Consider the following 110345-nt stretch of genomic DNA (forward strand, 5'->3'; position numbering starts at 1 on the left):
GTGGAACTGGGCGGCAAATCGCCGAACATCTTCTTCGAAGACATCATGCAGGCCGAACCGAGCTTCATCGAAAAAGCCGCTGAAGGTCTGGTGCTGGCGTTCTTCAACCAAGGCGAAGTGTGCACCTGCCCGTCGCGCGCACTCGTGCAAGAGTCGATCTACGACGAATTCATGCAAGCGGTGATGAAGAAAGTCAGCCAGATCAAACGTGGCGATCCGCTGGACACCGACACCATGGTCGGCGCGCAGGCGTCCGAGCAGCAATTCGACAAGATCCTCTCGTACCTGGAAATCGCCAAGGGCGAAGGTGCCGAGTTGCTGACCGGCGGCAAGGTGGAAAAACTCGAGGGCAGTCTCGCGACCGGCTATTACATCCAACCGACCCTGCTCAAGGGCACCAACAAAATGCGCGTGTTCCAGGAAGAAATCTTCGGCCCGGTGGTGAGCATCACCACCTTCAAGGACGAAGCCGAAGCCCTGGCCATCGCCAATGACACCGAGTTCGGCCTCGGCGCCGGGCTGTGGACCCGCGACATCAACCGCGCCTACCGTATGGGCCGCGCGATCAAGGCCGGTCGCGTATGGACCAACTGCTACCACCTGTACCCGGCGCATGCCGCGTTCGGCGGGTACAAGAAGTCCGGCGTCGGCCGTGAAACCCACAAGATGATGCTCGATCACTATCAGCAGACCAAAAACCTGCTGGTGAGCTACGACATCAATCCGTTGGGCTTCTTCTAAACCTGCAGCACTGATCGTTCCCACGCTCTGCGTGGGAATGCCGCCCGGGACGCTCCGCGTCCCACCAAAGCCGAACGCAGAGCGTCCGTTGAGGCATCCCCACGCAGAGCGTGGGGACGATCATGCTACCCACCGGCAAAAAAAGCCGGGCCAATAAAACAATAAGAACGGTGAAACCTATGCCTAGCGAATCCCCGGCTGGCGCTCCGGCGACCGGCACCTCTGTCGACTATGAAAAAGTCGGATCGGATTACTTTCAACAACGCGAACTGAAAAAAGGTGCCGCCGGCTGGGTACTGCTAGTGGGTCTGGGCGTTGCCTACGTGATTTCCGGTGACTATGCCGGCTGGAACTTCGGCCTCGCTCAGGGTGGCTGGGGCGGCATGTTCCTGGCGACGCTGCTGATGGCCACCATGTACCTGTGCATGTGCTTTTCTCTGGCCGAGTTGTCTTCGATGATCCCCACCGCCGGCGGTGGCTACGGTTTTGCCCGCAGTGCATTCGGGCCGTGGGGCGGGTTTCTCACCGGCACCGCAATTCTCATCGAATACGCCATTGCCCCTGCGGCTATCGCGGTGTTCATCGGAGCCTACTGCGAATCGCTGTTCGGCATCGGCGGCTGGATGATCTATCTGGCCTTCTACATCATTTTCATTGCCATCCACATATTCGGGGTCGGCGAAGCGCTCAAGCTGATGTTTGTCATCACCGCCGTCGCCGCGTTGGCACTGGGGGTGTTTCTGGTGGCCATGGTGCCGCACTTCGACGTCGCCAACCTGCTCGACATTCCTGTGACTGCCGCCGCGGGTGCCAGTCCGTTTCTGCCATTCGGCTATGTCGGCGTCTGGGCGGCGATTCCCTATGCGATCTGGTTCTTCCTTGCCGTTGAAGGCGTGCCGCTGGCTGCCGAGGAAACCAAGAACCCCAAACGTGATCTGCCGCGCGGCTTGATCGGCGCCATGTTGGTGCTGCTCATGTTTGCCCTGTTGATTCTGATCGTTGGCCCCGGCGGTGCGGGCGCCAACTCGCTGCTGACCTCCGGTAACCCGTTGGTCGAAGCGTTGAGCAAAGCCTATGGCGGCTCGACCTGGATGGGCAGTTTCGTCAACCTCGTGGGGCTGGCCGGACTGATCGCGAGTTTCTTCTCGATCATCTACGCGTACTCGCGGCAAATTTTCGCGCTGTCCCGGGCCGGCTACCTGCCACGCAAACTGTCCGAAACCAATAAAAGCAAGGCACCGGTCCTGGCGCTGGTGATTCCCGGCATCATCGGTTTCGGCCTGTCGCTGACCGGCCAGGGCGATCTGCTGATTCTGGTGGCGGTGTTCGGCGCAACCATTTCCTATGTGCTGATGATGGCCGCGCACATCACCTTGCGGATTCGCCGCCCCAAAATGGATCGGCCGTACCGCACACCGGGCGGCATCTTCACCTCCGGCGTGGCCTTGGTGCTGGCGTGCATCGCCGTGGTCGCGGGTTTCCTGGTCGATCCACGGGTGGTAATCGGTGCCGCCGTCATCTATGGAGTGTTAATTGCTTACTTTGCGTTCTACAGTCGACATCACTTGGTAGCAGGCACGCCGGAAGAAGAATTCGCGGCGATCCAGAAGGCTGAGCAAGCCTTGCACTGAGTGCCGACAATCCCGGCGCAGGCTCGGTCTGCGCCGTCACGGAGAATTGTGTATGGCCAGTTTCGCTCACACGGTCGGCGCCCAGACCTACCGCTTCGACAGCCTCAAGGACGTCATGGCCAAGGCCAGCCCGGCGCGTTCCGGGGACTTTCTTGCCGGCGTCGCCGCGCTCAACGACGGCGAGCGCGTGGCCGCGCAAATGGCCCTGGCCGACATCCCGCTCACGCACTTCCTGCAAGAGGCGCTGATTCCATACGAGTCCGATGAGGTCACCCGCCTGATCATCGACACCCACGACAAGCAGGCCTTCGCGGTGGTCAGCCACCTTACCGTCGGTGGTTTCCGCGACTGGCTGCTCAGCGACGCCGCCGACGAAACCAGTCTGCGCAACCTCGCCCCCGGCCTGACCCCGGAAATGGTCGCCGCCGTGTCGAAGATCATGCGCGTGCAGGATCTGGTGCTGGTGGCGCAAAAGATTCGCGTGGTGACGAAGTTTCGCGGCACCCTCGGCCTGCGCGGACGTTTGTCGACGCGCCTGCAACCCAATCATCCGACCGACGAACCGTCCGGCATCGCCGCGAGCATTCTCGACGGTCTGCTCTACGGCAACGGCGACGCGATGATCGGCATCAACCCGGCCACCGACAGCATCGCCTCGATCTGCGCCATGCTGGAAATGCTCGACGCGATCATCCAGCGCTACGACATCCCGACCCAGGCCTGCGTGCTGACCCACGTCACCACCTCGATCGAAGCGATCAATCGCGGCGTGCCGCTGGATCTGGTATTCCAGTCAATCGCCGGCACCGAAGCGGCCAACGCCAGTTTCGGCATCAACCTGAACGTGTTGCAGGAAGGCTACGACGCCGGCCTGAGCCTGAATCGCGGCACTCTCGGGCAGAACCTGATGTATTTCGAGACGGGTCAGGGCAGCGCGCTGTCGGCCAACGCTCACCACGGCGTCGACCAACAGACCTGCGAGACCCGAGCCTACGCGGTGGCGCGACATTTCAAGCCGTTCCTGGTAAACACGGTCGTAGGATTTATCGGCCCGGAGTACTTGTACAACGGCAAACAGATCATCCGCGCCGGCCTCGAAGATCACTTCTGCGGCAAGCTGCTCGGCGTGCCGATGGGTTGCGATATCTGCTACACCAACCACGCTGAAGCCGATCAGGACGACATGGACACCTTGCTGACTTTGCTCGGTGTCGCCGGGATCAACTTCATCATGGGCATCCCCGGCTCCGACGACATCATGCTCAACTACCAGACCACTTCGTTCCATGACGCGCTCTACGCCCGGCAGACTCTGGGCCTGAAACCGGCGCCCGAGTTCGAACAGTGGCTGGCGAACATGGGCATCTTCACTCAAGCGGACGGCAAGGTTCGCTTCGGTAACAACTTGCCGCCGGCCTTCCGCCAGGCGCTCGCGCAACTGGGATGAGTCGTATGGAAAAACCGCCCGTGGACCCGCAAAACCCTTGGCTGGAACTGCGCCGCCTGACCCCGGCACGGATCGCCCTTGGCCGCACTGGCACCAGTCTGCCGACCAACGCGCAACTGGATTTTCAGTTTGCCCATGCCCAGGCACGTGATGCCGTGCATCTGCCATTTGATCATGCCGGACTCAGTGCGCAATTGACTGAACGCGGACGCGAAAGCCTGCTGCTGCACAGCGCCGCTACGGATCGAAACAGTTATCTGCAACGCCCGGATCTGGGGCGCAAGCTCAGCGATGAATCGGCGCAGGCCTTGCGTGAATACGCTGCGGCGCATCCGGGTGGTGTCGATCTGGCGATTGTCGTGGCCGACGGCCTGTCGGCACTGGCGGTTCATCGGCATACCTTGCCGTTTCTGACCCGACTGGAGGAGCAAATGAGCGCTGACGGCTGGTCGATGGCGCCCGTTATCCTGATGGAACAGGGTCGCGTTGCCGTCGGTGATGAAATCGGCCAATTGCTCGGTGCAAAAATGCTGGTGATGCTGATTGGCGAACGCCCGGGCCTCAGCTCACCGGACAGTCTCGGTTTATATTTCACCTACAATCCAAAAATCGGCCTGACCGACGCCTACCGCAACTGCATCTCCAATGTGCGGCTCGAAGGTTTGAGCTACGGCATGGCGGCGCACCGCTTGCTCTATCTGATGCGCGAAGCCTGTCGGCGGCAGTTGTCGGGGGTCAACCTGAAGGACGAAGCACAGGTTCAGACGCTGGAATCGGATGCCGGTGTAGACATGAAAGGTAATTTCCTACTGGATCCGCCCACAACCTGAACCGTTTCCGCATTGCGTTTCTGCGCCGGTTTAAGGCAGGATCGATGCACGGCCGCACGGGTTTCCCATCGCCGTCAGAGCAGTTGAAGACAGCCACTTGAAGACGAGACCTATCATGCGGATTATTCAAGCGACCCTCGAACATCTGGATTTGTTGACCCCATTGTTCGTCAAATATCGCGAGTTCTACGGTTCCCTGCCTTACCCGGATTCCTCCCGTGCGTTCCTTGAAAAGCGTCTGCGCCGCAAGGAATCGGTGATCTACCTGGCACTGGCCGACGATGACGACAAGAAACTGATGGGTTTCTGTCAGCTCTATCCAAGCTTCTCCTCGCTGTCGCTCAAACGCGTGTGGATCCTCAACGACATATATGTCGCTGAAGACGCGCGCCGGCAACTGGTCGCTGACAACCTGATCCGCACTGCGAAGAAAATGGCCAAGGAAACCCAGGCCGTGCGCATGCGCGTTTCCACCAGCAGCAACAATGACGTCGCGCAGAAAACCTACGAATCCATCGGGTTCAAGGAAGACACCGAGTTCAAAAACTATGTGTTGCCGATCAGCGAAGAACTCTGATCGCGCATGCAACGTGTGATGAGGGAGCCTGCTCCCTCAGCCACGCCGAATGCAGCCTGACAATTGTTCACACCCCGACATCCCCCGCTACAAAACCAACGCGCTTTTCATCCTTCAGACCGTATAATCCCGATCTTTCCGGCTTGTAAGAAAAACTACACCCCGCTGTAGGCTTACACGAAGTCATCCGCACAGGCCTGCCGAGTCGGGCCGCCATACAGGTGCCCCCATGGATTTCAACCCGCTCGACCTTATCCTGCATCTCGACGTCTATCTCGATTTGCTGGTGAACAACTATGGGCCATGGATCTACGCCATCCTGTTTCTGGTGATTTTCTGTGAAACCGGCCTAGTGGTGATGCCTTTCCTGCCGGGTGACTCGTTGCTGTTCATTGCCGGCGCCGTTGCCGCTGGCGGTGGTATGGATCCGGTGCTGCTGGGCGGTCTGCTGATGCTCGCGGCCATACTCGGTGACAGCACCAATTATGTGATCGGACGAACGGCCGGCGAGAAGCTGTTCAGCAACCCGAACTCGAAAATCTTCCGTCGCGATTACCTGCAGAAAACCCACGACTTCTACGACAAGCACGGTGGCAAGACCGTAACCCTGGCGCGCTTCCTGCCGATCATCCGTACCTTTGCCCCGTTCGTCGCCGGTGTGGCGAAGATGCCGTACGCACGTTTCTTCGGTTTCAGCGTACTGGGCACCATCCTCTGGGTCGGCGGTCTGGTCACGCTGGGCTATTTCTTCGGCAACGTACCGTTCATCAAGAAAAACCTGTCGTTGCTGGTGGTGGCGATCATTCTGCTGTCGCTGGTGCCGATGATTCTCGGCGTGGTTCGCAGCCGTTTCGGCGGCACCAAAGCCCAATCGCACTAAGCCGATGTGGTCGCTGAGCGCCTGGCGTCGCCGGCGCACTCTGGCAAAGCACCCGATTGCCGACGACATGTGGCAACGGGTGCGCCATCACCTGAGCTTCCTTGACGGCATCAGCGCAGCCGAAGACCAGTGGCTGCGCGAAGCCTGCGTGCTATTCCTCGAAGACAAACACCTGAGCGCCCTGCCCGGCGTCGAACTGCATCAGGAACAACGCCTGTTGCTCGCCGCCCAGGCGCAGCTGCCGCTGCTCAATCTCGGCGATCTGAACTGGTATCAGGGTTTTCATGAAATCGTCCTCTACCCGGACGATTTCCTCAGCCCGCAACGTCATCGTGACGCCAGCGGTGTCGAGCATGAGTGGGACGGCGAGCACAGCGGCGAAGCCTGGCAGCAAGGGCCGATCATCCTTGCCTGGCCGGGTGTGATGGCCAGTGGTGGCTGGGAAGGCTACAACCTGGTGATCCACGAACTGGCGCACAAACTCGACATGCTCAACGGCGACGCCAATGGTCTGCCGCCGCTGCATGCCGACATGCGTGTCAGCGACTGGGCCGACGTCATGCAAAAGGCTTACGACGACCTCAACCGTCAGCTCGACCATGACCCGGACGCCGAAACCGCCATTGATCCCTACGCCGCCGAAAACCCCGCCGAGTTCTTTGCGGTCACCAGCGAGTACTTCTTCAGCGCCCCGGATCTGCTGCACGAGGCTTATCCACAGGTCTATGCGCAGTTGCAGCTTTTCTACCGGCAGGACCCGTTGAGCCGGTTGCGGCAACTTCAGGCCACAGACCCGGTCTATCAGGCGCACGACTAAGCTCTGCACGACTTTCGGTACATGGCGTCGACGGCAGAATATGCCTATAATCGCCGCCACTTTTTGGTCAATCCGGCCAAGTGTTTTTGGTCAACTACGGGGGCAACGCCCAATGAGCTACAGCAAGATTCCGGCTGGCAAAGACCTGCCGAACGACATCTACGTCGCGATCGAGATCCCGGCCAACCACGCGCCGATCAAATACGAAATCGACAAAGACAGCGATTGCCTGTTCGTTGACCGTTTCATGGCCACCCCAATGTTCTATCCGGCCAACTACGGTTACATCCCGAACACCTTGGCTGACGACGGTGATCCCCTCGACGTGCTGGTTGTGACCCCTTACCCGGTTGCGCCAGGCTCGGTAATCCGCGCCCGTCCAGTCGGCATCCTGAACATGACCGACGACGGCGGCGGCGATGCCAAAGTCATCGCAGTGCCACACGACAAGCTGTCCCAGCTGTACGTCGATGTGAAGGAATACACCGACCTGCCGCCACTGCTGATCCAGCAGATCGAGCACTTCTTCGCGAACTACAAAGATCTCGAGAAAGGCAAATGGGTCAAGATCGAAGGCTGGGCCGGTGCAGACGCCGCCCGCGACGCGATCACCAAGTCGGTTGCCGCCTACAAGGGCTAAGCACCTGCGCTACGCGTGAGGCTTGAAGAAAACCCCGGTTGATCCGGGGTTTTTTGTGCCTGGTAATAGCTGCCTTAAACAGAGCGTTTATAACGGACTACAGAAAAGTTTTAGCCTGTGTAATTTCCCACAAGATCGTCTTACATTCCGTCGCAAAATTCAGCCCGTTTTTGAACGTCTGGTTTATTCAAACCGCTCTGGCACGGCCGTAGACTCCGTGTTTATGAGAAAGAACACTAGCGGTCCAAGATTCAAGGCACTCCTGGAAGCTGCGAACATCTCGACGACGGGTTTCGCAAAGTTCTGGGGCACGGAAGCCCAAAATGTCCACAACTGGTACACCCGGGGCGTCCCGGCGTATCGCATGGAAGAAGTCTCACGCCTGCTGTCCGTCAACAGCGAATGGCTGAAAACCGGCCAAGGCACAAAAGAGCTGCCAAGCCTGACTCCGCCGGCCAGCAACGGCGACAGCTTTGACGCCCACGATCCACAGGGCGCCTACCGATTCATCCATCCCAACGACATCGAACTGGCCTTCTTCAAAGAAACACCCCTGACCAACGGCTCAGACAAAACCCACGTCATCCAGGACCCGGACCTGTCCATTCGCCTGCTGCGCGCCCCACTGGATCAACTGGAAATCCGCCATGCCGACGCCATCTGCGCGCACATGATCGGCAACAGCATGGCCGAACGCATCGAAGACGGCTCCATCGTCGCCATCGACCGCAGCCTGACCCAGGTCGTCGACGGTGAGATCTACGCCATCGAACACGACGGCATGCTGCGCATCAAATACCTGCACCGCATGCCCGGCAACGGCCTGCGCCTGCGCAGCCACAACAACGCCGAATACCCGGACGAAGTCTTCCGCCCGGCACAGATCGAGGAGCAAAGGATTCATATATTGGGCTGGGTGTTCTGGTGGTCGACCGTGAGCAAGCGGCGGCCGGTGGTGCCGTTTCTCTAGAAAACGGTGAGGTCTGTCGGCAAACATCGATCCCTGTGGGAGCGAGCCTGCTCGCGAAGAGGCCCGGACAATCGGTACAAATCTCGGATTTCTGGCGTAGAAGTCGCTCTAAACCGCACTTCAGGCTGGGAATCCACAGCAAAACTCAGTATCCTGCGCCCCACATTTGCGCATCGACCCGCCCCGCGGCTCAGACAGCGCACGACGCGGCAGACCAACGTCTGACCAAGTCCCACAGCCGGACGCAGATCCGGATGTACGTTTTGAAGGCTGGCAAGGCTTACCAAAAATAGGCCAAGCCAGTCCCCGAGAAGCCGGCCACAAGCCGGCTTTTTAATGCCTGAAATAAACCCGGCCTACCGTCTGAAACATAAATTCGCGCTTGTCGAACAGAAGAGCCTCTTGGTACCGTAACGACAAACGTCATTACAGGTATTTCATCATGGCCTCCATCAACATTCGCATCGACGATGATCTGAAGCAGCGCTCCTTCGCCGAACTGGAAAAGCTGGGAGTAACCCCCTCAGAGCTTTTGCGTCAGACACTCCAATACGTCGCCGAGCGAGGCAAGCTACCCTTCAAAGCAGCATTGCTCAGCGAGGAAGATGAAGTACTCATAGCCGTAGTCACCGAACGCCTCGCGGCACCTCAACGAGTCAAGGTAAGTCTGGATGACCTATAACCTTGAATTTGATCGTCGTGCTTTAAAGGAGTGGAACAAACTCGGCGATACGGTTCGCCACCAGTTCAAGAAGAAGCTCACAGAGGTATTGGAGAATCCTCGAATAGAAGCCAATCGACTTCGCGAGCTCCCGGATTGCTACAAAGTGAAGCTGAAAAGCGCTGGCTATCGCCTGATCTATCAGGTCCTTGATCAAGAGATTGTGGTGTTTGTAATCGCAATCGGGAAGCAAGAGAGAGAGAAGCTGCTTACGAGGTTGCGCAGGACCGTCTTTCGCTCCTGCCCTGAGTCGGTCCAATGTCTGCGACCTGAAATTGGGCAGCAACCCGCAGCCCAATTCCCTCACGGATAACTAAACGCCTTAACCAACGTCAGTTCCCCCACCGCCCGCATCGGGATCAAAAACGTCTCCATCTTCTCGCTAGGCGTCCCTTCTTCAGTAATCACCGTCACCTGCGCCGTGCTCAGTGCCTGTACCGCCTCATCTCCACCCTCATCATCCCCGCGATACCCACCGCCGTAATAATTCACATACACCAGATACTGCCCCTTGATCGGCGCCGGCATGGCGAAGATTTCCGGGCCGTAACCGGTGGTCACGTCGACGTCCAGACCGGCGCCGTTGGCGGCGACGCGGTTGCCGTACCAGATGTGCGCGCCGTCAGGGGTGATCAGGTGCAGGTCGAGGTCGGTGCCGTCGCTGTCCCACGCTAGCAACACGCGTAGTTTCGCCGGGGTGGCGCCGCCGCTGGTGTTGAGGAACTGCGTGCGATGACGTTGCTGACCATCGGGGCTGCGTACTTCGACGCTGTTGCTACCGTTGGGGAAGGAGAACGGGCGGTCGAAGCGGCCGCTGTCGTCGATTTTCAGCGGCATGCTCACGCCATTGACGATCAGGCGGCCGGGTTCGTTGTCCTTCCGCGCAGCTTTGATCTCGCCGCTGATGCGGGCAGTGTTGGCCTGACCGACCGGGGTGTTGACCGATGAGGCCGGGTAATTGACGGTCTGGCGGAAGCTTTCGCCCTCGCCTTCGGGTGCGCCGCTGCGCCAGCCGCCGATCGGGGTGTCGAGTTTGACGCCGTCGGCAGCGATGGCTGGCGAGAGCGCAGTCAAGGTGCAGAGCAGCAGCAAGACCTGTGGATAACGGAGTGTCATGGTCTATTCCAGCAAAAGGTGACGGGCGAGCCCTTCGATGTAGGTTTCATCCTGGCCGTTGGGATGTGCTTCAAAGGCCAGGTGCAGATATTCGTGAGTCAAGTCGAGGCGATCCTGCAGGGTCAGTACGCCGCGCACGTAGATACGTTGGCGTTCGCGGTCGACGAAGGGCCTGCCGAACGCCAGTTTGCACACGGCGAAAGTGCTGACTTCGTTGTAGCCGGTTTCGCTTTCCAGTTTCGGGCGCCAGCCGCGTCGTTGTTTCTGCAGCCAGTCTTGCGCGGCGGGCAGTGCCTCGCAGGAGGCGACCGGATTGTCCCAGCGACTGAGGCTGGCGCGCGGGTAGGCGTGCAGCAGAATCGCGTCGTAACGCTGACCGGCATTAGCTTGCTCGACGGCTTGTTGCCAGGCGAGTTTGTCCGGGCCGGGTTGATCGGAGTGATAGGTGACGGTGCTGCCGGCCAGCACGAGGTCTGCCGTCCATGCGGCGATGTTGCGGGATTCGGCCGAGGCTGGACGCGGGGCGACGCGTTGGCGATTGCTGCTGTCGTCGATGCTCAGGCAATCGCCGTTGCGCGTGGCGTTTTGCAGCAGATAAGTGCGGATTGCCACGGCCAGCGCTTTGGCCGCTTCGGTGGGTTCGGGTTTGGCTTCACGCTCAAGGACGCGGGCGACGTATTCTTCGCGATCAAGCCTTGCGATGAGTTTGTCGTTGAGCAGAAACAGTTCGCCATCGCTGTGGATATCCAGTGCGTTGCCATTGGCGAATTCGACGCGGTAATCGCCTTGTAACGGGCCGGACGTCACCACCCGCTCGCCAGTCAGAACCCGCGTAACCGGATAACGCGAGAACAACCCGACTTCAACACAACGCCCCGCTTCCGCCGGCCATGCCGCTGGCAACACAGTCGCCAGTGCCTGCCCGTAATGGCGCAAAACCATCTGGCTGGTGCCACGCCCACCCGCCCAGAGCGGAGATCCGTCCGCGGTCCAACCGGCGAAACCACCCTGGCGCGACTGCGGATCCTGATCGCCGAGCCAGCTCCAGGTTTTCACCCGCAAGCGCCCGCCCAGTTCACCGACGACATTGCCGTCCGCCGCATTCAGCACCACATCGAGCAGCACTCGGCGCGCCTGATCCTGCGCCGGCAACGAGACGAGGACCTTCAGCAACTCAACCACGGAAACCCGTTGAGCCGGCTGCACCGACGGCAAATCCAGCAACCACGAAGGTGCCTGTCGCGCCAGCCAATACGTCCGCCACTCCGCCGCCGCAATCCCCAACCGTGCAGGTTCAAAATACAACCCGCAGGATTTCACCAGTGCCTGATCACGCTCGATCCTGCCGCCCGCCGAGCAGCAATAAACCTCTTCCTTCGACTGTCCGCGACATTCATAGGCCGGCTCACGCGCACCGGTATCGACCAGCCACGCGTATACGAACAATTTCCACAGACTGCCCAACGGGGTATCGAGCGTCTGCGGCAACGGTTCACGAGCGATCAGTTGCGTCTGATTCAGCGATAACAACTCACCCTTATAGGCCACGCGCAACGGCTCATCCTGCGCCGTCGCCAGCGCAGGTATCACACACATCAGCAGCCACAGCAGCGGCCGGTTCATGTCAGTTGACCGTGACCTGACCGAGAGCGGCTTTTGCTTCCTGGGCCTGATGCTGCGGCGCGTAGACTTGTTTGAAACGCACCGGCGGCAGGTTGAACTGGCCCTTCTGCGAGAAACGCACCAGATGACGCAGGCGCAATTCGCCGCTCAGCGCATCCACCGGCACCGCGTAGGCCAGTTGCCCCGGTTCGAAGCGCGCCTTCTCCAGCGCCGTTGGTTCGGTGCCGTCCTTGCCCTGCAACTTGATGCCCCACGTCGTGCGCTCAACATCGGCGCCCGGTGGCAGCGGCACTTCGAGCATGCCGTAACGCAGCGGTTTCGGCGCTTTGCTGGTGAGGATCACTTCGTCCAGATACAGACTGTCACTGGACAACGGCTTGGTGCCGATTGGCTCCAGTTTGAAGGTGAACGCTTCGTCGCCCGGCACCAGTCGCGACAGGCGACGGGTGATGGTCACGGCCATCGGATCGACTGCCGGTTGCTGGGTCTGGAAACTCAACGCCGCGCGCAGCGGACGCTCCTGCGTACCGGACACCGACAACACGCTCGGCACTGGCGTCGCGCCCAGCCACGTCCAGTACATCTCGCCGCTGGCTCCGTAGTTCTTCTTCCAGCCTTCACCCGGCGTTAGTGCAATGGTCGGCGACGCCTGGGCGATGCTGCGTTGCAGCCAGGTCAGCGCCAGCGCACGTTCGAGGGTCGATTGCTGCGGCAGCAAACGTTGCAACAACGCCGTAGCACGCGCCTGATCGAACGCTTGCAGCGACAGGTTCAGCGCCTCGGCGAACGGCTGCGAACTGACCGCCAGACGCTGTTGCGCAGCCCCTACCTGACGATTGAACGCTTCCGGCAAGGTAACCTTCGACTGCGTGGCCAACGATGCGGTCAATACCCGCGCCACCGCCAGACCGAGCGCCGAATCCGGGTCGCTCATCACCAGACTGTCTTCGCCGTCGTCCATCAGGGTTTCGGCGCTGCCTTCACCGGCCTTGGCCAGATCCTCCATCAAGCCGCTGAGCAAGGTGTTCACCGGCAAATGCATCTGCTTGGCAAACGACAGAATCAGCGCCCGTTGCAGCAATGGCGTGTTCGGCGCTTGCTTGGCGTAGACCTCCAGCACTCGCTGCCAATGCTCCGGCGGCAAGGTCAATTCCAGCACCTGGCTAGCGTTCCAGTCGGCGTAGTAAGCGTAAGCCGTGAGGAACGCATCCGGTTCACCGTCGTAGCCCCACCAGGTGAAGCTCGCCGACGGCCCGGCCATTTGCACCAGACGCAGACGGCTGTTCTGCATGATCAGGCGCAAGCGATCACGAATCTGTGGATTCGATGCCAGCGATGGATAGGCAATGCTCAACGGCAGCAACCGGCTGGCAGTCTGCTCGACGCCGCCATACGGATAGCTGAGCAGATCATCGAGTGCCGAGCGGAACAACGCTTGAGGGCTGTCATCCAGACGCAGGCGAATATCGGTGGCGTCGGCCGGCAGACTCAACGGTGTGTCACCGCTGGCGACATCAAGGCTTTGCGTCTGCGTCACTTGCCAGCCGTCACCGGTCGCACTCAGGCGCACGGCGAGGGAGTCGGCGGTCTTGCCGTCCTGCACCAACTCCGCCGTCCATTCGCCGGAAGCCAATGTGAACGCCGGCAGCGGCAGATAATTGATGCCGTTGTTCAGGGTCACCGGCAGACGCTGTTCGGCGCCCGCATAGTGAGTGACCAGTTCAGCCTTGACCGGTTTCTCGGCTTGGCTGAAGGCGAACACGCCGAGTTGCGGCTGATCGCCCTTACGGAATTTGCTCGGCCCGCTCCACTTCAGGTACAGCGGTTTTTCCGAGCGGACGAACTGCTTCTTCTGCCCGACCTGACCGTCATCGGCAATGGCGCGGGCAGTGATGCGCCAGCGGGTCAGCGAGTCCGGCATCTTGAAGGTGAAACGGGTTTTGCCGTCGGCACCGGTCAACAACTCCGGCTGCCACGCAGCGGTATCGACGTCCTCACGACGCGGCCGCTCCAGCACTTTTACACCACGCTCGCTGCGGTTGGCTTTGCCCGGTGCACCGGGGCTGCCCGGCAACGCGACGTCGTAACTGATGAACGACAGGCTGGCGCTGGTGCGCACGTTGTTACGGCGCGGGTGATAGAAGAACTGGTCAATGGTCGGCGCGACTTCCGGTTGCAGCGCATAGACCATTTCGTCGACGACGCTAACGGTCAGATGCGCCGGTACTGCTTTGCCGGCGAACTGGGTGGCCAGGTCAACCGTGACCGTGTCGCCCGGCAGGTACACCGCTTTGTCGGTGCTGATCGCCACGTCGATTTGCGGCGCGACCACTTTGATCCCGGCGTTCTGGAAGCTGTACTGACCACCCTTGGTGTAGAGCACGGAGAAGGTCAGGTTCGGTGCAAAATTGTCCTTCACCGGGATGCGCGCGCGGTATTGGGTGTCGCTGAGTTTTTCCAGTTTCAACCAGTCACCGCCCTTGGCGAGCAGCGCGGTGGCTTCGACTTTGTCGCGTTCCAGCGAGAGCAATGCATCGCTGACCGGTTCCGGGAAAGTGATCAGCGCCAGCGCTTCATCGCCGGCCTTGTACTCAGGCTTGTCGAGGACGATTTCCACAGTGCCCGGCACGGCTTTGACGCCATCGCCAGTGACCGAATGACCGGTGGCGCCGAGGACGCGACCGTGTTGATCTTTCAAGGTCAGGTTGTAAGTACCCGGACGATCAAACGCCAGACTGAAGCCCTTGTCCGTCGCCGCGAGTTTGCCTTCACCGGTGCTCTGGTCTTCCAGCCGCACCCAGCCATACGTGCTCGGCGTCACCGCTTTGCTTTGTTCGCTGCCGCCCTCGTTGGCGTAGCTGAACGCAACCTTGTCACCGACCGCACTGAAGCGTTGCGGCGCGCTCAGGCGGAAGCTCGCAGCGCCACGGTCGATTAGAATTTCCTTGGTGGTCTTGACCCGATACGCCGCGCCATCGCTGGCGAACACGGTGAGCATGTAGCGGCTCGGCTTGTCGGCGGCCGGCAGGTCGAGGGTCGCGCTGCCCTTGCTGTCGGTGGTCAGTTCGGTGCTGGTCAGCTCCACCGGGAATTGCCCGAGGTATTGCAGCTCGTTGTCGACCATCGACAGTTGCTGGGCACGCAAGCTCAGGGTCAGTTTGGCGTTAGCCACCGGTTTGCCGTCCGGATACAGCAGCACCAGACTGCCTTTGACCGACTCGCCGGTGCGGTAATCCTGCTTGGCCAGGTTCAACGAAATTTCGAAGTGTGGCTTGATGTACTCGGCGACACGGAAGGCGCTGCTGTAAGCCTGATCCTTATAGTTGAAACGGATCTCGTAACCCCCGGCCACGGCGTTGTCCGGCAACTGGAAGCGGCCCTGAGTGCCGGCCTTCGAATCGAGTTTCAGGTCGAGGTGTTGCAACTCAGTGCCTGTGGCGTCAAGCACGCTGACCGTGACATCTGCAGCACCCGGCAACACCGAATCCCGCGCATTCTTGAACTCCCGACCAACGATTTTCAGCGACACCCAATCACCTGGGCGATACAGCGGCCGGTCGGTGAACGCGTAGAGTTTGGTGTCGTAGATTTCGCTGTCGTAATAGAAGTTTTCGGAGACGAACACCCCGCCCTCTTCGTCCTCGCCGATGACGAACGAACGCTCCGGGCTGACATGTTTCAGGCGCAGCAAACCGTCAGTATCGGTGGCACCGCTGCTCATCACGCCGAGGCCGTCGGTCCACAGCACATTGACCTTCGGTACCGAACTGCCTTCGTGTTTGCGCGCGGCCCAGACCAGCAATTCATCGCCGGCAATCTTGCTCACCGCGACGGTGTTGGAGACGAACACCATGGTGGTTGCGCGGTACTTGCCGATCAACGCTTCGACCAGATACAGACCCGGCTTCAGATTGCCCAACGGGATATAAACGTTACCCGGCGCGACGCTGACGAAATCGCTCGAAGACCCGGCCAGATTGACCCCGGCCGGCGGCTGAATCGGCTTGGCCTGCCACAACGGATAACGGAACTGGCTGACCACCGGTAGACCCGGAATCAACGCGAATTGCGGCTGCGCGTCATACGGAGTAGGCGCGACCATGGCGTTGCCCATCTTCAGTTCCGGCACTTCCTCGGTGACTTGTTTGCGCGACTCATAGGAGAACGCGCGCTGCATCACCCGACGGGATTTGCGGTACCAGTTGTCCCACAGGTACGCGAGGGTGTTGGACAGGCCTTCACCCTTGAACTGGCCGTCGCTGACCACGCGATGCAGGTTCTTCTGGCGCTTGAGGAAATCCAGCGGTTTGTCGATCCGGTACACACGAATATCCGCGCCGCCGTAAGGTTCCATGCGGAAACGACGATAGTCGCGGCCCGGCGCTTCGAGACGGACCATTGCCTGTTCATCAGCAGCAAAGCTGCTATCAGCCAGCAGGAAAAAGCTTTCGCCCGAGACCGGCGTGTAGCCGCTCGGCTCGACCGAATCTTCGGCGCTGACGGTAGCCACTGGCAGCAACAGCGCCAGCAGCAAAGGAATTCGGGAGCAGAGTCGCAACATGCGGGCACCGGTCATTGGGAGAGAAAGTTCAGTCGATAGACGCCGATGAAGTTGGGGTTGGCTGCGTCGGGTATCCATCGGGTGTCCTTCCATGTCATGAGTTGCTGCAGGCTTGCCGAACGCATGCCGTTGTCAGTCGGGGTGGTGGTGCCGGTGTGATAGGCGATGTAGCGGCCCATCCAGATCATCAGGTGCTGGTCGTCGCCCTGATCGAAAAACATCAGGTCACCGGGCCGCGCCTGCGACACGTCACGGCTGACCAAATGGCTGTTGAACTGAATCAGTTTGATCGCGTTGACGTACGGCCCGACCTTGCCGCCGCCCTGCTGCCATTGCTGGGCGAGCTTGCGCTGATCGTCGCTCAGCGAGAGCTCCGGCGGCAGGTAGCGATTGGACAGGCCATTGCTGCGCAGCCATTTTTCGTCATGGACTTTCAGCGCTTCGTTGGCAGCGAAACGTACCAGCCCGGCACAGTCCTGCTGATACCAGCGCGGACTTGGGCCTTGGCTCAGTTGCTCTTGGGCGATGCGCACGAACCAGGCGCGAAACACCTGGGATTGCGCCGGATCGAGTGCGGGTGCTTCGACGGCTCGGGCGCCCGCACTGAGCAACAGCGCGAGCAGGCCGAGGCTGCGGATCAGTGTCGTCACAGCGCTTTCCATTCCAGCGGCAACCATTGCCAGTGGCCGTCAGGCTCGCTGCCTTCCGGCAGCGTCAGCGCGTATTTGCCGTAGCCGCCGAGGGTGCGCAGTTTCGGAATCAGATAGGTTTGCGCGGCGTTGTAGAACACCGGTTCCATGTCTTGCGGCAGGCTGTCGAGGGTTTCCTGCTGCATCAGTTGCGCCATCGAGTCCGGGCCGAAGTAGATCGGCATCAGCACGTCTTTGGGCAGCACGTCAGCCATCGGCGGGAAGCGTTTGTCGAGGGTGCCGAGGGCCTTGTCGACCAGTTTGTCGTCGAGGGAAAACAGCAGTGTCGAGCCGTGACGGGCGAGGCTGACTTTCATGAAGGCCTTGCCGGAAATCGCGTCCGGGTTCTGCGCCGTCTTCGCCGCATAAGGGCCAAAGTTGGAGCTGACCTGACGCTGCCAGACGTGGTTTTGGCCTTCTTGCTTCTCGACTACCGGGAACACGTTTTCTTCGACGTTGGCTTCGAATGCACCGACCATCGAACCGAACAGTTTGCCAAGATCACCGTCGAGTTTGCTGCTGTCCTCGTCTTTCAGACTGGCCACCAGCAATGGCGTGTACAACCGCGAGTCGGCGTACCAGCACAGGCCTGCCGCGCCGGCCACATGTTCGGTGAGGGTCTGCGCTACCGCTTCTTCGGCGCCGAGTTTTACCAGCAATGGTTTTTGCGGTTCGGCCGCGACCGGCAAGGTTACGCAGGCACTGGCGCCCAGCGGCATTGCTTGCCAGACCGGTTTGAAATCGAAGTCGGGCTGATTGTCCAGCTCGTCCATGGCGAGGTAGCTGTGCCAGCCCTTGTCGTCCATGTCGAAGCGCAGCCCGGCGAAGTTCGGGATGAAACGTTGATAGCCCATGGCCAGAACGCTGGAGTTGACCGACAAGCGTTGTTTGGTTTCCGGGGCTTTCGCCGGCAGACCGAACGCTTCGGGGAACAGTTTTTCGCCATTGAGCAGCGCCGCCAGCGCTTGTGGCGAGACATGGCCCGATTCTTCGGAGACGCCGCTTTCCGGGTCGTAATACTTGGCCGGGTTCGACAGCACTACCAGTTTGTCGCCGTGGGAAGCGAACAGCAGCGCTTTGCTGGCGTTATAGGTCAGTTGGTACAGCGGCACGCTATCGCCGCCGACTTTGAGTTCGCCCATCTGACTGAACTGCGTGTCATCCAGCGCTACTTTCGCCAGCGGCTCGAGCAGTTTTGCCAGCCCACCACGGTCCATCACCAGCAGGAAATCTTTCAAGCGCCCATCCGCGCCACGCCACAACGCAACGTCGGCCGGTTGATCGAAAAGCTGCTCGATCAGGCTGTCCTGCAACTTCAGGTCATGCTCGTAGATGATCCGGCGCAGACTGCCGATCAAGCCGAGGCGATCAGCATGGGTCTCGTAGTAGAAGACGAAATCTTCGGTCAGCGTGGCCTTGAGGAACGGCACCGTCAGCAGGTCCTTGGGCAACTGGCTAAGCGAGCGGGTTTCCAGCAGTGCATCGGGGCGGCTCAGGCCGAGCTTGTCACTGGCCAATTCCGCCGGCGGCGCCTTGGGCTTGAGCAACAGCCAGCCAAAACCACCCGCTACACCGGCCACCAGGCACAACCCGGCCAGCAGCAAGGGCCAGCGCCGCGAAGGTTTGGCCGCTGGCGTGTCGGCAGCCGAAGTAACAGTGTTATCGCTCATCTTTTCGCTCATTTCCCAAAGCTCAGGATTTCATCCGTGGCGGAATGCTTAATAGTTGAAAGTCTTGACCAGCAGCAGATCACCGATCGCCCGCAGGGGCACGATGAACGTTTCGCGTTTTTCGTCGACGGTGTTTTCGTTGAGCACCAGCGTGATTTGCGAGGTGATCACCTCGTTCTGGTTGCTGGTCTCCTCGAAGTTATAGCCGCCGTTGCCGAAGTTGCCCCAATAGTTGACGTAAACCAGATAAGTGCCATGCAGCGGCGCAGTCATGGTGAACATTTCCGGACCGGGTCCATCGACGCCATCCGGGTCAAGACCGCCGCCATTACTCAGCGCCGGCTGCGCCCAGAACGCATGCTGACCGTCAGGCGTGACAATGTGCAGATCGAGCTCGGCTTTCGGATCGTCCCAGCCCAAGACAAGACGAATTCGCGCCGGCGTGCGCAAATTGTTTGCTTCATAAAATTGCACGCGCTTGAGCGACTGGCCCTCGGCGCTGATCACTTCGACGCTGTTGGAGCCGGCGCCGAACGCGTAGGGCCGGGCGAAACGGCCCTGGTCGTCGGTGTACAGATTCAGTGGATTGCCATTTACGGCGAGGCTGTGCGGCGGGCGCATGTGGCCGATGGCTTTGAGCTGGCCCTGGATCATCGTGCGATTGCGCTGAATGCCGCGATCAATCGGCGGCGTCGGGTAGGCGACTTGCGGGTTTTCCGTGCGATCGAGCAAGCCGTGATAGCGCCAGCCGCCCACCGGTTCCGACAGTTCAGCGCTCGGCGCGGCCGACAGCGCGGGCGCGCAGGCCAGGCCGATCAGCAGCCAAAGAAATGAACGCATGTAATGCCTCCTGCCATGCCTGAACGAAACCTTGCACCCGATCCTCGGTACTTCACAGCGGTGAAAACTGCGTTTCGTCTGAAAGACCCGTGACTATGGGGTCGTAGAAGGCGCGAAGATTAGCGATTCGGCGGTTTTTTAACAATCAGATACATGTGCTGTTGCTGTAGGAATCAAGCCAATCCGGTGGACGGTGAGCCGAATAGGCCTCATATTCGGCTCACAAAATGAGCCGAATAGCATTTCTATTCGGCTCACGGACTCAAGGCAGGCAACGAATGGCAACTTACTGGATCTGGCAGCAGCCCGATTGGCCCGACTTCAACTGGCAGGCGGAACGCCTGGCACCGTTGTTGCGCGAGTGTGTACAGGCCCAAGGTCAGTTGATGGGTATGGCCGGTTCGGTAGGTGACTCTTTGGGGGCTCAGACCGCACTGGACGCCCTTTTGCAGAATATCGTGACGTCTTCGGCCATCGAAGGTGAGCAACTGAATGTCGGCTCCGTGCGGTCATCCTTGGCGCGACGTTTGGGCCTGGAGTTGATCGACGGCGATAAAGTCAGCCAACGCAGTGAAGGTCTGGCGCAACTCATGCTTGATGCCACCCGTCGATTTGCCGAACCGTTGATACTGGAGCGCTTGCTGGAATGGCACCAATGGCTGTTTCCCGATCAAGAGGCTGACCTTACTGCGCGCTCAATGCATGTGGGTGCGCTACGCGGTGACGAGCCAATGCAGGTGGTTTCGGGTCGCATTGATCGTCCAACAGTTCATTTCGAGGCGCCACCTCGCCAAGGTCTTGAGCAGCAGCTCGACCAATTTCTCCAATGGTTCGAGGCCAGCCAGCATCAGACAGCACTGGACCCGATGCTTCGTGCGGGCATCGCCCATTTCTGGTTCGTCACCTTGCATCCGTTCAACGATGGCAACGGCCGTCTGACCCGCACCATCACTGATCTGGCGCTGGCACAGGGCGAAGCGCAAGCCATCCGTTTCTACGCCATGTCGGCGAGCATTCTGGATGATCGGTCCGGCTACTATCGGATTCTGGAATCGAGTCAAAAAGCCACACTGGACATCACTGAATGGCTCACATGGTTCCTGCAAACCTTGCTACGCAGTCTGCAACAAGCCATCACCCGCATTGAAAGCGTGCTGGGCAAGACGCGTTTCTGGCAGGCACACCGCGAGTCCGAACTTTCGGCGGAGCAGGTCAAAGTGCTCAATCGTCTGCTCGACGGCGGCGAGCGGAGCTTTGAGCACGGCATCAGTGCCGGGCAATATCAAGCGGTGGCGAAAGTGTCGAAGGCCACAGCAACCCGACACCTTGCGGAGTTGCTGGAGAAAGGTTGCCTTCAACGCTTGCCGGGAGGGGGTCGTAGCACCCGCTATCAGATCAACTATCCCGACAGAGCTACACATTAATCTCACCCAGCACAGAGCCATTTCTGTCCTTGAGAGCCGGCCCGCTCATTTGCCCATAACCCCCCTATCTGCTAGTGTCGCGCCGGTTTAACGTCAACCGGAAATCGCCGCCATGGCCCGCAAAAAAGCTGCACTGGATTTCGAACAGTCCCTCGCCGACCTGCAAACATTGGTCGAGCGTCTGGAGAACGGTGAATTGTCGCTGGAAGACTCGCTGACCGCTTTCGAGCAGGGCATCGGTCTGACCCGTGACTGCCAGGCAGCGCTGGCGCAAGCCGAGCAGAAGGTGCAAGTGCTGCTGGAGCGCGATGGCGAACTCGCCGAGGAACCCTTCGACGCGGAACAGCCAGAATGATTGCGGCGTACACGGCGACCAGCCAGACCCGGGTTAACGCGGCTCTGGAAACCCTGTTCAACGCGCCGTTGCCGGAATTGGCGCGGCTTTATGACGCCATGCGCTACAGCGTGATGAACGGCGGCAAACGCGTGCGTCCGCTGCTGGCCTACGCCGCGTGCGAAGCGCTCGGTGGCAACGCTGAACAGGCCAACGGTGCAGCCTGCGCGGTTGAGCTGATCCACGCTTATTCGCTGGTTCACGATGATTTGCCGGCGATGGACGACGACGATCTGCGTCGCGGCCAGCCCACCACCCACAAAAAATTCGATGAAGCCTGCGCGATTCTTGCCGGTGATGGTTTGCAGAGCCTGGCTTTCAGTGCCCTGCTCGACCCGCGCCTGAGCGATTGCAGCAGTGACATCCGCCTGCAAATGGTCACCGCGCTGGCTAATGCCGCAGGCCCGGCAGGCATGGTCGGCGGTCAAGCCATCGACCTCGGTTCGGTCGGTCTCAAACTCGATCAGAAAGCCCTCGAACAGATGCACCGGCACAAGACCGGCGCACTGATCGAAGTCAGCGTCAAACTCGGTGCTCTGGCCAGCGGCCGTGCCGAGCAGGATGAACTCCGTGCCCTGCAGACTTATGCACAGGCCATCGGCCTGGCCTTTCAGGTGCAGGACGACATCCTCGATGTCGAAAGCGATACCGAAACCCTCGGTAAACGCCAGGGCGCCGACATCGCCCGCGACAAACCGACCTATCCGGCCCTACTTGGTCTCGACGCTGCCAAGGCTTACGCGCTGGAACTGCGCGATCAGGCCCTGCACGCCCTGCGACCGTTTGACGCGGCGGCCGAGCCCTTGCGCGAGCTGGCCCGGTATATCGTCGAGCGGCGCAACTGACGGCGTATCCGCCAAAAAAGACCAACGCGTGGGCAGGGGGCGATGCATCAGGTAAACTGCGGCATCTTTTATACCTATAACGATTCGCCTGATGCCCACGACGTTTCATGAGATTCCCCGCAAGCGCCCGACCACGCCCCTGCTCGACCGCGCGAACACGCCGGACGGCCTGCGCCGGTTAGGCGAAGCCGAGCTGGAAACCCTGGCTGATGAGTTGCGCCTGGAATTGCTCTACACGGTCGGCCAGACCGGTGGGCATTTCGGTGCCGGCCTGGGCGTCATCGAGCTGACCATCGCGTTGCATTACGTCTTCGACACCCCGGACGACCGGCTGGTGTGGGACGTGGGTCATCAGGCGTATCCGCACAAGATCCTCACCGGTCGCCGCACGCGCATGGAATCGCTGCGCCAGAAGGACGGCATCGCCGCGTTCCCGCGTCGCGCCGAGAGCGAGTACGACACCTTTGGCGTCGGCCACTCCAGCACTTCGATCAGCGCAGCATTGGGCATGGCCATCGCCGCCCGCCTGCAAAACAGTGATCGCAAGGCGATTGCGGTGATCGGCGACGGCGCGTTGACCGCTGGCATGGCCTTCGAGGCGCTGAACCATGCGCCGGAAGTGAACGCCAACATGCTGGTGATCCTCAACGACAACGACATGTCGATCTCGCGCAATGTCGGCGGTCTGTCGAACTATCTGGCGAAGATCCTTTCCAGCCGCACCTACGCAAGCATGCGCGAGGGCAGCAAGAAAGTCCTGTCGCGCCTACCCGGCGCCTGGGAAATCGCCCGCCGCACCGAAGAATACGCCAAAGGCATGTTGGTTCCCGGCACGCTGTTTGAAGAGCTGGGCTGGAACTACATCGGCCCGATCGACGGCCACGATTTGCCAACCCTGATCGCCACCCTGCGCAACATGCGCGATCTGAAGGGCCCGCAGTTCCTGCACATCGTCACCAAGAAAGGCAAAGGCTTCGCCCCGGCGGAAGTCGACCCGATCGGTTACCACGCGATCACCAAACTCGAACCACTGGACGCCCCGGCCGCAGCGCCGACAAAGACTGGCGGACCGAAGTATTCGGCCGTGTTCGGCGAGTGGCTGTGCGACATGGCGGCGGCGGATCCACGTCTGGTCGGGATTACCCCGGCGATGAAGGAAGGCTCGGATCTGGTGGCGTTCAGCGAACGCTTCCCGCTGCGCTACTTCGACGTGGCGATTGCCGAGCAGCACGCGGTGACGTTCGCTGCCGGCATGGCCTGCGAAGGCGCGAAACCGGTGGTGGCGATCTACTCGACATTCCTCCAGCGCGGTTACGACCAACTGGTGCATGACGTAGCGGTGCAGAACCTCGACGTGCTGTTCGCCATCGACCGTGCTGGCCTGGTGGGCGAAGACGGCCCGACCCACGCTGGCAGCTTCGATCTGTCCTACCTGCGTTGCATCCCGGGCATGGTCATCATGACCCCGAGTGATGAAAACGAACTGCGCAAAATGCTCACCACCGGCCACCTGTACAACGGCCCGGCGGCTGTGCGCTATCCACGCGGTACCGGCCCGAACGCGACGATCGACAAAGACCTCGAGCCGATTGAAATCGGCAAAGGCATCGTCCGTCGTCAGGGCAGCAAAGTCGCTTTGCTGGTGTTCGGTGTGCAACTGGCCGAGGCGCTGAAGGTGGCTGAAAAACTCGATGCCACCGTGGTCGACATGCGTTTCGTCAAACCGCTGGATGAAGAGTTGGTGCGCGAGATTGCCGGCAGTCATGAGTTGCTGGTGACCATCGAGGAGAACGCGATCATGGGCGGCGCCGGTGGCGCGGTCAGTGAATTCCTCGCGCGGGAGAACATCCTCAAGTCGATGCTGCATCTGGGTTTGCCTGACGTTTACGTCGAGCACGCAAAACCGGCGCAGATGCTGGCTGAGTGCGGGCTGGATGAGGCGGGGATCGAAGCGTCGATTCGTGAGCGTCTGGCCTTACTCGACAAATAAACGCATTACCCTTGTGGGAGCGAGCCTGCTCGCGAAAGCGGACTGTCAGTCAATACATTGCTGACTGATTCACCGCATTCGCGAGCAGGCTCGCTCCCACATTTGATTTGTGTACACCTGAAACACCAGTGGACTGTCCATGAACCTCTCGCGCCTCGCCCTGCCCTTCCTCCTGCTGCCAGCCGCCAACGCCCTCGCCGACACCTTCGAGCGTGATCAGGCACTGAAACTGCCGGACATGCTTATCTCAGCCAACCGCCAGGTCGAAGCCCGCAACGACAGCAGCGCCGCCAACACGGTGTTCACCCGTGAAGACATCGACCGCCTGCAGCCGAGTGACGTGCCGGACCTGCTAAGGCGCGTCCCTGGTGTGCAAGTGGCGCAGGCCGGCGGGCGCGGCAGCCTGCCGGGGATCTACATTCGCGGCACGCAGTCGGCGCAGAGTCTGGTGTTGGTCGACGGCCAGCGTATCGGCAGCTCCACTTCCGGCGACAGCAACCTGCAGCATCTGAACATCGAGCAAATCGAACGGGTGGAAGTGCTGCGCGGTTCGCGTTCGGTGATTTACGGCAGCGATGCGATTGGCGGGGTGATTCAGATCTTCACCCGGCGCGGCACTGAGCAAGGTTTGCAGCCACGGATGCACGTCGGTTTCGGCAGCAACCAAACGTGGGAACGCAGCCTCGGCTTGTCCGGTGGCGACGCGAAAACCCGCTTCAATCTCGGCGCCAGTCTCGATGAGACTGCCGGGATTGATCGTACCCATGAGTCGTATCCAAGCGATGGCGATCACGACGCCTACCGCAATAAATCCGTCAGCCTGAGCCTGAGTCATGCGCTGACTGATGACATCGAAGTCGGCGCCAATCTGCTGGATAGCCGTGGCAAGAGCGAGTTCGACAACCCGTTCGGCCGCTTCGACATGAACACCTTCGAATCGGTCCAACAGCAGCCGTACAGCGATTTCAACGTCAGTAGCGTCAGCAGTTACGTCGATGCCCGGGTCAACGAGATCTGGAAAACCCGCGTCGAGGTCGGCCACACCGAGAATCGCGAGAAGACCCTCGACAAGCTCAGCGACGAACGCACCGTGTTCAACACCTACCGCGACTCGGTGAACTGGCAGAACGACCTGACACTGGACGCACGCAACAGCCTGATCCTCGGCGGCGACTGGTACGAAGACCGGGTCAACAGCAGCACCGCATTCGACGAAGACAGCCGCTGGAACCGCGCCGCATTCATCCAGCATCGCTATCAGGCCGACAGCTTCTCCACGGAACTGGGTCTGCGTCACGACGACAACCAGCAATTCGGCAGCCAGAACACCTGGAGTGGCACGTTCACTCTGCCGCTGAATCCGGACAATGATCTGTTGCTGAGCTATAGCGAAGGCTTTCGTGCGCCGACTTTCAACGATCTGTACTACCCCGACTTCAGCAACCCGGATTTGAAACCGGAAACCTCGAAAAGCTATGAGTTGCAGTGGCGCAGTCAGTTGACTGACAGCAGCCGTCTGGAGGCGTCGATCTATCGTACGGATCTGGAAGACGCGATCATTTTCGGCAGTAACTCACGCCCGGAAAACGTCGCTTCGGCGCGGATCAACGGTTTTGAAGCAGCGCTGAAGCACGAACTGTTCGACTGGCAGAGCAATCTTGGCCTTTCGATCATCGATCCGCGTGATCGCAATACTGGGCACACCCTGGCCCGGCGCGCGCGACGCACGTTGAGTTGGGATCTGGATCGGCAATTTGATCAAGTCAGCTTCGGCGCCAGTTGGCAGGCGGTCAGCAGCAGTTATGACGACCTGACAAATGAAAACCCACTGGGTGGTTATGCGTTGTTCGGCTTGCGCAGCAGTTGGGCGTTGAACCGCGAGATCAAGCTGGATCTGAAGGTCGATAATGTTTTCGACAAAGGTTACAGCCGGGCGAACTACAGCTATGACGGCAGCCAGTATGGTTATCGCGAGGAAGGTCGGATGTGGATGTTTGGGGTGACTTGGACTCCCCAGCTTTGATTTGAATCTTCGGTGATTTGACTGACCCCTTCGCGAGCAGGCTCGCTCCCACATTTGGAATGCAATCCTCCTGTGGGAGCGAGCCTGCTCGCGAAGAAGTCACCGCGATTTCAGCGGTCAGGCGCGATCAATTGGCAGAGTTTGGCGGTGGCGCTGATCATTTGGCCGCTTGGGCGTTCGAGGCCTTTGTCGGTGACCAACAGTAATTTTTCCTGCTTCACCGCCGCCACCTGCGGCCAGGTTCTCCACGCATTCAACTGCGCCTGATCACTCGCCAGAATCACCTCAGGATCACGCTGCAACACTGCCTCAATACTCACCTGCGGCGCCGGCAAACTCAGATCGCTGAACACATTCCGCGCCCCGCACACCTCCAGCGCATCACTGATGATTTGCCCGCCACCGACGGTGTACAGCGGCTTGTCCCAGACCTGATAAAACACCCGCAACGGCACTTCCCGGCGATAGCGCTGGCGCAGCTCCGCGAGTTGTTGGCGCAGCGCCGCCGCCCGTTTGACCCCATGCTCCGGTCGCCCCAATTGCGCGGCAATGGCTTCAATCTGGGTGGTGAGTTGTTCTAAAGAATGCGGTTCGGCGACGAAGGTCGGGATGCCCAGGCGCTTCAGTTGATCACGCTGCGCCGGGCCGACACTGCCGGGCCACAGCAACAACAAGTCAGGTTTGAGGCTCAGCAACTGCTCCATATCGAGCTGACCATAGCGGCCGACAGAAGGAATCCTGGCAATCGCCGCTGGCCGCTCACCGGCATCAAGCACACCGACCAACAGATCTGCCGAATCCAGCTCAACGACAATTTCAGAAAGGGACGGCGCGAGGCTGACCACACGCAGTTGCGCCAGCGCAGAACCACTGACGGCCAGCAGCAGAACCGCCAGCCAGAGGCGGCGCATCAACCGAGTTGACGCGGGATACGGTAGAGATAAAACAGCACTGCCGTGGACAACGCCAGCAGCATCAACGGTACGGCTTCAAGACCGACAAACACCGCCAGTGCGCCAATCCACGCCGGCAAGGCTGCCACAAGAAAAGCCGCACGACGACGGGCTGCGAGAGCAATCCACGCGGCCGGTTCATCGGGGGTATCGAGAGCTTTTTGCGTGGCGATCAGCGCATGTTTATAACGGCCAAAAAACTTCAGGCTGACAAACATCGATGCCACGCCGGCAATAAAGAACGGCATCGCCAGCACCGGCAGAATGCCTTTGCCCTGACCGAACAACGCGTTGAGTACGAACAGCGGCACCAGCGCCAGCGCGAGGTATTTCCACCAATCGACCGATAACCGGCGCCGCACCTGACCCCGCGTCACGCGCGATCGACCTCGCCCTGATGCTCGTTGCCCATCATGTGGTCGAGCTTGCTGGCCTTGGTCGCCAGATAGAGTTTGTTGTGCGGATTGTGACCGGTGTGCAGCGGCACGCGCTCGGCGACAGTAATGCCCATATCGGTCAAGGCTTTGACCTTGCGCGGGTTGTTAGTCATCAGGCGCAGGGATTTCACGCCCAGATGCTCGAGCATCGGCAGGCACATGGCGTAGTCACGCTGGTCAGCGGCAAAGCCCAGACGCTCGTTGGCTTCAACGGTGTCGGCGCCGCCATCCTGCAGTTCGTAGGCACGGATCTTGTTCAACAAACCGATGCCACGACCTTCCTGACGCAGGTACAGCAATACACCACGACCTTCACGGGCGATGGCTTTAAGCGCGCCTTCCAGTTGCGAACCGCAGTCGCAACGCTGGCTGAACAAGGCATCGCCGGTCAGGCATTCGGAGTGCAACCGGCCGAGTACCGGGGCACCGTCGGCAATTTCACCCAGGCTCAGCACGACGTGCTCGCGGCCGGTGGCTTCATCGAGAAAACCGTGCATGGTGAATTGCGCAAAAGGCGTTGGCAGCTTGGAAGCGGCGACAAAGACGACAGGCACCGGTGTGCTCCTGATCTAAAGAGTCTGAAAATTCGCAGGCCGGCATTGTAACAGCAGGTTCCTACCGGCGCTTAGGCTGAATTATCGGGCATAACGATCAAAAAGTTTGATAACAACCCGGTCGACATGGATCCATGTAGGAGCTGTCGAGTGAAACGAGGCTGCGATCTTTTGATCCGGCTTTTAGGATCAAGATCAAAAGATCGCAGCGTGCCGCAGCTCCTACAGGGGATTCGTCGCGCCGGTAGTGAACGGATACGGCTGCTGCCACTTCTCGAAGATCGGCTTCAACTCGCCGCTCTTCACCAACTGCTCCATACGCTGGTCATACAGCGCCATCAGCGCTCGCGCCTGTGGCGTGTCGGCAAACCCGAGAAACAGCGGCAGCTCGGCCAAGTGTGAATAGCGATACTGCGCCGGATCGGCTGCGGTTTTCACCACCGCCTCAATCTCGGTCAACGCATCGATGTAGTAATCCGCCCGCCCCTGCTTGAGCATCGACAGGATCCCGGTACGCCGCTCAATCTGGTTGTAGCGCTTGATATTCGGCAAGAAGTTTTCGTAGCGATAACCGCGCACCCAGGCCAGGCGATACCTGCCCAGCGTCGCTTGGGTAGGTGCAGGATTACTCGCCAGGCCCAATGCGTAAATGTGGTCGGAATCGAAATTCCAGTGTGGGTACAACACCTGCTCGGCTTCGTCGCGGTAGGAGCCGACCAGCGCATCGACTTCCTTCAACTGCACCAGCCCGACCGAGCGGGTGTAAGGCACGCTGCGAATGTCCAGCTTGACCCCGGCCGGTTCGAACACTTTGCGCAGCACGTCCCAGCCCAGGCCATGGCCATCAGCGGCGGTGTAGTCTTCCCAGTCTTCGCTGGCCAGATGGATGACCGTCGGCGTCGGCGCTGCTTCCTGCGCACCGGCCACGGTGCTCAGCAAAGCCAAAACCACTAGCGCCAACCAACGTCGAGCCATCCCTAGTCCCCTCACTTGACCCTGATACCCCTTGGACTCAGGCGAAAATCCACACCAGTCCCTGCATGGCCAGCCAGGCGAACACGCCGGCCAACACGTCGTCGAGCATGATGCCGACGCCGCCATGCACGTGCCGGTCGATCCAGCGGATCGGCCATGGCTTGAGAATGTCGAAGAAACGGAATACGAGGAAACCCGCGAGCAACCAGTACCAGCCTTCCGGCACCAGCCACAAGGTGATCCACATCCCGACCATTTCGTCCCAGACGATGCCTTCGTGGTCGTGTACCCGCAGATCGTCAGCGACTTTGCCGCACAGCCAGAAGCCGAACAGCATGGTGATCCCGAGCATCAGCCAGTAACCCCAGTCGGGCAACATCTGCCATAACGGGATAAAGGGTAGCGCAACCAGCGAGCCCCACGTTCCCGGCGCCTTGGGCAAGGTGCCGGAACCGAAGCCGAACGCGAGGAAATGCCAGGGATTGCGCCAGACCGACGGCGGAACGAATTCGGCCGGAACCTGTTTCGGGTGATCTGTCACGGTGTCTCCTGAAAATGTTGATAACCCCGGATTTGCGGGGTGATGTCGTGACCTTCGCGATCCAGCAGGACCACGCCCTGACCTTCGGACACTCGACCGATCACATGGATCGGCCAGCCATTGGCCAGCAGCGCCGGCAACTCGACAGACGGCAAGGTGAACGCCAGCACGTAATCATCGCCACCGCTCAGCGCAGCACGCTCGGCGCCGCGCTGACCGAGAAACGCCACTAATGCATCCGACATCGGTACGCGCTCGCGTTCAATCTCAAGTCGGACCTTTGAGGCCAGCGCGATATGGCCGCAGTCGGCGAGTAATCCATCGGAGATGTCCAGCGCCGAGGTGGCTTTGCCACGCAGGGCCTGGCCGAGGGCGAGTTGCGGTTGTGGTGACCAGTAATGATCGAGCAGCGGTTGGGCGACGTTCGCTTCGGCGTCACGCTGACCGAGCACCAGCGGCAAGGCGCCGGCCGCATTGCCAAGTTCGCCACCGACACAGAGCAAGTCGCCCGGTTGCGCGCCACTGCGGGTCAACGCCTGACCGGCAGGCACGCGACCGAACACCGTCACCGTCAGGCTCAACGGCCCGCGCGTGGTATCGCCGCCCACCAGCGCGACGCCGCAACTCTGCGCCATGCGGTTCAATCCGCCGGCATAGGCTTGCAGCCAATCAGCAGTCACCGTCGGCACAGTCAGGGCAAGGGTAAAGGCAACGGGTGTGGCGCCCATGGCGGCCAGATCGCTGACCGCAACGGCCAGCGAGCGCTGACCGAGCAGAAACGGATCGCAGGGGTCGGCGAAATGCACACCGGCCACCAGCGTATCGGTAGAGATCGCCAACTGTTCCCCAGGGGGAGCAGCGAGCAAGGCGCAGTCATCGCCGATCCCCAGCGCAACGCCTTCGCCGCCCTGCGCACAAGGCGCGGCGGCGAAGAAGTTACGGATCAGCTCAAACTCGCCCATTGAAGTATCAAGCGCGTTTCAGCGCTTGAACGCCTTCACTTCAGCTTCACGCAGGCGCGGAGCCAGCTTGTCGAGCACACCGTTGACGAACTTGTGACCGTCGGTCGAACCGTAGACTTTCGCCAGTTCGATCCCTTCGTTGATCACAACGCGGTACGGCACGTCGACGCGCTTGAGCAGTTCCCAGGTCGACAGGCGCAGTACACACAGTTCAACCGGGTCGAGCTCTTCGATGGTCAGGTCCAGGCACGGCGCCAGCGCAGTGTCGATCTCGGTCAGACTGGCCGGAACACCGTGCAGGATGTCGTGAAAGTAGCTGGCATCGGCGAAGGTGAAATCGTTATCGACGCGGAACTGCGCTTCGATTTCGTTCAGCGAAGTACTGGCCATGTGGCGCTGGTACAACGCTTGAGTCGCCAACTGACGGGCAGCGCGGCGCTTTTCACTTTTCGAAGGCTTGCCGGCGTCGGTTGGACGCGGCTCGCGCGGGTTGAAACGATCGCTTTCGTCGCTAATCACTTGGCCTCCAACTGTGCCAGCAGGCTGACCATTTCCAGAGCGGACAGGGCAGCTTCGGCACCTTTGTTACCGGCCTTGGTGCCGGAACGTTCGATGGCTTGCTCGATGGAATCAACGGTCAGGACGCCGAAGGCAACCGGAACGCCGAACTCCATGGACACCTGGGCCAGACCCTTGGTGCACTCGCCTGCCACGTATTCGAAGTGCGGAGTACCGCCACGAATGACCGCGCCGAGGGCGATGATGGCTGCGAATTCACCTTTCTGGGCGACTTTCTGCGCAACCAGCGGGATTTCGAAGGCGCCAGGTGCGCGGATGATGGTGATGTCGCTTTCGCTCACGCCGTGGCGAACCAGGGCATCAACTGCACCGCTGACCAGGCTTTCAACGACGAAGCTGTTGAAGCGGCCCACTACCAAAGCGTAGCGGCCTTTAGGGGCGATGAAGGTACCTTCGATGGTCTTCAGGGTCATTCGTCAGTTCTCTTAAAGAGCCGGGACGCGTCTGCTACGCGTCCCTCAGTGATTTATTTGCCGCGAATCGGAGATCGGAAACAACCGGTCATTATTCGGAGGGCACGTATTCTACAACTTCCAGATCGAAACCGGATATCGCATTAAATTTCATTGGCGCAGACATCAAACGCATTTTGCGCACACCGAGGTCACGCAGGATCTGCGAACCGGCACCGACGATGCTGTAAGTGGTCGGTTTTTTCGGCGCTGCCTGCTCACCCGTTTCACGGATATGTGCCAGCAGCACATCGCCATCGAGCGGGTGACCAAGCAACAACACGACACCGCTGCCAGCCTCGGCGACCGCAGCCATGGCGGCGCGCAGGCTCCAGCGGCCCGGTTGTTTGACCATCAGCAGGTCGCGCAGCGGATCCATGTTGTGCACCCGAACCAGGGTCGGCTCTTCGGCGCAAACAGTGCCCAGCGTAAGGGCCATGTGCACATCGCCTTCCACCGAATCACGATAGGTCACCAGGTTGAATTGGCCCAGTTCGCTGTCCAGTGGCTGCTCGGCAATCCGCTGAACGGTACGTTCATGGATCATCCGGTAGTGAATCAGGTCGGCGATGGTGCCGATCTTGATGTTGTGCTCAGCAGCGAACGCTTCCAGTTCAGCGCGACGGGACATGGTGCCGTCGTCGTTCATCACTTCGCAGATCACGCCACTTGGCTCGAAACCGGCCATGCGCGCGAGGTCGCAAGCCGCTTCGGTGTGGCCGGCGCGAGCGAGGGTGCCGCCAGCCTGGGCCATCAGCGGGAAAATATGACCCGGGCTGACGATGTCTTCAGCCTTGGCGTCTTTGGCGGCAGCCGCTTGCACGGTGCGCGCACGGTCGGCGGCGGAAATGCCAGTGGTTACGCCTTCGGCGGCTTCGATCGACACGGTGAACTTGGTGCCGAAACCGGAACCGTTGCGCGGCGCCATCAGCGGCAGCTTCAACAGTTCGCAGCGCTCGCGGCTCATCGGCATGCAGATCAGACCACGGGCGTGCTTGGCCATGAAGTTGATGTGCTCGGCCTGGCAGCATTCGGCAGCCATGATCAGGTCGCCTTCGTTCTCGCGGTCTTCGTCATCCATGAGGATGACCATCTTGCCTTGGCGGATGTCTTCAACCAGTTCTTCGATGCTATTGAGCGCCACAAGGCACCCCCTTCAGTCAGGATTTGAGGTAGCCGTTGGCGGCCAGAAAGCTTTCGGTGATGCCACCAGCGCTCGGCTCTGCGGCCTTGTCGCCGAGGAGCAGACGCTCCAGATACCGCGCCAGCAAGTCAACTTCCAGATTCACCCGGCGACCTGGCTTGTACGACGCCATGATGGTTTCGCTCAGGGTGTGCGGAATGATCGTCAGCATGAATTCGGCGCCATCGACGGCGTTCACGGTCAGGCTGGTACCGTCGACAGTGATCGAGCCTTTATGGGCGATGTACTTGGCCAGTTCCTTCGGCGCGCGAATGCGAAATTCCACGGCGCGGGCATTGTCGCTGCGCGAGACGATTTCGCCGACACCGTCGACGTGGCCGCTGACCAGGTGCCCGCCGAGACGGGTGGTCGGGGTCAGGGCTTTTTCCAGATTGACCGGGCTGCCGCTTTTCAGGTCGTTCATGGCGGTGCAGTCCAGCGTTTCACGGCTGACGTCGGCGGCGAAGCCGTCGCCCGGCAGCTCAACGGCGGTCAGGCAGACGCCGTTGACCGCGATGCTGTCGCCGAGTTTGACGTCGCTCAGGTCGAGCTTGCCGGTGGCGACGTGGACCCGCACATCACCGCCCTTTGGGGTCAGTGCGCGGATACTGCCGATGGATTCGATGATGCCGGTAAACATGGGGTTCTCCTTGAGAACTGGGCCAGCGCTAACGCGATGGCCGGGAATTATACGCTCGCCGAAAGGACAGGGATGGCAGTGACTCGCCAGTCATCGCCCACCGCGCGAATTTCAGTGATTTTCAGCTCCGGCGCATCCTTCATATAAGCCAGCGGCCAGTCCAGCAGCGGACGCGCCGTGGAGCCGAGGAACTTGCCGGCGATGAAGATCACGAATTCGTCGACCAGACCGAGTTGAGCAAAAGCTCCTGCCAGACGCGGGCCGGCTTCGACCAGCACCTCGTTGACGTCACGCTTGGCCAGTTCAATCAGCAATTGATGCAGATCGACCTGACCGTCATCACCCGGCACGATCAGACACTCGGGGCCATGCGCGTATTGCTCTTCGATCGCGACACAGGTGGCGACCAATGCCGGGCCAGCCTTGAAGAACGGTGCATCCAGCGGCACCCGCAGGCGCCCGTCGATCAGCACGCGCAGCGGCGGTCGGCTCATGGCCAGCGCGGTTTGCTCGGCATCCAGACCCAACTCGTCGGCGCGCACGGTCAAACGCGCGCCATCGGCCAGCACGGTGTCGGCGCCGGTCAGCACCACGGCGGCCTGAGCGCGCAAACGCTGAACGGCCGAACGTGCGGCCGGGCCGGTGATCCATTGGCTCTCGCCGCTTTCCATGGCTGTCCGACCATCGAGACTCATAGCCAACTTGACCCGCACGAACGGCAAGCCGTGCTCCATGCGTTTCAGAAAACCTTGATTGAGCTGGCGCGCCTCGGCTTCGAGCACGCCGCTTTCGGTAGCAATGCCGGCATCGGCCAAGCGCTGCAGACCACGTCCGGCAACTTGCGGGTTCGGATCGCGCATCGCTGCCACCACCCGGGCAACCCCGGCATTCACCAGTGCTTCGGCACACGGCGGCGTGCGGCCATGGTGGCTGCACGGTTCGAGAGTTACATAAGCAGTCGCGCCCCGGGCCAGCTCACCGGCGGCGCGCAGGGCATGGACTTCGGCGTGAGGTTCGCCGGCGCGCTCATGCCAGCCTTCGCCGACGATCTGCCCATCACGCACCACCACGCAGCCGACCCGAGGATTGGGATGGGTGGTGTAATGACCTTTGCGCGCCAGTTCCAGCGCGCGAGCCATGAAGTGAGCGTCGAGGATGGCCTGCTCGCCGGCGCTGGTCATTCTTTCACCGGTTCGCGGGCGAGGCGGTCGATTTCTTCGCGGAATTCATTGAGGTCCTGGAAGCGTTTGTACACCGACGCGAAACGGATGTAGGCGACTTCATCAAGCTTTTGCAACTCAGCCATCACCAGTTCGCCGACCACGAGGGATTTGACCTCGCGCTCGCCGGTGGCGCGCAGCTTGTGCTTGATGTGAACCAGGGAGGATTCGAGGCGCTCAACGCTCACCGGACGTTTCTCCAGGGCGCGTTGCATCCCGGCGCGGAGTTTTTCTTCGTCGAACGGTTGGCGGCTGCCGTCGGTTTTGATCAGGCGCGGCAACACCAGTTCGGCCGTCTCGAACGTCGTGAAACGCTCGCCGCAGGCCAGGCATTCACGCCGGCGGCGCACCTGTTCGCCCTCGGCGACCAGACGCGAGTCGATGACCTTGGTGTCGTTGGCACCGCAGAAGGGACAGTGCATGGTGGCTGGCAACAAAAAAAGGGAGGGCCATGGTAGCGCATCCCGGTGGCAAGACAAGCCATAGGCTTTGCGGTATACAGAACGACATGATCGTTTGATCCATGGATTTCATTTTGCTGGAGCATCCAATGCCGTTACGTCCGCTCGTTTTGCTCAGTCTTTTCAGCCTGCTGGTGGCCTGTGGCAGCGATGCACCCAAGCCCCAGCCGCCAACACCGGGACCTGCCCCGCAGCAAGCGCAGAAAAAAGCCAAAGAGGCTGCCGAACTTGGCCCGCTGCCGGCTTATCAACGGGAATTGAGCGGCACCCTGCAAGGCGTGCCGGCCGGCGCCGAAGTCGAACTGGCGCTGCTGGTGATCGACGAAAAGGATCGCCCGCAACAATTGCTCGCCAGTTCCAGCCTGATCGGCAACAACCAGATCCTGCCGTTCCGCCTGCGCTTCAACCCGGACGCGTTCCCGGCCGGTGCGCGGGTTGAGTTGCGTGGCCGCGCCAGCCAGTCCGGTCAGTTGATTCTGCATCTGCCGTCGCAAACCATCAGCCAGCCGACCTCCCAGGCGCTGGGCCAACTGCAATTTGTCAAAGCACCATGAATGCACCGCTCGACCTGCAACAGGCGTTAGGTGAATTGCTCGGCGACGCCAGACTCAAGGTCTGTGCGTTGCCGGACACTGATTTACAGCTATGGCTGATCGATGGCGACAACATGGATCGCCAATTCAGCCAGGAAGAAATTCAGCGAATTTTGCATGAGCCACCGTATTGGGGTTTCTGCTGGGCCAGCGGTCTGGCGGTGGCGCGTTATCTGGCGGAATTTCCCGAGTGGGTGCGCGGCAAGCGTGTGCTGGATTTCGGCGCAGGTTCCGGGATTGCCGGGATCGCGGCGGTGAAGGCCGGGGCGCTGGAGGTGGTGGCGTGCGATCTGGATCCTCTGGCGATTTCCGCGTGTCGGGCGAATGCCACGCTGAATGGCGTAGGGATGAATTACTCGACGGATTTCTTTGCCGAGGCGGATCGGTTTGATCTGATTCTGGTGGCGGATGTGTTGTATGACCGGGCCAATCTGCCGTTGCTCGATGCGTTTTTGAGCCGTGGCCGCGAGGCGCTGGTGGCGGATTCGCGGGTTCGGGATTTTCGCCATCCGTTGTATCAGCGGATTGAAATGCTTGAGGCGATGACGTTGCCGGATCTGGCGGAGCCTGAGGAATTTCGGCATGTCAGCCTGTACCACGCGCGGCGTGATTGGAATCGTTAAAAGATCGCAGCCTTCGGCAGCTCCTACAGTGATCGGCTTTGTCGTCTATATTGCGGGCGGACGCTGAACCTGTAGGAGCTGCCGAAGGCTGCGATCTTTTGCGCCACCGCTTATAGTGCGTTCATTAACGCTTTAACGAGATCCCCCATGAGTCAGCAAACGCCATACATCTTCGACGCCACGACGGCCGATTTCGACCAGTCGGTGATCGAGGCTTCCTTCAACAAACCTGTGCTGGTGGATTTCTGGGCCGAATGGTGTGCGCCATGCAAGGCGCTGATGCCGATGCTGCAAGGCATTGCCGAGAGCTATCAGGGCGAATTGCTGCTGGCCAAGGTCAACTGCGACATCGAGCAGGACATCGTCGCCCGCTTCGGTATTCGCAGCCTGCCGACCGTGGTGCTGTTCAAGGACGGCCAACCGGTCGACGGTTTTGCCGGTGCACAACCGGAATCCGCCGTGCGCGCCCTGCTTGAGCCGCATGTGCAGATGCCGCCACCGGCCGAAGCCGATCCGTTCGAGCAGGCTCAAGCGTTGTTCGATGACGGCCGTTACGCCGATGCCGAAGCGGCACTGGCGGTGATGCTCACTGAGGACAACACAAACGCCAAGGCACTGATCCTCTACGCGCGTTGCCTGACTGAGCGCGGCGAACTGGATGAAGCGCAAACCGTGCTGGATGCGGTCAAGAGTGATGAGCACAAGGCTGCACTGGCCGGAGCCAAGGCGCAGATCAAATTCCTTGGCCTGGCGCGTGATCTGCCGGATGCCGCCGATCTGAAAGCGCGCCTGGCGAAAGATCCGCAGGACGATGAGGCGGCGTATCAACTGGCGATCCAGCAACTCGCTCGCCAGCAGTATGAAGCGGCGCTGGATGCACTACTGAAGCTGTTCATCCGCAACCGCAGCTACAGCGAAGGCCTGCCGCACAAGACCTTGCTGCAGGTGTTTGAGCTGCTGGGCAATGATCATCCGCTGGTGACGGTGTACCGCCGCAAGATGTTTGCGGCGCTTTATTAAGATCAAAAGATCGCAGCCTTCGGCAACTCCTACAGGGGTGTACTCCATTCCAATGTAGGAGCTGCCGCAGGCTGCGATCTTTTGCGGTTCATTCGATCCAGCTGTAGAGCGGCGTATCCCCGCCGCTCACCACTTTCACGTCCGAGCTATGGCGCAAGCGCACCAGCAAGCGCTTGCCCGCCACCGCGCTGCCGGTCAGCCCTTCAAGCTGATCAAGCAGATCCGGACCGCTGAGCTGCCCGGCCTTGCGTAACAGATCCTTGGCCACCTGCCACAACGCATCGTCCTGATTCAGCGGTTTCGCTGCCGGGGCTGATGCGATCGCCTCAGATTGAGCGTCCGGCGCCTGCCCATTCAGCGCTGAACCGAGCTTCGCCCAATCGCCGTCATCCAGTTCCACCGTCAAGTCCACCGGCACATCGCCGACGGTTCCGCGTATCCGCAACATTGAGTTCGCTCCTGCACTTTTCTGACCTGCATGCTCCCACGGGACTTGTGCAACGCCAAGCGCACGGGCAAACTCTGCGCACTTTCGTTATAAGATTACATAACAAACTCTTCACTTTACTTCCCGGAGACCGCCATGCGTCGTCTGCTGCTCGCTTTGCCGTTTGCCCTGTTGCCGCTGGCCATCGCCCACGCGGCTGATGAGCATGACCACGATCACGACCATGAACACGGCAGCCTCGGCGCGCATGAACATGGCGTCGGCCGTCTGAATGCCGCGCTTGATGGCCAGACCCTGGAGCTTGAGCTGGAAAGCCCGGCGATGAACCTCGTCGGTTTCGAACACGTTGCCACCAGCGATTCCGACAAGGCCAAAGTCGCCGCCGCCCGTGCGCAGCTGGAAAAGCCGCTGACCCTGTTCAGCCTGCCCGCCGCTGCTGGGTGCAAAGTGGTCAGCCAAGAACTGGAGAGCCCGCTGTTCGGCGACAAGCCGGATGCCGACGATCACGACGACGATGAAGCGGACAAGGACGGCCACGAGCATCACCACGACCATAGCGAAATTCATGCGCACTACCAGTTCAACTGCGCCACACCGGGCGCGTTGAAGACTCTGGATCTAGCCAACGTTTTCAAGACCTTCCCGGCGACGCAGAAAATTCAGGTACAACTGATCAGCGCCAGCGGCCAGCAAGGTACCGAAGTGACGGCCAAGGCTGCCGCGCTGAAATTCTGATCACACCGAAAATCCCCTGTGATCCACCGCGATCCGATGTAGGAGCTGCCGAAGGCTGCGATCTTTTGATCTTGCTTTAAGAAGATCAGGATCAAAAGATCGCAGCCTTCGGCAGCTCCTTCAGGGGCTATGAAAACTCATGAAACTGGTGCCATGACCCAAGCACTCATCGAACTGTCCGACCTGGGCTTCAACTGGCCCGGTCACCCGCCGTTGCTGGACATCCCGGCGTTTCGTCTGGAAGCCGGCGAAACCCTGTTCCTCAAAGGCCCCAGCGGCAGCGGCAAGACCACCCTGCTCGGCCTGCTCGGCGGTGTGCAGAAACCCGGTCGCGGCAGCATTCGCCTGCTCGGCCAGGAACTCACCGAGCTCTCCGCGGGCGCTCGCGATACGTTCCGTGTCGATCACACCGGCTACATCTTCCAGCAGTTCAACTTGCTGCCGTTTCTCTCGGTACGCGAGAACGTTGAGCTGCCGTGCCACTTCTCGAAACTGCGTGCGCAACGGGCGAAACAGCGCCACGGCAGCGTCGATCAAGCCGCCGCCACCCTGCTCGCGCACTTGGGTTTGAAGGACGAAAGTCTCCTCAGCCGTCGCGCTGACTCACTGTCAATCGGTCAGCAACAACGGGTCGCTGCCGCGCGTGCCTTGATCGGTCAGCCTGAGTTGGTCATCGCCGACGAACCGACCTCGGCGCTGGATTACGACGCCCGGGAGAACTTCATTCGCCTGCTGTTCGCCGAATGCCGCGAGGCCGGTTCCAGCTTGCTGTTCGTCAGCCACGACCAGAGCCTGGCGCCGCTGTTCGACCGTCACCTGTCCCTGGCCGAACTCAATCGCGCCGCCACGTCTGCCGAGGTCTGAGATGTATCTGTTTCGTCTGGCCATGGCCAGCCTGGCCAACCGCCGCTTCACCGCTTTGCTCACGGCTTTTGCCATCGCCCTCTCGGTGTGTCTGTTGCTCGCCGTTGAGCGGGTGCGCACCGAGGCCAAAGCCAGTTTCGCCAGTACTATCAGCGGCACCGACCTCATCGTTGGTGCCCGTTCCGGCTCGGTGAACCTGTTGCTGTACTCGGTGTTCCGCATCGGCAACGCCACCAACAACATCCGCTGGGACAGCTTCGAACACTTCGCCAGCAACCCGAAAGTGAAGTGGGCAATCCCGATGTCCCTCGGCGACTCCCATCGTGGCTACCGAGTGATGGGCACTACCGAAGCCTACTTCGAGCATTACCAGTACGGTCGCCAGCAGCATCTGCAACTGGCGGACGGTCGTGCGTTTGCCAGCGATCCTTTTGAAGTGGTGCTCGGTGCGGAAGTGGCCGATGCGCTGCATTACAAGCTCGGTGACAAACTGGTGCTGGCCCACGGCGTGGCCGCGATCAGTCTGGTCAAGCACGACGACAAACCGTTCACTGTGGTCGGCATTCTCAAGCGCACCGGCACCCCGGTCGATCGCACGCTGCACATCAGCCTCGGCGGCATGGAGGCGATTCATATCGACTGGCACAACGGCGTGCCGGCGCGAGGTAATGGCCGAATAACCGCCGATCAGGCACGCAACATGGACCTGACGCCGCAAGCGATCACCGCATTCATGCTCGGCCTCAACAGCAAGATTTCCACCTTCGCCCTGCAACGCGAGATCAACGAATTCCGTGGCGAACCGATGCTGGCGATTCTGCCGGGTGTAGCCTTGCAGGAGTTGTGGAGCCTGATGAGCACCGCTGAAAAAGCGCTGTTCGTGGTCTCGTTGTTTGTGGTGTTGACCGGGTTGATCGGCATGCTCACGGCGATTCTCACCAGCCTCAACGAACGGCGTCGCGAGATGGCGATCCTTCGTTCGGTCGGTGCGCGCCCTTGGCATATCGCGAGTCTGCTGGTGCTCGAGGCGTTTGCACTGGCGCTGACCGGGGTGATTGCCGGGGTGGCGTTGTTGTACATCGGCATCGCCGCCGCCCAGGGTTACGTGCAGGCCAATTACGGTCTGTACCTGCCGCTGGCGTGGCCGAGCGAGTATGAATGGACGCTGCTCGGTGGCATTCTGGCGGCCGCGCTGCTGATGGGCAGCGTGCCGGCCTGGCGCGCTTATCGCCAATCCTTGGCCGATGGCCTGTCGATCCGTTTATGAGGATGTTCACCATGCCCCGCGCTGTACTCGCGCTGCTGTTGCTGATCGCCCTGCCCGTGTGGGCAGCGGCGCCGAAAGACCTGACGTGGTCGGAAATGATTCCGCCGGACGCCGCGCCGGAAGTGCCGAACATGACCCCGCTGCACGACATGTCGAAGATGAGTGATGCGCTGTCCGCCGAGTCCGCGCCAGCGGCCAAGCAGGACCTGCCGAACGCGCCGGTGGTGAAGTCCCTCGACGGTCAGAACATTCGTTTGCCGGGTTATATCGTGCCGCTGGAAGTCAATGAAGAAGGACGCACCACGGACTTTTTGCTGGTGCCGTATTTCGGCGCCTGCATCCACGTGCCGCCCCCGCCGTCGAACCAGATTGTGCATGTGAAAAGCGAGTTGGGCGTGAAGCTTGATGAGCTGTATCAGCCGTATTGGGTGGAGGGACCGTTGCAGGTCAAGGCGTCGAGCAGCGAACTGGCGGATGCCGGGTATCAGATGGATGCGGACAAGATTTATGTGTATGAACTGCCGGAGTGAATCCCGGTAGTTTTGTGCTGTTTGCAAGGGCCCCATCGCTGGCAAGCCAGCTCCCACAGTGATTGAGTCGCTCACAAATTTTGTGATCAACAACAAAACCTGTGGGAGCTGGCTTGCCAGCGATGGGGCCCTCAAAGGTTCCACAGAAACCCGCCCCTTCACTGTTTCATTGAGCTGAGTCAAAAGACCGTATCAGTTGGCTTCGTACCATAGGACATCGAACATTTTTAACGTCCTTTCGGAGCCCCCATGAACAAGTCCTTGCTCAGCGCTTCGCTGTTTGCCCTCGCGCTCGCAGCCCCGCTCGCCCACGCCCACGAAGCCGGTGACATCCTCATCCGCGCCGGTGCGATCACCGTCAACCCGAAAGCCGACAGCTCCAGCGTCAAGGTCGATCAGGGTCCGTTGAGCGGCACCAATCTGGGCGGCAAAGCGACCATGAGCAGCGACACTCAATTGGGTCTGAACTTCGCTTACATGCTTACCGATCACGTCGGCCTCGAGTTGCTCGCGGCCACGCCGTTCGAGCATGACGTCAAACTCAAGGGTACTGCCCTGCCAGCGGCCAACGGCAAGCTCGGCACCCTGAAACACCTGCCGCCGACCCTCAGCGTCGTCTACTACCCGCTGGATTCGAAGTCGCCGTTCCAGCCGTATGTCGGTGGCGGTATCAACTACACCTGGATCTATGACGAACACGTCGGCAGCGAAGCCAGTGCTAACGGTTTCAGCAACTTCAAGGCGAAAAACTCCTGGGGTCTGGCCTGGCAGGTCGGTGCCGACTACATGCTGACCGACAACATCATGCTCAACGCCCAAGTGCGTTACATCGACATCGACACCCGCGCCACCGTCGAAAACAACGCCGTTGCGCCGGGCACTCGCGCACGGGTGAATGTGGATGTGGATCCGTTCATCTACATGGTCGGTTTGGGCTATAAGTTCTAAGTCGATTGACCGAACGTTCACGTGGTGGTGAATGAGGCTTGGTGGTGAGCAGGCATAGAACTGACGGCGACCGTACGCAGTTGATCGGGGGATAACATCCCCTTGCCACAGGAGTAGCGACATATTCCGGCCGTGAAAAAGGCGCCTGTCAAAGGGCGCCTTTTTCATGTCTGCCTGGCATGCGTGGTGAGTTTGAGTCTCCCCCCTCACCCCAGCCCTCTCCCTCAGGGAGAGGGGGAAAGGGAGCCGATTTGGGTGCTTTTCAAATCCAAGTTCGACTCGGTATTTCACGTCGACGCATTTCTCACAAACGCTACGGTCAGTCCCCTCTCCCTCTGGGAGAGGGTTAGGCGGGCGGCGTTCCGATGAGGGGCTCTTTTCAGGCTCGCCCCAACAACCGCGCCAACCCCACGCTCATCGGCGTCTGCTGCGGCAGCTTGAAGCGTTCCAGCAGACGAGCGTTATTCGCCCGGGAATGACGGATATCACCGGAACGCGCCGGGCCATAGCTGATCGGCGGCAGCTCACCGACCACCGCTTGCAGGGCTTCAAGCATTTGCTTGAGGCTCATCGCCTGATTCCATCCAACATTCACCGCACCGACTTCCACCTCAGGTTTTTCGATGCCCTGTACCAGCAAATCGACCAGGTCTTCGACATAGAGGAAATCGCGCGTTTGCTCACCGTCACCGAACACGGTAATTGGCAAGCCTTTCTGTGCCCGTTCGCTGAAGATGCTGATCACTCCGGAGTACGGCGAGGACGGATCCTGACGTGGGCCGAAGATATTGAAGAAGCGGAAAATCACCGGCTCCAGGCCATGCTGGCGGCGATAGAAATCGAAATAATGTTCGCCCGCCAGCTTGTCCGAAGCGTAAGGCGTCAATGGGGCTTTGGGCGTTTCTTCATCAATCGACTCGCCCTCGCCATTGTTGCCGTACACCGCCGCGCTGGAGGCGTACAACACCCGTTTGACCCCGGCCAGACGCATGGCTTCGCAGACATTCAGCGTGCCAATGAAGTTGCTCTGGTGAGTTTTCACCGGATCGTCCACCGAGGCCTGCACCGACGCCACGGCCGCCAGGTGAGCGACTGCGCTGCAGCCTTGCATGGCTCTGGCCACCAGCGCCGCATCGGCGACATCGCCGACAATCAGCTCAACCTTGGAGTTATCCAGCGGCAGGTTGCTGCGCTTGCCGGTCGACAGATCGTCGAGAATGCGCACCGAATGCCCCTTGGCAAGCAAGGCGTCGGTCAGGTGCGAGCCAATGAAGCCGGCTCCGCCGGTGATTAAAACAGTCCCTTCAGCCATGACGGTAGAACCTATCCAGTAAGCCCGGGAGTGCGGCGCGCCAGGCACGCGGTTTAATCCCGAAAGTGTGCAGAATTTTCTTGCAGGCCAGCACCGCGTGTTGCGGCTCTTCGGCAGCGTCCGGTCGCGCGGCGTGAGCCTGGGCGGTTGGTGCTTCGATCGCTAGGGCGTGCAGGCTGCGCGCTTCGGTCAGAATCGCCTGACCCAGCGCCAGCGGTGTGGTCGCTTCGTGGCCGGCGTAGTGGTAAGTGCCCCACAGTGGCGCGGCGCAATCGAGTTGCTTGAGCACGGAAATAATCACCCGTGCGGCGTCATCGACCGGCGTCGGGTTACCCCGGCGATCATCGGCCAGGAGCAATTCTTCTGGCTGCTCGGCACGAGCGAGGAAGCGCCCGAGGGTGCCCTCCGGGCTGTCGTCGAGCAACCAGCCAAATCGTAGCAAAACGTGTTGCGGGCAAGTGGCGCGCACACTTTGTTCAATTCGCCACAACGCCTGACCGCGCAGGCCCAATGGTACCGGTTCGTCTTTTTCGCTGTACGCCGTGGCCCGCGAACCATCGAACACCCGATAACTGGAGGGCTGCACGAGGACGATGTTGTGGTGCTGGCACAGTTCGGCCAGACGCTCGATCGCACGTTCCTGCCCGGCCATGCGGCTTTCGCTGACGGTTTCGGCCTGGAACCAGTCGAAATAGTAGGCGAGGTTGATCAATGCATCGGGACGGGTGTCGTCGAGCAATTGGGTCAGGCTCGCGGCATCCCAGCCGTTTTCGGGCGGGCGGGGGGCGAGGAAACCGATGTCTTCCTCTGCACCGAGGCGAATCAGCGCCTGCCCAAGGGCATTTCCGCCGCCCAGTAACATAAGGCGCATTCGCATAGAGTCAGCAGGCCCAGTCTGATTGGAACGATGGCTTTAGCGACGGTTCTTGTGAAACCGTCGTCGATAATTGCCGGAATCGTTGCATTTTGCGGGTTTAGTGCGCAACCGTCATCCGTAAAGTGTACATCCCGGATATTTGTAGCGCTTCGACTGGCGCCATCGCGAGCAGGCTCACTCCTACAATTGAAATGCATTCCCCTGTAGGAGTGAGCCTGCTCGCGATGAGGCCCGAACGGTACTTGCATCTTCACACCCGCGCCCGCATAACTTAAGCCATGAATCTGCCCATCCCCACGGACGCGGCCCTGGCAGGCTTTCACCCCGCCGTCAGTGCCTGGTTCAGCAACACATTCGCGACGGTCACCGCCGCCCAGGCCCGCGCATGGCCGTTGATCCGCCAGCGCCGTTCGACGCTGATCGCCGCGCCCACCGGCTCCGGCAAAACCCTCACTGCGTTTCTGGCCGTGCTCGACGACCTCGTCCACCGAGGCCTGGAAGATCCCGACGGCCTGCCCGACGAAACCCTGGTGGTCTACGTCTCGCCACTGAAGGCGCTTTCCAACGACATTCGCATCAACCTGCAAAACCCATTGGCGGGGATCACCGAACACCTGCGGCAGATGAATCTGCCTGGGCTGGCAATCACCACCGCCGTGCGCACTGGCGACACCCCGCAAAAAGAACGCGCGGCCATGCGCAAGACCGCGCCGCACATTCTGGTGACCACCCCGGAATCGCTCTACGTGCTGCTCGGTTCGGAGTCGGGACGAAAAATGCTCGGCACCACGCGCACGGTGATCATCGATGAAATCCACGCGATGGCCGCCGGCAAACGCGGCAGTCATCTGGCCCTGAGCCTTGAGCGACTGCAGGCGTTATGCAGCGAACCGCTGACCCGCGTAGGCCTGTCCGCCACGCAGAAACCGGTGGAAGCCGTGGCGCAATTTCTCGTCGGCCACGACCGTCCCTGCGAAATTATTGACATTGGCCACGCCCGGCCACGGGATCTGGGTATTGAGGTGCCGCCAGTGCCCTTGTCGGCCGTCATGGCCAATGATGTCTGGGAACGGGTCTACGACCGGCTCGCAGAACTTGCGCGCGCGCACCGCACCACGCTGATTTTCGTCAACACCCGGCGCCTGGCCGAACGCCTGAGCCGGCACCTCAGCGAACGCCTGGGCAAACACGCCGTAGCCGCGCATCACGGCAGTCTGGCCAAGGAGTTTCGCCTGGACGCCGAACAACGACTCAAGCGCGGCGAACTGCAGGTATTGATCGCTACCGCCTCGCTGGAACTGGGCATCGATATCGGCGAAGTCGATCTGGTCTGCCAGATTGCCTCACCGCGCTCTATCGCCGGTTTTCTGCAACGTGTTGGCCGCTCCGGGCACCAGGTGGGCGGCACACCCAAGGGTCGATTGTTCGCCACCACCCGCGACGACTTGATCGAATGCACCGCCCTGCTCGACTGCGTGCGCCGAGGCGAACTCGACAACCTGCACATCCCGGTCGCGCCGCTGGATGTTTTAGCGCAGCAGATCATCGCCGAAGTCAGTTGTCAGGAATGGCCGGAGGACGCCTTGCTGGCGATGTTCCGCCGCGCCTCGCCCTACCGCGATCTCGACGAAAGACACTATCAGGCCCTGCTGAGCATGCTCGCCGAAGGCTACAACGGTCGCCAGGGCATCCGCAGCGCCTACCTGCACCGCGACGCCGTCAGCCGCACCTTGCGTGGCCGTCGCGGTTCACAACTGACCGCCGTGACCAGCGGCGGCACCATTCCCGATAACGCCGACTACAGCGTCATGCTCGAGCCGCAAGGCCTGAACATCGGCAGCGTCAACGAAGACTTCGCAGTGGAAAGTATTGCCGGCGACGTGTTTCAGCTCGGCAACACCTCCTATCGCATCCTGCGCGTGGAAACCGGCAAGGTCCGCGTTGAGGATGCCCACGGCCAGCCGCCGACCATTCCGTTCTGGCTCGGCGAAGCGCCGGGGCGCAGCGATGAATTGTCATCGGCTGTCGCACGTCTGCAAGCACAGCTCGATGAACTGCTCAGCGACAGCCCCGGCAATCTGCAACCGGCACTCGACTGGCTGACTCAGACCCTCGGCCTCAACCTCGCCAGCGCCGAGCAACTGGTCGAATACCTGGCCCGCGCCCGCCAAACCCTCGGCGCCCTGCCCTCGCAAGACACGCTGCTGATGGAGCGTTTTTTCGACGAGTCCGGCGGCACGCAATTGATCATCCACTCACCGTTCGGCAGTCGCATCAACCGCGCCTGGGGCCTGGCCCTGCGCAAGCGCTTCTGCCGCACCTTCAACTTCGAATTGCAGGCCGCAGCCAGCGAAGACGCGATCGTCCTGTCGCTGTCCACCAGCCACAGCTTTGAACTCGATGACGTCTGGCGTTACCTGCACAGCAACAGCGCCGAGCACATCCTTATTCAAGCCGTACTCGATGCGCCGCTGTTCGGCGTGCGCTGGCGCTGGAATGCCGGGGTGGCACTGGCATTGCCGCGTTTTACCGGCGGGCGCAAAGTCGCGCCACAGTTGCAGCGGATGAAAAGCGAAGACCTGATCGCCAGCATATTTCCCGACCAAATCGCCTGTCTGGAAAACCTCGCCGGCGAACGGGAAATTCCCGAGCATCCACTGATCGAGCAAACCCTCGACGATTGCCTGCATGAAGCGATGGACAGCGAAGGCTGGTTGAATCTGCTGCGGCGCATGGAGCGTGGCGACGTGCGCTTGATCAGCCGCGACTTGCCGGCGCCCTCGCCGCTCGCCGCAGAAATTCTCAGTGCGCGGCCGTACACCTTTCTCGACGATGCACCGCTGGAAGAACGTCGCACTCAAGCGGTGATCAACCGGCGCTGGAGCGATCCGCAATCGACCGATGATCTCGGCGCGCTGGATGCGGACGCCATAAACGCTGTGCGCGCAGAAGCCTGGCCGACGCCGAACGCTGTGGATGAAATGCATGAGGCGCTGATGAGCCTGGCGTGCATCAGCGATGAGGAAGTGCAAACGAACGAAGGCTGGCGTGCATGGCTGGAAAATCTGGCCAGCAGTGGTCGCGCCTGCCGTCTACAGATCGATGCCGAGCATGGCTTGTGGCTGGCCCGCGAACGCCTAACGTGTCTGCAAGCGCTTTATCCACAGGCCAAATTGCAAGCCGAACTGGAGGCGTTGCCGGGATTCGATGAGGCGTGGACGTTCGATGAAGCGCTGGTCGAAGTGATCCGCGCGCGCCTCGGTGCCTTCGGACCGCTGCCATTATCCGCGATTGCCGAACCGCTCGCGTTGCAGGCCACTGAAGTCCATCAAGCCCTCGCCCAACTGGAGCGCGAAGGTTACGTGCTGCGCGGCCAATTCACGCCGGGATTGGAAGTAGAAGAATGGTGCGAACGGCATCTGCTCGCGCGCATTCATCGCTACACGGTCAAGCGCCTGCGCCGGGAAATCGAACCGGTAGCTCTGCAGGATTTCATGCGGTTTCTGTTCGACTGGCAGCATCTCTCGCCTTCTACTCGCGGTCAGGGTAGAGCCGTGTTGCCGGCGATTATCGGCCAGTTCGAAGGCTACGCGGCGGCGGCTTCGGCGTGGGACAGCGATATCCTCCCGGCGCGATTAAAAGACTATTCGCCAAGTTGGCTGGATGAGCTGTGCCGCAACGGCAAACTGGTGTGGACGCGCCTCAGTGCCCGGCAAAAAATCAGCGGTACGGCGTTGCGCAGCACGCCTATCGTGCTGCTGCCGCGCAGTCAGGTCGGCCTGTGGAGTGCGCTGGCCGAACAGACGCCGGTGAGCGAACTTTCGCCGAAAACCCAGAAGGTCTTTGAAGCCTTGAGTCAACACGGTGCGCTGTTTTTTGACGAGCTGAGTCATGAAGCGCACCTGTTGCGCACCGAGCTGGAAATCGCCTTGCAGGAACTGGTCGGCGCCGGCCTGGTGAACGCCGACAGCTTCGCCGGCCTACGCGCGCTGATCACCCCGGCGAGCAAGCGCCAGCAGCGCAGCAGTCGGCGTGGGCGCGGGGCGTTTATCGGTGGGATGGATGATGCCGGGCGTTGGGCCTTGCTGCGGCGCGGGGCGGCTGTGGATAACAGCGAGACGCTGGAACATGTCGCGATGACGTTGTTGCGCCGCTATGGCGTGGTGTTCTGGCGCTTGCTGGAGCGCGAGGCGGACTGGTTGCCGAGTTGGCGAGAATTGCTGCGCACGTTTCATCGACTGGAAGCGCGCGGCGAGATTCGCGGTGGACGGTTTGTCAGTGGTCTGGCGGGGGAGCAGTTTGCCTTGCCTGAGGCGATTCCGCTGTTGCGCGAAGTACGGCGGCGGCCGCATGACGGTAGTCTGGTCGCGGTGTGCGGGGTGGACCCGCTGAATCTGGCCGGGACGTTGTTGCCGGGGGTGAAAGTGCCAGCACTGGTGAGTAATCGGTTGGTCTATCGCGATGGTTTGCCGGCGGCGGCGGAGATTGCCGGCAAGCAGCAGTTCTGGCTGGAGCTGGATCAGATCGGCATGGAGCAGGTGCGCGGCAAGCTGATCCGGCATTGAGGTTGGCGGGTCTGGCGCCATCGCGAGCAGGCTCACACCTACATTTGGAATGCGTTCCCCTGTAGGAGTGAGCCTGCTCGCGATAGCGCTGGCATTCCCACCAAAAATTTACCCGTTAAGTCCGCGATTCCTGTGGCACCTCGCTCGCCACGACCTCACCCTCCTGCTGCCGATTCGGCAACAAAACCTGCTGTGGATAAGTCTGCGCGAAATGCACCAGCGGGCTGTTATCCACAAGCTTCTTCAAACGCTGGTTGAACGCCCGGCTCACCGCATACTGCCCACCGGATACCGTGCGGAACTGCGCCGTCAGCACCACGCCGTTCAAATCCATCTTGTCGACACCAAACACATCCAGCGGCCCTTGCAGGTTGTACTTTAGGAACGGGTCTTCGCGGATCGAGTCACCGGTCTCGCGAATCAGCTCGATGGCTTTATCCACATCCGTGTCGTAAGTGAACTGCACCGAGAAAAACGCAAAGGCAAACTGCCGCGATTGATTGGTCACCGCTTTGATCTGGCCGAACGGCACCGAGTGCACAAAGCCCTTGCCGTCGCGCAGACGCAGAGTGCGGATGGTCAGCCCTTCGACGGTGCCGGCATGCCCGGAATCAAGCACCACCCAATCGCCAATCGACAGTGTGTCTTCGATGATGATGAACAATCCGGTAATCACGTCCTGCACCAGTTGCTGCGAACCGAACCCGATGGCCAGCCCGACCACCCCGGCACCGGCCAGCAGTGGCGCAACGTTGATCCCCAGATTGGCCATAGTGGTGATTGCGCAGATCACCACGAGGATGATTTTGATCGCGTTGCGCAGCAGCGGCAGGATGGTTTTCACCCGTGTGCTCGGCTGGCGCGCCGCGCGTTTGCTGAGCGGCGGCTTCAACGCTTCCTGAATCGCTGTGTCGAGCACCACCCACAGCAACCACGTCACCAGGAAGATCAGGCCAATGCTGCTCAGCGCGTTACTGATGGCTCGTCCAACCGTGCTGCTCTGGGCAAAATCGAGCAGCGACACCCCCCAGATTCGCCCGAGGATATCGATGAATGCGATGGCGATGACAATCCGCAGCAAAGCGTGCAACAGGCTGAGAAAACGCTCCTTGTAGGCACTGCTGCGCTGGATTGCCTCAGCCTTTCGTGACTTGAACAGATGCTGCAGGATCGTACTGAGGAACACCGTGCCGATCAGCAACACCGTGGTGAACAACGCGCAACGCAGGGCCTTCTGATTGTCCTCGCCGATGCCAATCAGATTCACTGCCGAGACCAGCACCATCAGCACGATTGGCCAATACCACAGCCCCGAGAAAATCCGCAGCGACTCCTGCAACGAGGGTTGTTTCAGCCGCTGACTCAGTGAACGATTGCGGATCAGATGCGCCACCGGACGACGCAGGCGAATCACCAGCAAACCAAAAATTATCGAGGCGATCAGCCCGGTGAACACCGCGATACTGCTGGTGATGTTACCGCCCAGTTGTCGGGCGATCTGCGGGCTGGTCAGCGCATCGCTGAGGGCCGCGAGGAAGCCGATCAGGAACAGCGGACGCGGGCAATAATCACGAATGATCCGCGCCGCCGGACGTTTATGGCCGACGTTGAACATCACCACCACGCACAACAACATCGAGGTGGAAAAGATGCCGCTGCTGGTGGCGTAGGCCAGACACAGCGCCAGCGCGCGGCCGACCGAAGCTTGCAGAAAATGGCTGACGTACAGCGTCATCGGCAGGCAGATCAGCGCCGGCACGGTGTACGGCAGCAAGTAACCAATCAGATCCTGACTGCGCTGGCGGGTGCGCAACCAGCGGCCCTCACGCAGACGCTTGGCCATCAAACTGCCGAGCACGGTCAACAACGCGAAACTGCCTAGCCAGACGCCCGACAGCGTGAGGAAGTCCCCGGCGACGCTCCAGCCCGAGCGGTTCGAGGATTGGTTGACCAGTTTATCGACTTCATCAGCGGCGCGATCGGCGCGCAGGCGCCAGGCGTCGACCAGGTGTTCGTTGAGATCGAGCTTGTCCTGGACGTCGTCGATGCTCGAACTGATTGCACCGAGCAGACCGCCCTGCACAATCGGTTCAGGTTTTTCCGCCTCTTCGGCGGCGGCCGGGATGCCCGGCAACGCGGCGGCGTCGATTTCACTGGCGCCGAGAAACAGCAGTGCTCCCAGCAGAATGGCGATCCTGAACTTGCCCAAAACTCCGATCTCCCGTGGCTGAACCTGTAAGGAACTGATCGGTAATTGCACAGCAAGTTCAAGAGCACCCTCACCCCAGCCCTCTCCCAGAGGGAGAGGGAGCCGACCGAGTTGCCTGCGAAAAGTACATCGACCTGAAAGTCCTGAGTCGAACTCAAATCCTGAAAACCCTGAAGATCAGCTCCCCTCCCCCTCGCCCTCTCCCAGCGTGAGAGGGAGCTGACCGAGTTGCCTGCGAGAAGTACACCGACTTGCAAGTCCGGAGTCGAACTCAAACCCTGAAAACCCTGAAGATCTGCTCCCTTCCCCTCGCCCCCTCTGGGGGAGAGGGTTGGGGTGAGGGGGAGCGCTTTTGATCTTCGCTTTAGACGTGACCGTCCGTAACACCATCGAAACTTTCCCCAGCCGCCCGCAGTCATCAAAAGATACCGGCAACACGAGGACTTTCGACGGAGGGCGGCATGGCAACGATCCACATCGGTATTTCCGGCTGGCGCTACGCACCGTGGCGCGGGGACTTCTACCCCAAGGGACTGGCGCAGAAACGCGAATTGCAGTTCGCTTCGCGGGCGGTCAACAGCATCGAAATCAATGGATCGTTCTACGCCCTGCAACGGCCCGAACGCTATGCACAGTGGTACGACGAAACGCCGGACGACTTCGTTTTCAGCGTTAAGGCGCCGCGCTTCATCACCCACATCCGCCGCTTGCGCGAGATCGAAAAGCCTCTGGCCAATTTCTTCGCCTCGGGGGTGCTGGAGCTCAAGGAAAAGCTCGGGCCGATCCTTTGGCAGTTTCCGCCGAACTTCACATTCGAGCCTGAGCGTTTTGAACATTTCCTCGCGCTACTGCCCCACGATACCGAAGCCGCCGCCACCCTCGCCCGGCAACACGACGCTCATCTGCACGGTCACGCGAGCATGAAAGCCTGGCGTAGAAAACCGCTGCGCCACGCTGTGGAAATCCGCAACGACAGCTTCTTTGATCCCGATTTTGTGCGCCTATTGAAGCGCTACAACACCGCACTGGTGATCGCCGACACTGCCGATAAATGGCCATACCGCGAAGACCTCACCAGCGACTTTGTCTACCTGCGTCTGCACGGTGCCGAAGAGCTGTACGCCAGTGGCTACACAGCACCGGCACTCAAACGCTGGGCCGAGCGCATTGACGCTTGGCATCACGGCGAGCAACCAAAGGATGCTCATCTGATCGCACCACGCTTGAAGCCACGCGCACGCAAGTCTCGCGAAGTGTTCTGCTATTTCGACAACGACATCAAAGTCCGCGCGCCTTACGACGCCCGTGATCTGCTGCACCGTTTCGAACTGGATAAAGACCTCGTCACCACCCCCGGCGAACCCGCTGGCGAAGGAGTGTTGGCATGAGTATTCCAGAACCGGTCGGTTTTACAGACGAAGGTTCGGTAGTCGCGCCATCGGTACGCACGTTCACCGTGCTGACGGTCAATACCCACAAGGGTTTCACCGCCCTCAACCGGCGTTTCATCCTGCCGGAGTTGCGCGAAGCGGTGCGCAGCGTCGCCGCCGACGTGGTGTTTCTGCAGGAAGTCCATGGCACCCACGAACAGCACCCCAAGCGCTACAACAATTGGCCGACGATGCCGCAATACGAATTCCTCGCCGACAGCCTCTGGCCGCAGTTCGCCTATGGGCGCAACGCGGTGTACCCGGAGGGCGATCACGGCAACGCGCTGCTGTCGAAATTCCAAATCATTCGCCACGACAACCTCGACGTATCGATCAGCGGCAATGAGAACCGTGGCCTGCTCCATTGCGTCCTGCGCCTGCCCGGTGACGGCACCGAAGTGCATGCGATCTGCGTGCATCTGGGCCTGCGCGAAAGTCATCGCAACGCCCAACTGGATTTACTCATGCAACGCCTGGCGGAGTTGCCCGACGACGCACCGGTGATCGTCGCGGGCGATTTCAACGATTGGCGCCAGCGCGCCGATGCGCAGCTCAAACCCTGCGGCCTGCGCGAAGTATTCGCCGAGCACCAGGGCAAACCGGCGCGCAGCTTTCCCGCGCGCCTGCCAGCACTTCGGCTCGACCGCATCTACGTGCGCAACCTTAAAGCGAGCCGACCGAAAGTTTTGTCGAATCGTCCTTGGTCGCACCTTTCCGACCACGTCCCGTTATCGGTGGAGATCGAATTATGAACAGCGCGCCGCTGGAGAAATCCGCCGTGGAACCGGTCGCCATCACCCCGCCGACCCGCGAGCCCGGCCAGGTCGATGTCGAGTACCACTGGCAGGGCAACAACCGTGTCGAGTTGCTGGAAAACGGCGAAGAATATTTCCCGCGGGTGTTCGCCGCGATGCGCGCGGCAAAGAGTGAAATCCTCCTCGAGACTTTTATCGTTTTCGAAGACAAGGTCGGCGCCGAACTGCAGGAGATTCTGATCGACGCAGCACAGCGTGGCGTTCGCACCACGGTCAGCTTTGACGGTTTCGGCTGTGGCGAATTGACCACCGGTTATCTGACGGCGTTGAGCGAGGCCGGGGTGCACCTGCAGATTTTCGATCCAGCACCGAAGCACCTGGGTATTCGCACCAACTGGTTCCGCCGTTTGCATCGCAAGATCGTCGTGGTCGACGGACTGGTTGCGTTCGTTGGCGGAATCAATTTTTCCGGTGATCACCTGGCCGACTTCGGCCCCGAAGCCAAGCAGGATTATGCGGTGGAAGTTCAGGGCCCGGCGGTTACCGACATCCATCATTTCGCCTTGCTGCAAAGCGGTCGTCCCGGACGTGCACGGTTCTGGTGGCAACGCCGGCGCCAGCGGCGTGCGGAAATGGCCTTCAACGATCTCGATGGCCAAGTGCGTCTGGTGTTCCGTGACAACGATCAACACAACACCGATATCGAGGATGTGTACTTACAGGTACTGCGCCGCGCCAAACGCCGCGTGGTGATTGCCAACGCCTACTTCTTTCCCGGCTATCGTTTGCTGCGCGAGATCCGTAACGCGGCGCGGCGCGGCGTCGAGGTGCGCCTGATTCTGCAGGGGCAACCGGACATGCTGGTGGCCAAACTGGCGGCGCGCATGACCTACGACTACTTGCTCAAGGCCGGCGTGCAGATCCACGAATATTGCCAGCGCCCGCTGCACGGCAAAGTGGCGCTGGTCGACGAGGAATGGAGCACCGTCGGCTCAAGCAATCTCGACCCGCTGAGCCTCTCCCTGAACCTGGAAGCCAACGTGCTGATCCGCGACCGCGCGTTCAATCAGCATCTGTTCGAGCGCCTCGAAGACCTCAGCCGGAACCACTGCAAAGCCATGGACCCGAGCAAGTCCCCGCGTGGTCGAATCTGGCACATGACCGTGGGTTTTCTGGTGTTCCACTTTTTGCGGCATTTTCCGGCGATGGCCGGTTGGCTGCCGGCGCACAAACCACGGCTCAAGCCATTTCGAGGAAACACGCCATGAGCCATTCCGAAGCGCATTCGAGCAGCCATTCGGCACCAGCGACTCACTCGAAATGGAGTCGCTGGAAACGCCCGTTGAGCCTGCTGTTTTTCCTCGCACTGATCGTCTTGCTGACGCTGTTCGCCACGCGCATCGAGTGGGCCGAAGTGCTGCAAACCCTTGCCGACTTCAAGCTGCGCACACTGATCATCGCCGCCAGCCTGACACTGCTGAGTTTTCTCGTGTACGCCAGTTTTGATCTGATCGGCCGTACTTACATTCGTCAGGACCTGACCTGGAAACAGATCCTGCCGGTGGGGATCATCAGCTATGCGTTCAACCTGAACCTGAGCGCCTGGGTCGGCGGCATCGCCATGCGTTATCGGCTGTATTCGCGTCTTGGGGTGAGCAAAAGCAACATCGCCAAGATCCTCGGTTTGAGCCTGGCGACCAATTGGTTCGGCTACATGACCATTGCCGGCGTGGTGTTCAGCAGTGGGCTGGTGACAATGCCGCCGGGCTGGAAAATCAGCAGCAGTGCGCTGCAAGGCATCGGCGTGCTGTTGCTACTGATCAGTGCCGGTTATCTCGCCGCGTGCCAGTTTTCCAAGCGCCGTGAGTGGTCGATTCGCGGCGTGGAAATCAATCTGCCGTCGTTGCGCATGGCGGTCCTGCAACTGCTGCTGGGCGCGTTGAACTGGTCGCTGATGGCAGCGGTGATTTTCACTTTGCTGCCGAGCAAGCTCGATTATCCGTTGGTGCTGGGCGTGCTGTTGATCAGTGCGATTGCCGGGGTCATCACGCATATTCCGGCGGGGCTTGGGGTGTTGGAGGCAGTGTTTGTGGCGCTGCTGCAACACGAGGCTTCACGCGGCAGTCTGGTGGCGGGATTGCTGGCGTATCGGGCGATTTATTTTCTGTTGCCGTTGTTGATTACGGTGGTGATGTATCTGGTGGTTGAGGCCAAGGCCAAGGCGCTTCGGATCGAGAAAAACCCCTCTTGAGTTAGTTTTTGAATTCGAAATCGCTATCGCGAGCAGGCTCACTCCTACAAGTGAACGCATTCCAAAATGTAGGAGTGAGCCTGCTCGCGATAGCGTTAGAAAGAACACTAAAAAATCATGCTGATTGAATAATGCTCAACCGCTCGCCCACAACCATCTCGGTAATCCAGTCCACCAGAATCGAGGTGTAGGCCTGCTGCGACACCGGTTCGCTCAGCGCATGATCGGCGCCGTCGATAATCCGGTGGGTCAGTGAATGCGTCTGCTGGCACGCCGCGCGGTAACTCATGATCGCCGCATGGGGCACGTAATCATCGGTTTCCGACTCCACCAGCAAAACATCCCCGGTGAATTGTGAACAGGCATGCAGCGCCCGATTGGTGTCAGCCCGCACCAGCGTGCTGCGGTAATCACGCAGATCAGCCTTGTCCAGATCGCGCTTGGGTGTGTGCCATTGCTCATCGCGATACAGCGCCGGTACGCGCAGTGCCAGCCAGCGTACAGGGCGCAATGAGGTAAGGATGGCCGCCAGATACCCCCCATAACTGGTGCCGACCACGGCGATGGCCGAAGTGTCGAGCGCCGGATGCGCGAGCAAGCGGTCATACGCCGCGAGCAGATCACGCAGATTGTCTTCGCGGGTAACGCGGGTCAGCGGAATCCCGGTACCGCCGGTATGCCCGCGCAAGTCGAAGGTCAGACACACACACCCGAGACCGGCGATGCCTTTGGCCCGCTCCAGATCACGCTCCTGACTACCGCCCCAACCGTGGACAAACAACACGCCAGGCACTTTCGATTTGGGACTGAGAAAGGTCCCGCTCATCTGTTCATCATCAATGTCGATTTGAATGCTTTCGCTTCTAGCCGTCATAGGATTTGACCGTAACGTATTTGAGGAGAAATTCGCTGTTCTCAGCCGGGCCGCGATAGACCTCGATAGCATCCGCCGGCAACGGCTGATCGATGTAGGTTTCTACCGAAGACACACGGATCGCGCGCATCCCCGGATCGTTGACGAAGCTTTGCAACGCGGCGACTTCAGCACTGCTGGCACCGCCCATGCGCCACGATTGTTCGAGCACACCGCTGCGGTTTTTGCCGTTGCTGTCCAGACCTTGGGCGATGTCGTAGTTGCGCCGCGAAGCATAGAAGCGCGGATAGGCTTCATTGGCGGCAGCGTCGAAAACCTGCGCCTGCTCAATGGCCAGACGCACATCGTCGGGCAGGTCGAGCTTCAGCAGTTCGTCATACCCACCCTGCACGACCAACAGGTTCGAGCCGCCGTACACGTCTTCACCGTGGGCATCGTTGGTCAAGTATTGATCACCGCAGTAGCTCAACACTTTGTTGCCGATGAATGACTGGCCGACGCTGTGGGTGACGACATCGCTCAGGTCCTGCTCAAGCACCACGCCTTCGCTGAACTGCTTTTCAATGTCAGGCCGGGCAAGAATTTCGTCGAAGGCGTCGAGGTTTTTGATCACTTCCTGCCCCCGACCGGCGCAGGCGTGAACCGGCTTCAAACGAATCGGGCCGCTGTACAGCAGATGTTCGGCGGCGGGTCGCGCATCCTCCAGCGAGAACACGCTGAGCCCGTCGAGCACCACATTGCGCGTTCGCTCGGAAAATAATGGCGACCAGCCTTGCGGCGCGTGGGCCAGATGACTGCGCAGGCCGTGGCTGATGGCTTTGGTGCAGATGAAATCGTGCTCGACAAAGCCACCCCACAAATCGTCCGGACCTTTGATGCCGAGTTGCTGAGCGCTGGCATTACCGACGATGGTTTGCGTCGGTAGCAGATACAGGTCACGACCGCGATGTTTGTCCGGATCGTAACTGCCGCCAAATTTGCATCCGAGAATCTGCGCCAGCCAACGCGCCAGAGCTTTATTGGTTTGCACTTCGTGCTGCGGCGCGTCAGGGCGCACCGAATGGGCAACCACGATTTTCCTGCTGGGTGTCGGGGTCATGCGTCCCCCTTCCATCGGTTCGATGACTGTGGCGGTGAGAGGTGCAGAGATCAGGCCAACGGCTGCTCCACAAAAATCCTAGCCTAATCAGAAACTTGCCGAAATCGTACTGGCACCGCGCCCGTTTCAATCTGCACGACCGTGCGCAAAACCCCGGCAAATTGCACGATCCTGAACCTTACACGGTCGCCTGTAGGAGTGAGCCTGCTCACGATAGCAGTGGGTCAGTCGACCTGTTCTTAATTGACGAATCGCAATCGCGAGCAGGCTCGCTCCCACATTAGATATTCGTCGGCTTCGGGTTTGGGGACACACCAAACCGCGCCCGATAATCACTCGGCGCCAGCCCGGTAATCTTCTTGAAGATCGCACGAAACGCACCCGGATCCTGATAACCCACCGTCCACGCAATGTGATCAATCGTGCCATTACTGAATTCGAGCATTTCCCGTGCCTTGCCCACCCGCAGATGCTGGCAGTACTCGGTCGGTTTCAAACCGGTTGCCGCGCGGAACCGGCGCAGAAAGGTACGTTCTTCCAACCCCGCCCGCTCCGCCATCGCCGCCAAGGAAACATCCGTCGCGCCGGTGCTTTGCAGCCAATGCTGAACCTTGAGAATCGCCGCATCGCCATGCCCGAGTATCGGCGCGAAATTACTGCCGCACTCACTGGCGCTGTCACTGTGCTCTATCACCAGAAATCGCGCGGTGCCGGTGGCAATGCTCGGCCCAAGCAACCTGTCGACCAAGCGTAATCCGAGTTCCGACCAAGCCATCAATCCGGCCGTGGTGATCAAGTCGCCGTCGTCGACAATCGGGGTATCAGCCTTGAGCTTGATCTTTGGGTAACGCTCGGCGAAGGCCTTGGCCGAGGTCCAATGGGTGGTGGCGCTGCGGCCGTCGAGCAGACCGCTTTCAGCCAACATCAGCGAGCCTACGCAAACCCCGCCCAGCGTCGCACCGTGGGCATGTTGATCCCGTAACCATTGCATCAGGCTGGCCGGCGCTTGCGCCGCCGAGAACCCGCCGATCGATGGCGGAATCAGCACCGCCAGCAAAGCCCTGTCGTCACCCGCATGACTGGCGTAAGTGCGCGTTGGCGGCTGCTCACCTTCGACCTGCCAGTGACTGACCCGCAGCACTGGCAACTGCGCGGCCTGATGTTCGGCGGCAATCCGGTTGGCCACCGCAAACAGATCGGTCAGACCATGCACCGCCGCCATTTGCGCGCCTGGATAGATCAGCACACCCAATTCAGCGATGGCGGCACTTTCTGCGCCCATTGTCAGTTTTCCCCTGTCTATTGTCGGTGTGGCCAATCCTCGAATCGCTGGCCAGCGCCAATACTGCAGCCACTTCCAGCCAATCCATCGAGGACACACCCATGGCCAAGCAAGCGCTCATCGTAGTCGATATCCAGAACGACTACTTCCCCCAAGGCAAGTGGCCGCTGGCCGGTGCTGATGCCGCCGCCGACAACGCCGCTCGGCTGATCGCCGCCTTCCGCGAGGCCGGTAATCCGGTCACCCACATCCGCCACGAGTTCACCTCAGCGGACGCGCCGTTTTTCACCCCGGGATCGGACGGCGCCAAGCTACACCCGAAGGTGCTCAACCGCGCCGATGAACCGGTGGTACTCAAGCACTTCGTCAACTCGTTCCGCGAAACCGAACTGCAAGCGATCCTCGACGAACAAGGTATCAAGGAACTGGTGGTGGTCGGCAGCATGAGCCACATGTGTATTGACGGCATTACCCGTGCGGCGGCAGATCTGGGTTATGGCGTGACCGTGATTCACGATGCCTGCGCCAGCCGCGATCTTGAGTTCAATGGTCTGACAGTGCCCGCGGCCCACGTCCACGCCGCTTTCATGTCGGCACTGGGTTTCGCCTACGCCAGTGTGGTGTCCACTGACCAATTCCTCACCGCCCAGTCCTAAGCAATATTCTGCAAAAACACCAGGCCCGCCTTGCAGCGGGCCTTTTCACACCCGTCATAAAAATCTCACGCGTGAGCCATTGATGGCACTTTGAATTGGTTGTAGTGTGGCTCACGCGTGAGATTTTCATAACCGAGCCATTGCCATGAAAAGCCGTACCCCTTTAGCGAAGTCAGAGAGCCCCAAGGGGGAGCGCGCGAAACCGTCGGCGAAAAAACCGTCGAGCTTCTACATGAAGCAGATGCGCGCGGGCCTGGCCGCTGCCGGTTATGTGAAACACGAAACTTGGGTGCTTCCCGAAAACCGAAGCTTGCTCAAGCAAATGGAGCAACAGCTACGCCAACCGATTCTGGCTGGCTCTTTCATGTCGGAGAATTACATGAGCGCAGGCAACAACTGGACCATCGATAGCCTCTTCAACGCCCTCAAGGCCCTGGACGAGGTGGCTTCGCAAGAGATCACGCTGTCGCTGATCCAGAGCTCCGAACCCAGCATCAAGCTGGAAATGAACGAATTCGGCGGTCTGCCGATTCACATCGCCCTGGCCGGCCAGCAGATCATCGTCGACACCGTGCTGGTGGACATCGATTCGATCTCGAACGTAGCGGCCTTCAACGACGCCGTATTGCGCAGCCGGGAAATGTTCCCGCTGTCGTCGATCGGGATCGAGTCGATGCCGAACGGGCAGACCGTTTACAACATGTTTGGCGCCCTCAGCGCCGACTCGAGCCTGACCAACGTCGTCACTGAGGTGAAAACCCTGGTCGACAACGTGCAGCGCGCGAGCGAAGCCTTCGAACACTTCTTCAAGTAATCAACAGGGAATATCCAATGACTCAGTCCATCTGGAGCAAGTTGTTCACCGCACTGCGCGGCGGCGCCAATGAAGTCGGCGAAGCGATCGCGGACCAACAGGCTCTGCGCATCCTCGACCAGGAAATCCGCGATGCCGACAGCGCGCTGTCGAACGCCCGTCGCGAACTGGTCACCATCATGGCCAAACACAAACTGGCCGCCGACCGCGTAAGCGAGTACGACGCCAAGATCAAGGATCTGGAAGCCAAAGCCGTCTCGGCGCTGAACGCCGGCCGTGAAGACCTGGCACTGGAAGTGGCCGAAGCGATTTCGACCCTGACCAACGAGCTGGATGTTGAGAAAAAGCAGAGCGACGAATTCGGCACCTACGCCGAAAACATGCGCAAAGACATCAGCAAAGCCGAGTCGCGGATCAAGAGCCTGCGCCAGCAAGTGGACATGGCCAAGGCCCGTGAAAGCGTGCAGAAAGCTCAGGTCAGCGCCTCCATCGCCAGCGGCGGTGCCAATGGCAAACTGGAAACCGCCGTCGGTACGTTGAACCGTCTGCAGGCCAAGCAGCAGCAACGCGCGGCTGAACTCAGCGCTGCGGACGAACTGGCCGACGCTTCAACCGGCAACGATCTGGAACGCAAACTGCGCGACGCCGGCATCACGCCGAACGAAGGCAGCGCCAATGCGATTCTTGAGCGTCTGAAGCAAAAGTCCTCGCAGTAACGCAGGGCAAAAAACCTGTGGGAGCGAGCCTGCTCGCGAAAGCGTCGTATCAGTCGACATCAATATTGACTGGTATGCCCTCTTCGCGAGCAAGCTCGCTCCCACATGGTTTGCGGCGTAAAAATCCTTCTGCTCGTTCACCGGTTCGCCCGGTACACTAGCCACGTTTTTTCGCCGACGAACACCTCCACCCGCTTCAAGGAACGTACCCATGGGATGGTTTAAAGACTTGCTGGGCACCAGCAACTGGCAGACCGCTGCGCCAACACCGACCGTTGCCAGTGGCCCACTCGGCATGGCGCAAGGCAAGGCCGTCAGGTTCGATACAACCCTGGCGCTGTTGCTCGATGGCTCGACCACGGTGCGCGTGCCCTTCGATCAGGCGATCTGGAGCCATGGCTGGGTCGACCTCGGCCAGTCCAACAAACTGCACCGCTATTACATGAACGACGAGGATTTCTGGCTACAGATCCACGTCACCGGTGACGATCAGATCGAATCGGTCACCCTGTTCAATTACCTCAGTTACGTGACGGTCAACAGTGACGCCGAACTGCAGCGTCTGGCCGGCCCCAACAGCCAGATCGGCCTGCCCGCCTACAGCCACGACGGCGTCGAATACACCCGCGAGTGGGGCACCGAACAAGGCCAGACCGAACTCGTACCGATGACCGAACAAGTGGTCAATCCGGATGAGAGCTACACCATCGAACACCACTCCATGCTTTATGCGCGCGAGACCGGCCTGACCGATCGCCGCGAATTGCTGCTGTTCTCCGTCGAACAGGACGAAGAAGGCACCGTCAGCCTGAGCACCTCGCTCGGCATCTCGCTGTATACGACAGATCTGAGCACCATTTAAAAAAGGAAGTTTTTCATGCTGGAAGTGCTGGCCGTTTCCCTGAACAAAACCGCACTGGTCGGTTTCGTCGTCTACCTCATCGGCGCCGTGCTGCTGTTCATGCTGTTTCAATTTGTCTACACGCGCATCACGCCGCACAAGGAGTTCGAGCTGATCCGCTCCGGCAACGTTGCCGCCGCGATCGCCCTGTCCGGCGCGATCATCGGTTTCGCGATTCCGGCCAGTAACGTGATTGCGTTTTCGGTCAACGTCCTCGACTTCGTGCTCTGGGCAGTGATTGCCGCAGTGGTGCAACTGCTGTCATTCCTCGCCACGGGCCTGGTGCTCAAAGGCACATCGCAACGCATCGCCAACGGCGAAGTGGCTTCGGGCATCTATGTTGCTGCGGTCGCGATCAGCGTCGGCATGCTCAATGCCGCGTGCATGACACCGTCCAACTGATCGGCAGGAAGCCTTAGATGAAACGCAGCAAATACGTTCAGTTGTCCCTTGCCGCCTCGGTGGCGATGGCCATTTCCGGCCAGGCGACAGCCGCAGATCAACCACGCAATTTCCAGAATGTGGAACAGTGTGTCGACGCCGAAGTGGCCGCCGATGTCTGCTCCAACGCTTACGTCGCCGCCCTGACCGAACACCGGCGCATTGCACCGGCGTACGACAACAAGGCCAAGTGCGACGCGGACTTTGCCGCTGACTGGTGCCAGAAGAATTCTGACGGCCGCTTCGTGCCGAGACTCGGCGGCTTCAAAGTGCCGCAGGAAGGCGAGCCGGCGCAGAACCTCGACGCCATCGCCAATGCCCAAATGCCCGCCGGTAATGCAACGGCGCAGAATGTGCAAAGCACTTCGCACGTCTCCAGCGGTGGCGGTGGCGGCAACGGCTGGCTGACCGGTTGGCTGATCGGCAACGCGATGAGCAACAACGCCGAGCGCACGGTTTACCGCGATCGCGAAACGCGCCAGCCGTACAACACCTCGACGCAGTACCGCAGAGCCGAAACCACGACGCGCAGCCAAACGGATTACGAAAGCAGCAAAAGCAAACCGGTCAACGTCGCCTCGTCGACGTCACGCGGCGGCTTCGGCAGCCAGTCCAGTGCCCGTAGCGGTTGGGGTGGCTGGAGCAGCAGTTCTGGTCGTTCGAGCAGCTGACGATGAAGAAGATCCTATGCGCCGAGCGGCCTGACTGGAAACAGACTGCCGAAAGCCTCGGCTTCATGTTCCACACCATCGACGACGAGCCGTACTGGGACGAAAGCGCCTACTACCAGTTCACGCTCGCGCAGATCGAAAACGATCTTGAGGACCCGACCACCGAAGTGCACGAGATGTGCATGGACCTGGTCGACCGTGTGGTGCATAGCGAGGAACTGCTGGATCGCCTGAGCATCCCCGCGCCGTACTACGAAATGATCCGCACGTCCTGGCTGGAAGGTCATCCGCATCTGTACGGGCGCATGGACTTTTCCTACAGCGGCAACGGCCCGGCGAAACTGCTGGAACTCAACTACGACACGCCGACCAGTCTTTACGAAGCGGCGGCGTTCCAGTGGGGCTGGCTGGAACAATGCATCGAGCGCGGTACGCTGCCGCGTCATGCTGACCAGTTCAACAGCATCGACACACAGCTGCATAAGGCCTTCGCCGAATTACAGCTGAAGCGGCCGTTCTACTTCGCTTCGATGAAAGACTCGGTCGAAGACAAGGGCACCACGGATTACCTGCGCTTGATCGCCGAGAAGGTCGGCATCGAATCGCGGCACATCGACATCGAAGACATCGGTTTGACGGCTGAAGGGCGTTTCGTCGACCTGGAAGATCGCTGGATCCCGCACCTGTTCAAGCTGCATGCCTGGGAGTTCATCTTCCACGAGCCGTTCGGTGCGGCGATTGCCGAGAGCGATACGCAGTTTTTCGAACCGGCGTGGAAGGCGATCCTGTCGAACAAGGGTGCACTGCCGCTGCTGTGGGAGATGCACAAGGGTCATCCAAATCTGCTGGCGGCGCATCTCGACCCGAATCCGGCCAGCACCGTGCCCAAGGGGTGGGTACGCAAGCCGTACTTCTCCCGCGAAGGCGCCAACATTGAGCTGCAAACGACGGATGGTCTGATCGTCAAAGAGGACGGGCCCTACACCGATGCGCCATTTATCCTGCAGGAGTTTGCGCCGCTGCCGAAGTTTGGCGACAGCTACACGCTGATCGGTTCCTGGGTGATTGGCGATCAGGCTGCGGGGATTGGTGTGCGGGAAGACAACAGTTTGATCACCAAGGATTCGAGCCGGTTCTTGCCGCATCTGATTCTCGACTAAACCACAAATCCCCATGTGGGAGCTGGCCTGCCAGCGATGACGGATTGTGAGTCGACTCATTTGTTGACTGATCCACCGCGATCGCTGGCAAGCCAGCTCCCACAGGGATTTGGGATAACCGCAGACGAAACAAATCCCACAAAAAAGGCCCGTCGTTTAAGCGACGGGCCTTTTTATTTGCAGCGGTTACAGCAGCGAATCAGAACGGAATATCGTCATCAAAGCTGTCGAAATCCGGAGCCGGTTGCGGTGCGGCCTGCTGTGGAGCCGGGGCCGAACGCTGCTGTGGAGCCGACTGCTGCGGGCGCGGAGCCTGCTGGCGAGGAGCCGGAGCCGACTGCTGGTAGTTGTTGCCACCGCCTTGTTGGTCGCCCTGTTGTGGACGGCCGCCGAGCAGTTGCATGGTGCCTTGCATGTCGACCACGATTTCAGTGGTGTAACGCTTGATACCGTCTTTTTCCCACTCACGGGTCTGCAGCTTGCCTTCGATGTAAACCTGCGAACCCTTGCGCAGGTATTCGCCGGCGATTTCCGCAACCTTGCCGAACATCGAAACACGGTGCCACTCGGTCTTCTCGACCTTCTGACCGGTTTGCTTGTCGGTCCATTGTTCGCTGGTGGCCAGACTCAGGTTGGTCACGGCGTTACCGTTAGGCAGGTAGCGAACTTCGGGATCCTGGCCGCAAGTGCCGACCAATATGACTTTGTTAACCCCACGGGCCATAACGTTCTCCTAGGCTTCGCAAGCAGCCCCGGCCGGGTTGTTCACCAGGCGTTCGAGGGTGTCGCGATCCACTAATTCTTTGTCCAGTTTGATGTAAACAGCAGCTTCATCAGCAACTATCACTGCATCGGTTACCCCTACGAGGGCCTTGAGGCGCTCGACCAGACCCGCTTCGCGGATCGCCTCGGGCGACAACGGCAAGCGCAGGCTCGTCACGTAGGGAGGTTCACGCATGGTAACAGCAAAGGCCAACCAAAGTGCAGCCAGCCCCGCGCATCCAAGGAACACAACCGACAGACCGCCATGCTGAAACAGCCAGCCGCCGAGTATCCCGCCGAGTGCTGAACCGAGGAACTGGCTGGTGGAATACACGCCCATGGCCGTGCCCTTCCCGCCCGCCGGTGAAACCTTGCTGATCAGCGACGGCAATGAAGCCTCCAGCAGATTGAACGCGGTGAAGAACACCACCGTACCTATCACCAGAGCCCGCAGGCTGTCGCCGAACTGCCAGAAGAATAGCTCAGTCAGCATCAGCGTCAGGACGGCGCCGAGCAAAACTCGTTTCATTTTGCGTTTCTTCTCGCCGTAGATGATGAACGGGATCATGGCGAAGAACGAAATCAGCAGCGCGGTGAGGTAGACCCACCAGTGCTGTTCCTTGGGCAAACCGGCTTTTTCCACCAGCGCCAACGGCAACGCAACGAAGCTCGACATCAACATGGCATGTAACACAAAGATGCCCAGATCGAGGCGCAGCAGATCCGGATGCTTGAGCGTCGGCATCAAGGCCTGACGCGCCACCCCGGACTCCCGATGCTGCAATGGCCCGGTGGAGCGCGGCACCATGAACATGATGATGGCGATACCGACCAGTGCCATTGCACCGGTGGCGAGGAACAGTCCGGACAGACCGAAAGCGCGGGTCAGCAAAGGCCCGACGACCATGGCCACGGCAAATGACAAACCGATGGTCATGCCGATCATCGCCATTGCCTTGGTGCGGTGCTGTTCGCGGGTCAGGTCGGAGAGTAGCGCCATCACTGCCGCTGAAATCGCCCCGGCGCCCTGCAGGATCCGCCCGGCTATCACGCCCCAGATGGAGTCGGCCTGAGACGCCAGCACGCTGCCGAGGGCAAAAACGATCAGCCCGAGGTAAATCACCGGACGGCGGCCAATGCGGTCGGAAATGATCCCGAACGGAATCTGGAAAATCGCCTGGGTCAGACCGTAAGCGCCAATAGCCAGCCCGATCAGGGCCGGGGTCGCTCCTGCCAGGTCCATGCCGTAGGTCGCCAGTACCGGCAACACCATGAACATGCCAAGCATACGGAAGGCGAACACCAGGGCCAGACCGCTCGCTGCGCGAGTCTCGCTGCCACTCATGCGTTCGCTGTGGGGATCGTGCATGGAAAAACCTCGTGTGAACCGGCGGCGATTCTACCAGTCCCATCGAAAGACGGGGTATATCGCGACGCTATGACGCGTATAGATGAAACTCTCTTCATGTAAGGTAAAAACCCTTCGCTTGATAGTGTGCATCCATCCAGTATTTGCCCGTATACTCCTACGTTTTCGACGCCCGCCGAGCGAGGCCACTTTGGACAAGATCCTGATACGTGGGGCCCGTACCCACAACCTGAAGAACATCGACCTGACCCTGCCACGGGACAAGCTGATCGTCATCACCGGCCTGTCCGGATCCGGCAAGTCGTCCCTGGCCTTCGATACGCTTTACGCCGAAGGCCAGCGCCGCTATGTCGAATCGCTGTCGGCCTACGCCCGACAGTTTCTGTCGATGATGGAAAAACCCGACGTCGACACCATCGAAGGCCTGTCGCCGGCAATCTCCATCGAACAAAAGTCGACCTCGCACAACCCGCGCTCTACGGTCGGCACCATCACCGAAATCTACGACTACCTGCGTCTGCTTTATGCACGCGTCGGGACACCACGCTGCCCGGATCACGATATTCCACTGGAGGCGCAGACCGTCAGCCAGATGGTCGATCTGGTGTTGGCGCAACCGGAAGGCAGCAAACTGATGCTGCTGGCGCCGGTGATTCGCGAGCGTAAAGGTGAACACCTTTCGGTTTTCGAAGAACTGCGCGCTCAAGGTTTTGTTCGCGCCCGGGTCAACGGCCGCATCTGCGAACTCGATGAACTGCCAAAACTGGATAAACAGAAAAAGCACTCGATCGATGTGATCGTCGACCGCTTCAAGGTTCGCGCCGATCTGCAGCAACGTCTGGCCGAATCTTTCGAGACCGCGTTGAAACTGGCGGATGGCATTGCCCTGGTCGCACCGATGGACGACGAGCCGGGCGAAGAGATGATTTTCTCCGCGCGCTTCGCCTGCCCGATCTGCGGCCACGCGATCAGCGAACTGGAACCGAAGCTGTTCTCCTTCAACAACCCGGCCGGCGCTTGCCCGACCTGTGATGGCCTGGGGGTGAAGCAGTTCTTCGATATCAAGCGGCTGGTCAATGGCGATCTGACCTTGGCCGAAGGTGCGATTCGCGGCTGGGACCGGCGTAACGTCTATTACTTCCAGATGCTCGGTTCACTCGCTTCACACTATGGTTTCAGCCTCGAAGTACCGTTCAACGAACTGCCGGCCGATCAGCAGAAATTCATCCTGCATGGCAGCGGCTCGCAGAACGTCGACTTCAAATACCTGAACGACCGTGGCGACATCGTCAAACGCTCGCACCCGTTCGAAGGCATCGTGCCGAACCTGGAGCGTCGCTACCGCGAGACCGAGTCGGCAAGCGTGCGCGAAGAGCTGGCCAAGTTTCTCAGCACCCAATCGTGCCCGGATTGCCGTGGTACCCGTCTGCGTCGCGAAGCGCGGCATGTGTGGGTTGGCGAGAAAACGCTGCCAGCGGTGACCAACCTGCCGATCGGCGAAGCTTGCGAGTACTTCGGCGAGCTGAAGATGACTGGCCGTCGCGGCGAAATCGCCGACAAGATCCTCAAGGAGATTCGCGAGCGTCTGCAGTTCCTCGTCAACGTCGGTCTCGACTACCTGTCGCTGGACCGCAGTGCCGACACGCTGTCCGGTGGCGAAGCACAACGTATTCGTCTGGCCAGCCAGATCGGCGCCGGTCTCGTCGGTGTTCTGTACATCCTTGACGAACCGTCCATTGGTTTGCACCAGCGTGATAACGACCGCTTGCTCGGCACGCTCAAGCACCTGCGTGATATTGGCAACACTGTGATCGTGGTCGAACACGACGAAGACGCGATTCGTCTGGCCGATTACGTTGTGGATATCGGCCCGGGGGCTGGTGTGCATGGTGGGCAGATCGTGGCTGAGGGCACGCCGGCGGAAGTCATGGCGCACCCGGATTCCCTGACCGGTAAATACCTCTCGGGCCGAGTGAAGATTGAAGTGCCGGCCAAACGCACGCCACGCAATAAAAAGCTCAATCTGTCTCTCAAAGGGGCGCGCGGCAACAACCTGCGCAATGTCGATCTGGACATCCCGATTGGTCTGCTGACGTGCGTGACCGGCGTGTCCGGCTCGGGCAAATCGACGCTGATCAACAATACGCTGTTCCCGCTGAGCGCCACGGCCCTCAACGGTGCAACCACCCTGGAAGCGGCAGCGCACGACAGTATCAAAGGCCTGGAGCATCTCGACAAAGTCGTCGATATCGACCAGAGCCCGATTGGCCGTACTCCGCGCTCCAACCCGGCGACGTATACCGGCTTGTTCACACCGATCCGCGAGCTGTTCGCCGGCGTACCCGAGTCACGCTCCCGTGGTTACGGCCCGGGGCGTTTCTCGTTCAACGTCAAGGGTGGCCGCTGCGAAGCGTGCCAGGGCGACGGCCTGATCAAAGTGGAAATGCACTTCCTGCCAGACATCTACGTGCCATGCGATGTGTGCAAGAGCAAGCGCTACAACCGCGAAACCCTTGAGATCAAATACAAGGGCAAGAGCATCCACGAAACCCTCGAGATGACCATCGAAGAGGCCCGGGAGTTCTTTGACGCGGTGCCGGCACTGGCGCGCAAGCTACAGACATTGATGGATGTCGGCCTGTCGTACATCAAGCTCGGGCAGTCGGCGACCACGTTGTCGGGTGGTGAGGCGCAGCGAGTGAAACTGTCTCGCGAGCTGTCCAAGCGTGACACCGGCAAAACACTGTACATCCTCGATGAGCCGACCACCGGTTTGCACTTCGCGGATATCCAGCAATTGCTCGACGTGCTGCATCGCCTGCGCGACCACGGCAACACGGTGGTAGTAATCGAACACAACCTCGACGTGATCAAGACGGCCGACTGGCTGGTCGATCTCGGGCCGGAGGGCGGCTCCAAAGGTGGGCAGATCATTGCCACCGGCACGCCTGAGGATGTGGCCGAAATGAAGCAATCTCACACCGGCCATTACCTCAAGCCATTGCTGATCCGTGATCGGGCTTAAACGCAGGGCATGAAAAAGCCCCTGTCACTTCATCAGTGACAGGGGCTTTTTTGTATCGTTTTGCAATCAGGAAGTGTGAGATTGCAGGTAATTCTCGAGACCGATCAGCTTGATCAGGCCCAACTGCTTTTCCAGCCAGTAGGTGTGATCTTCTTCGGTGTCGTTCAACTGCACGCGCAGGATCTCGCGGCTGACATAGTCTTTGTGCTGCTCGCACAGCTCAATGCCTTTGCACAGCGCAGCGCGGACTTTGTACTCAAGACGCAGATCGGCTTCGAGCATCTCCGGCACAGTGGTGCCGACATCCAGATCATCCGGACGCATACGCGGCGTGCCTTCGAGCATCAGAATCCGGCGCATCAACGCATCAGCGTGACCGGCTTCTTCTTCCATCTCATGGTTGATTCGCTCGTAGAGCTTGGTGAACCCCCAGTCCTCATACATCCGCGAATGAACGAAATATTGATCACGCGCGGCCAGTTCGCCGGTCAGCAACGTGTTGAGGTAATCGATTACGTCTGGGTGGCCTTGCATCGCCCTACATCTCCCTACTTGAAAGTCTGTAGTTTGAACCAAGCTGACCGGAAGGTCACCCGATTCGCGCAATAAAAGCGAAGATATTCTTAGAAAAGCAGCCTAAATAACGCAAAAACCGCCCAGATGAGGGCGGTTCTGCTTCTCGTTTAGACTTCGTTAAGCTGTACGTTGAGCAGCTTTGCGATTGCTTCTCCATACGCCGGATCGGCCTTGTAGAAGTGCTGCAACTGGCGGTCGACGATATCAGTGGAAACGCCCGCCATGGCACCGGCGATATTGCTGACCAGCAATGCTCTCTGATCGTCGCTCATCAGGCGGAACAGCGCACCTGCGTGGCTGTAGTAATCGGTATCTTCGCGGTGATCGTAGCGATCGGCAGAACCACTCAAGGCCAGCGCTGGTTCAGCGTAATGCGGAGCTTGTTTCGGCGCTTCGGTGTAGCTGTTCGGTTCGTAGTTAGGTGCTGCACCACCGTTGCTGCCGAACGCCATCGAGCCATCGCGCTGGTAAGTGTTCACCGGGCCGCGTGGCGCGTTTACCGGCAGTTGCTGGTGATTGGTACCCACGCGGTAGCGGTGAGCATCAGCGTACGCAAATACGCGCCCCTGCAGCATCCGATCTGGCGACAGACCAACTCCCGGCACCATGTTGCTTGGGCCGAAAGCAGCTTGCTCGACTTCAGCGAAGTAGTTCAGCGGGTTGCGGTTCAGTTCCAGTTCACCGACTTCGATCAGCGGGAATTCTTTTTGCGACCAGGTCTTGGTGACGTCGAACGGGTTTTCGTAATGCGCTGCGGCCTGGGCCTCAGTCATGATCTGGATGCATACGCGCCATTTTGGGAAGTCGCCGCGCTCAATGGCTTCGAACAGGTCGCGCTGGGCGTAATCCGGATCAGTTCCGGCCAGACGTGCTGCATCTGCGGGGGCGAGATTCTTGATGCCCTGTTTGGTTTTGTAGTGCCATTTCACCCAGTGACGCTCGCCTTGGGCGCTAATCAGACTGTAAGTGTGGCTGCCGAAGCCGTGCATGTGACGGTAGCCGTCAGGAATACCGCGATCAGAGAACAGAATGGTGACCTGGTGCAGCGCTTCAGGCGAATGCGACCAGAAGTCCCACATCATCTGCGCGCTTTTCAGGTTGCTTTGCGGCAGGCGTTTCTGGGTGTGGATAAAGTCTGGAAATTTCAGCGGATCACGAATGAAGAACACTGGCGTGTTGTTACCCACGATGTCCCAGTTACCTTCTTCGGTGTAGAACTTCAACGCGAAACCCCGTGGATCGCGCTCGGTGTCGGCAGAACCGCGCTCACCGCCTACCGTCGAGAAACGCAGGAACGTCGGGGTTTGCTTGCCAACAGATTCAAACAGCTTGGCGCTGGTGTATTCCGTGATATCGCGGGTAACGGTGAATGTGCCGTAAGCTCCCGAGCCTTTAGCATGAACGCGACGCTCAGGAATGTTTTCACGGTTGAAGTGGGCGAGCTTCTCGATCAGGTGAAAGTCGTCGAGCAGCAACGGGCCACGTGGGCCGGCGGAGCGAGAATTCTGGTTGTCAGCGACAGGTGCGCCACTGGCGGTCGTAAGCGTTTTGATCTGGCTCATACGGTCTTCTTCCTCTGTCAGTCTTCAAACTGCCGGCTAATCGGCTTGCTGGGAAGTATCGATTATCCATGTGACACCTACAAATTCATTAACTTGCAAGCATCGATAGATAATTACTAATTATGTTTCCCGGCACATAGTGACAACAGAGACATGTCAGAAGCTTGTATGAACAGCGCATTTTCTTGCGGACACAAAAAACCGGGCACTAGGCCCGGTTCTTTGTTTCAGACTGACGTCTTACTCGGCGGATACAGCTTCGCCAGCAGTAGCACGATCAACCAACTCGACGTACGCCATAGGCGCGTTGTCGCCAGCGCGGAAACCGCACTTGAGGATGCGCAGGTAGCCACCCTCACGGGTAGCGTAACGCTTGCCCAGGTCGTTGAAGAGCTTACCAACGATAGCTTTCGAACGAGTACGGTCGAAAGCCAGACGACGGTTAGCCAGGCTGTCTGTCTTGGCCAGAGTGATCAGCGGCTCAGCAACGCGACGCAGTTCTTTGGCTTTTGGCAGAGTAGTTTTGATCAGCTCGTGCTCGAACAGCGACACCGCCATGTTTTGGAACATGGCCTTGCGGTGCGAGCTGGTGCGGCTCAGGTGACGACCACTTTTACGATGACGCATGGTTCATTCCTTACCAAACACTACGTTCGGTGATTACGACGATCAGGCAGTCGCCTTGTCGTCCTTCTTAAGACTTGCAGGCGGCCAGTTGTCGAGGCGCATGCCGAGGGACAGACCGCGGGAGGCCAGAACGTCCTTGATTTCAGTCAAGGATTTCTTGCCCAGGTTCGGAGTCTTCAACAGCTCTACTTCGGTACGCTGAATCAGGTCACCGATGTAGTAGATGTTTTCCGCCTTAAGGCAGTTAGCCGAACGTACAGTCAGTTCCAGATCGTCAACCGGGCGAAGCAGGATCGGATCGATCTCGTCTTCCTGCTCGACAACCACTGGCTCACTGTCACCTTTGAGGTCGACGAACGCAGCCAACTGCTGTTGCAGGATGGTTGCAGCGCGGCGAATAGCCTCTTCAGGATCCAGAGTACCGTTGGTTTCCAGATCAATAACCAGCTTGTCCAGGTTGGTACGCTGCTCGACACGGGCGTTTTCCACCACGTATGCGATACGGCGAACCGGGCTGAACGAAGAGTCAAGCTGCAAGCGACCGATGCTGCGGCTTTCATCTTCATCGCTCTGACGCGAGTCGGCTGGTTCATAACCACGACCACGAGCTACGGTGAGCTTCATGTTCAGGGCGCCGTTAGACGCCAGGTTAGCGATTACGTGATCGGGATTAACGATCTCGACATCATGATCCAGCTGAATATCGGCAGCGGTAACCACCCCCGAACCCTTCTTCGACAAGGTCAGCGTAACTTCGTCACGACCGTGCAGCTTGATGGCCAGACCTTTAAGGTTCAACAGGATTTCAATTACGTCTTCCTGTACACCTTCGATGGCGCTGTACTCGTGGAGCACACCGTCAATCTCGGCCTCGACTACTGCGCAGCCGGGCATTGAGGACAACAGGATGCGTCGCAGCGCGTTGCCCAGGGTGTGGCCAAAACCACGCTCGAGAGGCTCGAGAGTGATCTTGGCGCGGGTTGGACTGACAACCTGCACATCAATGTGGCGGGGTGTCAGGAACTCATTTACCGAAATCTGCATGGATGCACCTATTTTCTAGCCCTTACTTGGAGTAGAGCTCGACAATCAGGCTTTCGTTGATGTCGGCGGACAGATCACTGCGAGCAGGAACGTTCTTGAAAACGCCCGACTTCTTCTCAGTGTCTACTTCTACCCATTCTACGCGGCCACGTTGGGCACACAGATCGAGAGCTTGGACAATGCGAAGTTGGTTTTTTGCTTTCTCGCGAACTGCAACAACGTCACCAGCACGAACCTGATACGACGGAACGTTTACGGTCTGACCGTTAACGCTGATCGACTTGTGCGATACCAGCTGACGGGATTCGGCACGAGTCGAACCAAAGCCCATACGGTATACAACGTTGTCCAGACGGCATTCGAGCAGTTGCAGCAGGTTTTCACCGGTTGCACCTTTCTTGCCAGCAGCTTCTTTGTAGTAGCCGCTGAACTGACGCTCGAGAACGCCGTAGATACGACGGACCTTCTGCTTTTCACGCAGTTGGGTGCCGTAATCGGACTGGCGACCGCGGCGTTGGCCGTGGATACCAGGTGCTGCTTCAATGTTGCACTTCGATTCGATCGCGCGCACGCCGCTCTTCAGGAAGAGATCGGTGCCTTCGCGACGAGCGAGTTTGCATTTTGGACCAATGTAACGAGCCATTCTTTACAATCTCCTGGATTACACGCGGCGCTTCTTCGGCGGACGGCACCCGTTGTGCGGGATTGGCGTCACGTCGGTGATGCTGGCGATCTTGTAGCCACAGCCGTTCAAAGCGCGGACTGCGGATTCACGACCTGGACCTGGGCCCTTGACGTTAACGTCGAGGTTTTTCAGGCCGTATTCCAGCGCAGCTTGACCAGCACGTTCAGCAGCTACTTGAGCAGCAAACGGGGTGGACTTGCGGGAACCGCGGAAACCCGAACCACCGGAGGTAGCCCAGGAAAGAGCGTTACCTTGACGGTCGGTAATGGTCACGATGGTGTTGTTAAAAGATGCATGGATGTGGGCGATGCCATCAACCACTGTCTTTTTAACTTTTTTACGAGGACGAGCAGCAGGTTTTGCCATGATTAAATTCCTGTCGATTCGCTGGGGCGATTACTTGCGGATCGGCTTACGCGGACCTTTACGGGTACGCGCGTTGGTCTTGGTACGCTGACCGCGTACTGGCAGACCACGACGATGACGCAGACCGCGATAGCAACCGAGGTCCATCAAGCGCTTGATTTTCATGTTGATTTCGCGACGCAGGTCACCTTCAGTGGTGAACTTCGCCACTTCGCCACGCAGCTGTTCAATTTGCTCGTCGCTCAGATCTTTGATCTTTGCTGCTGGGTTTACCCCAGTCACTGCACAGATCTTCTGCGCAGTAGTGCGACCAACACCATAGATGTAGGTCAGCGAGATAACAGTATGCTTGTTATCTGGAATGTTAACGCCTGCAATACGGGCCATTCAGTGGGACTCCAATTGACAGCTACCTACGCCCCGGAAGCCAAGAAATAGGGCGCGAGATAATATCGCTGTAATAACAAATAATCAACCCGGTAGCGCACTAGCTACCGGGCTTGAAGCACAATCACACTCAGCCTTGGCGCTGTTTGTGACGCGGTTCCGCGCTGCAAATTACTCGAACAACACCTTCGCGGCGAATAATCTTGCAGTTACGGCACAGCTTTTTCACCGATGCACGAACTTTCATCACCAACTCCTCGAACCTTATGGGTACTCAGCGCAACATGCCGCTGCCGTAACCCTTCAGGTTGGCTTTCTTCATCAGGGATTCGTACTGGTGCGAAACGAGGTGCGATTGTACTTGGGACATGAAGTCCATCACAACCACGACCACGATCAGCAACGAGGTCCCGCCAAGGTAGAACGGAACGTTTGCTGCAACCACCAGGAACTGGGGCAACAGGCACACGGCCGTCATGTAAAGAGCACCGAACATGGTCAAGCGGGTCAGAACGCCATCAATGTAGCGCGCAGACTGCTCACCTGGACGGATGCCCGGAATAAAGGCACCGGACTTCTTCAGGTTTTCCGCTACGTCTTTCGGATTGAACATCAACGCCGTATAGAAGAAGCAGAAGAAAATAATCCCTGCACTAAACAGCAGAATATTCAACGGCTGACCAGGAGCGATCGACTGCGAGATGTCCTGCAACCAGCCCATACCTTCAGACTGACCGAACCAGGCACCCAACGAAGCCGGGAACAGCAAAATGCTGCTCGCGAAAATAGCCGGAATAACACCGGCCATGTTCACCTTCAACGGCAGGTGGCTAGTCTGCGCAGCAAAAACCTTGCGGCCCTGCTGACGCTTGGCGTAGTGAACAGCGATACGACGCTGACCACGCTCAATGAACACCACGAAACCGATAATCGCTACTGCCAGCAGACCGATGGCAACCAAGGCGAAGATGTTGATATCGCCCTGACGCGCAGACTCGAAAGACTGCCCGATTGCTCTCGGAAGACCGGCGACGATACCCGAAAAAATCAACATCGAGATACCGTTACCTACACCACGCTCAGTAATCTGCTCACCCAGCCACATCATGAACATCGCACCAGCCACAAAAGTGGATACCGCGACGAAATGGAAGCCAAAGTCACCAGTGAACGCAACGCCCTGCCCTGCCAGACCAATGGACATGCCAATAGCCTGAACGAGAGCGAGGACGACGGTGCCGTAGCGGGTGTACTGGCTGATCTTGCGACGGCCAGCTTCACCTTCCTTCTTCAACTGCTCCAGCTGCGGACTGACGGCGGTCATCAGTTGCATGATGATCGATGCCGAAATGTACGGCATGATCCCCAATGCAAAGATGCTCATCCGTTCCAGCGCGCCGCCGGAGAACATGTTGAACAAGCTAAGAATGGTCCCCTCATTCTGTCGAAACAGGTCTGCGAGTCGGTCCGGGTTGATACCTGGAACCGGGATGTGTGCGCCTATTCGGTAGACGATAATCGCCAGGAACAGAAAACGCAGACGAGCCCAGAGTTCAGACATACCGCCTTTGCCGAGCGCAGAGAGAGCACCTTGCTTAGCCATTTATTCCTCGAACTTGCCGCCAGCTGCTTCGATAGCCGCACGCGCACCTTTGGTGGCGCCGATTCCCTTGCCGATAGTGACAGCGCGAGTCACTTCACCGGACAGCATGATTTTCACACGCTGTACGTTGACGTTGATCACGTTGGCATCTTTCAGGGACTGCACGGTGACGATGTCGCCTTCCACTTTAGCCAGCTCGGACAGACGCACTTCTGCGCGGTCCATGGCTTTCAGGGAAACGAAACCGAACTTCGGCAGGCGACGATGCAGCGGCTGTTGACCGCCTTCAAAGCCTGGAGCAATGGTGCCACCGGAGCGGGAGGTCTGACCTTTGTGACCACGGCCACCAGTCTTACCCAAACCGCTACCGATACCACGGCCCGGACGATGCTTTTCGCGACGGGAACCCGGCGCTGGACTCAGATCATTGAGTTTCATCGATTAACCCTCGACACGCAGCATGTAGTAAGCCTTGTTGATCATCCCGCGATTCTCGGGAGTATCCTGGACTTCTACAGTGTGACCGATGCGACGCAGACCCAGACCCTTAACGCACAGTTTGTGGTTAGGGATGCGGCCGGTCATGCTTTTGATCAGCGTTACTTTAACGGTAGCCATGATCAGAAGATCTCCTTGACGCTTTTGCCACGCTTGGCGGCAATGGATTCAGGAGACTGCATAGCTTTCAAACCTTTGAAAGTGGCGTGAACCACGTTTACCGGGTTAGTCGAGCCGTAGCACTTGGCCAGAACGTTCTGAACGCCAGCAACTTCGAGGACAGCACGCATAGCGCCGCCAGCGATGATACCGGTACCTTCAGAAGCAGGCTGCATGTACACCTTCGAAGCGCCGTGAGCGGACTTCATTGCGTACTGCAGAGTGGTGCCGTTCAGATCAACTTGGATCATGTTGCGGCGAGCAGCTTCCATTGCCTTCTGGATCGCAGCAGGCACTTCACGCGACTTGCCACGGCCGAAGCCAACACGCCCTTTACCATCACCAACCACGGTCAACGCGGTGAAAGTGAAGATACGGCCGCCTTTAACGGTTTTGGCTACGCGGTTAACTTGAACCAGCTTCTCAATGTAGCCTTCGTCGCGCTTTTGGTCGTTATTTGACATAACTTAGAACTCCAGCCCAGCTTCACGAGCAGCATCAGCCAGCGCTTTAACGCGGCCGTGGTACTTGAAGCCAGAGCGGTCGAAAGCCACTTGCGAGACGCCAGCGGCCTTAGCACGCGTAGCGACCAGCTGGCCAACCTTTGTGGCCGCGTCGATGTTGCCAGTGGCGCCATCACGCAGTTCTTTATCCAAAGTCGAGGCACTTGCCAGGACTTTGTTGCCGTCGGCCGAGATGACCTGGGCGTAGATGTGCTGCGACGAGCGGAACACGCAGAGACGCACGACTTCGAGTTCGTGCATTTTCAGGCGTGCTTTGCGAGCGCGACGCAGTCGAGTAACTTTTTTGTCGGTCATTTGCTATGCCCTACTTCTTCTTGGCTTCTTTACGACGGACGACTTCGTCCGCGTAGCGCACACCTTTGCCTTTGTACGGCTCTGGTGGACGGAAGTCGCGGATCTCAGCGGCCACTTGACCTACCAGCTGCTTGTCGATGCCCTTGATCAGGATATCGGTCTGGCTAGGAGTCTCAGCGGTGATGCCTTCCGGCAGTTCGTAATCCACTGGGTGCGAGAAGCCAAGGGCCAGGTTCAAAACCGTGCCTTTTGCTTGCGCCTTGTAACCAACACCGACCAGCTGGAGCTTGCGCTCGAAGCCTTGGCTTACGCCTTGGACCATGTTGTTTACCAACGCACGCGTGGTACCGGCCATTGCGCGAGTTTGTTGATCGCCATTGCGAGCAGCGAAACGCAGCTCACCAGCTTCTTCAACGATCTCAACGGACGAATGGATGTTCAGTTCAAGAGTACCCTTGGCACCCTTCACCGAAAGCTGTTGGCCTGCGAATTTTACTTCGACACCGGCTGGCAGCTTAACGGGGTTCTTAGCGACGCGAGACATGCTTATCCCCCCTTAGAACACAGTGCAAAGAACTTCGCCGCCGACACCGGCAGCGCGCGCAGCACGATCCGTCATCACACCTTTGTTGGTGGAGACGATAGACACGCCAAGACCGCCACGAACTTTCGGCAGATCTTCAACGGACTTGTACTGACGCAGGCCTGGACGACTAACGCGCTTCACTTCTTCGATAACCGGACGGCCTTCGAAGTACTTCAGCTCGATGGACAACGACGGCTTAGCGTCGGTGGTGATCTGAAAATCCGCGATGTAACCTTCGTCCTTCAGGACTTTTGCTACAGCCACCTTCAGCGTGGAAGACGGCATGCTTACGACAGACTTTTCAGCCATCTGGGCATTACGGATTCGAGTTAGCATGTCCGCTAACGGGTCCTGCATACTCATGGGCTAGACGCTCCTAATACAGAAAAATTAGCCTTACGGCTACTACTTGTCGCCGAGAACTTCCGGGCATGAAAAACACGGGCTCAGGCGAGCCGGTCATTCTAGACACACCCCAGAAATGAATCAAGCCCCAAAAGGGGCTTGATTCAGATTCAAGGCCACCGATGGTCAGGTTCTTGGGAACCCGAACATCGAGACTTTGACAACAATTACCAGCTGGCTTTAACCAGACCTGGTACGTCACCACGCATTGCAGCTTCACGCAGCTTGTTACGGCCAAGGCCGAACTTGCGGTAAACGCCGTGCGGACGACCAGTCAGGCGGCAACGGTTACGCATGCGCGAAGCGCTTGCGTCACGTGGTTGCTTCTGCAGAGCTACGGTAGCTTCCCAACGCGCTTCTGGACTTGCGTTCAGATCAACGATGATAGCTTTCAGCGCTGCACGCTTGGTGGCGTACTTGGCAACAGTGAGCTGACGCTTCAGCTCACGGTTTTTCATGCTCTTCTTGGCCATTTTCCTACTCCAATCAGTTGCGGAACGGGAATTTGAAAGCACGCAGCAGAGCGCGGCCTTCATCATCGTTCTTGGCAGTGGTGGTCAGGGTAATGTCCAGACCGCGGAGAGCATCGATCTTGTCGTAGTCGATTTCCGGGAAGATGATCTGCTCTTTCACGCCCATGCTGTAGTTACCACGACCATCGAAGGACTTGGCATTCAGGCCGCGGAAGTCGCGAACCCGAGGCAGGGAGATCGACAGCAGACGATCCAGGAACTCATACATACGCTCACGGCGCAGAGTCACCTTGACGCCGATCGGCCATCCTTCACGGACTTTAAAGCCAGCGATGGATTTACGAGCGTAGGTCACAACGACTTTTTGGCCGGTGATCTTTTCCAGGTCAGCAACAGCATGCTCGATGACTTTTTTGTCACCAACAGCTTCGCCCAGACCCATGTTCAGGGTGATTTTTGTAACGCGTGGAACTTCCATCACGTTCGAAAGCTTAAGTTCTTCCTTAAGCTTCGGTGCGATTTCCTTCCAGTAAATCTCTTTTAGTCGTGCCATGGTCTTCTACCTAGCAGTGTTCAAGCATCAACCGCTTTTTGGGTCGACTTGAAGACACGAATTTTCTTGCCGTCTTCTACTTTGAAACCAACGCGGTCAGCCTTGTTGGTTTCGCCGTTGAAAATGGCGACGTTAGAAGCGTCCAGTGGAGCTTCTTTTTCGACGATACCGCCTTGCACGCCCGACATCGGGTTAGGCTTGGTATGACGCTTTACCAGGTTCAGACCGCTGATAACCAGACGGTTATTAGCAAGAACCTTGAGCACCTTACCGCGCTTACCTTTGTCTTTGCCGGCGATCACGATGATCTCGTCGTCACGACGAATCTTTTGCATGTCGGATCTCCTTACAGCACTTCTGGGGCGAGCGAGACGATCTTCATGAACTTCTCAGTACGAAGTTCACGGGTCACTGGCCCAAAGATACGGGTGCCGATCGGCTCTTGCTTGTTGTTCAGAAGAACAGCAGCGTTGCCATCAAAGCGGATAATGGAGCCATCAGCACGACGTACGCCGTGACGAGTGCGGACTACAACAGCAGTCATCACTTGGCCTTTTTTCACTTTACCGCGAGGAATTGCTTCCTTCACGGTAACTTTGATGATGTCACCGATACCAGCGTAACGACGATGGGAGCCACCCAGCACCTTGATGCACATAACACGGCGAGCGCCGCTGTTATCGGCCACATCGAGCATGGATTGAGTCTGAATCATATAATTTCTCCGACCCCTAGTCCTTAGACTTCCACAGCGCGTTCGAGAACATCAACCAGCGCCCAAGACTTGGTCTTGGCCATAGGACGAGTTTCACGAATAGTGACTTTGTCGCCGATGTGGCACTGGTTGGTTTCGTCGTGCGCGTGCAGCTTAGTCGAACGCTTAACGTATTTACCGTAGATCGGGTGCTTTACGCGACGCTCGATCAGTACGGTGATGGTTTTGTCCATCTTGTCGCTGACAACACGGCCAGTCAGCGTACGGACAGTTTTTTCGGCTTCAGCCATGATCACTTACCTGCCTGCTGGTTGAGCACAGTCTTCACGCGAGCGATGTCACGTTTAACTTGCGAGAGCAGATGAGACTGCCCCAACTGGCCAGTTGCTTTCTGCATACGCAGATTGAACTGGTCGCGCAGCAAGCCGAGCAGTTGCTCGTTCAGCTGCTGTGCGGATTTTTCACGAAGTTCATTCGCTTTCATCACATCACCGTCCGTTTAACAAAGGCGGTGGCGAGCGGCAGCTTTGCAGCAGCCAGGGCAAAAGCCTCACGCGCCAGCTCTTCAGAAACACCCTCGATTTCATACAGGACTTTGCCTGGCTGAATCTGGGCAACCCAGTACTCCACACTACCCTTACCTTTACCCATACGAACTTCGAGGGGCTTTTTGGAAATAGGCTTGTCCGGGAATACACGGATCCAGATCTTGCCGCCACGTTTAACGTGACGGGTCAGAGCACGACGCGCTGACTCGATCTGACGAGCGGTGAGACGACCACGAGCTACAGACTTCAGCGCGAACTCGCCGAAGCTGACTTTGCTACCGCGCTGAGCCAGACCACGGTTGTGGCCTGTCATCTGCTTGCGGAACTTCGTACGCTTAGGTTGCAACATTTGGCGTACCCCTTACTTAGCAGCTTTTTTACGAGGCGCTGGTGCTTGTGGTTTCAGCTCTTCTTGGCGACCACCAATAACTTCGCCTTTGAAGATCCAAACCTTTACACCGATCACACCGTAAGTGGTGTGAGCTTCGTAGTTGGCATAGTCGATGTCGGCACGCAGGGTGTGCAATGGCACACGACCTTCGCGATACCATTCAGTACGTGCGATTTCAGCACCGCCGAGACGACCGCTCACTTGGATTTTGATGCCCTTGGCACCAATGCGCATGGCGTTCTGTACTGCGCGCTTCATAGCGCGACGGAACATTACACGACGCTCCAGCTGCTGAGCTACGCTCTGCGCAACCAGCATACCGTCGAGCTCCGGCTTGCGGATCTCTTCGATATTGATGTGCACAGGCACACCCATTTGCTTGGTCAGGTCCTGACGCAGTTTCTCAACATCTTCACCTTTCTTCCCGATAACGATACCTGGACGAGCGGTGTGGATGGTGATACGTGCAGTTTGGGCCGGACGATGGATATCGATACGGCTTACGGACGCGCTTTTTAGTTTGTCTTGGAGATACTCACGCACTTTCAGATCTGCGAACAAGTAGTCCGCATAAGTCCGACCGTCTGCGTACCAGACGGAGGTGTGCTCCTTGACGATTCCCAGGCGAATGCCAATGGGATGTACTTTCTGACCCATCTCTTCGACTCCGTTACTTGTCAGCAACCTTGACAGTGATATGGCAAGACCGCTTGACGATGCGATCAGCACGGCCTTTGGCACGTGGCATGATGCGCTTCAGCGAACGCCCTTCGTTGACGAAAACGGTGCTGACCTTCAGGTCATCAACGTCTGCGCCTTCGTTATGCTCGGCGTTGGCTACGGCCGACTCCAGCACTTTCTTCATGATCTCGGCGGCTTTCTTACTGCTGAAAGCCAACAAGTTGAGCGCTTCGCCCACCTTCTTCCCGCGGATCTGGTCGGCGACCAAGCGGGCTTTCTGGGCGGAGATTCGAGCGCCCGACAACTTAGCGGCTACTTCCATTTCCTAACCCCTTAACGCTTGGCTTTCTTGTCAGCCACGTGCCCGCGATAGTTGCGGGTACCGGCGAACTCGCCCAGTTTGTGGCCGACCATGTCTTCGTTAACGAGAACTGGGACGTGCTGACGACCGTTGTGTACTGCGATGGTCAGACCGACCATTTGTGGCAGGATCATCGAACGACGCGACCAAGTCTTAATTGGTTTGCGATCGTTCTTTTCCGCCGCCACTTCGATCTTCTTCAGTAGGTGAAGATCAATAAAAGGACCTTTTTTCAGAGAACGTGGCACTGTCGTATCCCTCTATTTACTTGCGACGACGGACGATCATTTTGTCGGTACGCTTATTACCACGAGTCTTCGCGCCCTTAGTCGGGAAGCCCCATGGCGATACCGGATGACGACCACCAGAGGTACGACCTTCACCACCACCATGTGGGTGGTCAACCGGGTTCATGGCAACACCACGAACGGTTGGGCGAACGCCACGCCAGCGCTTGGCACCAGCTTTACCCAGCGAACGCAGGCTGTGCTCGGAGTTCGAGACTTCGCCCAGGGTCGCACGGCATTCAGCCAGTACTTTACGCATTTCACCGGAACGCAGACGCAGGGTAACGTAAACGCCTTCACGAGCGATCAGCTGAGCCGAAGCACCAGCGGAACGAGCGATCTGTGCGCCTTTACCTGGCTTCAGTTCGATGCCGTGTACGGTAGAACCCACTGGAATGTTGCGCAGTTGCAGAGCGTTGCCTGGCTTGATTGGAGCCAGAGCGCCTGCGATCAGCTGGTCGCCAGCACTCACGCCTTTAGGGGCGATGATGTAGCGGCGCTCGCCGTCTGCGTAGCAGAGCAGTGCGATGTGAGCAGTACGGTTTGGATCGTATTCGATACGCTCGACAGTGGCGACGATGCCATCTTTGTCGTTGCGACGGAAATCGACCATACGATAATGCTGCTTATGACCACCACCGATGTGACGCGTGGTAATACGGCCATTGTTGTTACGACCACCAGTCTTCGATTTTTTCTCGAGCAGCGGTGCGTGAGGAGCGCCTTTATGCAGCTCCTGGTTGACCACCTTGACCACAAAACGGCGGCCAGGGGAAGTCGGTTTGCATTTAACGATTGCCATGATGCACCCCTTCCTTACTCAGCACTGCTGCTGAAATCGAGATCTTGGCCTGGCTGAAGGGAGATAACTGCCTTCTTCCAGTCATTACGCTTGCCCAGACCGCGAGCAGTGCGCTTGCTCTTACCCAGAACATTCAGGGTAGTGACGCGCTCTACTTTCACGCTGAACAGGCTTTCGACGGCCTTCTTGATTTCCAGCTTGGTTGCGTCAGTAGCAACCTTGAAAACGAACTGGCCTTTCTTGTCTGCCAGAACCGTAGCCTTCTCGGAAACGTGCGGGCCAAGCAGAACTTTAAATACGCGTTCCTGGTTCATCCCAGCAGCTCCTCGAATTTCTTCACGGCCGACACGGTGATCAACACCTTGTCGTATGCGATCAGACTAACTGGATCGGAACCTTGAACATCACGTACATCTACGTGCGGCAGGTTGCGAGCAGCCAGGTACAGGTTCTGATCAACAGCGTCCGACACGATCAAAACGTCGGTCAGGCTCATGTTGTTCAGCTTGCCCAGCAGATCTTTGGTTTTCGGAGTTTCAACAGCGAAATCCTGAACCACGACCAGGCGATCAGTACGCACCAGCTCAGCAAGGATGGAACGCATTGCTGCGCGGTACATCTTCTTGTTCAGCTTCTGGGAGTGATCCTGTGGACGTGCTGCAAAAGTGGTACCGCCGCCACGCCAGATTGGGCTACGGATAGTACCGGCACGAGCACGGCCAGTACCTTTCTGACGCCATGGGCGCTTACCGCCACCACGAACGTCGGAACGGGTCTTTTGCTGCTTGGTACCTTGACGGCCGCCGGCCATGTAGGCCACGACTGCTTGGTGAACCAGCGTCTCGTTGAATTCGCCGCCAAATGTCAGTTCGGAAACTTCGATCGCTTGAGCGTCATTTACATTTAATTGCATGTCAGCTTCCCCTTAACCGCGAGCCTTGGCTGCTGGACGTACAACCAGGTTGCCGCCAGTAGCGCCAGGAACAGCACCCTTGACCAACAACAGATTGCGTTCAGCGTCCACGCGCACTACTTCCAGGGACTGCACGGTCACGCGCTCAGCGCCCATATGACCGGACATTTTTTTGCCCTTGAATACACGACCAGGAGTCTGGCACTGGCCGATAGAGCCTGGGACGCGGTGGGATACGGAGTTACCGTGGGTGTTATCTTGCCCGCGGAAATTCCAACGCTTGATCGTACCCTGGAAGCCTTTACCCTTGGACTGACCGGTTACATCAACCAGTTGACCAGCGGCGAAGATTTCAGCGTTGATCAGATCGCCAGCCTGGTACTCGCCTTCTTCAAGACGGAATTCCATGGTAGTGCGACCAGCGGCAACGTTCGCTTTAGCGAAGTGGCCAGCCTGAGCTGCTGTTACACGCGAAGCACGACGCTCGCCGACAGTGACTTGCACTGCACGATAGCCATCGGTCTCTTCAGTTTTGAACTGGGTGACGCGATTCGGCTCGATCTCAATGACCGTGACCGGAATGGAGACACCTTCTTCGGTGAAAATACGGGTCATACCGCATTTACGACCGACTACACCAATAGTCATGTTGTAAACCTCATGAGTGTACGGGGCTTTCACCCGCTATGGCCGCCCATTTCAGAGCGTTACACGACTAAGACCGAGTCTTAGCCGAGGCTGATCTGCACTTCCACACCGGCCGCAAGATCAAGCTTCATAAGAGCATCAACGGTTTTATCCGTTGGCTGGACGATGTCCAGAACGCGCTTATGAGTGCGGATTTCGTACTGGTCGCGCGCGTCTTTGTTGACGTGCGGAGAAACCAGAACGGTGAACCGCTCTTTACGGGTAGGCAGTGGAATTGGACCACGCACTTGAGCACCAGTACGTTTCGCGGTTTCCACGATTTCCTGGGTTGATTGGTCGATCAGGCGATGGTCGAAAGCCTTCAACCTGATACGGATTTGCTGATTTTGCATTGGATTTCAGACTCCGGCTGCTATTCCCACCGAGCGCAATACGCCCGTTAAAAGGAGGCGCAATTCTATAGACGCCCCAGATAGGTGTCAACCCAATAAAAAAGCCCCCGCTGAGCGGGGGCTTTTTCAAAGCATCAAGCAAACTCTAAAAAGAGAATTACTCGATGATTTTAGCTACGACGCCAGCGCCGACGGTACGACCGCCTTCACGGATAGCGAAACGCAGACCATCTTCCATCGCGATGGTTTTGATCAGGGTAACAGTCATCTGAATGTTGTCACCTGGCATTACCATTTCAACGCCTTCTGGCAGCTCGCAGTTACCAGTCACGTCAGTAGTACGGAAGTAGAACTGTGGACGGTAGCCTTTGAAGAACGGAGTGTGACGACCGCCTTCTTCCTTGCTCAGAACGTAAACTTCTGCAGTGAACTTGGTGTGCGGCTTAACCGAACCCGGCTTAACCAGAACCTGACCACGCTCAACGTCGTCACGCTTGGTACCACGCAGCAGAACGCCGCAGTTCTCGCCAGCACGACCTTCGTCGAGCAGCTTGCGGAACATTTCAACACCGGTGCAAGTAGTAACGGTGGTGTCACGCAGACCAACGATTTCCAGCGGATCCTGAACGCGAACGATACCGCGCTCGATACGACCAGTCACAACAGTACCGCGACCCGAGATCGAGAATACGTCTTCGATTGGCATCAGGAATGGCTTGTCGATCATACGAACTGGTTCTGGGATGTAAGCATCCAGAGTCTCAACCAGTTTCTTGACGGCAGTGGTGCCCATCTCGTTGTCGTCTTTGCCTTCCAGAGCCATACGAGCCGAACCGATGATGATTGGAGTGTCATCGCCCGGGAAGTCGTAGGTGGACAGCAGGTCGCGAACTTCCATCTCAACCAGTTCCAGCAGCTCAGCGTCGTCTACCAGGTCAGCCTTGTTCAGGAAAACCACGATGTACGGAACACCTACCTGACGGGACAGCAGGATGTGCTCACGGGTTTGTGGCATCGGACCATCAGCGGCCGAGCAAACCAGAATAGCGCCGTCCATTTGAGCAGCACCGGTGATCATGTTCTTCACATAGTCAGCGTGACCTGGGCAGTCGACGTGAGCGTAGTGACGGATCTTCGAGTTGTACTCAACGTGCGCGGTGTTGATGGTGATACCGCGAGCTTTTTCTTCTGGTGCGCTGTCGATCTTGTCGAAGTCAACGATTGCGGAACCGAAAACTTCGGAGCAAACGCGAGTCAGAGCAGCAGTCAGAGTGGTTTTACCGTGGTCAACGTGACCGATGGTGCCAACGTTGACGTGCGGTAGGGAACGATCAAATTTTTCTTTAGCCACGACAATTAACTCCTAGCCTAAAGGGGCTGAATCAGCCTTGTTTTTTGGTTACGGATTCGACGATGTGCGACGGAGCCGTATCGTATTTTTTGAATTCCATAGAGTAGCTTGCGCGACCCTGGGACATGGAACGAACGTCGGTCGCATAACCGAACATCTCACCCAGTGGAACCTCGGCACGGATAACCTTGCCGGACACTGTGTCTTCCATACCCTGGATCATGCCACGACGACGGTTAAGGTCGCCCATCACATCACCCATATAGTCTTCAGGCGTAACAACCTCTACAGCCATGATCGGCTCAAGCAACTCACCACCGCCCTTCTGGGCCAGCTGCTTGGTCGCCATGGAGGCAGCCACTTTAAACGCCATCTCGTTGGAGTCGACGTCGTGGTAAGAACCATCGAACACGGTAGCCTTCAGGCCGATCAGCGGATAGCCGGCAACAACGCCGTTCTTCATCTGCTCTTCGATACCCTTCTGGATAGCCGGGATGTATTCCTTAGGAACCACACCACCTACAACTTCGTTCACGAACTGCAGACCTTCCTGACCTTCGTCAGCAGGAGCAAAACGGATCCAGCAATGGCCGAACTGACCACGACCGCCGGACTGACGAACGAACTTGCCTTCGATTTCACAGTTCTTCGTGATGCGCTCACGATACGAAACCTGAGGCTTGCCGATGTTGGCTTCGACGTTGAACTCACGGCGCATCCGGTCAACCAGGATGTCCAGGTGCAGCTCGCCCATGCCGGAGATGATCGTCTGACCAGTCTCTTCATCAGTTTTAACGCGGAAAGACGGGTCTTCCTGAGCAAGCTTGCCCAGAGCGATACCCATTTTTTCCTGGTCATCCTTGGTCTTAGGCTCTACGGCAACCGAAATAACCGGCTCCGGGAAGTCCATGCGAACCAGGATGATTGGCTTGTCAGCGTTGCAGAGGGTTTCACCAGTGGTGACGTCCTTCATGCCGATCAGGGCCGCGATGTCACCAGCGCGTACTTCCTTGATCTCTTCACGGGCGTTTGCGTGCATTTGCACCATACGACCCACGCGCTCTTTTTTACCTTTAACCGAGTTGATCACGCCGTCACCGGAGTTCAACACGCCCGAGTAAACACGGACGAAGGTCAAGGTACCCACGAATGGGTCGGTAGCGATCTTGAACGCCAGAGCCGAGAACGGCTCCGCATCGTCTGCATGACGCTCCAGCTCGATTTCCTCGTTATCAGGGTCAGTACCCTTGATCGCAGGAATGTCGGTCGGTGCAGGCAGGAAGTCGATAACGGCGTCGAGAACCAGGGGAACACCCTTGTTCTTGAACGAAGAACCGCAAACAGCCAGAACGATTTCGCCGGCGATAGTACGCTGACGCAAAGCAGCTTTGATCTCTTCGATCGACAGCTCTTCGCCTTCCAGGTACTTGTTCATCAGCTCTTCGTTGGCTTCAGCAGCAGCTTCAACCATGTTGTTGCGCCACTCTTCAGCCAGCTCTTGGAGCTCAGCAGGAATGTCCTTGCGAACAGGGACCATACCTTTGTCAGAGTCATTCCAGTAGACAGCTTGCATGTTGATCAGATCGATCTGACCCTGGAAGTTGTCTTCGGAACCGATGGCCAACTGGATCGGCACCGGAGTGTGACCCAGACGCTGCTTGATCTGACCGATCACGCGCAGGAAGTTGGCACCAGCACGGTCCATCTTGTTTACGTAAACAAGACGTGGAACACCGTATTTGTTGGCTTGACGCCATACGGTTTCCGACTGAGGCTCAACACCCGAAGTACCGCAGAACACAACGACAGCGCCGTCGAGTACGCGCAGGGAACGCTCAACTTCAATAGTGAAGTCAACGTGGCCCGGGGTATCGATCACGTTGAAGCGGTGCTCATCCTTGTACTGCTTCTCGGAACCTTTCCAGAAAGCGGTGATGGCAGCAGAAGTAATGGTAATACCACGCTCCTGCTCCTGCACCATCCAGTCTGTGGTCGCGGCGCCATCATGCACCTCGCCCATTTTGTGACTTTTGCCGGTGTAAAAAAGGACGCGCTCGGTGGTGGTGGTTTTACCAGCATCCACGTGAGCGACGATACCGATGTTACGGTAGCGGCTAATCGGAGTAGTACGAGCCATAAAGCCCTCGCAAAATTAGTGAAGCTAAAATTAGAAGCGGTAGTGCGAGAAAGCTTTGTTGGCTTCAGCCATACGGTGCACGTCTTCACGCTTCTTAACAGCAGCACCTTTACCTTCAGCAGCATCCAGCAGTTCGCCAGCCAAACGCAGAGCCATAGACTTCTCGCCACGCTTACGGGCGAAGTCTACCAACCAGCGCATTGCCAGGGCGTTACGACGGGAAGGACGAACCTCGACCGGAACCTGGTAAGTAGCACCACCAACGCGGCGCGACTTCACTTCGACCAGCGGAGCGATGGCGTCGAGTGCTTTTTCGAAGAGTTCCAGGGGATCGGTGCCAGCCTTACGGGTCGCAACGGTTTCCAGGGCACCATAAACGATACGCTCGGCAACGGCTTTCTTGCCGCTTTCCATAACGTGGTTCATGAATTTGGCGAGGATCTGGCTTCCGTATTTCGGATCGTCCAGAATCTCACGCTTTGCTGCTACGCGACGTCTTGGCATGATAAGCCCTCAAGCGGTCTTCAGGTTAGCTCGGGACAGATCCAATGGATGCGTGCCCGACCTTACTCTTATCGACTCAATAAAATGAAAATCTGCAAAACGGCCGATTACTTCGGACGCTTGGTACCGTACTTCGAACGACCCTGGTTACGGCCTTTAACGCCGGAAGTATCCAAGGAGCCGCGAACGGTGTGGTAACGAACACCTGGCAAGTCTTTTACACGACCGCCGCGGATCAGTACCACGCTGTGCTCTTGCAGGTTGTGACCTTCACCACCGATGTACGAGGAAACCTCGAAACCGTTGGTCAGGCGCACACGGCATACTTTACGCAGTGCCGAGTTAGGTTTTTTCGGCGTGGTGGTGTACACACGGGTGCACACGCCACGACGTTGCGGGCAGTTCTGCAGCGCAGGTACGTCGGATTTCTCGACGATACGCTTACGCGGCTGACGTACCAGCTGGTTGATAGTTGCCATCTACTAGCTCCACTGTTGTCTTGCGACGCTATTGTCTTGCAAGAAAAGCAAAATGGCAGGAACGAATTCCCGCCAAATTTAGGGGATCAAGAGTCTAAAGAGGATCTTGTCCCCAGTCAAGGCAAGGCCCCGACCTCCCCGCCCTTCGAACCTCGACAAAATGTCTCGATTCGATGAACGGAGCGATCAGGGCCTTACGCTCATTTACCGCAGAACTCAGTTACCGCTCGAGTTCAGCGCTTCGGTCAGTGCAGCTTCCACTTCACTGGCGCTTACGCGCAACGGCTTGTCAGCATCACGGCGACGCTTGCGCTCGCTGTGATATGCCAGACCGGTACCGGCCGGGATCAGACGACCCACGACTACGTTTTCTTTCAGGCCGCGCAGGTAATCGCGCTTGCCGGTGACTGCCGCTTCGGTCAGTACGCGGGTAGTTTCCTGGAAGGAAGCTGCCGAGATGAACGATTCGGTGGACAACGACGCCTTGGTGATACCCAACAGAACGCGAGTGTACTTGGAGACGAACTTGTCTTCGCCGCCCAAACGCTCGTTTTCTACCAGTACGTGAGTCAGTTCCATCTGGTCGCCCTTGATGAAACTCGAATCGCCGGATTCAGCGATTTCAACTTTACGCAGCATCTGACGCAGGATGGTCTCGATGTGCTTATCGTTGATCTTCACGCCTTGCAGACGGTAAACGTCCTGGATCTCGTTAACGATGTACTTAGCCAGCGCGCTCACACCCAGCAGACGCAGGATGTCGTGCGGATCGCTTGGACCGTCGGAGATAACTTCGCCGCGGTTTACCTGTTCGCCTTCGAACACGTTCAGGTGACGCCACTTCGGAATCAGCTCCTCGTACGGATCGCTACCGTCGTTCGGGGTAATAACCAGACGGCGCTTGCCTTTGGTTTCTTTACCGAACGCGATGGTGCCGCTGACCTCAGCCAGAATCGACGCTTCTTTCGGACGACGAGCTTCGAACAAGTCGGCAACACGCGGCAGACCACCGGTGATGTCACGGGTCTTCGAAGTTTCTTGCGGGATACGAGCGATAACATCACCGATCGCAATCTTCGCACCGTCAGCCACACCGACCAGGGCGTTGGCTGGCAGGAAGTACTGAGCGATAACGTCAGTGCCTGGCAGCAACAGATCTTTGCCGTTGTCGTCGACCATCTTCACTGCTGGACGGATTTCTTTGCCCGCAGCTGGACGATCTTTCGCGTCGAGTACTTCAATGTTGGTCATACCGGTCAATTCGTCAGTCTGACGCTTGATCGTGATGCCTTCTTCCATGCCCACGTAGGTCACGGTACCTTTCATTTCGGTAACGATCGGGTGAGTGTGCGGATCCCACTTGGCCACGATTGCGCCAGCGTCGACCTTGTCACCTTCTTTAACCGAAATCACAGCACCGTACGGCAGCTTGTAACGCTCACGCTCACGACCGAAGTCATCAGCGATCGCCAGCTCACCGGAACGGGACACAGCAACCAGGTGACCATCCACTCGCTCAACATGCTTCAGGTTGTGCAGACGGACGGTACCGCCATTCTTCACCTGAACGCTGTCAGCTGCGGAAGTACGGCTAGCCGCACCACCGATGTGGAACGTACGCATCGTCAGCTGGGTACCCGGCTCACCGATGGACTGGGCAGCGATAACGCCGACCGCTTCACCGATGTTTACCTGGTGACCACGAGCCAGATCACGGCCGTAGCACTTGGCGCAAATGCCATAGCGGGTTTCGCAGCTGATCGGCGAACGCACGATCACTTCGTCGATGCTGTTCAGCTCGATGAACTCAACCCACTTCTCGTCTACCAGAGTGCCGGCAGGAACGATAACGTCCTCGGTACCTGGCTTGAATACGTCACGGGCAATAACACGACCCAATACGCGCTCACCCAACGGCTCTACAACGTCACCGCCTTCAATGTGCGGAGTCATCAGCAGACCGTGTTCGGTGCCGCAATCGATCTCGGTTACAACCAGATCCTGCGCCACGTCTACCAGACGACGAGTCAGGTAACCGGAGTTCGCAGTTTTCAACGCGGTATCCGCCAGACCTTTACGAGCACCGTGAGTAGAGATGAAGTACTGAAGTACGCTCAAACCTTCACGGAAGTTCGCAGTAATCGGCGTTTCGATGATGGAACCGTCCGGCTTGGCCATCAGACCACGCATACCGGCCAGCTGACGAATCTGTGCTGCGGAACCCCGCGCACCCGAGTCGGCCATCATGTACATCGAGTTGAAAGACTCTTGATCGACTTCAACGCCGTGACGGTCGATAACCTTCTCTTTCGAGAGGTTGGCCATCATTGCCTTGGAAACTTCGTCGTTCGCTTTCGACCAAAGGTCGATCACTTTGTTGTACTTCTCGCCCTGGGTTACCAGGCCGGAGGCGTACTGGCTCTCGATCTCTTTCACTTCGTCGGTGGCAGCACCGATGATGCGGGCTTTCTCGTCAGGGATAACGAAGTCGTTAACACCGATGGAAACGCCGGAGATGGTCGAGTAAGCGAAACCGGTGTACATCAACTGGTCAGCGAAGATCACGGTCTCTTTCAAACCAACCACGCGGTAGCACTGGTTGATCAGCTTGGAGATCGCCTTTTTCTTCATCGGCAGGTTGACGACGTCGTACGACAGACCTTTTGGCACAACCTGGAACAGCAGCGCACGGCCGACAGTGGTGTCGACGATACGGGTACCGCTCACGCTGTTGCCGTCACGGTCGTTGACGGTTTCGTTGATACGAACCTTAACCTTGGCGTGCAGTGCGGCTTCGCCGGCACGGAACACACGGTCAACTTCCTGCAGATCCGCGAACACACGACCTTCGCCCTTGGCGTTGATCGCTTCACGAGTCATGTAGTACAGACCCAATACAACGTCCTGCGACGGAACGATGATTGGCTCACCGTTGGCTGGCGACAGAATGTTGTTGGTCGACATCATCAACGCACGCGCTTCCAACTGGGCTTCCAGAGTCAGCGGTACGTGCACGGCCATTTGGTCGCCGTCGAAGTCGGCGTTGTACGCGGCGCAGACCAGAGGGTGCAGCTGGATAGCCTTACCTTCGATCAGTACCGGTTCAAACGCCTGGATACCCAGACGGTGAAGGGTCGGTGCACGGTTGAGAAGAACCGGGTGTTCGCGAATCACTTCAGCGAGAACGTCCCAAACCTCTGGCAGCTCGCGCTCGACCATTTTCTTGGCTGCTTTGATGGTGGTCGCGAGACCACGCATTTCCAGCTTGCCGAAAATGAACGGCTTGAACAGCTCGAGAGCCATCTTCTTCGGCAGACCGCACTGGTGCAGACGCAGGGTCGGGCCTACGGTAATTACCGAACGACCGGAGTAGTCAACACGCTTACCGAGCAAGTTCTGACGGAAACGACCTTGCTTACCCTTGATCATGTCAGCCAGGGATTTCAGAGGACGCTTGTTCGAACCGGTGATAGCGCGGCCACGACGACCGTTGTCGAGCAGAGCATCGACAGCTTCCTGCAACATGCGCTTTTCGTTGCGCACGATGATGTCCGGAGCGGACAGATCCAGCAGGCGCTTCAAACGGTTGTTACGGTTGATCACTCGACGATACAGATCGTTGAGGTCGGAAGTCGCGAAGCGACCGCCATCCAGCGGGACCAGTGGACGCAGATCTGGCGGCAGAACCGGCAGAACGGTCAGCACCATCCACTCTGGCAGGTTGCCGGAACCCTGGAAGGCTTCCATCAACTTCAGACGCTTGGACAGCTTCTTGATCTTGGTTTCGGAGTTGGTTTGCGGAATTTCTTCACGCAGACGGCCAATCTCGTGTTCCAGGTCGATAGCGTGCAACAGTTCACGGACAGCTTCAGCACCCATGCGGGCGTCGAAGTCATCACCGAACTCTTCCAGCGCTTCGAAGTACTGCTCGTCGTTCAGCAGCTGACCTTTTTCAAGAGTGGTCATGCCTGGATCGATAACGACATAGCTCTCGAAGTAGAGAACGCGTTCGATATCACGCAGGGTCATGTCCATCAGCAGGCCGATACGGGACGGCAGCGATTTCAGGAACCAGATGTGGGCAACCGGCGAAGCCAGTTCGATGTGCGCCATGCGCTCACGACGAACCTTGGCCAGTGCAACTTCAACGCCGCACTTCTCGCAGATCACACCACGGTGCTTCAAGCGCTTGTACTTACCGCACAGGCACTCGTAATCCTTTACCGGGCCAAAGATCTTGGCGCAGAACAGGCCGTCACGCTCAGGTTTGAACGTACGGTAGTTGATGGTTTCCGGCTTTTTAACTTCACCGAACGACCATGAGCGGATCATCTCAGGCGAGGCCAATCCGATACGGATGGCGTCGAACTCTTCGACTTGACCCTGGTTTTTCAGCAAATTCAGTAGGTCTTTCAAGGCCTTTCCTCCTGGCGGAGCAGAGAGCGGGCAATCCTGCCCCGCTCTCGATTCGCGTCACGTGTTATTCGGTTTCCAGATCGATATCGATGCCGAGGGAACGAATTTCCTTGATCAACACGTTGAAGGACTCGGGCATGCCCGGCTCCATACGGTGATCGCCATCCACGATGTTTTTGTACATCTTGGTACGGCCGTTCACATCGTCCGACTTCACTGTGAGCATTTCTTGCAGAGTGTAAGCAGCACCGTATGCTTCCAGTGCCCAGACCTCCATCTCCCCGAAACGCTGACCACCGAACTGCGCCTTACCACCCAGCGGCTGCTGGGTAACCAGGCTGTACGAACCGGTAGAACGCGCGTGCATCTTGTCGTCTACCAAGTGGTTCAGCTTCAGCATGTACATGTAGCCAACGGTAACTGGACGCTCGAACTTGTTGCCGGTACGGCCGTCAGTCAGCTGCATCTGGCCGCTTTCCGGCAGGTCTGCCAGTTTCAGCATGGCCTTGATTTCGCTTTCCTTGGCGCCGTCGAACACTGGAGTGGCCATTGGAACACCGCCACGCAGGTTCTTCGCCAGATCTAGGATTTCCTGATCAGAGAAGCTGTCCAGATCCTCGTTACGACCGCCGATCTGGTTGTAGATCTCGTCCAGGAAGGTGCGCAGTTCAGCGACTTTACGCTGCTCTTCGACCATCCGGTTGATCTTCTCACCCAGACCTTTGGCCGCGAGGCCCAAGTGGGTTTCAAGGATCTGACCAACGTTCATACGCGAAGGTACGCCCAGTGGGTTGAGGACCACGTCGACCGGGGTGCCATTGGCATCGTGCGGCATGTCTTCAACCGGCATGATCACGGAGACCACACCTTTGTTACCGTGACGACCGGCCATCTTGTCGCCCGGCTGGATGCGACGACGGATTGCCAGGTAAACCTTGACGATTTTCAACACGCCTGGAGCCAGGTCATCGCCCTGCTGCAGTTTGCGCTTCTTGTCTTCGAACTTGTCGTCCAGCAGACGGCGGCGATCAACGATGTAGGCCTGAGCCTTCTCGAGCTGCTCGTTCAGAGCATCTTCAGCCATGCGCAGTTTGAACCACTGACCATGCTCAAGACCGTCGAGAACTTCGTCGGTGATGTCCTGACCTTTCTTCAGACCTGCGCCGCCTTCAGCCTTGTGGCCTACCAGAGCGGAACGCAGACGTTCGAACGTCGCGCCTTCAACGATACGGAATTCTTCGTTCAGATCCTTGCGGATCTCGTCCAGCTGGGACTTCTCGATCGACAGTGCACGAGCATCACGCTCAACGCCGTCGCGGGTGAAGACCTGTACGTCGATGACAGTACCTTTGGTACCGGTAGGTACACGCAGGGAGGTGTCTTTAACGTCGCTGGCTTTTTCACCGAAGATTGCACGCAGCAGTTTTTCTTCCGGAGTCAGTTGGGTCTCGCCTTTCGGAGTGACCTTACCTACCAGAATGTCGCCTGCGCCAACTTCAGCACCTACGTAAACGATACCGGCTTCGTCCAGCTTGTTCAGCGCAGCTTCACCCACGTTAGGGATGTCCGCAGTGATTTCCTCTGGGCCAAGCTTGGTGTCACGGGCCACACAGGTGAGTTCCTGAATGTGGATCGTGGTGAAACGGTCTTCCTGAACCACACGCTCGGACAGGCAGATGGAGTCTTCGAAGTTGAAGCCGTTCCATGCCATGAACGCGATGCGCATGTTCTGACCCAGCGCCAGTTCACCCATGTCGGTGGACGGGCCGTCGGCCATGATGTCGCTACGCTGAACGCGATCACCCTTGCTCACCAGCGGACGCTGGTTGATGCAGGTGTTCTGGTTCGAGCGGGTGTATTTGGTCAGGTTGTAGATGTCGACACCAGCTTCGCCGGTTTCAACTTCGTCATCAGCAACACGAACCACGATACGGCTGGCGTCGACGGAATCGATCACGCCGCCACGACGAGCCACGACGCAAACGCCGGAGTCACGGGCTACGTTACGCTCCATGCCGGTACCTACCAGCGGCTTGTCAGCGCGCAGGGTTGGTACAGCTTGACGCTGCATGTTCGAACCCATCAACGCACGGTTGGCGTCGTCGTGCTCGAGGAACGGGATCAGCGACGCTGCAACCGAAACTACCTGCTTCGGCGAAACGTCCATCAAGGTGACTTCTTCAGGCGCCTTGACGGTGAATTCGTTCAGGTGACGTACGGCTACCAGTTCGTCGATCAGGACTTTCTGGTCGTTCATGGTCGCCGAAGCCTGCGCGATCACGTGATCGGCTTCTTCAATAGCGGACAGGAACACGATCTCGTCGGTGACCACACCCTCTTTCACCACGCGGTACGGGCTTTCCAGGAAGCCGTACTGGTTGGTGCGAGCGTAAGCAGCCAAGGAGTTGATCAGACCGATGTTCGGACCTTCCGGCGTTTCGATCGGGCATACACGACCGTAGTGAGTCGGGTGCACGTCACGGACTTCAAAGCCTGCGCGCTCACGAGTCAGACCGCCAGGGCCGAGTGCGGAGACACGACGCTTGTGGGTGATCTCGGACAGCGGGTTGTTCTGGTCCATGAACTGCGAGAGCTGGCTGGAACCGAAGAACTCTTTCACCGCCGCAGCCACTGGCTTGGCGTTGATCAGGTCTTGCGGCATCAGGCCTTCGCTTTCAGCCATCGACAGACGCTCTTTGACCGCACGCTCAACACGTACCAGGCCAACGCGGAACTGGTTCTCGGCCATTTCGCCTACGCAGCGAACACGACGGTTACCCAGGTGGTCGATGTCATCGACGATGCCTTTACCGTTACGGATGTCGACCAGAGTCTTCAGTACCGCGACGATGTCTTCCTTGCACAGCACGCCCGAACCTTCGATCTCGGTACGACCGATACGACGGTTGAACTTCATCCGGCCGACCGCAGACAGGTCATAGCGCTCAGGGCTGAAGAACAGGTTGTTGAACAGGGTTTCGGCAGCGTCTTTGGTTGGCGGCTCGCCTGGACGCATCATGCGATAGATCTCGACCAGCGCTTCCAATTGGTTGCTGGTGGAGTCGATCTTCAGCGTGTCGGAGACGAACGGACCGCAGTCGATATCGTTGGTGTACAGCGTTTCGATGCGAACAACACCAGCCTTGGCAATTTTTGCCAGGACTTCAGTGTTCAGCTCGGTGTTGCACTCTGCCAGGATTTCGCCGGTAGCCGGGTGCACGATGACCTTGGCGGTAGTACGGCCCAGGACGTAGTCCAGAGGTACTTCCAGAGTCTTGATGCCGGCTTTTTCGATCTGGTTGATGTGGCGCGCGGTAATACGGCGGCCCGCTTCAACAATGACCTTGCCCTTCTCGTCCTGAATGTCCAGAACCGCAATTTCACCACGCAGACGCGAAGCAATCAGTTCCAGGCTGAGGGTTTCGCCGCTCAGCTTGAAGACGTTGGTGGTGTAGAACGCGTCCAGCACTTCTTCAGTGGTGTAACCGAGCGCGCGCAGCAGTACCGATGCCGGCAGCTTGCGACGACGGTCGATACGCACGAACACGCAGTCTTTCGGGTCGAACTCGAAGTCCAGCCACGAACCGCGGTAAGGAATGATGCGCGCGGAGTACAGCAGTTTGCCGGAGCTATGCGTCTTGCCGCGGTCGTGGTCGAAGAACACGCCCGGGGAACGGTGCAGCTGGGAAACGATTACACGCTCGGTACCGTTGATTACGAAGGTACCGTTCTCAGTCATCAGGGGGATTTCACCCATGTAGACTTCTTGCTCTTTGATGTCCTTGATCGCTTTGTTCGACGATTCTTTGTCGAAAATGATCAGGCGCACTTTTACCCGCAAAGGTACGGCGAAAGTTACACCGCGCAATACGCATTCTTTGACATCAAATGCCGGTTCGCCCAGGCGATAACCGACGTACTCCAGCGCAGCATTGCCGGAGTAGCTGATGATCGGGAAAACGGATTTGAAGGCCGCATGCAGGCCCACGTCGCGGAACTGATCTTTAGTCGCTCCCGCTTGCAAGAATTCACGATACGAATCCAGCTGGATGGCCAGGAGGTAAGGCACATCCATGACGTCCGGCAACTTGCTAAAGTCCTTGCGGATACGTTTTTTCTCAGTATATGAGTAAGCCATCAGCGTTCCCCAGCTTGGTCACCTGCTTGTTTGGCCCCTCCCGACGGGAGCAGCCAGAAAATCGTGCAAACCCCATGGTTTGCTCCACCGCATCGGGTGGTTACAGCGCCCTTATCAGCACCGACCCAGTCGGCTGCCAATAACGGAAAAAGGCCGGTGGCAAGAGCCACCAGCCATCAGCCTGTCGCTTGACGCTCGGGCTGGAGGAGCAAAGTCGATACTTATTTCAGTTCGACTTTAGCGCCTGCTTCTTCCAGCTTCTTCTTGGCGTCTTCAGCAGCTTCTTTCGAAACGCCTTCAGCTACAACCTGAGGAGCGCCGTCTACTTTCTCTTTGGCTTCTTTCAGGCCCAGACCGGTCAGTTCACGAACTGCCTTGATCACGTTAACCTTCTTCTCGCCAGCTTCCAGCAGAACAACGTTGAACTCGGTTTGCTCTTCAACAACAGCGGCAGCAGCAGCTGGACCAGCCGAAGCAGCAGCAGCGGTAACACCGAAGGTTTCTTCCATCGCTTTGATCAGCTCAACGATTTCCACTACGGATTTCTGGCCGATTGCTTCGATGATTTGTTCGTTAGTCAGAGACATGACTCAATTCCTGAATTGGGGGACGGCCTACGCGACCATCGAAATAAACAAAAAACGCGAGAAGTTGACGAGCCTTAGGCTGCGGCAGCTTCTTTCTGGTCGCGAATTGCCGCCAGAGTACGAGCCAATTTGCTGGTAGCGCCTTGAATCACGCTCATCAGCTGAGAAATTGCTTCGTCACGGGTCGGCAGAGTTGCCAGTACGTCGATCTGATTAGCTGCGAGGAACTTGCCCTCGAACGCAGCTGCCTTGATCTCGAACTTGTCCTGACCCTTGGCAAACTCTTTGAAGATACGGGCAGCAGCACCCGGATGTTCGTTCGAGAATGCAATCAGGGTCGGGCCGGTGAACACGTCGTTGAGGACACTGTATTGAGTGTCAGCAACAGCGCGCTTGAGCAGGGTGTTACGTACAACACGTACGTAAACGCCAGCTTCACGAGCCTCTTTACGGAGTCCGGTCATTGCGCCTACTGTTACGCCACGTGCATCAACCACGACAGCGGACAGAGCGACTTTGGCAGCCTCGTTGACTTCAGCGACGATGGCCTTCTTGTCTTCGAGATTAATTGCCACGGGTTTAACTCCTGCTTGTTACCGTTTCATTCGATCGGAACCGAATGTCGTTTTGGTGTCTGATTCGGTAAGGAACCGGGAGCACCATCTGCGTAGGCTTATGGTTTAAGACTTGCGTCGCCTACGGTCTTGGATAGCCCCCGCCAGGCAGGGACCCCAATCTTTCAATTGGCACGAACCATCGCGCCAACCTTTGTCTTACGCGTCGAGCGAGCTCTGGTCGATGACCAGACCTGGGCCCATAGTGGTGCTCAGGGTAACGCGCTTGACGTAGATACCTTTCGAAGAAGCTGGCTTGATACGCTTCAGATCAGCGATCAGGGCTTCAACGTTTTCCTTCAGCTTGACGGCGTCGAAGCCCATCTTGCCAACGGAAGTGTGAATGATGCCGTTTTTGTCGGTGCGATAACGAACCTGACCAGCTTTAGCGTTTTTAACCGCAGTAGCTACGTCTGGAGTTACAGTACCAACCTTAGGGTTAGGCATCAGACCACGTGGACCGAGGATCTGACCCAGTTGACCTACAACGCGCATGGCATCCGGGGATGCAATCACTACGTCATAGTTCAGGTCGCCGCCTTTCATTTCGGCAGCCAGGTCGTCCATACCTACACGGTCAGCGCCGGCAGCCAGAGCGGCTTCAGCAGCTGGACCTTGGGTGAACACAGCAACGCGAACGGTCTTGCCAGTGCCGTGTGGCAGCACAGTAGCGCTACGGACAACCTGGTCGGATTTACGCGGGTCAACACCCAGGTTTACAGCAACGTCGAACGACTCGCTGAACTTGACAGTCGACAGCTCAGCCAGCAGAGCAGCAGCGTCTACAATGTTGTAGGCCTTGCCTGCTTCGATTTTGCCGGCGATAGCCTTTTGACGCTTGGTCAGCTTAGCCATTACACACCCTCCACGTTAAGGCCCATGCTACGAGCAGAACCGGCGATAGTACGCACGGCTGCATCCATATCAGCTGCAGTCAGATCCGCGTTTTTGGTTTTCGCGATTTCTTCCAGCTGAGCACGGGTAACAGTGCCAACCTTAACGGTGTTCGGACGAGCGGAACCGCTGGTCAGACCGGCCGCCTTCTTCAGCAGAACCGAAGCAGGGGTGGATTTGGTTTCGAAAGTGAAACTACGGTCGCTGTAGACAGTGATGATCACTGGAGTCGGCAGACCTGCTTCAAGACCCTGAGTACGGGCGTTGAAAGCCTTGCAGAATTCCATGATGTTCACGCCGTGCTGACCCAGAGCAGGACCAACAGGTGGGCTTGGGTTAGCCTGAGCGGCCTTCACTTGCAGCTTGATGTAAGCGGTAATTTTCTTGGCCATGAGGCACTCCAATTACGGGTTCGAACGCCTCGGAAGGCTCCCCGGTTACTTGCGCGTTTATCCCAGTGACGACAAAACCCCACAGCCTAGGGCTGCGGGGTTGGGATGCTTGTCCAGTTAGACCTTTTCGACCTGACTGAACTCCAACTCTACCGGAGTAGAGCGACCGAAAATGAGCACTGCCACTTGGATCCGGCTCTTTTCGTAGTTAACTTCTTCAACAACGCCATTGAAATCAGCGAATGGACCGTCGTTGACTCGCACCGTCTCACCTGGCTCGAAGAGAGTCTTCGGCTTAGGCTTGTCGCTACCATCAGCAACGCGACGCAGAATTGCTTCCGCCTCTTTATCGGTGATCGGCGCAGGCTTATCAGCGGTACCGCCAATGAAACCCATCACCCGAGGAGTATCCTTGACCAAGTGCCAAGTACCCTCGTTCATATCCATCTGAACCAGCACATAGCCTGGAAAGAATTTGCGCTCGCTTTTGCGCTTCTGGCCATTACGCATTTCAACCACTTCTTCAGTGGGAACCAGAATCTCGCCGAAGCCATCTTCCATGCCAGCCAGCTTTACGCGCTCGATCAGCGAGCGCATCACATGCTTCTCGTAACCCGAGTAAGCATGCACAACATACCAACGCTTAGCCACGGGACACCCTTAGCCGACAATCAAGGAAACAAGCCAGCCGAGCAGGGAATCAAGCCCCCACAACAGCAACGCCATAACCAGAACAACAGCCACCACAATAAGGGTGGTCTGCGTGGTTTCTTGGCGAGTTGGCCACACGACTTTACGAATCTCGGTGCGAGCTTCCTTAACCAGTACAAAGAAAGACTTGCCCTTAGCAGTCTGCAGGCCTACAAAGGCAGCTACAGCAGCAATTGCAAGTAAAGCGAGCACACGGTACAGGATCGGCGAAGCAGAGTAATACTGATTGCCAACAACGCCAACAACCACCAAAGCGACAACTACAAGCCACTTGAGCAGATCGAAGCGAGAGCCTTGAGCTTCAGCTTTAGGAGTCATCTATGAAGATCCTGTGAAAAGAAAGCCAGACACACCGAGTGAATCTGGCAGGTCAGGAGGGAATCGAACCCCCAACCTACGGTTTTGGAGACCGTCGCTCTGCCAATTGAGCTACTGACCTAAAACAAAATCAGGCCGACCATTATGCCGGCCCGAAAAATACATTACAACCACTTACTCGATGATTTTAGCTACGACGCCAGCGCCGACGGTACGACCGCCTTCACGGATAGCGAAACGCAGACCATCTTCCATCGCGATGGTTTTGATCAGGGTAACAGTCATCTGAATGTTGTCACCTGGCATTACCATTTCAACGCCTTCTGGCAGCTCGCAGTTACCAGTCACGTCAGTAGTACGGAAGTAGAACTGTGGACGGTAGCCTTTGAAGAACGGAGTGTGACGACCGCCTTCTTCCTTGCTCAGAACGTAAACTTCTGCAGTGAACTTGGTGTGCGGCTTAACCGAACCCGGCTTAACCAGAACCTGACCACGCTCAACGTCGTCACGCTTGGTACCACGCAGCAGAACGCCGCAGTTCTCGCCAGCACGACCTTCGTCGAGCAGCTTGCGGAACATTTCAACACCGGTGCAAGTAGTAACGGTGGTGTCACGCAGACCAACGATTTCCAGCGGATCCTGAACGCGAACGATACCGCGCTCGATACGACCAGTCACAACAGTACCGCGACCCGAGATCGAGAATACGTCTTCGATTGGCATCAGGAATGGCTTGTCGATCATACGAACTGGTTCTGGAATGTAAGCATCCAGAGTCTCAACCAGTTTCTTGACGGCAGTGGTGCCCATCTCGTTGTCGTCTTTGCCTTCCAGAGCCATACGAGCCGAACCGATGATGATTGGAGTGTCATCGCCCGGGAAGTCGTAGGTGGACAGCAGGTCGCGAACTTCCATCTCAACCAGTTCCAGCAGCTCAGCGTCGTCCACCAGGTCAGCCTTGTTCAGGAAAACCACGATGTACGGAACGCCTACCTGACGGGACAGCAGGATGTGCTCACGGGTTTGTGGCATCGGACCATCAGCGGCCGAGCAAACCAGAATAGCGCCGTCCATTTGAGCAGCACCGGTGATCATGTTCTTCACATAGTCAGCGTGACCTGGGCAGTCGACGTGAGCGTAGTGACGGATCTTCGAGTTGTACTCAACGTGCGCGGTGTTGATGGTGATACCGCGAGCTTTTTCTTCTGGTGCGCTGTCGATCTTGTCGAAGTCAACGATTGCGGAACCGAAAACTTCGGAGCAAACGCGAGTCAGAGCAGCAGTCAGAGTGGTTTTACCGTGGTCAACGTGACCAATGGTCCCAACGTTGACGTGGGGCAGGGAACGATCAAATTTTTCCTTAGCCATCGATATCACCCTCAACAGAAGAAATTAGACAAACAATATCAACCATTAAAACAAAGGCAGATATTTTCATATCTGCCTTGTTATATGGAGCTCTTGAGCGGATTTGAACCGCTGACCTCACCCTTACCAAGGGTGTGCTCTACCAACTGAGCTACAAGAGCAAAACACTTTGCACAACCTGCAAACTTGGAGCGGGTAGCGGGAATCGAACCCGCATCATCAGCTTGGAAGGCTGAGGTTCTACCACTAAACTATACCCGCCGAGCCTGCAGCTCACGCTTAAATCTGGTGGAGGGAGAAGGATTCGAACCTTCGAAGTCGTAGACGTCAGATTTACAGTCTGATCCCTTTGGCCGCTCGGGAACCCCTCCTAATCAGGCCGGCATTCTATACTATGCCAAACCCCTGTCAAGCATTTTCTCATTTAAAAACCTGAGGTTAGCTGCGTTGACATCACTTCACTTTGAATCCCTACTTAGGTCTTCGCTGTGGAGCGGGCGCCATTCTATGCAAACTATTCAGCAGGTGCAACCCCCTCACACAGCATTATTTTATGTTTTAACTCATTGAATTCGTTGGAAAGGTTTTGGAGCTGGGCGTCCCCAGCAAACGCTGGCCCTGAGGCGAAACAGACAACCAATAACCAACCCCAGAAGCATCCCTCGACGAAGATTTTACATCGACTCCCATTTCAGCCAAACGCTGCTGGAGCGCTGTAATCGACTCCTGTCGAGAGAAACCACCAAGGAACAGACACTCTTGCCGACGCCCCCCCTGCCCCTCCCGAGCATTGCCCGTCGTTTCGCTGAGCAAACGAATGTCTTGCTGGGAACCTCGATACAAACTGAGAGGCGTTACATCCTTCGCCCGCAAGGGCGCCTCCTGCTGATGCCAGACATAATAGAAAACATTAAGAACAAGAAGCAGGAGGAACAACCAACGCATACAAACCTCAGGAAAAAGGACACGCCATAGCCAACCCCACAAACACCAGGTCAGGAACGACTCGGGCCTCAGGGGCGACAGCTGCAACCAATTCAGCATCCCCCCCAGTTATAAAGACTGCGAAGTCTTCCCTCCAGTAAGAGCGCGCCAGTTCCAACTGTGTCAATACGAAACCTCGCAACATCAATGAACACCCGCGCTCCACCGCCTCAACAGTGGTCCGCCCAGGCGCATTGCTTGAAAGCGCGCGCTCAGCCGCCAGATCTCCATAGCGAATCTTACGGGTATGCGTACGTAACTGATTTCGCATCAAAGGCATTCCGGGGCAAATAAAACCACCAAGATGCTCACCACCCGCAGCAATAAAATCTGCAGTCACCGCCGTACCGAAATCAAGCACCAGGCAAGCGCCGCCTGATGCGAGATGAAACCCGCCAAGCATGGCCAGCCATCGATCCAGCCCTAGGCGCTCGTACTCTTCATAACCATTTTTGACACCGGACATTTCACGTGCGGGCTTCGCGCACACCACCGAAATACCAAACTCACGCTCGATAATAGCGATCAAGGCATCAGTCTCCTCCGCAGTCCTGACACTGACCACGCGGCACTTACGAAGCTCAAGCCCATTGAGAGCTTTCAAACTGTCTAGCAATGCGAGATCAGAGTCGACAACCCCTTCAGAAAAGAGAGAGCCAAGCGCAGCCTTCAGTACTCGCCACTTAATAAAGCTGTTCCCACAGTCGAGCTCAAGAATCATCACGCAACCTCAGGCTGAGCTCACCACCACTAAAGACTTTTTCCACACCATCCACCTTCAGGCGCAGCGCACCCTGACTATCGATTCCGAGCACAACACCATCTATCTGACTGGAACCCGCAATCAATGACACAGAGCGATCCTGCCACAAATGGTTCGCCTCCCATTCCGTCTGGAGAGCCGAAAAACCATCCACCTGATGGCGCCGGATATAAACATTTAACTGCTTACTAAGCTCAGCCACCAGGGAGTTACGGTCAGTACTTCTACCTGACTCAAGCCGAATCGAAGTCCATTGCTGGCCAACTTCATCAGCCACTTGCATGTTCACATTTACACCAATACCCAGCACCACATGGCAAACGTCTGCCGGATCACCAACGAGCTCAAGGAGAATACCGGCAATCTTCTTGTTACCCACCAAGACATCGTTGGGCCACTTCAATCCCGCACCTGACACTCCAAAATTTCTCAGAGCCTGCAAGACAGCCAACCCAACAACAAGACTCAAGCCCTCGAGCTGGCGCATTCCGCCATCAATACGCAGGACAAGGCTGTAATAAAGATTCTCTGCAAAGGGACTTACCCACTTGCGACCTCTTCGCCCACGACCAGAGACCTGGCGTTCCGCGAGCACCAAAAAGGGCGCCAAACTACCTTGGCCAATCGCCCGCAAGGCCTCAGCGTTTGTCGAGTCGACCGAATCCAAGACCATCACCGGCCAATCTGGCGCCATTGCCGATATTGCCCGAGAGTCGAGCAGCGTCAATGGAACAGCCAATTGATAGCCTCGTCCTCGCACTTTATGAATGGACAAGCCAAGCTCGGCCTCAAGATGCTGAAGCTGTTTCCATACCGCACTTCGACTTATTCCCAAGGCGGCGCCAAGATCCTGACCAGAATGGAATCGGCCATCTTTCAGGAGGTTCAACAACGTCAACATGCAGGTCTCGCCCTCACAATGAGGCCCGAATAATATCCATGAGCCGGGCTGTTGCATAGAAATCAAGCAGATGCTTTTCCCGCGGGCAAAACAAAACCCCAACTGCTTTCGCAATTGGGGTTTCGGAATTTAATCTTGACGATGACCTACTCTCACATGGGGAAACCCCACACTACCATCGGCGATGCATCGTTTCACTGCTGAGTTCGGGATGGGATCAGGTGGTTCCAACGCTCTATGGTCGTCAAGAAATTCGGGTACTGAGTCGTGGCCAAATGGCCTCGCTTCAGCAAATTGGGTATGTGATAGCTTTCGGTGTTTGTGAACATCGAACTTTCGGTTCGTTTCGTCTTCACACACCGCAATCTGGTCTCTTCGACGCAAATTGCTTGGGTGTTATATGGTCAAGCCTCACGGGCAATTAGTATTGGTTAGCTCAACGCCTCACAGCGCTTACACACCCAACCTATCAACGTCGTAGTCTTCGACGGCCCTTCAGGGAACTCAAGGTTCCAGTGAGATCTCATCTTGAGGCAAGTTTCCCGCTTAGATGCTTTCAGCGGTTATCTTTCCCGAACATAGCTACCCGGCAATGCCACTGGCGTGACAACCGGAACACCAGAGGTTCGTCCACTCCGGTCCTCTCGTACTAGGAGCAGCCCCTCTCAAATCTCAAACGTCCACGGCAGATAGGGACCGAACTGTCTCACGACGTTCTAAACCCAGCTCGCGTACCACTTTAAATGGCGAACAGCCATACCCTTGGGACCGGCTTCAGCCCCAGGATGTGATGAGCCGACATCGAGGTGCCAAACACCGCCGTCGATATGAACTCTTGGGCGGTATCAGCCTGTTATCCCCGGAGTACCTTTTATCCGTTGAGCGATGGCCCTTCCATACAGAACCACCGGATCACTAAGACCTACTTTCGTACCTGCTCGACGTGTCTGTCTCGCAGTCAAGCGCGCTTTTGCCTTTATACTCTACGACCGATTTCCGACCGGTCTGAGCGCACCTTCGTACTCCTCCGTTACTCTTTAGGAGGAGACCGCCCCAGTCAAACTACCCACCATACACTGTCCTCGATCCGGATAACGGACCTGAGTTAGAACCTCAAAGTTGCCAGGGTGGTATTTCAAGGATGGCTCCACGCGAACTGGCGTCCACGCTTCAAAGCCTCCCACCTATCCTACACAAGCAAATTCAAAGTCCAGTGCAAAGCTATAGTAAAGGTTCACGGGGTCTTTCCGTCTAGCCGCGGATACACTGCATCTTCACAGCGATTTCAATTTCACTGAGTCTCGGGTGGAGACAGCGCCGCCATCGTTACGCCATTCGTGCAGGTCGGAACTTACCCGACAAGGAATTTCGCTACCTTAGGACCGTTATAGTTACGGCCGCCGTTTACCGGGGCTTCGATCAAGAGCTTCGCGTTAGCTAACCCCATCAATTAACCTTCCGGCACCGGGCAGGCGTCACACCCTATACGTCCACTTTCGTGTTTGCAGAGTGCTGTGTTTTTAATAAACAGTCGCAGCGGCCTGGTATCTTCGACCGGCATGAGCTTACGGAGCAAGTCCTTCACCCTCACCGGCGCACCTTCTCCCGAAGTTACGGTGCCATTTTGCCTAGTTCCTTCACCCGAGTTCTCTCAAGCGCCTTGGTATTCTCTACCCAACCACCTGTGTCGGTTTGGGGTACGGTTCCTGGTTACCTGAAGCTTAGAAGCTTTTCTTGGAAGCATGGCATCAACCACTTCGTGTTCTAAAAGAACACTCGTCATCAGCTCTCGGCCTTAAGATCCCGGATTTACCTAAGATCTCAGCCTACCACCTTAAACTTGGACAACCAACGCCAAGCTGGCCTAGCCTTCTCCGTCCCTCCATCGCAATAACCAGAAGTACAGGAATATTAACCTGTTTTCCATCGACTACGCTTTTCAGCCTCGCCTTAGGGACCGACTAACCCTGCGTCGATTAACGTTGCGCAGGAAACCTTGGTCTTTCGGCGTGGGTGTTTTTCACACCCATTGTCGTTACTCATGTCAGCATTCGCACTTCTGATACCTCCAGCAAGCTTCTCAACTCACCTTCACAGGCTTACAGAACGCTCCTCTACCGCATCACCCGAAGGTGATACCCGTAGCTTCGGTGTATGGTTTGAGCCCCGTTACATCTTCCGCGCAGGCCGACTCGACTAGTGAGCTATTACGCTTTCTTTAAAGGGTGGCTGCTTCTAAGCCAACCTCCTAGCTGTCTAAGCCTTCCCACATCGTTTCCCACTTAACCATAACTTTGGGACCTTAGCTGACGGTCTGGGTTGTTTCCCTTTTCACGACGGACGTTAGCACCCGCCGTGTGTCTCCCATGCTCGGCACTTGTAGGTATTCGGAGTTTGCATCGGTTTGGTAAGTCGGGATGACCCCCTAGCCGAAACAGTGCTCTACCCCCTACAGTGATACATGAGGCGCTACCTAAATAGCTTTCGAGGAGAACCAGCTATCTCCGAGCTTGATTAGCCTTTCACTCCGATCCACAGGTCATCCGCTAACTTTTCAACGGTAGTCGGTTCGGTCCTCCAGTTAGTGTTACCCAACCTTCAACCTGCCCATGGATAGATCGCCCGGTTTCGGGTCTATTCCCAGCGACTAGACGCCCTATTAAGACTCGCTTTCGCTACGCCTCCCCTATTCGGTTAAGCTCGCCACTGAAAATAAGTCGCTGACCCATTATACAAAAGGTACGCAGTCACCCAACAAAGTGGGCTCCCACTGCTTGTACGCATACGGTTTCAGGATCTATTTCACTCCCCTCTCCGGGGTTCTTTTCGCCTTTCCCTCACGGTACTAGTTCACTATCGGTCAGTCAGTAGTATTTAGCCTTGGAGGATGGTCCCCCCATATTCAGACAAAGTTTCTCGTGCTCCGTCCTACTCGATTTCATGACTAAGAGATTTTCGCGTACAGGGCTATCACCCACTATGGCCGCACTTTCCAGAGCGTTCCGCTAATCTCAAAGCCACTTAAGGGCTAGTCCCCGTTCGCTCGCCACTACTAAGGGAATCTCGGTTGATTTCTTTTCCTCAGGGTACTTAGATGTTTCAGTTCCCCTGGTTCGCCTCTTGCACCTATGTATTCAGTACAAGATAACCATCTTATGATGGCTGGGTTCCCCCATTCAGACATCTCCGGATCAAAGTCTGTTTGCCGACTCCCCGAAGCTTTTCGCAGGCTACCACGTCTTTCATCGCCTCTGACTGCCAAGGCATCCACCGTATGCGCTTCTTCACTTGACCATATAACCCCAAGCAATCTGGTTATACTGTGAAGACGACATTCGCCGAAAATTCGAATTTCTCAACTAAGAGAACTCACAAATTTTACCTTAGCCTGATCCGTTACCAGTGAAAGTAACGTTCAGTCTATCTTTCTATCACATACCCAAATTTTTAAAGAACGAACTAGTCAAAGACTAGAAATCAACATTCACCATCATCATGATGGAATGCTCATTTCTAAGCTTTATACAAGAGAAGCAGTAGTGGTGGAGCCAAACGGGATCGAACCGTTGACCTCCTGCGTGCAAGGCAGGCGCTCTCCCAGCTGAGCTATGGCCCCGTATTTCTACAGGCGTTTCCCACACAAAATTGGTGGGTCTGGGCAGATTCGAACTGCCGACCTCACCCTTATCAGGGGTGCGCTCTAACCAACTGAGCTACAGACCCAATTTCGAGCTACTAAGGCCGACCTCACCCTGCTCTTAACCACAAAGCATGGGGTACGCTCTAACCAACTCAGCTACAAACCGATACAGGCTGCTTCTTTCGTCTTCTTCAATGAATCAAGCAATTCGTGTGGGAACTTATGGAGCAGCTGATGTCGTCGATTAAGGAGGTGATCCAGCCGCAGGTTCCCCTACGGCTACCTTGTTACGACTTCACCCCAGTCATGAATCACACCGTGGTAACCGTCCTCCCGAAGGTTAGACTAGCTACTTCTGGTGCAACCCACTCCCATGGTGTGACGGGCGGTGTGTACAAGGCCCGGGAACGTATTCACCGTGACATTCTGATTCACGATTACTAGCGATTCCGACTTCACGCAGTCGAGTTGCAGACTGCGATCCG

General features: G+C 58.1%; 108 protein-coding genes, 6 tRNA genes, 3 rRNA genes and 2 pseudogenes (2 of these 119 only partly in view). 37 read left to right on the forward strand and 82 right to left on the reverse strand.

Annotated elements, in window-relative coordinates; translation table 11 throughout:
* The 11 genes and pseudogenes from LOY43_RS25075 to LOY43_RS25125 all read left to right on the forward strand — a co-directional run.
* Nucleotides 1-741 carry the 3' end of an aldehyde dehydrogenase family protein gene (locus LOY43_RS25075; RefSeq protein ID WP_095048794.1) on the forward strand. 780 nt of this gene lie to the left of the window's left edge, so 741 of the gene's 1521 nt are visible here — the last part of the coding sequence; its start codon lies beyond the left edge, outside the window; the stop codon is at nt 739-741.
* Between the two features lie 179 nt (nt 742-920).
* A complete protein-coding gene (gene eat, locus LOY43_RS25080; RefSeq protein ID WP_095125501.1) occupies nt 921-2372 on the forward strand; it encodes an ethanolamine permease in 1452 nt (483 codons plus the stop codon).
* 52 nt (nt 2373-2424) lie between these two features.
* The gene (locus LOY43_RS25085; RefSeq protein WP_038361972.1) at nt 2425-3819 is read left to right on the forward strand and encodes an ethanolamine ammonia-lyase subunit EutB; all 1395 of its coding nucleotides are present in this window, start codon (nt 2425-2427) and stop codon (nt 3817-3819) included.
* Nucleotides 3816-4649, forward strand: coding sequence for an ethanolamine ammonia-lyase subunit EutC (gene eutC, locus LOY43_RS25090; RefSeq protein ID WP_371857748.1), 834 nt, complete (start codon nt 3816-3818; stop codon nt 4647-4649). Before LOY43_RS25085 ends, eutC begins: the two co-directional genes overlap by 4 nt.
* 115 nt (nt 4650-4764) lie before the next feature.
* Nucleotides 4765-5226: an N-acetyltransferase gene (locus tag LOY43_RS25095; RefSeq protein ID WP_095048797.1), complete on the forward strand. Its 462-nt coding sequence runs from the start codon at nt 4765-4767 to the stop codon at nt 5224-5226.
* 229 nt (nt 5227-5455) lie between these two features.
* On the forward strand, nt 5456-6106 hold the full coding sequence (locus tag LOY43_RS25100) for a DedA family protein (protein ID WP_034153744.1): 651 nt from the start codon (nt 5456-5458) through the stop codon (nt 6104-6106).
* A gap of 4 nt (nt 6107-6110) precedes the next feature.
* Nucleotides 6111-6923 carry a zinc-dependent peptidase gene (locus LOY43_RS25105; RefSeq protein ID WP_095125502.1) on the forward strand — a complete coding sequence of 271 codons (813 nt, stop codon included), beginning with the start codon at nt 6111-6113 and terminating at the stop codon, nt 6921-6923.
* A 112-nt stretch (nt 6924-7035) separates the two neighbouring features.
* Entirely contained in the window at nt 7036-7563 is a 528-nt protein-coding gene (gene ppa / locus LOY43_RS25110) for an inorganic diphosphatase (protein ID WP_008052339.1), read from the forward strand.
* 223 nt (nt 7564-7786) lie between these two features.
* Nucleotides 7787-8533 (forward strand): helix-turn-helix transcriptional regulator, encoded by a 747-nt coding sequence (locus LOY43_RS25115; RefSeq protein WP_095048800.1) that lies wholly within the window; start codon nt 7787-7789, stop codon nt 8531-8533.
* A 442-nt stretch (nt 8534-8975) separates the two neighbouring features.
* On the forward strand, nt 8976-9215 hold the full coding sequence (locus LOY43_RS25120) for a type II toxin-antitoxin system RelB/DinJ family antitoxin (RefSeq protein WP_016984130.1): 240 nt from the start codon (nt 8976-8978) through the stop codon (nt 9213-9215).
* Nucleotides 9205-9503, forward strand: a pseudogene (locus LOY43_RS25125) (type II toxin-antitoxin system RelE family toxin). The gene LOY43_RS25120 and the pseudogene LOY43_RS25125 overlap by 11 nt, the downstream one beginning before the upstream one ends.
* Before the next feature lie 54 nt (nt 9504-9557).
* On the opposite strand, the gene LOY43_RS25130 reads toward LOY43_RS25125, so the two are convergent.
* The 6 genes from LOY43_RS25130 to LOY43_RS25155 are packed head-to-tail and all read right to left on the reverse strand — an operon-like array spanning nt 9558 to nt 19753.
* The gene (locus LOY43_RS25130) at nt 9558-10370 is read right to left on the reverse strand and encodes a YfaP family protein (RefSeq protein WP_258708868.1); all 813 of its coding nucleotides are present in this window, start codon (nt 10368-10370) and stop codon (nt 9558-9560) included.
* Nucleotides 10371-10373: 3 nt separating this feature from the next.
* Complete coding sequence (locus LOY43_RS25135; protein WP_258708869.1) at nt 10374-11993, reverse strand: DUF2300 domain-containing protein; 1620 nt, start codon at nt 11991-11993, stop codon at nt 10374-10376.
* A 1-nt stretch (nt 11994) separates the two neighbouring features.
* A complete protein-coding gene (locus tag LOY43_RS25140) occupies nt 11995-16569 on the reverse strand; it encodes an alpha-2-macroglobulin (protein WP_258708870.1) in 4575 nt (1524 codons plus the stop codon).
* A complete protein-coding gene (locus LOY43_RS25145) occupies nt 16566-17216 on the reverse strand; it encodes a DUF1175 domain-containing protein (RefSeq protein ID WP_095048804.1) in 651 nt (216 codons plus the stop codon). Before LOY43_RS25145 ends, LOY43_RS25140 begins: the two co-directional genes overlap by 4 nt.
* Nucleotides 17201-18913, reverse strand: a complete 1713-nt coding sequence (locus tag LOY43_RS25150; protein WP_258708871.1) for a DUF2138 domain-containing protein — start codon at nt 18911-18913, stop codon at nt 17201-17203. The genes LOY43_RS25145 and LOY43_RS25150 overlap by 16 nt, the downstream gene beginning before the upstream one ends.
* Before the next feature lie 48 nt (nt 18914-18961).
* On the reverse strand, nt 18962-19753 hold the full coding sequence (locus LOY43_RS25155) for a YfaP family protein (RefSeq protein WP_093434504.1): 792 nt from the start codon (nt 19751-19753) through the stop codon (nt 18962-18964).
* A 278-nt stretch (nt 19754-20031) separates the two neighbouring features.
* Here LOY43_RS25155 and LOY43_RS25160 point away from each other — a divergent pair, with 278 nt between their 5' ends.
* From LOY43_RS25160 to LOY43_RS25180, 5 genes are all read left to right on the forward strand, one after another.
* The gene (locus LOY43_RS25160; RefSeq protein WP_258708872.1) at nt 20032-21177 is read left to right on the forward strand and encodes a Fic family protein; all 1146 of its coding nucleotides are present in this window, start codon (nt 20032-20034) and stop codon (nt 21175-21177) included.
* 112 nt (nt 21178-21289) lie between these two features.
* On the forward strand, nt 21290-21532 hold the full coding sequence (locus LOY43_RS25165; RefSeq protein WP_003228627.1) for an exodeoxyribonuclease VII small subunit: 243 nt from the start codon (nt 21290-21292) through the stop codon (nt 21530-21532).
* Nucleotides 21529-22416 (forward strand): (2E,6E)-farnesyl diphosphate synthase, encoded by an 888-nt coding sequence (ispA, locus tag LOY43_RS25170; RefSeq protein WP_258708873.1) that lies wholly within the window; start codon nt 21529-21531, stop codon nt 22414-22416. The genes LOY43_RS25165 and ispA overlap by 4 nt, the downstream gene beginning before the upstream one ends.
* Nucleotides 22417-22507: 91 nt before the next feature.
* Entirely contained in the window at nt 22508-24406 is a 1899-nt protein-coding gene (gene dxs, locus LOY43_RS25175) for a 1-deoxy-D-xylulose-5-phosphate synthase (RefSeq protein ID WP_095048808.1), read from the forward strand.
* A gap of 139 nt (nt 24407-24545) precedes the next feature.
* The gene (locus LOY43_RS25180; protein ID WP_258708874.1) at nt 24546-26429 is read left to right on the forward strand and encodes a TonB-dependent receptor domain-containing protein; all 1884 of its coding nucleotides are present in this window, start codon (nt 24546-24548) and stop codon (nt 26427-26429) included.
* A 110-nt stretch (nt 26430-26539) separates the two neighbouring features.
* On the opposite strand, the gene LOY43_RS25185 is transcribed toward LOY43_RS25180, so the two are convergent.
* From LOY43_RS25185 to nrdR, 12 genes are all read right to left on the reverse strand, one after another.
* Nucleotides 26540-27340, reverse strand: a complete 801-nt coding sequence (locus LOY43_RS25185) for a cobalamin-binding protein (protein ID WP_258708875.1) — start codon at nt 27338-27340, stop codon at nt 26540-26542.
* Nucleotides 27340-27759: an MFS transporter gene (locus tag LOY43_RS25190; protein WP_095048811.1), complete on the reverse strand. Its 420-nt coding sequence runs from the start codon at nt 27757-27759 to the stop codon at nt 27340-27342. The genes LOY43_RS25185 and LOY43_RS25190 overlap by 1 nt, the downstream gene beginning before the upstream one ends.
* Complete coding sequence (ribA, locus tag LOY43_RS25195) at nt 27756-28373, reverse strand: GTP cyclohydrolase II (protein WP_016984117.1); 618 nt, start codon at nt 28371-28373, stop codon at nt 27756-27758. The genes LOY43_RS25190 and ribA overlap by 4 nt, the downstream gene beginning before the upstream one ends.
* A 222-nt stretch (nt 28374-28595) precedes the next feature.
* Nucleotides 28596-29348, reverse strand: a complete 753-nt coding sequence (locus LOY43_RS25200; protein ID WP_258708876.1) for an ABC transporter substrate-binding protein — start codon at nt 29346-29348, stop codon at nt 28596-28598.
* A gap of 37 nt (nt 29349-29385) precedes the next feature.
* Nucleotides 29386-29889, reverse strand: a complete 504-nt coding sequence (locus tag LOY43_RS25205) for a phosphatidylglycerophosphatase A (protein WP_007910933.1) — start codon at nt 29887-29889, stop codon at nt 29386-29388.
* Nucleotides 29886-30851, reverse strand: coding sequence for a thiamine-phosphate kinase (thiL, locus tag LOY43_RS25210; protein WP_258708877.1), 966 nt, complete (start codon nt 30849-30851; stop codon nt 29886-29888). Before thiL ends, LOY43_RS25205 begins: the two co-directional genes overlap by 4 nt.
* Nucleotides 30852-30869: 18 nt before the next feature.
* The gene (gene nusB, locus LOY43_RS25215) at nt 30870-31370 is read right to left on the reverse strand and encodes a transcription antitermination factor NusB (RefSeq protein ID WP_034153728.1); all 501 of its coding nucleotides are present in this window, start codon (nt 31368-31370) and stop codon (nt 30870-30872) included.
* Complete coding sequence (gene ribE, locus LOY43_RS25220; protein ID WP_003228649.1) at nt 31367-31843, reverse strand: 6,7-dimethyl-8-ribityllumazine synthase; 477 nt, start codon at nt 31841-31843, stop codon at nt 31367-31369. Before ribE ends, nusB begins: the two co-directional genes overlap by 4 nt.
* Before the next feature lie 91 nt (nt 31844-31934).
* On the reverse strand, nt 31935-33026 hold the full coding sequence (gene ribBA / locus LOY43_RS25225) for a bifunctional 3,4-dihydroxy-2-butanone-4-phosphate synthase/GTP cyclohydrolase II (RefSeq protein ID WP_039761895.1): 1092 nt from the start codon (nt 33024-33026) through the stop codon (nt 31935-31937).
* Between the two features lie 16 nt (nt 33027-33042).
* On the reverse strand, nt 33043-33705 hold the full coding sequence (locus LOY43_RS25230) for a riboflavin synthase (RefSeq protein WP_093434480.1): 663 nt from the start codon (nt 33703-33705) through the stop codon (nt 33043-33045).
* A gap of 47 nt (nt 33706-33752) precedes the next feature.
* Nucleotides 33753-34886 carry a bifunctional diaminohydroxyphosphoribosylaminopyrimidine deaminase/5-amino-6-(5-phosphoribosylamino)uracil reductase RibD gene (ribD, locus tag LOY43_RS25235; protein ID WP_258708878.1) on the reverse strand — a complete coding sequence of 378 codons (1134 nt, stop codon included), beginning with the start codon at nt 34884-34886 and terminating at the stop codon, nt 33753-33755.
* Complete coding sequence (gene nrdR / locus LOY43_RS25240) at nt 34883-35347, reverse strand: transcriptional regulator NrdR (protein WP_007910946.1); 465 nt, start codon at nt 35345-35347, stop codon at nt 34883-34885. The genes ribD and nrdR overlap by 4 nt, the downstream gene beginning before the upstream one ends.
* A 128-nt stretch (nt 35348-35475) precedes the next feature.
* Here nrdR and LOY43_RS25245 point away from each other — a divergent pair, with 128 nt between their 5' ends.
* The 3 genes from LOY43_RS25245 to trxA all read left to right on the forward strand — a co-directional run bounded on the left by LOY43_RS25245 (nt 35476) and on the right by trxA (nt 37622).
* Complete coding sequence (locus tag LOY43_RS25245; protein ID WP_095048847.1) at nt 35476-35940, forward strand: YbaY family lipoprotein; 465 nt, start codon at nt 35476-35478, stop codon at nt 35938-35940.
* Nucleotides 35937-36602, forward strand: a complete 666-nt coding sequence (locus tag LOY43_RS25250; RefSeq protein WP_220557061.1) for a methyltransferase — start codon at nt 35937-35939, stop codon at nt 36600-36602. The genes LOY43_RS25245 and LOY43_RS25250 overlap by 4 nt, the downstream gene beginning before the upstream one ends.
* 147 nt (nt 36603-36749) lie before the next feature.
* Nucleotides 36750-37622 carry a thioredoxin gene (gene trxA, locus LOY43_RS25255; RefSeq protein ID WP_258708879.1) on the forward strand — a complete coding sequence of 291 codons (873 nt, stop codon included), beginning with the start codon at nt 36750-36752 and terminating at the stop codon, nt 37620-37622.
* An 88-nt stretch (nt 37623-37710) separates the two neighbouring features.
* Here the strand turns inward: trxA and LOY43_RS25260 are convergent, their stop codons facing one another.
* Complete coding sequence (locus LOY43_RS25260; RefSeq protein ID WP_258708880.1) at nt 37711-38070, reverse strand: hypothetical protein; 360 nt, start codon at nt 38068-38070, stop codon at nt 37711-37713.
* Nucleotides 38071-38205: 135 nt separating this feature from the next.
* Between LOY43_RS25260 and LOY43_RS25265 the strand changes: the two genes are divergently transcribed.
* The 5 genes from LOY43_RS25265 to LOY43_RS25285 all read left to right on the forward strand — a co-directional run bounded on the left by LOY43_RS25265 (nt 38206) and on the right by LOY43_RS25285 (nt 42414).
* Entirely contained in the window at nt 38206-38805 is a 600-nt protein-coding gene (locus tag LOY43_RS25265) for a DUF2796 domain-containing protein (protein ID WP_150694729.1), read from the forward strand.
* 153 nt (nt 38806-38958) lie between these two features.
* Nucleotides 38959-39669: an ABC transporter ATP-binding protein gene (locus LOY43_RS25270; RefSeq protein ID WP_090286721.1), complete on the forward strand. Its 711-nt coding sequence runs from the start codon at nt 38959-38961 to the stop codon at nt 39667-39669.
* A 1-nt stretch (nt 39670) separates the two neighbouring features.
* The gene (locus tag LOY43_RS25275; RefSeq protein ID WP_095125519.1) at nt 39671-40936 is read left to right on the forward strand and encodes an ABC transporter permease; all 1266 of its coding nucleotides are present in this window, start codon (nt 39671-39673) and stop codon (nt 40934-40936) included.
* A gap of 11 nt (nt 40937-40947) precedes the next feature.
* Nucleotides 40948-41466, forward strand: a complete 519-nt coding sequence (locus tag LOY43_RS25280; RefSeq protein ID WP_095125531.1) for a DUF3299 domain-containing protein — start codon at nt 40948-40950, stop codon at nt 41464-41466.
* 249 nt (nt 41467-41715) lie between these two features.
* A complete protein-coding gene (locus tag LOY43_RS25285) occupies nt 41716-42414 on the forward strand; it encodes an OmpW family protein (RefSeq protein WP_007910962.1) in 699 nt (232 codons plus the stop codon).
* A gap of 379 nt (nt 42415-42793) precedes the next feature.
* On the opposite strand, the gene LOY43_RS25290 is transcribed toward LOY43_RS25285, so the two are convergent.
* Both LOY43_RS25290 and LOY43_RS25295 read right to left on the reverse strand, forming a co-directional pair.
* Complete coding sequence (locus tag LOY43_RS25290; RefSeq protein ID WP_258708881.1) at nt 42794-43726, reverse strand: NAD-dependent epimerase/dehydratase family protein; 933 nt, start codon at nt 43724-43726, stop codon at nt 42794-42796.
* Complete coding sequence (locus LOY43_RS25295; protein WP_095048822.1) at nt 43719-44603, reverse strand: sugar nucleotide-binding protein; 885 nt, start codon at nt 44601-44603, stop codon at nt 43719-43721. The genes LOY43_RS25290 and LOY43_RS25295 overlap by 8 nt, the downstream gene beginning before the upstream one ends.
* 278 nt (nt 44604-44881) lie before the next feature.
* On the opposite strand from LOY43_RS25295, the gene LOY43_RS25300 reads away from it, so the two are divergent.
* On the forward strand, nt 44882-49168 hold the full coding sequence (locus LOY43_RS25300) for a DEAD/DEAH box helicase (protein WP_258708882.1): 4287 nt from the start codon (nt 44882-44884) through the stop codon (nt 49166-49168).
* Between the two features lie 115 nt (nt 49169-49283).
* On the opposite strand, the gene LOY43_RS25305 is transcribed toward LOY43_RS25300, so the two are convergent.
* On the reverse strand, nt 49284-51377 hold the full coding sequence (locus tag LOY43_RS25305; protein WP_258708883.1) for a mechanosensitive ion channel family protein: 2094 nt from the start codon (nt 51375-51377) through the stop codon (nt 49284-49286).
* Nucleotides 51378-51838: 461 nt separating this feature from the next.
* On the opposite strand from LOY43_RS25305, the gene LOY43_RS25310 reads away from it, so the two are divergent.
* Genes LOY43_RS25310 through LOY43_RS25325 form a run of 4 tightly spaced genes read left to right on the forward strand, consistent with a single transcriptional unit; the run spans nt 51839 to nt 55813 of the window.
* Nucleotides 51839-52765, forward strand: coding sequence for a DUF72 domain-containing protein (locus tag LOY43_RS25310; RefSeq protein ID WP_258708884.1), 927 nt, complete (start codon nt 51839-51841; stop codon nt 52763-52765).
* On the forward strand, nt 52762-53559 hold the full coding sequence (locus tag LOY43_RS25315) for an endonuclease/exonuclease/phosphatase family protein (RefSeq protein ID WP_258708885.1): 798 nt from the start codon (nt 52762-52764) through the stop codon (nt 53557-53559). The genes LOY43_RS25310 and LOY43_RS25315 overlap by 4 nt, the downstream gene beginning before the upstream one ends.
* Entirely contained in the window at nt 53556-54830 is a 1275-nt protein-coding gene (gene clsB / locus LOY43_RS25320) for a cardiolipin synthase ClsB (protein ID WP_258708886.1), read from the forward strand. The genes LOY43_RS25315 and clsB overlap by 4 nt, the downstream gene beginning before the upstream one ends.
* The gene (locus LOY43_RS25325) at nt 54827-55813 is read left to right on the forward strand and encodes a lysylphosphatidylglycerol synthase domain-containing protein (protein ID WP_095048828.1); all 987 of its coding nucleotides are present in this window, start codon (nt 54827-54829) and stop codon (nt 55811-55813) included. The genes clsB and LOY43_RS25325 overlap by 4 nt, the downstream gene beginning before the upstream one ends.
* A gap of 115 nt (nt 55814-55928) precedes the next feature.
* Here LOY43_RS25325 and LOY43_RS25330 read toward each other — a convergent pair whose 3' ends face one another.
* The 3 genes from LOY43_RS25330 to LOY43_RS25340 all read right to left on the reverse strand — a co-directional run bounded on the left by LOY43_RS25330 (nt 55929) and on the right by LOY43_RS25340 (nt 59068).
* Complete coding sequence (locus tag LOY43_RS25330) at nt 55929-56687, reverse strand: S9 family peptidase (RefSeq protein WP_093434434.1); 759 nt, start codon at nt 56685-56687, stop codon at nt 55929-55931.
* The gene (locus LOY43_RS25335; protein WP_258708887.1) at nt 56677-57786 is read right to left on the reverse strand and encodes a DUF3182 family protein; all 1110 of its coding nucleotides are present in this window, start codon (nt 57784-57786) and stop codon (nt 56677-56679) included. The genes LOY43_RS25330 and LOY43_RS25335 overlap by 11 nt, the downstream gene beginning before the upstream one ends.
* A gap of 280 nt (nt 57787-58066) precedes the next feature.
* The gene (locus tag LOY43_RS25340) at nt 58067-59068 is read right to left on the reverse strand and encodes a GlxA family transcriptional regulator (protein ID WP_220557068.1); all 1002 of its coding nucleotides are present in this window, start codon (nt 59066-59068) and stop codon (nt 58067-58069) included.
* A gap of 101 nt (nt 59069-59169) precedes the next feature.
* Between LOY43_RS25340 and LOY43_RS25345 the strand changes: the two genes are divergently transcribed.
* From LOY43_RS25345 to LOY43_RS25375, 7 genes are all read left to right on the forward strand, one after another.
* Entirely contained in the window at nt 59170-59724 is a 555-nt protein-coding gene (locus LOY43_RS25345) for a cysteine hydrolase family protein (protein ID WP_258708888.1), read from the forward strand.
* 145 nt (nt 59725-59869) lie between these two features.
* Entirely contained in the window at nt 59870-60538 is a 669-nt protein-coding gene (locus tag LOY43_RS25350) for a YjfI family protein (protein ID WP_095048832.1), read from the forward strand.
* Between the two features lie 17 nt (nt 60539-60555).
* Entirely contained in the window at nt 60556-61254 is a 699-nt protein-coding gene (locus LOY43_RS25355) for a PspA/IM30 family protein (RefSeq protein WP_016983574.1), read from the forward strand.
* Between the two features lie 211 nt (nt 61255-61465).
* The gene (locus tag LOY43_RS25360) at nt 61466-62116 is read left to right on the forward strand and encodes a DUF2491 family protein (protein WP_095048833.1); all 651 of its coding nucleotides are present in this window, start codon (nt 61466-61468) and stop codon (nt 62114-62116) included.
* A gap of 15 nt (nt 62117-62131) precedes the next feature.
* Nucleotides 62132-62557, forward strand: coding sequence for a DUF350 domain-containing protein (locus LOY43_RS25365; protein WP_038362100.1), 426 nt, complete (start codon nt 62132-62134; stop codon nt 62555-62557).
* A gap of 17 nt (nt 62558-62574) precedes the next feature.
* Complete coding sequence (locus LOY43_RS25370; protein ID WP_258708889.1) at nt 62575-63267, forward strand: DUF1190 domain-containing protein; 693 nt, start codon at nt 62575-62577, stop codon at nt 63265-63267.
* A gap of 2 nt (nt 63268-63269) precedes the next feature.
* The gene (locus tag LOY43_RS25375) at nt 63270-64427 is read left to right on the forward strand and encodes a glutathionylspermidine synthase family protein (RefSeq protein ID WP_258708890.1); all 1158 of its coding nucleotides are present in this window, start codon (nt 63270-63272) and stop codon (nt 64425-64427) included.
* 199 nt (nt 64428-64626) lie between these two features.
* Here LOY43_RS25375 and LOY43_RS25380 read toward each other — a convergent pair whose 3' ends face one another.
* Both LOY43_RS25380 and LOY43_RS25385 read right to left on the reverse strand, forming a co-directional pair.
* Nucleotides 64627-65151 carry a single-stranded DNA-binding protein gene (locus LOY43_RS25380; protein WP_008081898.1) on the reverse strand — a complete coding sequence of 175 codons (525 nt, stop codon included), beginning with the start codon at nt 65149-65151 and terminating at the stop codon, nt 64627-64629.
* Nucleotides 65152-65160: 9 nt separating this feature from the next.
* Nucleotides 65161-66558 (reverse strand): MFS transporter, encoded by a 1398-nt coding sequence (locus tag LOY43_RS25385; protein WP_007950096.1) that lies wholly within the window; start codon nt 66556-66558, stop codon nt 65161-65163.
* 190 nt (nt 66559-66748) lie between these two features.
* Here LOY43_RS25385 and uvrA point away from each other — a divergent pair, with 190 nt between their 5' ends.
* Nucleotides 66749-69583, forward strand: a complete 2835-nt coding sequence (uvrA, locus tag LOY43_RS25390) for an excinuclease ABC subunit UvrA (protein ID WP_095048836.1) — start codon at nt 66749-66751, stop codon at nt 69581-69583.
* 66 nt (nt 69584-69649) lie between these two features.
* Here uvrA and bfr read toward each other — a convergent pair whose 3' ends face one another.
* From bfr to LOY43_RS25665, 55 genes and pseudogenes are all read right to left on the reverse strand, one after another.
* On the reverse strand, nt 69650-70117 hold the full coding sequence (bfr, locus tag LOY43_RS25395) for a bacterioferritin (protein WP_007918444.1): 468 nt from the start codon (nt 70115-70117) through the stop codon (nt 69650-69652).
* Nucleotides 70118-70266: 149 nt separating this feature from the next.
* Nucleotides 70267-71721 carry a catalase gene (locus LOY43_RS25400; protein WP_095048837.1) on the reverse strand — a complete coding sequence of 485 codons (1455 nt, stop codon included), beginning with the start codon at nt 71719-71721 and terminating at the stop codon, nt 70267-70269.
* Between the two features lie 240 nt (nt 71722-71961).
* Complete coding sequence (rplQ, locus tag LOY43_RS25405; protein WP_003176402.1) at nt 71962-72348, reverse strand: 50S ribosomal protein L17; 387 nt, start codon at nt 72346-72348, stop codon at nt 71962-71964.
* Between the two features lie 42 nt (nt 72349-72390).
* A complete protein-coding gene (locus LOY43_RS25410) occupies nt 72391-73392 on the reverse strand; it encodes a DNA-directed RNA polymerase subunit alpha (RefSeq protein WP_003186012.1) in 1002 nt (333 codons plus the stop codon).
* Nucleotides 73393-73414: 22 nt separating this feature from the next.
* Nucleotides 73415-74035, reverse strand: coding sequence for a 30S ribosomal protein S4 (gene rpsD, locus LOY43_RS25415; RefSeq protein WP_003176404.1), 621 nt, complete (start codon nt 74033-74035; stop codon nt 73415-73417).
* Nucleotides 74036-74053: 18 nt separating this feature from the next.
* Entirely contained in the window at nt 74054-74443 is a 390-nt protein-coding gene (gene rpsK, locus LOY43_RS25420) for a 30S ribosomal protein S11 (RefSeq protein ID WP_002555466.1), read from the reverse strand.
* A 30-nt stretch (nt 74444-74473) separates the two neighbouring features.
* Complete coding sequence (gene rpsM, locus LOY43_RS25425; protein WP_003186020.1) at nt 74474-74830, reverse strand: 30S ribosomal protein S13; 357 nt, start codon at nt 74828-74830, stop codon at nt 74474-74476.
* Between the two features lie 130 nt (nt 74831-74960).
* Nucleotides 74961-75077: a 50S ribosomal protein L36 gene (gene rpmJ, locus LOY43_RS25430; RefSeq protein WP_002555468.1), complete on the reverse strand. Its 117-nt coding sequence runs from the start codon at nt 75075-75077 to the stop codon at nt 74961-74963.
* Nucleotides 75078-75104: 27 nt separating this feature from the next.
* Nucleotides 75105-76433 (reverse strand): preprotein translocase subunit SecY, encoded by a 1329-nt coding sequence (gene secY / locus LOY43_RS25435; protein WP_003228718.1) that lies wholly within the window; start codon nt 76431-76433, stop codon nt 75105-75107.
* The gene (gene rplO / locus LOY43_RS25440; protein WP_003228720.1) at nt 76434-76871 is read right to left on the reverse strand and encodes a 50S ribosomal protein L15; all 438 of its coding nucleotides are present in this window, start codon (nt 76869-76871) and stop codon (nt 76434-76436) included.
* A 3-nt stretch (nt 76872-76874) separates the two neighbouring features.
* On the reverse strand, nt 76875-77051 hold the full coding sequence (gene rpmD, locus LOY43_RS25445) for a 50S ribosomal protein L30 (protein ID WP_003176408.1): 177 nt from the start codon (nt 77049-77051) through the stop codon (nt 76875-76877).
* 2 nt (nt 77052-77053) lie between these two features.
* On the reverse strand, nt 77054-77554 hold the full coding sequence (gene rpsE / locus LOY43_RS25450) for a 30S ribosomal protein S5 (RefSeq protein WP_003186035.1): 501 nt from the start codon (nt 77552-77554) through the stop codon (nt 77054-77056).
* Between the two features lie 3 nt (nt 77555-77557).
* The gene (gene rplR / locus LOY43_RS25455) at nt 77558-77908 is read right to left on the reverse strand and encodes a 50S ribosomal protein L18 (RefSeq protein ID WP_003186037.1); all 351 of its coding nucleotides are present in this window, start codon (nt 77906-77908) and stop codon (nt 77558-77560) included.
* Between the two features lie 10 nt (nt 77909-77918).
* Complete coding sequence (rplF, locus tag LOY43_RS25460; protein ID WP_003176412.1) at nt 77919-78452, reverse strand: 50S ribosomal protein L6; 534 nt, start codon at nt 78450-78452, stop codon at nt 77919-77921.
* 12 nt (nt 78453-78464) lie between these two features.
* Nucleotides 78465-78857 carry a 30S ribosomal protein S8 gene (rpsH, locus tag LOY43_RS25465; protein WP_007918458.1) on the reverse strand — a complete coding sequence of 131 codons (393 nt, stop codon included), beginning with the start codon at nt 78855-78857 and terminating at the stop codon, nt 78465-78467.
* A 209-nt stretch (nt 78858-79066) separates the two neighbouring features.
* Nucleotides 79067-79372: a 30S ribosomal protein S14 gene (gene rpsN / locus LOY43_RS25470; protein WP_003228726.1), complete on the reverse strand. Its 306-nt coding sequence runs from the start codon at nt 79370-79372 to the stop codon at nt 79067-79069.
* Nucleotides 79373-79385: 13 nt separating this feature from the next.
* The gene (gene rplE / locus LOY43_RS25475) at nt 79386-79925 is read right to left on the reverse strand and encodes a 50S ribosomal protein L5 (RefSeq protein WP_003176415.1); all 540 of its coding nucleotides are present in this window, start codon (nt 79923-79925) and stop codon (nt 79386-79388) included.
* A 20-nt stretch (nt 79926-79945) separates the two neighbouring features.
* A complete protein-coding gene (gene rplX, locus LOY43_RS25480; protein WP_008081905.1) occupies nt 79946-80260 on the reverse strand; it encodes a 50S ribosomal protein L24 in 315 nt (104 codons plus the stop codon).
* Between the two features lie 11 nt (nt 80261-80271).
* Nucleotides 80272-80640: a 50S ribosomal protein L14 gene (gene rplN / locus LOY43_RS25485; protein ID WP_002555479.1), complete on the reverse strand. Its 369-nt coding sequence runs from the start codon at nt 80638-80640 to the stop codon at nt 80272-80274.
* Nucleotides 80641-80663: 23 nt separating this feature from the next.
* Complete coding sequence (gene rpsQ, locus LOY43_RS25490; RefSeq protein ID WP_003194644.1) at nt 80664-80930, reverse strand: 30S ribosomal protein S17; 267 nt, start codon at nt 80928-80930, stop codon at nt 80664-80666.
* A 2-nt stretch (nt 80931-80932) separates the two neighbouring features.
* Complete coding sequence (rpmC, locus tag LOY43_RS25495) at nt 80933-81124, reverse strand: 50S ribosomal protein L29 (RefSeq protein WP_002555481.1); 192 nt, start codon at nt 81122-81124, stop codon at nt 80933-80935.
* A complete protein-coding gene (rplP, locus tag LOY43_RS25500; RefSeq protein WP_007896757.1) occupies nt 81124-81537 on the reverse strand; it encodes a 50S ribosomal protein L16 in 414 nt (137 codons plus the stop codon). Before rplP ends, rpmC begins: the two co-directional genes overlap by 1 nt.
* Nucleotides 81538-81549: 12 nt before the next feature.
* Entirely contained in the window at nt 81550-82236 is a 687-nt protein-coding gene (gene rpsC, locus LOY43_RS25505; RefSeq protein ID WP_003176422.1) for a 30S ribosomal protein S3, read from the reverse strand.
* Nucleotides 82237-82249: 13 nt separating this feature from the next.
* On the reverse strand, nt 82250-82582 hold the full coding sequence (rplV, locus tag LOY43_RS25510; RefSeq protein WP_003103908.1) for a 50S ribosomal protein L22: 333 nt from the start codon (nt 82580-82582) through the stop codon (nt 82250-82252).
* Between the two features lie 11 nt (nt 82583-82593).
* Complete coding sequence (rpsS, locus tag LOY43_RS25515) at nt 82594-82869, reverse strand: 30S ribosomal protein S19 (protein ID WP_011336172.1); 276 nt, start codon at nt 82867-82869, stop codon at nt 82594-82596.
* Nucleotides 82870-82885: 16 nt separating this feature from the next.
* A complete protein-coding gene (rplB, locus tag LOY43_RS25520) occupies nt 82886-83710 on the reverse strand; it encodes a 50S ribosomal protein L2 (protein WP_003228734.1) in 825 nt (274 codons plus the stop codon).
* A 14-nt stretch (nt 83711-83724) separates the two neighbouring features.
* Entirely contained in the window at nt 83725-84024 is a 300-nt protein-coding gene (rplW, locus tag LOY43_RS25525; RefSeq protein ID WP_002555488.1) for a 50S ribosomal protein L23, read from the reverse strand.
* Nucleotides 84021-84623 carry a 50S ribosomal protein L4 gene (rplD, locus tag LOY43_RS25530; protein WP_007918468.1) on the reverse strand — a complete coding sequence of 201 codons (603 nt, stop codon included), beginning with the start codon at nt 84621-84623 and terminating at the stop codon, nt 84021-84023. Before rplD ends, rplW begins: the two co-directional genes overlap by 4 nt.
* Before the next feature lie 12 nt (nt 84624-84635).
* Nucleotides 84636-85271, reverse strand: a complete 636-nt coding sequence (rplC, locus tag LOY43_RS25535) for a 50S ribosomal protein L3 (RefSeq protein ID WP_003228738.1) — start codon at nt 85269-85271, stop codon at nt 84636-84638.
* Nucleotides 85272-85351: 80 nt separating this feature from the next.
* Nucleotides 85352-85663 (reverse strand): 30S ribosomal protein S10, encoded by a 312-nt coding sequence (gene rpsJ, locus LOY43_RS25540; RefSeq protein WP_003186070.1) that lies wholly within the window; start codon nt 85661-85663, stop codon nt 85352-85354.
* A gap of 157 nt (nt 85664-85820) precedes the next feature.
* Nucleotides 85821-87014: an elongation factor Tu gene (gene tuf, locus LOY43_RS25545; protein ID WP_064361246.1), complete on the reverse strand. Its 1194-nt coding sequence runs from the start codon at nt 87012-87014 to the stop codon at nt 85821-85823.
* A gap of 31 nt (nt 87015-87045) precedes the next feature.
* Entirely contained in the window at nt 87046-89151 is a 2106-nt protein-coding gene (gene fusA, locus LOY43_RS25550) for an elongation factor G (RefSeq protein WP_016984188.1), read from the reverse strand.
* Between the two features lie 30 nt (nt 89152-89181).
* Nucleotides 89182-89655: a 30S ribosomal protein S7 gene (rpsG, locus tag LOY43_RS25555; protein ID WP_007916467.1), complete on the reverse strand. Its 474-nt coding sequence runs from the start codon at nt 89653-89655 to the stop codon at nt 89182-89184.
* Nucleotides 89656-89762: 107 nt separating this feature from the next.
* On the reverse strand, nt 89763-90134 hold the full coding sequence (gene rpsL / locus LOY43_RS25560; protein WP_003186084.1) for a 30S ribosomal protein S12: 372 nt from the start codon (nt 90132-90134) through the stop codon (nt 89763-89765).
* Nucleotides 90135-90350: 216 nt separating this feature from the next.
* A complete protein-coding gene (gene rpoC / locus LOY43_RS25565) occupies nt 90351-94550 on the reverse strand; it encodes a DNA-directed RNA polymerase subunit beta' (protein WP_034156498.1) in 4200 nt (1399 codons plus the stop codon).
* A gap of 64 nt (nt 94551-94614) precedes the next feature.
* The gene (gene rpoB / locus LOY43_RS25570; protein WP_064121019.1) at nt 94615-98688 is read right to left on the reverse strand and encodes a DNA-directed RNA polymerase subunit beta; all 4074 of its coding nucleotides are present in this window, start codon (nt 98686-98688) and stop codon (nt 94615-94617) included.
* A 221-nt stretch (nt 98689-98909) separates the two neighbouring features.
* Nucleotides 98910-99275 carry a 50S ribosomal protein L7/L12 gene (gene rplL, locus LOY43_RS25575; protein ID WP_003228750.1) on the reverse strand — a complete coding sequence of 122 codons (366 nt, stop codon included), beginning with the start codon at nt 99273-99275 and terminating at the stop codon, nt 98910-98912.
* A gap of 74 nt (nt 99276-99349) precedes the next feature.
* Complete coding sequence (gene rplJ, locus LOY43_RS25580; RefSeq protein WP_008081912.1) at nt 99350-99850, reverse strand: 50S ribosomal protein L10; 501 nt, start codon at nt 99848-99850, stop codon at nt 99350-99352.
* A gap of 198 nt (nt 99851-100048) precedes the next feature.
* A complete protein-coding gene (gene rplA, locus LOY43_RS25585) occupies nt 100049-100744 on the reverse strand; it encodes a 50S ribosomal protein L1 (protein WP_007916481.1) in 696 nt (231 codons plus the stop codon).
* Complete coding sequence (gene rplK, locus LOY43_RS25590) at nt 100744-101175, reverse strand: 50S ribosomal protein L11 (RefSeq protein WP_003228756.1); 432 nt, start codon at nt 101173-101175, stop codon at nt 100744-100746. The genes rplA and rplK overlap by 1 nt, the downstream gene beginning before the upstream one ends.
* A gap of 117 nt (nt 101176-101292) precedes the next feature.
* Nucleotides 101293-101826: a transcription termination/antitermination protein NusG gene (nusG, locus tag LOY43_RS25595; RefSeq protein ID WP_007957598.1), complete on the reverse strand. Its 534-nt coding sequence runs from the start codon at nt 101824-101826 to the stop codon at nt 101293-101295.
* Between the two features lie 9 nt (nt 101827-101835).
* A complete protein-coding gene (gene secE, locus LOY43_RS25600) occupies nt 101836-102204 on the reverse strand; it encodes a preprotein translocase subunit SecE (RefSeq protein ID WP_009045851.1) in 369 nt (122 codons plus the stop codon).
* 45 nt (nt 102205-102249) lie between these two features.
* Nucleotides 102250-102325: transfer RNA gene (locus tag LOY43_RS25605), tRNA-Trp, on the reverse strand.
* Between the two features lie 53 nt (nt 102326-102378).
* Nucleotides 102379-103572, reverse strand: a complete 1194-nt coding sequence (gene tuf, locus LOY43_RS25610) for an elongation factor Tu (RefSeq protein WP_064361246.1) — start codon at nt 103570-103572, stop codon at nt 102379-102381.
* Nucleotides 103573-103657: 85 nt separating this feature from the next.
* A tRNA-Thr gene (locus LOY43_RS25615) sits at nt 103658-103733 on the reverse strand.
* Nucleotides 103734-103759: 26 nt separating this feature from the next.
* Nucleotides 103760-103833 (reverse strand) — tRNA-Gly (locus LOY43_RS25620).
* A 25-nt stretch (nt 103834-103858) separates the two neighbouring features.
* Nucleotides 103859-103943 (reverse strand) — tRNA-Tyr (locus tag LOY43_RS25625).
* A gap of 143 nt (nt 103944-104086) precedes the next feature.
* A pseudogene (locus LOY43_RS25630) lies at nt 104087-104517 on the reverse strand (hypothetical protein).
* 7 nt (nt 104518-104524) lie between these two features.
* On the reverse strand, nt 104525-105277 hold the full coding sequence (locus tag LOY43_RS25635) for a pantothenate kinase (protein WP_095048841.1): 753 nt from the start codon (nt 105275-105277) through the stop codon (nt 104525-104527).
* A complete protein-coding gene (gene birA, locus LOY43_RS25640) occupies nt 105267-106220 on the reverse strand; it encodes a bifunctional biotin--[acetyl-CoA-carboxylase] ligase/biotin operon repressor BirA (protein WP_095048842.1) in 954 nt (317 codons plus the stop codon). Before birA ends, LOY43_RS25635 begins: the two co-directional genes overlap by 11 nt.
* 133 nt (nt 106221-106353) lie before the next feature.
* Nucleotides 106354-106469: ribosomal RNA gene (gene rrf / locus LOY43_RS25645) — 5S ribosomal RNA — on the reverse strand.
* A gap of 151 nt (nt 106470-106620) precedes the next feature.
* Nucleotides 106621-109514, reverse strand: a 23S ribosomal RNA gene (locus LOY43_RS25650).
* A gap of 246 nt (nt 109515-109760) precedes the next feature.
* Nucleotides 109761-109836 (reverse strand) — tRNA-Ala (locus tag LOY43_RS25655).
* A gap of 30 nt (nt 109837-109866) precedes the next feature.
* Nucleotides 109867-109943 (reverse strand) — tRNA-Ile (locus tag LOY43_RS25660).
* A gap of 162 nt (nt 109944-110105) precedes the next feature.
* Nucleotides 110106-110345: ribosomal RNA gene (locus LOY43_RS25665) — 16S ribosomal RNA — on the reverse strand (it continues 1297 nt past the right edge of the window).
* The 16S, 23S and 5S rRNA genes sit together here with 2 tRNA genes alongside, the layout of an rRNA operon.

Origin of the sequence: Pseudomonas sp. B21-041 (assembly GCF_024748675.1) — a bacterium.
Classification (GTDB): Bacteria; Pseudomonadota; Gammaproteobacteria; order Pseudomonadales; family Pseudomonadaceae; genus Aquipseudomonas; species Aquipseudomonas neuropathica.

What these genes read in the sequence shown, in the direction of transcription:
- LOY43_RS25310 (WP_258708884.1), top strand. Translation starts at nt 51,839, where the DNA reads ATGGCAACGATCCACATCGGTATTTCCGGCTGGCGCTACGCACCGTGG.
- LOY43_RS25165 (WP_003228627.1), top strand. Translation starts at nt 21,290, where the DNA reads ATGGCCCGCAAAAAAGCTGCACTGGATTTCGAACAGTCCCTCGCCGAC.
- rplP (WP_007896757.1), bottom strand. Translation starts at nt 81,537, where the DNA reads ATGTTGCAACCTAAGCGTACGAAGTTCCGCAAGCAGATGACAGGCCAC.
- ppa (WP_008052339.1), top strand. Translation starts at nt 7,036, where the DNA reads ATGAGCTACAGCAAGATTCCGGCTGGCAAAGACCTGCCGAACGACATC.
- LOY43_RS25370 (WP_258708889.1), top strand. Translation starts at nt 62,575, where the DNA reads ATGAAACGCAGCAAATACGTTCAGTTGTCCCTTGCCGCCTCGGTGGCG.
- rplV (WP_003103908.1), bottom strand. Translation starts at nt 82,582, where the DNA reads ATGGAAGTAGCCGCTAAGTTGTCGGGCGCTCGAATCTCCGCCCAGAAA.
- ribD (WP_258708878.1), bottom strand. Translation starts at nt 34,886, where the DNA reads ATGACCAGCGCCGGCGAGCAGGCCATCCTCGACGCTCACTTCATGGCT.
- dxs (WP_095048808.1), top strand. Translation starts at nt 22,508, where the DNA reads ATGCCCACGACGTTTCATGAGATTCCCCGCAAGCGCCCGACCACGCCC.
- LOY43_RS25160 (WP_258708872.1), top strand. Translation starts at nt 20,032, where the DNA reads ATGGCAACTTACTGGATCTGGCAGCAGCCCGATTGGCCCGACTTCAAC.
- secE (WP_009045851.1), bottom strand. Translation starts at nt 102,204, where the DNA reads ATGACTCCTAAAGCTGAAGCTCAAGGCTCTCGCTTCGATCTGCTCAAG.
- LOY43_RS25410 (WP_003186012.1), bottom strand. Translation starts at nt 73,392, where the DNA reads ATGCAGATTTCGGTAAATGAGTTCCTGACACCCCGCCACATTGATGTG.
- rplD (WP_007918468.1), bottom strand. Translation starts at nt 84,623, where the DNA reads ATGCAATTAAATGTAAATGACGCTCAAGCGATCGAAGTTTCCGAACTG.
- rplK (WP_003228756.1), bottom strand. Translation starts at nt 101,175, where the DNA reads ATGGCCAAGAAAATTACCGCTTACATCAAGCTGCAAGTGAAGGCCGCT.
- rpmD (WP_003176408.1), bottom strand. Translation starts at nt 77,051, where the DNA reads ATGGCTACCGTTAAAGTAACGCTGATCAAAAGCATGACCGGCCGCATC.
- LOY43_RS25260 (WP_258708880.1), bottom strand. Translation starts at nt 38,070, where the DNA reads ATGTTGCGGATACGCGGAACCGTCGGCGATGTGCCGGTGGACTTGACG.
- LOY43_RS25245 (WP_095048847.1), top strand. Translation starts at nt 35,476, where the DNA reads ATGCCGTTACGTCCGCTCGTTTTGCTCAGTCTTTTCAGCCTGCTGGTG.
- rplE (WP_003176415.1), bottom strand. Translation starts at nt 79,925, where the DNA reads ATGGCACGACTAAAAGAGATTTACTGGAAGGAAATCGCACCGAAGCTT.
- secY (WP_003228718.1), bottom strand. Translation starts at nt 76,433, where the DNA reads ATGGCTAAGCAAGGTGCTCTCTCTGCGCTCGGCAAAGGCGGTATGTCT.
- LOY43_RS25285 (WP_007910962.1), top strand. Translation starts at nt 41,716, where the DNA reads ATGAACAAGTCCTTGCTCAGCGCTTCGCTGTTTGCCCTCGCGCTCGCA.
- LOY43_RS25330 (WP_093434434.1), bottom strand. Translation starts at nt 56,687, where the DNA reads ATGACGGCTAGAAGCGAAAGCATTCAAATCGACATTGATGATGAACAG.
- LOY43_RS25250 (WP_220557061.1), top strand. Translation starts at nt 35,937, where the DNA reads ATGAATGCACCGCTCGACCTGCAACAGGCGTTAGGTGAATTGCTCGGC.
- LOY43_RS25300 (WP_258708882.1), top strand. Translation starts at nt 44,882, where the DNA reads ATGAATCTGCCCATCCCCACGGACGCGGCCCTGGCAGGCTTTCACCCC.
- rpsC (WP_003176422.1), bottom strand. Translation starts at nt 82,236, where the DNA reads ATGGGTCAGAAAGTACATCCCATTGGCATTCGCCTGGGAATCGTCAAG.
- LOY43_RS25155 (WP_093434504.1), bottom strand. Translation starts at nt 19,753, where the DNA reads ATGCGTTCATTTCTTTGGCTGCTGATCGGCCTGGCCTGCGCGCCCGCG.
- LOY43_RS25340 (WP_220557068.1), bottom strand. Translation starts at nt 59,068, where the DNA reads ATGGGCGCAGAAAGTGCCGCCATCGCTGAATTGGGTGTGCTGATCTAT.
- rpsL (WP_003186084.1), bottom strand. Translation starts at nt 90,134, where the DNA reads ATGGCAACTATCAACCAGCTGGTACGTCAGCCGCGTAAGCGTATCGTC.
- LOY43_RS25230 (WP_093434480.1), bottom strand. Translation starts at nt 33,705, where the DNA reads ATGTTTACCGGCATCATCGAATCCATCGGCAGTATCCGCGCACTGACC.
- LOY43_RS25085 (WP_038361972.1), top strand. Translation starts at nt 2,425, where the DNA reads ATGGCCAGTTTCGCTCACACGGTCGGCGCCCAGACCTACCGCTTCGAC.
- rpsQ (WP_003194644.1), bottom strand. Translation starts at nt 80,930, where the DNA reads ATGGCTGAAGCCGAAAAAACTGTCCGTACGCTGACTGGCCGTGTTGTC.
- ispA (WP_258708873.1), top strand. Translation starts at nt 21,529, where the DNA reads ATGATTGCGGCGTACACGGCGACCAGCCAGACCCGGGTTAACGCGGCT.
- rplF (WP_003176412.1), bottom strand. Translation starts at nt 78,452, where the DNA reads ATGTCTCGCGTCGCTAAGAACCCCGTTAAGCTGCCAGCCGGTGTCGAA.
- rplO (WP_003228720.1), bottom strand. Translation starts at nt 76,871, where the DNA reads ATGAAACTCAATGATCTGAGTCCAGCGCCGGGTTCCCGTCGCGAAAAG.
- nrdR (WP_007910946.1), bottom strand. Translation starts at nt 35,347, where the DNA reads ATGCACTGTCCCTTCTGCGGTGCCAACGACACCAAGGTCATCGACTCG.
- trxA (WP_258708879.1), top strand. Translation starts at nt 36,750, where the DNA reads ATGAGTCAGCAAACGCCATACATCTTCGACGCCACGACGGCCGATTTC.
- birA (WP_095048842.1), bottom strand. Translation starts at nt 106,220, where the DNA reads ATGTTGACGTTGTTGAACCTCCTGAAAGATGGCCGATTCCATTCTGGT.
- thiL (WP_258708877.1), bottom strand. Translation starts at nt 30,851, where the DNA reads ATGGGCGAGTTTGAGCTGATCCGTAACTTCTTCGCCGCCGCGCCTTGT.
- LOY43_RS25375 (WP_258708890.1), top strand. Translation starts at nt 63,270, where the DNA reads ATGAAGAAGATCCTATGCGCCGAGCGGCCTGACTGGAAACAGACTGCC.
- rpsM (WP_003186020.1), bottom strand. Translation starts at nt 74,830, where the DNA reads ATGGCCCGTATTGCAGGCGTTAACATTCCAGATAACAAGCATACTGTT.
- LOY43_RS25335 (WP_258708887.1), bottom strand. Translation starts at nt 57,786, where the DNA reads ATGACCCCGACACCCAGCAGGAAAATCGTGGTTGCCCATTCGGTGCGC.
- LOY43_RS25095 (WP_095048797.1), top strand. Translation starts at nt 4,765, where the DNA reads ATGCGGATTATTCAAGCGACCCTCGAACATCTGGATTTGTTGACCCCA.
- rpsE (WP_003186035.1), bottom strand. Translation starts at nt 77,554, where the DNA reads ATGTCAAATAACGACCAAAAGCGCGACGAAGGCTACATTGAGAAGCTG.
- rplA (WP_007916481.1), bottom strand. Translation starts at nt 100,744, where the DNA reads ATGGCTAAGCTGACCAAGCGTCAAAAGGCTATCGCCGGCAAAATCGAA.
- LOY43_RS25385 (WP_007950096.1), bottom strand. Translation starts at nt 66,558, where the DNA reads ATGCACGATCCCCACAGCGAACGCATGAGTGGCAGCGAGACTCGCGCA.
- LOY43_RS25355 (WP_016983574.1), top strand. Translation starts at nt 60,556, where the DNA reads ATGACTCAGTCCATCTGGAGCAAGTTGTTCACCGCACTGCGCGGCGGC.
- bfr (WP_007918444.1), bottom strand. Translation starts at nt 70,117, where the DNA reads ATGCAAGGCCACCCAGACGTAATCGATTACCTCAACACGTTGCTGACC.
- LOY43_RS25265 (WP_150694729.1), top strand. Translation starts at nt 38,206, where the DNA reads ATGCGTCGTCTGCTGCTCGCTTTGCCGTTTGCCCTGTTGCCGCTGGCC.
- LOY43_RS25350 (WP_095048832.1), top strand. Translation starts at nt 59,870, where the DNA reads ATGAAAAGCCGTACCCCTTTAGCGAAGTCAGAGAGCCCCAAGGGGGAG.
- LOY43_RS25145 (WP_095048804.1), bottom strand. Translation starts at nt 17,216, where the DNA reads ATGGAAAGCGCTGTGACGACACTGATCCGCAGCCTCGGCCTGCTCGCG.
- rplB (WP_003228734.1), bottom strand. Translation starts at nt 83,710, where the DNA reads ATGGCAATCGTTAAATGCAAACCGACTTCCCCTGGCCGCCGTTTTGTG.
- LOY43_RS25325 (WP_095048828.1), top strand. Translation starts at nt 54,827, where the DNA reads ATGAGCCATTCCGAAGCGCATTCGAGCAGCCATTCGGCACCAGCGACT.
- LOY43_RS25360 (WP_095048833.1), top strand. Translation starts at nt 61,466, where the DNA reads ATGGGATGGTTTAAAGACTTGCTGGGCACCAGCAACTGGCAGACCGCT.
- LOY43_RS25120 (WP_016984130.1), top strand. Translation starts at nt 8,976, where the DNA reads ATGGCCTCCATCAACATTCGCATCGACGATGATCTGAAGCAGCGCTCC.
- rpoB (WP_064121019.1), bottom strand. Translation starts at nt 98,688, where the DNA reads ATGGCTTACTCATATACTGAGAAAAAACGTATCCGCAAGGACTTTAGC.
- LOY43_RS25100 (WP_034153744.1), top strand. Translation starts at nt 5,456, where the DNA reads ATGGATTTCAACCCGCTCGACCTTATCCTGCATCTCGACGTCTATCTC.
- LOY43_RS25140 (WP_258708870.1), bottom strand. Translation starts at nt 16,569, where the DNA reads ATGACCGGTGCCCGCATGTTGCGACTCTGCTCCCGAATTCCTTTGCTG.
- LOY43_RS25315 (WP_258708885.1), top strand. Translation starts at nt 52,762, where the DNA reads ATGAGTATTCCAGAACCGGTCGGTTTTACAGACGAAGGTTCGGTAGTC.
- LOY43_RS25345 (WP_258708888.1), top strand. Translation starts at nt 59,170, where the DNA reads ATGGCCAAGCAAGCGCTCATCGTAGTCGATATCCAGAACGACTACTTC.
- rplN (WP_002555479.1), bottom strand. Translation starts at nt 80,640, where the DNA reads ATGATTCAGACTCAATCCATGCTCGATGTGGCCGATAACAGCGGCGCT.
- rpsD (WP_003176404.1), bottom strand. Translation starts at nt 74,035, where the DNA reads ATGGCTCGTTACATTGGTCCAAAATGCAAACTCGCTCGTCGCGAAGGC.
- rpmJ (WP_002555468.1), bottom strand. Translation starts at nt 75,077, where the DNA reads ATGAAAGTTCGTGCATCGGTGAAAAAGCTGTGCCGTAACTGCAAGATT.
- LOY43_RS25380 (WP_008081898.1), bottom strand. Translation starts at nt 65,151, where the DNA reads ATGGCCCGTGGGGTTAACAAAGTCATATTGGTCGGCACTTGCGGCCAG.
- rpsN (WP_003228726.1), bottom strand. Translation starts at nt 79,372, where the DNA reads ATGGCCAAGAAGAGCATGAAAAACCGTGAGCTGAAGCGTCAGCTCACT.
- rpsJ (WP_003186070.1), bottom strand. Translation starts at nt 85,663, where the DNA reads ATGCAAAATCAGCAAATCCGTATCAGGTTGAAGGCTTTCGACCATCGC.
- LOY43_RS25150 (WP_258708871.1), bottom strand. Translation starts at nt 18,913, where the DNA reads ATGAGCGATAACACTGTTACTTCGGCTGCCGACACGCCAGCGGCCAAA.
- rplQ (WP_003176402.1), bottom strand. Translation starts at nt 72,348, where the DNA reads ATGCGTCATCGTAAAAGTGGTCGTCACCTGAGCCGCACCAGCTCGCAC.
- rpsG (WP_007916467.1), bottom strand. Translation starts at nt 89,655, where the DNA reads ATGCCAAGACGTCGCGTAGCAGCAAAGCGTGAGATTCTGGACGATCCG.
- LOY43_RS25280 (WP_095125531.1), top strand. Translation starts at nt 40,948, where the DNA reads ATGCCCCGCGCTGTACTCGCGCTGCTGTTGCTGATCGCCCTGCCCGTG.
- ribE (WP_003228649.1), bottom strand. Translation starts at nt 31,843, where the DNA reads ATGACCCTGAAGACCATCGAAGGTACCTTCATCGCCCCTAAAGGCCGC.
- rplL (WP_003228750.1), bottom strand. Translation starts at nt 99,275, where the DNA reads ATGTCTCTGACTAACGAACAAATCATCGAAGCAATCGGCCAGAAATCC.
- LOY43_RS25275 (WP_095125519.1), top strand. Translation starts at nt 39,671, where the DNA reads ATGTATCTGTTTCGTCTGGCCATGGCCAGCCTGGCCAACCGCCGCTTC.
- eat (WP_095125501.1), top strand. Translation starts at nt 921, where the DNA reads ATGCCTAGCGAATCCCCGGCTGGCGCTCCGGCGACCGGCACCTCTGTC.
- LOY43_RS25135 (WP_258708869.1), bottom strand. Translation starts at nt 11,993, where the DNA reads ATGAACCGGCCGCTGCTGTGGCTGCTGATGTGTGTGATACCTGCGCTG.
- eutC (WP_371857748.1), top strand. Translation starts at nt 3,816, where the DNA reads ATGAGTCGTATGGAAAAACCGCCCGTGGACCCGCAAAACCCTTGGCTG.
- LOY43_RS25115 (WP_095048800.1), top strand. Translation starts at nt 7,787, where the DNA reads ATGAGAAAGAACACTAGCGGTCCAAGATTCAAGGCACTCCTGGAAGCT.
- LOY43_RS25270 (WP_090286721.1), top strand. Translation starts at nt 38,959, where the DNA reads ATGACCCAAGCACTCATCGAACTGTCCGACCTGGGCTTCAACTGGCCC.
- LOY43_RS25365 (WP_038362100.1), top strand. Translation starts at nt 62,132, where the DNA reads ATGCTGGAAGTGCTGGCCGTTTCCCTGAACAAAACCGCACTGGTCGGT.
- rplC (WP_003228738.1), bottom strand. Translation starts at nt 85,271, where the DNA reads ATGACTATTGGTGTAGTCGGTCGTAAATGCGGTATGACCCGTATTTTC.
- fusA (WP_016984188.1), bottom strand. Translation starts at nt 89,151, where the DNA reads ATGGCTCGTACTACTCCGATTAGCCGCTACCGTAACATCGGTATCGTC.
- LOY43_RS25200 (WP_258708876.1), bottom strand. Translation starts at nt 29,348, where the DNA reads ATGGCTCGACGTTGGTTGGCGCTAGTGGTTTTGGCTTTGCTGAGCACC.
- LOY43_RS25295 (WP_095048822.1), bottom strand. Translation starts at nt 44,603, where the DNA reads ATGCGAATGCGCCTTATGTTACTGGGCGGCGGAAATGCCCTTGGGCAG.
- LOY43_RS25400 (WP_095048837.1), bottom strand. Translation starts at nt 71,721, where the DNA reads ATGAGCCAGATCAAAACGCTTACGACCGCCAGTGGCGCACCTGTCGCT.
- rplR (WP_003186037.1), bottom strand. Translation starts at nt 77,908, where the DNA reads ATGACCGACAAAAAAGTTACTCGACTGCGTCGCGCTCGCAAAGCACGC.
- LOY43_RS25635 (WP_095048841.1), bottom strand. Translation starts at nt 105,277, where the DNA reads ATGATTCTTGAGCTCGACTGTGGGAACAGCTTTATTAAGTGGCGAGTA.
- rplX (WP_008081905.1), bottom strand. Translation starts at nt 80,260, where the DNA reads ATGCAAAAGATTCGTCGTGACGACGAGATCATCGTGATCGCCGGCAAA.
- LOY43_RS25180 (WP_258708874.1), top strand. Translation starts at nt 24,546, where the DNA reads ATGAACCTCTCGCGCCTCGCCCTGCCCTTCCTCCTGCTGCCAGCCGCC.
- rpmC (WP_002555481.1), bottom strand. Translation starts at nt 81,124, where the DNA reads ATGAAAGCGAATGAACTTCGTGAAAAATCCGCACAGCAGCTGAACGAG.
- rpsH (WP_007918458.1), bottom strand. Translation starts at nt 78,857, where the DNA reads ATGAGTATGCAGGACCCGTTAGCGGACATGCTAACTCGAATCCGTAAT.
- LOY43_RS25105 (WP_095125502.1), top strand. Translation starts at nt 6,111, where the DNA reads ATGTGGTCGCTGAGCGCCTGGCGTCGCCGGCGCACTCTGGCAAAGCAC.
- tuf (WP_064361246.1), bottom strand. Translation starts at nt 103,572, where the DNA reads ATGGCTAAGGAAAAATTTGATCGTTCCCTGCCCCACGTCAACGTTGGG.
- LOY43_RS25130 (WP_258708868.1), bottom strand. Translation starts at nt 10,370, where the DNA reads ATGACACTCCGTTATCCACAGGTCTTGCTGCTGCTCTGCACCTTGACT.
- LOY43_RS25185 (WP_258708875.1), bottom strand. Translation starts at nt 27,340, where the DNA reads ATGCGCCGCCTCTGGCTGGCGGTTCTGCTGCTGGCCGTCAGTGGTTCT.
- rplW (WP_002555488.1), bottom strand. Translation starts at nt 84,024, where the DNA reads ATGAACCAGGAACGCGTATTTAAAGTTCTGCTTGGCCCGCACGTTTCC.
- LOY43_RS25290 (WP_258708881.1), bottom strand. Translation starts at nt 43,726, where the DNA reads ATGGCTGAAGGGACTGTTTTAATCACCGGCGGAGCCGGCTTCATTGGC.
- clsB (WP_258708886.1), top strand. Translation starts at nt 53,556, where the DNA reads ATGAACAGCGCGCCGCTGGAGAAATCCGCCGTGGAACCGGTCGCCATC.
- rpsK (WP_002555466.1), bottom strand. Translation starts at nt 74,443, where the DNA reads ATGGCAAAACCTGCTGCTCGTCCTCGTAAAAAAGTTAAAAAGACAGTG.